Genomic DNA, 114,578 nt, shown 5'->3' on the forward strand with positions numbered 1-114,578 from the left:
TCGTGAAACAGGCGGACGTCGTGCTGGCGATGCAGTGGGTTCCGGACGAGTTCACCGAGGAGCAGAAGGCGCGAAACTTCGCGTACTACGAGCGGCTCACGGTGCGGGACTCGTCACTGTCCGCGTGCAGTCAGGCGGTGGTCGCCGCCGACGTGGGCGCGCTGGATCTCGCGTACGACTACCTCGGCGAGACGGCGATGATCGATCTGCAGGACCTGGAGCACAACACGAGGGACGGGCTGCACCTCGCGTCGATGGCCGGGATCTGGATAGCGCTCGTGCAGGGATTCGGGGGTGCGCGCCGGCGCCGCGCCGGGCTCACGTTCCGGCCCACGCTCCCGCGCGGCATCGACCACCTCGCCTTCGGCGTCGCCGCCGCCGGATGCCGGCTGCGCGTCGAGATCGATCGGACGGAGACGCGATATCACCTCGCGGCGGGGGACGAGCTGACGCTGCATCACGACGGGAAGCCGGTGACGTTGCACCGCAACGAGGTTCGGGTGATGCCGACGGTGCATCCGCCCGCCGGCCCGGTGGTGACCCAGCCCGCGGGGCGGGAGCCGGCGCGGCGACGCCCCGGCACCGACGATCGGTCGTCGTCCGCCGACTAAACTCGCCGACGTGGCAACCCCGATGATCGCACCGTCCATCCTCTCCGCCGATTTCGCGCGCCTCGCCGAGGAGGCCGACGCCGTGGCCGGCGCCGACTGGCTGCACGTGGACGTCATGGACGCCCACTTCGTCCCCAACCTGACGCTGGGCCTGCCCGTCGTGCAGAGCCTGCTGAAGGCCACCGACATCCCGCTCGACTGCCACCTGATGATCGACGATCCGGGTCGTTGGGCGCCGCCGTACGCCGAGGCCGGTGCGCACAACGTGACGTTCCACGCCGAGGCCACCGACGACCCGATCTCGGTCGCGCGTGACATCCGCGCCGCGGGCGCGAAGGCCGGTCTGAGCATCAAGCCGAACACGCCCATCGAGCCGTACCTCGAGATCCTGAAGAGCTTCGACACGCTGCTCGTGATGAGCGTCGAGCCGGGCTTCGGCGGTCAGTCGTTCATCCCGGAGGTGCTCGACAAGGCGCGGGCGGTCCGCAAGCTCGTCGACGCCGGCGAGCTGCGGTTGCTCGTGGAGATCGACGGCGGCATCAACGTCGACACCATCGAGCAGGCCGCCGAGGCCGGCATCGACTGCTTCGTCGCCGGTTCCGCGGTCTACGGTGCCGCCGACCCGGCCGCCGCGGTCCGCGGACTGCGTGAGCAGGCGGCGAAGGCGTCGCCGCACCTGACGCTCTCGATCTGACGGCCCTCCGGTGACCACTCCCGACGCCGCGATGCGGCTCGCGATCGACGCGTCCGAGGCCGTGCGCGGCACCACCAGCCCCAACCCTCCGGTCGGTGCGGTGATCCTCGACGCGTCCGGTGAGGTCGTCGGCGTGGGCGCGACGCAGCCGCCCGGCGGCCCGCACGCCGAGGTGGTCGCGCTGGCCGCGGCAGGGGAGCGCGCCCGCGGCGGGATTGCGGTCGTCACGCTCGAACCGTGCAACCACCAGGGCCGCACCGGTCCGTGCTCGCAGGCCCTGATCGACGCGGGGGTCGGCGCGGTGCACTACGCGGTGGCCGATCCGAACCCCGCCGCGGCGGGTGGGGCGGAGACGCTGCGACGCGCCGGGATCGAGGTGACCGGCGGGCTGCGGTCCGACGACGTCGAGCGTGGCCCGCTGCGCGCGTGGCTGCACCGCCAGCGCACCGGTCGCCCCCACGTGACCTGGAAGTTCGCCGCCACCCTCGATGGCCGCAGCGCCGCCGTGGACGGCACCAGCCAGTGGATCACCGGTCCCGAGGCGCGGGCGCGGGTGCACACCGACCGGGCCCGGCTCGACGCGATCGTCGTCGGGACCGGGACGGTGCTCGCGGACGATCCCCGGCTCACCGCACGACTGCCCGACGGCTCGCTCGCCGAGCGCCAACCGCTGCGCGTCGTGGTCGGTACGCGGGACGTCCCGGCCACTGCGAGGGTGCTGGACGATGCGGCGCCCACCCTGATACTGCGCACCCACGACGTCGACGAGATCCTGGCCGCGCTCGCTGATCAGGACGACGTGCTGGTCGAGGGGGGACCGCGGCTCGCGGGCGCGTTCCTCGCGGCCGGGGCAGTCGATCGCATCCAGGCGTACATCGCGCCGGTGGTGCTGGGTGCGGGGTCCCACGCAGTGGAAGACGCTGGAGTGTCCACCATCGCCGAGGCGCTACGGTTTCGGCGGGAGAACGTCGAGGTCCTCGGCGACGACCTGTTGTTGAACCTGATCCCTCGGGCTCAGTAGTTAATCGATCCAAGGAGTGAGCGAAGACATGTTCACCGGAATCGTCGAGGAACTCGGCGAGATCGTCGCCAAGGAAGACCTGGCCGACGCGGCCCGCTTCACCGTCAAGGGGCCGCTGGTCACTTCGGATGCGGGTCACGGCGACTCGATCGCCGTCAACGGCGTGTGCCTGACGGTCGTCGACGTCCAGGGCGGCGAGGCGTTCACCGCCGACGTCATGCGGGAGACGCTGGTCAGGTCGAGCCTCGGGGCCCTCGAGATCGGCAGCCGGGTCAACCTCGAGCGTGCCGCGGCCGTCAACAGCCGACTCGGCGGTCACATCGTCCAGGGTCACATCGACACCGTCGGCACCGTCATTTCACGCAGCCCGTCCGAGAACTGGACCGTGGTGCGCGTCTCGCTGCCGTCGAGCATCTCCCGCTACGTGGTGGAGAAGGGTTCGATCACGGTCGACGGCGTCTCCCTGACGGTGTCCGCGCTCGGCGGCGAGCCCGGTGCCGAGTACTTCGAGATCTCGCTGATCCCGACGACGCTCGGGCTGACCACGCTCGGTGCCGCGGAGCCGGGCACGCCGGTCAACCTGGAGGTCGACGTCATCGCCAAGTACGTCGAGCGCCTGCACACGGCCGCCGGCCGCTAGCCGGAATAACGACCTCGTCTCACGAGGTCGTACTGTTGAGGTGCATCTGAAGCGATGCGCCGGGACATACTCGAGCACGCCAGTTCAAGATTTTGGAGCCCAAGCACGTGACCAGGTTCGACAGCATCGAGCGCGCAGTCGCAGACATCGCCGCAGGTAAGGCGGTTGTGGTCGTCGACGACGAGGACCGCGAAAACGAGGGCGACCTCATCTTCGCGGCCGAGAAGGCCACCCCCGAACTCGTGGCGTTCATGGTGCGCTACACGTCGGGCTACCTGTGTGTTCCGCTCGACGGCGAGGACTGCGACCGGCTGGGCCTGCCGCCCATGTACGCGACCAACCAGGACAAGCACGGCACCGCGTACACGGTGACCGTCGACGCCCGCGAGGGGATCGGCACCGGCATCTCGGCGTCCGACCGTGCCGCGACGATGCGCCTGCTGGCCGACCCGGAGAGCGGTGCCAACGACTTCACCCGACCGGGTCACGTCGTCCCGCTGCGCGCCAAGGAGGGCGGCGTGCTGCGCCGCCCCGGTCACACCGAGGCCGCGGTCGACCTCGCCCGCATGGCGGACCTGCGTCCCGCCGGCGTCATCTGCGAGATCGTCAGCCAGAAGGACGAAGGCCACATGGCCAAGACCGACGAGCTGCGCGTGTTCGCCGACGACCACAACCTGGCCCTGATCTCGATCGCGGACCTCATCGCGTGGCGCCGCAAGCACGAGAAGCACGTCGTGCGGGTCGCCGAGGCGCGGATCCCCACCCGGCACGGTGACTTCACCGCGGTGGGCTACAAGAGCATCTACGACGAGGTCGAGCACGTCGCGCTGGTGCGCGGCGACATCGCTGAGGGCGACGGCAACGATGTGCTGGTCCGCGTGCACTCGGAGTGCCTGACCGGTGACGTGTTCGGCTCGCTGCGCTGCGACTGCGGTCCGCAGCTCGACGCGGCGCTCGACATGATCGCGCAGGAGGGCCGCGGCGTGGTCCTGTACATGCGTGGCCACGAGGGCCGCGGCATCGGCCTGATGCACAAGCTGCAGGCCTACCAGCTGCAGGACGCCGGCTCCGACACGGTCGACGCCAACCTCCAGCTCGGTCTGCCGGCCGACGCCCGGGACTACGGCATCGGCGCGCAGATCCTCGTGGACCTCGGCATCAAGTCGATGCGCCTGCTCACCAACAACCCGGCCAAGCGGGTCGGGCTCGACGGCTACGGACTCCAGATCACCGATCGAGTGCCGATGCCGCTGCGCGCGAACGCCGAGAACCTCACGTACCTGCGCACCAAGCGTGACCGCATGGGCCACGACCTGGTCGGCCTGGACGAGTTCGAGGCCGGTGACGCGCTGTGAGCGGTGAGGGACGCCCCGATCTCCAGCTGGGGATGGCGAAGAACCTGAAGCTCGCGATCGTCGCCGGACAGTGGCATCCCGAGATCAGCGAGGCGCTCGTCGCGGGCGCCAAGCGGGTCGCCAAGCAGGCCCAGATCGAGGACCCGACGCTCGTCCGCGTCGCGGGCGCGATCGAGTTGCCGGTCGTGGTGCAGGAACTCGCGAAGTCGCACGACGCCGTCGTCGCGCTCGGTGTCGTCATCCGTGGCGGCACACCGCATTTCGAGTACGTGTGCGACGCGGTGACGGCCGGGCTGACGCGGGTCGCTCTGGACGAGGGTGTTCCGGTCGGCAACGGTGTGCTCACCACCGACACCGAGAAGCAGGCGCTGGACCGCTCCGGTCTGCCGGGCTCGGTGGAGGACAAGGGCGGCGAGGCGTGCGCGGCGGCGATCGACACCGCCGTCACCCTGGCCCAGCTGCGACGGAAGCGGACGGGGTCGACCTCGCGATGAGCAGCAGCGGTGACTGGGAGTTCGAGGTCCGGTCCAAGAAGTCGGCGCGCTACGCGATGGTCGCGGCCGGCGTGCTCGTGCTGGTGCACGTGACGTTGGCGATCCTGCTGCGCACGTCGGCGACGGGTGTGTACTTCCGTCTCGTGGACCAGTTCGCGATGGCGGGCATCGGCCTGCTCCTGGCCGGTGGTGTGCTTCTGCTCACCCGGCCGCGTCTGCGGGTCGGCCCGCGCGGGATCGCCGTGCGCAACATCCTCGGTGAGCGCGTCATCGACTGGGATCTCGATCAGGGACTGTCGTTCCGTGAGGGCGCGTCGTGGGCGCGGATCGACCTGCCCGACGACGAGTACGTCCCGGTGATGGCGATCCAGGCCAACGACCGCGAGCACGCCGTGCAGGCGGTCCGCCGGTTCCGCGAGCTCGAGGCGAAGTACACGGGATCGCGCGCCGAGTGAAGACCGTCGGTACCGCCGACTAGCCTGGAATCGTGCCCGATCCCTCCACATATCGACCCGCGCCGGGAACCATCCCGGTGGAACCGGGCGTCTACAAGTTCCGCGACCCGCACGGCCGGGTGATCTACGTCGGCAAGGCGAAGAGCCTGCGGTCGCGGCTCAACTCGTACTTCGCCGACCTGTCGTCGCTGCATCCGCGGACCCGGCAGATGGTGACGACGGCCGGCAGTGTCGAGTGGACCGTCGTCAGCACCGAGGTCGAGGCGCTTCAGCTCGAGTACAACTGGATCAAGGAGTTCGACCCTCGGTTCAACGTCCGCTACCGGGACGACAAGACGTATCCGGTCCTGGCTGTGACGCTCAATGAGGAGTACCCGCGGCTGTTCGTGTACCGCGGCCCCCGCCGCAAAGGGGTGCGCTACTTCGGCCCGTACTCCCACGCGTGGGCCATCCGCGAAACGCTCGACCTGCTGCTGCGGGTCTTCCCGGCGCGCACGTGCTCGGCCGGAGTGTTCAAGCGCCACAACCAGATCGGCCGTCCGTGCCTGCTCGGCTACATCGACAAGTGCTCGGCGCCGTGCGTCGGCCGAGTGAGCGCCGCCGAACACCGGGAGATCGTGGAGGACTTCTGCGACTTCCTGTCGGGCCGCACCGACCGTCTCGTCCGGCAGCTCGAGACCCGCATGCAGGAGGCGGCCGAAGACCTCGACTTCGAGACCGCCGCGCGGCTGCGTGACGACGTCGGCGCGCTCAAGAAGGCACTCGAGAAGCAGGCGGTCGTGCTCGGCGACGGCACCGACGCCGACCTGGTGGCGTTCGCATCCGACGAACTCGAGGTGGCCGTACAGGTCTTCCACGTCCGCGGTGGGCGCGTGCGCGGGCAGCGCGGCTGGGTGGTCGAGAAGGCGGGTGACGTCATCGAACGCGATGCGGTCGCCGCCGACGCCGGGGCGGAGTCGGAGTTGGAGATCCTCGTCGAACAATTCCTCACCCAGTTCTACGGCGAGCAGGCCGCGCTCTCCGACGGCGGCGCACCGGCCGATCAGCCCGCGAACGCGGTGCCGCGCGAGGTGCTCGTGCCCGCGCTCCCGCGTGACGTCGACGGTCTGCAGCAGTGGCTCGGCGGGCTGCGCGGAAGCTCGGTGAAGCTCCGCGTCCCGCAGCGCGGCGACAAGAAGGCGCTGGCCGAGACCGTCGAGCGGAACGCGAAGGAGGCGCTGGCGCAGCACAAGCTCAAGCGCGCCGGCGATTTCACGTCGAGATCGGCCGCGCTGCAGGGAATCCAGGAGGCACTCGACCTCGATTCGGCGCCGCTGCGGATCGAGTGCGTCGACATCAGTCACGTGCAGGGCACCGACGTGGTGGCCTCGCTCGTGGTGTTCGAGGACGGCCTGCCGCGCAAGTCCGACTACCGGCACTACGCGATCCGGGAGGCCGCCGGTGACGGACGCTCGGACGACGTGGCGAGTATCGCCGAGGTCACCCGTCGGCGGTTCCTGCGGCACAACAAGGACAACACGGCCGTCGCCGCCGGTGGTGGTGTCGACGGCGGTGCCGATGGCGGCGACCAGGCTCCCGAGGCGGCGCTGGATCCACAGACGGGACGGCCGCGCAGGTTCGCGTACCCGCCGAACCTGTTCGTGGTCGACGGCGGCGCTCCCCAGGTCAATGCGGCCGCGGAAGTGCTCGACGAACTCGGCGTCACCGACGTCGCGGTGATCGGTCTGGCCAAGCGCCTCGAGGAGGTGTGGGTGCCGGGGGAGGAAGACCCGGTGATCCTGCCCCGCACGAGCGAGTCGCTGTACCTGTTGCAGCGGGTCCGCGACGAGGCACATCGCTTCGCCATCACGTTCCACCGCAGCAAGCGGTCGCGTCGGATGACGGCGTCGGCTCTCGATTCGGTGCGCGGTCTCGGCGAGACGCGGCGGACCGCGCTCGTCGCGCACTTCGGCTCGGTGGCCAAACTGCGGGAGGCGACGGTCGAGGAGATCACGGCGGTTCCCGGCATCGGCGTGGCCACCGCGCAGGCAGTGCTCGCGGCGCTCGCCGAACCGCAATCCGGACAGACCGGAACGGCGGTCGGTGCCGAGCCCGCCGCAGATGTCGCTGCGGGAGGCGTCGTGGTGGGGGATGATGTGACGGACATCGGCGCATCGGAACGAACAGGACACAGTCGCGAGTGAACGACCAGCAGGAACGCGGTGGGGGAGACGTCGAGGTCGCGCTCGTCACCGGGCTGTCCGGAGCAGGGCTGAGCACCGCCGCCAAGGTGCTCGAGGATCTCGGTTGGTACGTCGTCGACAATCTGCCGCCCGAACTGATCACCCGGATGGTCGAACTCGGCGTCGAGTCCGACCCGCCGATCCGACGCCTCGCGGTCGTGATCGACATCCGCAGCCGCCCGTTCACGGGCGACCTCGGGCGCGTGGTCACGGACCTGGAGGCCATGCCGGTACAGATCCGGGTGCTCTACCTCGAGGCCAACGATCCGGTGCTGATCCGCCGTTTCGAGCACGTGCGGCGCAGTCATCCGTTGCAGAGCGACAGCAAGGAAGGCACGCTGTCCGAGGGAATCGCGGCGGAGCGGGCCAAGCTGGCGCAGGTCCGGGCGTCTGCCGATCTGGTCGTCGACACGTCCGCGCTCGCCGTGCGCGAGTTGCGGGAGAAGATCGAGACCGCGTTCGGCGGCGAGGCCAGCAGCGTGATCCAGGTGACGGTGCAGTCCTTCGGGTTCAAGCACGGGCTGCCCATGGACGCCGACCTGGTGTGCGATGTGCGGTTCCTGCCGAATCCGCACTGGATTCCGGAACTTCGTCCGCACACCGGGCTGGAGGAGGCGGTGCGGGACTACGTCCTGTCCCGTGACGGTGCCGAGGAGTACCTCGACACCTTCATGCGACTCCTCGAACTGACGACGGCGGGTTACCGCCGGGAGGGAAAGCGCTACATGACGATCGCGGTCGGTTGCACCGGCGGCAAGCATCGGAGCGTCGCGATGTCCGAGGCGCTCGCTGCGCGACTCGGCCGAGAGGGCGGCCTGGCCGTCCGTGTCGTCCACCGCGATGTGGGGCGCGAATGACAGACGCATCGACGACTACCGACTCTCGTCCGCCCCGGATCGTCGCGTTCGGCGGCGGTCACGGCCTGTACGCGACGCTGAGCGCGGCCCGCCGGCTCAGTTCCGACGTCACCGCTGTGGTGACGGTCGCCGACGACGGTGGCTCGTCGGGCCGCCTCCGCAGCGAACTCGGCATGATTCCGCCCGGTGACCTCCGGATGGCGCTCGCCGCGCTCGCCGCGCAGACCCCCGAGGTCCGGTCGTGGACGGAGGCGGTGCAGCACCGCTTCGGGGGGTCCGGCGCGCTCGCGGGCCACTCCGTCGGCAACCTGATCCTCGCGGGTCTGACCGAGGTCCTCGGCGACCCGGTCGCCGCGCTCGACACGGTTGCCCGGCTGCTCCAGGTGGAGGGGCGGGTGTTGCCGATGTCGACGCAGGCCCTGCAGATCGAGGCGGACGTCGTGGGTCTGGAGACGGATCCGCGGGTCAGCCGCTGCATTCGCGGACAGGTGGCGGTGGCCACCACGCCGGGCAAGGTGCGCCGCGTACGACTGCTGCCGACCGACCCGCCGGCCTGCCCCGACGCGCTCGCCGCTCTCGAGACCGCCGACCTCGCTGTTCTCGGACCCGGATCCTGGTTCTCGAGCGTCATCCCACACGTGCTGGTCCCCGAACTGCTCGACGGACTGCTGCGCACTCCGGCGCGGAAGGTGCTGATCCTCAACCTCGCGCCGGAGCCTGGGGAGACCGCCGGATTCTCCGCCGAGCGTCATCTCCACGTACTGTGCCAACACGCGCCCGAGTTCCGCGTCGACCACGTCGTCGTCGATTCGGCATCGGTCCCGGCGGGCCGCGAGCGTGACCACCTCTGCCGCGCCGCGACGCACCTGGGCGCCGAGGTGGTCTACGCGGACGTCGCCGAGGACGGCACCCACAAGCATCATGCGGGCAAGCTCGCGGATGTCCTCGCGAGCCTCGCGGTCCGGCAAGCGCCGGCCGGGTCGGCAACCGGGCACGACATCGAGCGAGCCACCGAACGGACAATCGGGGGAAGGGAGAGCGCCTCGTGGCGATGACAGCCGAGGTCAAGGACGAGCTCAGCAGGCTCGCGATCACGCAGGTCAGCTGCCGCAAGGCGGAGGTGTCGGCACTGCTCCGGTTCGCGGGCGGGCTGCACATCGTGGGTGGCCGGGTCGTGGTGGAGGCCGAGGTGGATCTCGGCTCGACCGCCCGGCGACTGCGCGGCGAGATCCTCGACCTGTACGGATACCAGTCGGACGTGCACGTGCTCAGCGCCGGTGGTCTGCGGAAGAGCTCGCGCTACGTCGTCCGTGTCGCGAAGGACGGCGAGGCGCTGGCGCGCCGGACCGGCCTGCTCGACATGCGTGGTCGTCCGGTGCGCGGGCTGCCGGCCCAGGTGGTCGGGGGCAGCGTCGGCGACGCCGAGGCGGCGTGGCGCGGGGCCTTCCTGGCACACGGTTCGCTCACCGAACCGGGCCGCTCGTCGGCGCTCGAGATCAGCTGCCCCGGTCCGGAGGCCGCACTGGCCCTGGTCGGCGCGGCCCGCCGGCTGGGCATCGCGGCCAAGGCCCGCGAGGTGCGGGGCACGGACCGGGTGGTGGTCCGCGACGGCGAGGCGATCGGCGCCCTGCTCACCCGGATGGGTGCACAGGACACGCGACTGACGTGGGAGGAACGCCGCATGCGCCGCGAGGTGCGCGCGACGGCCAACCGCCTGGCGAACTTCGACGACGCGAATCTGCGCCGGTCGGCGCGCGCGGCGGTCGCGGCGGCGGCCCGGGTGGAGCGGGCGCTCGAGATCCTCGGGGCCGACGTCCCCGACCACCTCGCGGCTGCGGGCACGCTGCGGGCCAAGCATCGGCAGGCTTCGCTCGAGGAACTCGGCCAGCTCGCCGACCCGCCGATGACCAAGGACGCGGTGGCGGGACGGATCCGCCGGCTGCTGTCGATGGCGGACCGCAAGGCGAAGGACCTCGGGCTCCCCGACACGGAGTCGGCGGTGACCCCCGAGTTGCTCGAAGAGGCCTGACGGCGACCGAACGGTCGCATCGACGTCTCGTCCCACCCTTCAGCGGCGACCTGAACCGGTTCCGGTGACCGGGTCAGATGCGCGCATTCAGGGGTGCGCCAACTAGGGTGGGACTCACATCGACCGATGAGGCCCGCGCGTTTCGGTTTCGATCGGCGTGGGTATCAACGCGCCCGTGAGGTTCTCGCGGGCGAAATTGCACACCAGAGTAGATGGGCAAAGGAGCTAACTGTGACGGTCCGGGTAGGCATCAACGGCTTCGGTCGTATCGGACGTAACTTCTTCAGGGCGGTCGATGCGCAGAAGGCGCTCGGCACCACCGACATCGAGATCGTGGCGGTCAACGACCTCACGGACAACGCGACGCTGGCTCACCTGCTCAAGTACGACTCCATCCTGGGTCGCCTGCCGTACGACGTCTCGCTCGAGGGCGAAGACACCATCGTCGTGGGCGACACCAAGATCAAGGCGCTGGCGCACCGCGGCCCGCTGAACGAGCTGCCCTGGGGCGAGCTGGGCGTCGACGTCGTCGTCGAGTCCACCGGCATCTTCACCGACGCCGCGAAGGCCAAGGGTCACCTCGAGGCCGGCGCCAAGAAGGTCATCATCTCCGCGCCCGCCAAGGGCGAGGACCTGACCGTGGTCATGGGCGTCAACGACGACCAGTACGACGGCAGCCAGAACATCATCTCGAACGCCTCGTGCACCACCAACTGCCTCGGCCCGATCGCCAAGGTGCTCGACGACGAGTTCGGCATCGTCAAGGGTCTGATGACCACGATCCACGCGTACACGCAGGATCAGAACCTGCAGGATGCCCCGCACAGCGACCTGCGTCGCGCGCGTGCCGCGGCCCTGAACATCGTCCCGACCGGCACCGGCGCGGCCAAGGCCATCGGCCTGGTCCTCCCGCAGCTGCTGGGCAAGCTCGACGGCTACGCGCTGCGCGTGCCGATCCCCACGGGCTCGGTCACCGACCTCACGGCGAACCTGCGCAAGCCGGCCACCGCCGAAGAGATCAACGCCGCGATGAAGGCTGCCGCCGAGGGCCCGCTGAAGGGCATCCTGAAGTACACCGAGGCTCCCATCGTGTCCTCGGACATCGTCACCGATCCGCACTCCTCGATCTTCGACGCCGGCCTGACCAAGGTCATCGACGACCAGGTCAAGATCGTGTCGTGGTACGACAACGAGTGGGGCTACTCCAACCGTCTCGCGGACCTCATCGGTCTCGTCGCGAAGTCCCTCTGACGCCGTGGCTGTCAAGACTCTGAAGGACCTGCTGGACGAGGGTGTCGAGGGCCGTACCGTGCTGGTGCGCTCCGACCTCAACGTTCCGCTGGACAACGGAACCATCACCGACCCGGGCCGCATCATCGCGTCCGCGCCGACCATCTCGGCGCTGGCCGAGGCGGGCGCCAAGGTCATCGTGATGGCGCACCTCGGTCGCCCCAAGGGCGAATTCGATGCCGCGCTGTCGCTCGCGCCGGTCGCCGCGAAGCTCGGTGAGGTGCTGGGCCGCAACGTCCAGCTCGCCGGTGACGTCGTCGGCCAGGACGCGCTCGCGCGTTCCGAGGGCCTGACGGACGGCGATGTCCTGCTGCTGGAGAACATCCGCTTCGATCCGCGTGAGACCAGCAAGGACGATGCCGAGCGCGAGGCACTCGCCAAGGCGCTCGTCGACCTGGTCGACGGTGAGGGCGCGTTCGTCTCCGACGGCTTCGGTGTCGTGCACCGCAAGCAGGCGTCGGTCTACGACATCGCCAAGCTGCTCCCGCACTACGCGGGCAACCTGGTCGCGGCCGAGGTCGAGGTCCTGCAGAAGCTGACGCAGGACTCCGAGCGCCCGTACGCGGTCGTGCTCGGCGGTTCCAAGGTGTCGGACAAGCTCGCCGTGATCGAGGCGTTGGCCCCCAAGGTCGACACCCTCGTCATCGGTGGTGGCATGTACTACACCTTCCTTGCGGCACAGGGCATCTCGGTCGGCAACTCGCTGTGCCAGGAAGAGATGATCGGCACCTGCAAGGAGCTGCTCGAGCGGTACGCGGACGTCATCCACATCCCGCAGGACGTGGTGATCGCCGACTCGTTCTCGGCGGACGCCGAGTCGAAGACGGTCTCCGTGATGGAGATTCCGGACGGCTGGATGGGCCTGGACATCGGACCGCAGTCGGTGGAGCGCTTCGCGGCGATCCTCTCGGGTGCCAAGACGGTGTTCTGGAACGGTCCGATGGGCGTGTTCGAGTTCGCGAAGTTCGCGGCGGGCACCAAGGGTGTCGCCGAGGCGATCATCGAGGCCACCGGCAAGGGCGCGTTCAGCGTCGTCGGCGGCGGCGATTCCGCGGCGGCCGTGCGTCAGCTCGGTCTGCCCGAGGACGGCTTCTCGCACATCTCCACCGGTGGTGGCGCCTCCCTCGAATACCTCGAGGGCAAGACGCTTCCCGGCATCGCGGCGCTGGAGGACTGAGGCATGGCACGTAAGCCTTTGATCGCCGGCAACTGGAAGATGAACCTCAATCACCTCGAGGCCATCGCTCTGGTGCAGAAGATCGCGTTCTCGCTGCCCGCGAAGTACTTCGAGAAGGTCGACGTGACGGTGATCCCGCCGTTCACCGACATCCGGACCGTGCAGACGCTGGTCGAGGGCGACAAGCTCCTGCTCACCTACGGTGCGCAGGATGTCTCCGCCCACGAGTCGGGCGCCTACACCGGCGAGATCAGCGGCTCGATGCTGGCCAAGCTGGGCTGCACGTTCGTCGTGGTCGGTCACTCCGAGCGGCGCACGCTGCACGGTGAGTCCGACGAGGCGGTCCTCGCGAAGACCAAGGCGGCGCTGGCGAACGGGCTCACCCCGATCGTCTGCATCGGTGAGGGTCTGAACATCCGCGAGGCCGGCGAGCACGTGGCGTACAACGTCGCGCAGCTGAAGGGTTCGCTCGCGGGTCTGTCGGCGGACGAGATCGCCAAGATCGTCGTCGCATACGAGCCCGTGTGGGCCATCGGCACCGGCAAGGTTGCCTCGGCCGCCGACGCACAGGAAGTCTGCAAGGCGGTGCGCGACACGCTCGCCGAGCTGGCCTCGCCCGAGATCGCGCAGGCCGTGCGGGTCCTCTACGGCGGATCGGTCAACGCCAAGAACGTCGGCGAGCTCATCGCCCAGCCCGACGTCGACGGCGGCCTCGTCGGCGGAGCCTCGCTCAAGGCGGACGAGTTCGCGACCCTGTCGGCCATCGCGGCCGGCGGACCGCTCCCGTGATCGGGTAGCAACCGAACGAGCGCGGGGCGCGTGACCGGAATGGTCACGCGCCCCGCGTTTTTCGTCTCGACAGGCCTGCAGGATGCCGGTCAGTTTCGCCAGAGGATTCGGTACAGAGCGTAGAGGCCGAACCAGCCGATGGCGGCGCACGCCGAGACGAAGAGGATGTCGAAGAACAGAACCACGTGAATGTCCTTTCACGGTTTGGGATCCGGCCGGGAGTTCGTCGGCTTCACGACCACGTGAGCGTCACCGGTCGCCGCGGGTTCACTCCCCAGTTCAGGGTGTACGAGCAGACCCGTTCCTTGACCAGCGCTCCGACGCGGCCCCCGACCACGGTGCCGCGGGGATTGTCGTGGGAGTCCGTGCGCTGGACGACGCCCGACCGGCGTCCCAGACTGATCGCCAGGCCGACGAACCGGGCCTCGACCTTCTCGGGCGTCCGGCCATTCATCCGGCGCAGCAGGGTGTCGGCGGCGTGGGCGCCGAGCGGGACGGCGGCCTGGCAGCTCATTCGCAGGGGCCGACCCTCGATCGAGACAGCGTCCCCGGCTCCGACGATGTTCGGCCAGGACGGGCAGGTCAACGTGTCGTCCACCAGGAGTCGTCCGGCTTCGTCGGTCGGTAGTCCGCTTCGACGGGCCAGGTCGGGCACCGCCGATGCCGCCGCGGTGACGGTGCATTCGCTCGGAATCGTTCGGCCGTCGGCGAGTTCGATGCCGCGCTCGCCGATCCGCGTCACCCGGGCGCCTTCGACGATGTCGACGGCGAGCGCCGTGAGTGTGCGACGGATTCGCGTGCGCGCCCTGTCGTGGAGTCCTTCCGCGATCGGCCCGCTCGAGACGACGGTGACGGAGAGTTCCGGTCGCTGCTCTGCGATCTCGGCTGCGGTCTCGATGCCGGTCAGTCCACCGCCGATCACCACGACCGGTGCGTCCTCCACCAGCGCGGCCAGTCGTTGTCGAAGTGCAAGTGCCGACTCGTATTCCGCGATCGCGAACGCGTACTCGCGAGCTCCGTCGAGCTCGTCGAGTCCGCCGGTGCTGCCGACCGCGTAGACCAGGTGGTCGTAGGGGAGGCCATCGCCCGCGGCGAGTCGTATCTCCTGCTGCGAGGGGTCGATCGATGTGATGCTGTCGACGATCAGCCGTGCGCGATCGGGGAGTGCGGCCGCCAGCGGCATCGCCGCCGCATGGTTGCCTACCGCGAGTTGGTGCAGACGGATGCGTTCGACGAAGTCGGAGCGCGGATTCACCACGGTGACCTGAAGATCCGGGTTCTTCGACAGCAGCCGCTTCGCAGCCACCGCCCCGGCATACCCCGCCCCCGCCACCACTACCTGTGTATTCACTGCCTCGGCCCCTTCCCGAACTGTTCCGGTATCCCTGTGCTCGCCGACGCTAGACCCGCCCTGTTGATAACTCCAATGCATTCGAATCATCGACCTGATGCGTCTAGGCTATTGCGGTGACGTTGGATCAACTCGCCTGTTTCGTTGCGGTCGCGCGGGTCGGGCATTTCACCCGGGCGGCAGACGAGGTCGGCGTCGCGCAGCCGTCGCTGAGCCGCCAGATCGCCGCGCTCGAGAAGGACCTCGGTGTGCGACTGTTCGACCGTGGGGCGGGATCCGTCGCGCTGTCCGTGGCCGGCGAGGTGCTTCTGCCGGTCGCGACGCGGATGCTCGAGGACCGAGAGGCTGCATATCGGCAGATTGACGAACTCGTGCGCGTCGCCAAGGGCCGGCTTCGCCTCGGGGCGACTCCCAGTCTGTGCATCAGTCTCGTCGCCGATGTCCTCGCGCGATATCGCGTCGCGTATCCGGGCGTCGAGCTGCATGTCACCGAGGCCGGATCCCGCTCTCTGACAAGCAAACTCGAGCAGGGTGAGCTGGACCTGGCGCTGGTGGTGGCCGAACGCGCCCGGGACCACCCAGGCCTGGTCCTCGCGCCGCTCCTGCAGGAGGAGTTGGTGATCGTGTCCTCGGCCGCTCTGCCGCCCCCGACCGACGGTGGAACGATCACGCTCGAGGAACTCGCGGCGCAGGAGTTCGTGGCCTGCCACGAGACCTACGACCTCCGAACGGCCCTCGACGAGGCGTTCGCGGCGGCCGGGCTGCGGTCGAGCATGGTGGTGCAGGGCGCCGAACTCGACGCGGTCCTCCGGTTCGTGGCTCGCGGGATAGGGGTGAGTATCGCGCCCTCGATGGCCGCGCTCCACTATCCGGGGCTGCGCATCACGCACCTGCAATCACCTCGGCTGACGCGCACCGTCAGCCTCGCCCGGCGCGCGAACCTGGCGCCGAGTCACGCGGCGGCGGCGTTTCACGCTCTGCTCGAGGACGTCGTTGCGGAGACGGCCGTGCGAGCGCGGGCCACGTGACCGAATGGGCCACGTGGCCCGAGTTCTTCGTCGTGCAGGCTCAGGCGAGGAGCTTGAGGCGGAGCTTCGTGATGGTGTCGAACGACAGTCCGAGCCCGTCGACGAGGTACCGATCGAACGAACCGTAGATGCGTTCGAGTTCGTCGAACGACGCCTCGAGATAGCTGGCGTCGACCCCGATGAGCTGTCGGTAGATCTCCGCGGCCTCCGCGCCCTTGTAGAGGGTGATCTGCTCGAGGGTCGCCCGGATCGTGTCGGCCGAATACTCGTTCGAGAGCAGATAGTCCGCCAGGATCGTCTCCCGCGGCACCCCGGCGATCCCGAGCAGCAGGGCGGTGGCCCATCCGGTGCGGTCCTTGCCGGCGGTGCAGTGGAATACCTGCGGCCCGGCGGTTTTCGCGAGCTCGGTCAGCAGTTGGGCGTAGCCACGGCGCGAGGTCTCGTCGGTGACGGTGTCGCGGTAGCCGTCCTGCACGTACGCGCGGGCCTCCTCGGGGCTGGTGAGGCCGGCGATGTCGCCGCTGGGATCGGCCGACATGACCTGGATCTGCCTGTACCGGACACCGTCCGGGAGGACGTCGGGCTTCGCGGCGATCTCCTGGTCGGTGCGCAGGTCGTAGACCGCGGTCAGTCCCAGCGCCGTCAGGGTCGCGAGGTCGGCAGGGTTCGGGGTGAGCGCATTGGCCCGGTAGAACACGCCAGGGTTCACCGTCAATCCGCCGAATCCCGTATAGCCGGTCCCGGTTCCGGCGATGTCGCGGAAGTTGTTCACCGAACTCAGTCGGGGCGCCTCGATTCGCTCGGGTGCGGTGGATGCGGATTCGGACGAGCCGAAGCTGGCGAGCGAAGTGGCGTCCGCGACGGCCGGCCCCGCGAAGAGCAGGACGCCCGTCAGGGCGAATGTCGTCGTCGCGCGGACGCGCGGGAAACGCTTGTGGTGCACAGGGTTTGTCACAGTGATTCCTTCCGCGATGGTGTGTGTTCCGTCGGGAAGGTAGCGCGCGCTCGAGTAGTTGATGTGATGCGTCTCACTCAGTGGTGGAGGGTGGCGCCGGGCGCGGGCGAATCCTGCTCGCGCCCAGCGCGGTTCACCGGTCGGTTCAGCCGAACAGCTTGATGCGCAGCTTGGCGAGCGTCACCGGCGACAGGTCGAGGCCGGCACGCAGGTAGTTCTCCACCGTTCCGTACTTCGCGGCGAGTTCGTCGAGACCGGCCTGCAGGTAGCTGGCGTCGACGCCGAGGAGGGGTCGGTAGACGTCCGCTTTGGCCTGGCCCTGGCCGGCCTTGATGCCCTCGTAGGTGCGCTCCATCGAGGCGGCCGTGTACTCGTTGGTGAGCAGGTAGCTGCTCATGATGTCGTCGCTCGACACCCCGGCGAGGCTCTGCAGCAGCATCGAAGCCCAGCCGGTGCGGTCCTTGCCGGCCGTGCAGTGGAAAACCTGACGGCCGTCGGTGTTCGCGAGATCCGTCAGCAACTTCGCGAATCCCGCGCGTGCTTCGGGGTCGGAGACGAACGTGCGGTTCATCTCGCGCATGAAGCTCCGGGAGTCGTCGGGGGTCCGAATCTGGTCGACACCTGCCGCCAGGTCGCCCGACAGGATCGGGATGCGCACGTAGTCGGCGCCCGCGGGCAGGCGGTCCGCCTTCTGTGCCACCTCTTCGTCGGTGCGGACGTCGTAGACGGCGGTCAGCTTCAGCGATTCGAGCGTCGCCAGATCGGCGTCGTTCGGGGTGAGCGCATTGGCGCGGTAGAACACGCCGGTGCGCATGTGGCCGAACGGGGTCTTGTAGCCGGGGCCGGCGACGTCGCGGAAGTTGTCGACGGTCGCGAGCCGAGGCGTCTCGACGCTCTCCGGGGCCGAGGACCCGAACGCTCCGAGCGTTCCGAAGGACGGCAGGTCGACCGAGCCGGCGGCGTTGGCCGCGGCGGTTCCGGCGAACAGGAACGAGCCGGACACGGCGATTGCCACGGTGGCTCGGGTGGTACGGCGCAGAGCTGTGGAGCGGTGCGTCATGGTGAGGCCTTCCTCGCAGGTGTGCTGACAGCTCGGAAGGTAGTGCGGCACGTTGTGCCACAGAAGTGGGGTCTCTCACTGGGCGGGAGGACTGTGTCGGCCACCACTGTCGGGGAGGTCAGTGCGTCAGGGCGACGAAAAGGCCCCGCGCACCTGATCGGGCGCGCGGGGCCGGATTCGCTGAGAGCGATCGCTAGTCGGTCGCATTCCAGCGAATCAGGCCCTGATTCTGCTCCGAGGTTGCGGTGGCGAGTGTGACGCCGCCGGCGACGGCGAGTGTTGTTGCGAGAGCGGTGACCAGACGTGCAGTGGAGCGAGTGTTCGACGACATTGGAGTACCTTTCCGATGCATTGTCACGCGTGGAGGTCCTGCAATCGTGATAACGGTTACAGAAGGTAAGAAGAACCAAACGTTCGATGCGTCCCTTTCGTCAGGAACAGCGCTTACGCCACATGGGGGTCGGTTCACGTTCGATTCGCCGGGTACCAGGTAAGCTGGGCGCGCTAGTGGCCGAATCCGTCGTGCGTGAAGGGCAGCGAATACCGAGATGGCACTGTTTCTGGACATCCTGCTGGTCATCACCAGCTTGCTGCTGATCCTGCTGATCCTGCTGCACCGCGCCAAGGGCGGCGGTCTGTCCAGCCTCTTCGGTGGCGGCGTCCAGTCGAGCCTGGCCGGATCGAGCGTCGTCGAGAAGAACCTCGACCGCATAACGGTCTTCACTGCGGCGATCTGGCTGATCGCGATCCTGGGCATCGGGCTCGAGATCAAGTTCAGCTGACGATGGCCGGGTACCACAGTTCCGCCACCATTCCCGATGCCGCGGCGGCACTGATCGATGCGCCGGAGTTCGCGACGCTCGCGACCGTCGAACCGGGCGGACAGCCGCAGCTGTCGGTCGTCTGGCTCGAGCGGGACGGCGACGACGTCCTCATCTCCACCGTCCGGGGACGCCGCAAGACGGACAATCTGCTGCGCGATCCCCGGGCGACGGTGCTCATCTACCCGGCGAGCGGGCCGTACAGCTACGTCGAGATCCGCGGCACCACCACGATCGCCGACGATCCCGGTGGTTCCCTCATCCACAAGCTGGCGCAGAAGTACACCGGCGCCGAGCGGTGGGAGAACGACACTCCCGACACCCCGCGGGTCATCGTCCGGTTGACCCCGTCGAAGGTGATCTGGAAGGGCTGACGCCCGTCGCGGCGTTGCCGTGCGGGGGACCGGTCGTCGGCCGATAATCGGGTGATGACCGGGACCTCGGATTCGTCGGCAGCCCCCTCCGTCCCCACCGCGTCGCGTGCGGCCACCGAACCGCTGCGCGACGACATCCGATTGCTCGGGGGGATCCTCGGCGACATCGTCCGCGAACAATCCGGGGACGACGTCTTCGACCTGGTCGAGCGGGCCCGGGTCGAGTCGTTCCGGGTGCGCCGGTCGGAGATCGACCGCGCCGACCTGGCGGAGTTGTTCACGACCGTCGACACCGCTGACGCGATCCCCGTCATTCGCGCGTTCAGTCACTTCGCGCTGCTCGCGAACGTCGCGGAGGACATCCACCGCGAGCGGCGGCGCGCGATCCACATCCGCGCCGGCGAACCGCCGCAGGACAGCAGCCTTGCGGCCACCTACGCGAAACTCGATGCGGCACCGGTGGATCCGGCGATCGCGGCCGCCGCGCTCACGGGGGCGCTCGTCGCGCCGGTCATCACCGCGCACCCCACCGAGACCCGTCGGCGGACGATCTTCGAGACCCAGAACCGGATCATGGAACTGATGCGGATGCGTGAGTGGGTTTCCGTCGATCCCGCCGAAGTGGACGTCGTCGACGCGCAGTTGCGGCGGCAGATCCTCACCCTGTGGCAGACCGCGTTGATCCGGCTGTCGCGCTTGCGGATCCAGGACGAGATCGAGGTGGGTCTGCGTTACTACGACGCCTCCCTGTTCGAGGTGGTCCCGCGGATCAATGCCGAACTGCGCGACGCGTTGCAGACCCGCTGGCCCGGGTCGGGGGTGCTCGCCGAGCCGATGCTCCGGCCGGGATCGTGGATCGGCGGCGACCGCGACGGCAATCCGTTCGTGACCGCCGACGTGGTCGCGCGGGCCACGCACCGGGCGTCGGAGACGGCGCTCGAACACCATCTCGCCGAGTTGGAGGTGCTCGAGCGCGAGCTGTCGATGTCGGCGCGGTTGGTCACCGTCACACCGGATCTGGATCGGCTGGCGAACGAGTCCGGCGACGAGTCGGCCTTCCGGGCGGACGAGCCGTACCGCCGGGCCGTCCGCGGTCTGCGGGCCCGGCTGACCGCCACGGCGGCGCGGATTCTCGGGCACCCCGCCGTCCATGCGGTCGCCGGCGACCTGCCGGACTACCGGGACCCGGCCGAGCTGCTCGCCGACCTCGAGATCATCGACGCGTCGTTGCGCTCACACGGCGACGGGACGGTGGCCGACGACCGGCTCGCGCAGCTGCGGAACTCGGTGGAGGTCTTCGGCTTCCATCTGTGCGGACTCGACATGCGGCAGAACTCCGAGGTTCACGAGACCGTGGTGGCGGAGTTGCTGGCCTGGTCCGGGGTGCATCCGGACTATGCCTCGTTGCCGGAGGACGAGCGGGTGGCGCTCCTGACGCGCGAGCTGGCGACGCGCCGGCCCCTCGCCGGGCCGCACGCCGAGTTCAGCGAACTCACCACGAAGGAACTCGGCATCCTGCGGGCCGCGGCCGACGCCGTCGACCGGATCGGGCCCGAGGCGATCCCGAACTACATCATCAGCATGTGCGAGTCGGTCAGCGACATGCTCGAGGCGGCGATCCTGCTCGCCGAGGTCGGGCTGTTCGATCCCGACGGCGAGGACGGTCCGCGGTGCCCGGTCGGGATCGTGCCGCTGTTCGAGACGATCGAGGACCTTCGGCACGGCGCCGAAACCCTCACCGCCACCCTCGATGTCCCGTTGTATCGGGCCCTGGTCGCCAATCGGGGTGACAGCCAGGAAGTGATGCTCGGCTACTCCGACTCCAACAAGGACGGTGGCTACCTCGCCGCGAACTGGGCGCTGTACCGGGCCGAACTGGACCTCGTCCGGGTGGTGCGGGAGACGGGAATCAGGCTGCGGCTCTTCCACGGTCGCGGCGGCACCGTCGGTCGCGGCGGCGGGCCCAGCTACGACGCGATCCTCGCACAGCCGCCGGGCGCCGTCGAAGGTTCGCTGCGGATCACCGAGCAGGGCGAAATCATCGCCGCGAAGTACGCCGAACCCAGGCTGGCGCGGCGCAACCTCGAGGCGCTGGTCTCGGCGACCCTCGAATCGACCCTGCTCGACGTCGAGGGTCTCGGCGACGACGCCGCGCCGGCCTACGCGATCCTGGACGAGCTGGCGGAACTCGCACGGGTGGCGTACGCGGACCTCGTGCACGATACCCCGGGATTCGTCGAGTACTTCGAGGCGTCGACGCCCGTCGCGGAGATCGGGGCGCTCAACATCGGCAGCCGCCCGGCGTCGCGCAAGCCGACGCAGTCGATCTCGGATCTGCGGGCGATCCCGTGGGTGCTGTCGTGGAGCCAGTCACGCGTCATGCTGCCCGGCTGGTACGGCACCGGTACGGCATTCGAGAAGTGGGTCGGCGACGACACCGACCGGCTGGCGACGCTGACCGACCTGTACGAGCGGTGGCCGTTCTTCCGGACGGTGCTCTCGAACATGGCGCAGGTGATGTCGAAGTCCGACATGGGCCTGGCCGCACGGTATTCCGAACTGGTGCCCGACGTCGCACTCCGGGACGAGGTGTTCGGCAAGATTGCCGCCGAGCATGCCCGGACCGTCGCCATGTACCGGGCCATCACCGGTCACGAGAACCTGTTGTGGGACAACCCGTCCCTCGATCGGTCGGTGCACAATCGGTTCCCGTACCTCGAGCCGCTCAACCACCTGCAGGTGGAACTGCTGCGCCGCTACCGCAGCGGCGACGACTCCGACAACGTCCGACGCGGCATCCAGCTCACCATGAACGGACTCGCGACGGCGCTGCGCAACAGCGGGTGATCGTCGTAGGGCGGTGCCGGTAGGGATCGAGACGCGAGGACAATCGGATTCGTGGATCTGACATTGATCGCCGTCCTCGGTGTCGCAAGTATCGTGGCAGTCGCCGCGCTGTCGAAACGTCTCGGGCTGGCTGCCCCTCTCGTACTCGTAGTCGTGGGGATCGTGCTGAGCTTTCTGCCCGGCGTTCCGGACGTCGATGTCGAACCCGAGTTGATCCTCGCGGTCGTGTTGCCCCCGCTGCTGTACTCGGCCGCTGTGTCGATGCCGGCGCAGGACTTCCGACGAAACTTCAAGGCGATCAGCGGCCTCGCGGTCCTGTTGGTGGTCGTTACCACCGCGGGCACGGGAGTCCTTTTCCACCTGCTGATACCGGATATCGGCTGGGCAACCGCCTTCGCTCTCGGAGCGGTCGTGAGCCCCACGGACGCCGTCGCGGCCACGTCCGTCGGACGCAGGCTCGGTCTTCCCTCGCGGCTGCTGACAGTGCTCGAGGGAGAGGGCCTCGTCAACGATGCCTCGGCTCTCGTACTGCTGCGATCGGCGGTGGCCGCGATGGCGGGCGCGGTCTCGCTGTGGCATGTGGCCGGCGACTTCGTCTACTCGGTGATCGTCGCCACCGTGATCGGTGCGCTGGTGGGCATCATCGGCGTGCGCGTCCGCGGCTGGGTGAACGACACGGTTCTCAACACGGCGTTGTCGTTCATCGTGCCGTTCGTGGCGTTCGTTCCCGTCGAGGAACTCGAGGCGTCCGGCGTGCTCGCGGTCGTCGTGTGCGGCCTCGTGACAGGACATCTCGCGCCTCGCTACCTGAAGGCGCAGCATCGGATCGGGGAGGAGATGAACTGGCACACAGTCGCGTTCCTCCTCGAGTCCGCCATCTTCCTGATCATGGGGTTGAGCCTCGAGCACCTGATCGACGAGGTTCAGGACTCGGGACTGTCCGTCGGCGAGGCCGTGCTGTTCGGCCTGTTCGCCGCCGCCTTCGTGATCGCGGCCCGGATGATCTTCGTCATTCCACTCGTCGCGGTACTCAAGCGGGACGAGCGCCGGGCGGCAGCGCGTATCCCGCGTCTCGAGCGCTGGCAGGCGGGACTGGATCGTCTGGACGACGAAGTGATCAGCACCCGGCGCAGATTCCACATCGAGCGCCGAGTCAACCGTGCCAGTGCGGACGCCGACTTCCTGCTCAGCGAGAGACTGGGCTGGCGTGGCGGGGTCGTCCTGGCGTGGTCGGGCATGCGCGGTGCGATCACGCTGGCGGCGGCGCAGACGTTGCCCGAGGACACGCCCTACCGCGCCGAGCTGATCCTGATCGCATTCGTTGTCGCCGTGACGACGCTGCTGCTGCAGGGATCGACGCTACCGATGGTGATCAGGAGGCTGCAGATTCCCGGCGACGATGCCGATCGCCTCCGCAGCCAGTACGACGACCTGCTCGACGAGATGGTCTCGGCCGCCGAGGAGGCGCTCGCGGACGAGGACGATACCGACGTGCTGGCCCGTGTCCGTGCCGACGGTCTGGTCGGGCGCCGCGCGGCCCGTGCCCGAGCCCAACTGGATCCCGACAACGACGAGCGGCGCGAGCAGTACCTTCGGCTCCGACTGAAATCCCTCGCGGCGGAGCGTGAAGCGCTGCTCGACGCACGTTCGCACGGTGCGTACAGCTCTCGGACCTTGCTGGCGGCCCAGCGGATGCTCGACGTCGAGGAAGCTCGGCTCGAGCAACTCCAGGAGTCCACGCTCCGTTGACCTGAGGTTTCCGGTCATCGCAGCGGGACCTCCTCACCTGTCCGGCGTGAGTGCGTCGCGCGCGTCGGTGGCGGCCTCTTGCATCCGGTCGAGGAAGGTCGAGATCGTCTGCTGCTCGTCCGGGGAGAATGTCTCGACCGTGGACACCACCCGTGCGATCAGTGGGCCGAAGAACGACCATCCGAGATCCTCGGCGCGTGGCGTCACGGTCACCAGCACCCGACGGCGATCGGTCGTGTCGCGCTGACGCTCGAGCAATCCCGCCACCGCGAGTCGGTCGATCAGTGCCGTCGTCGACGCGGAACTGATGCCCAGCTGTCCGCCCAGCCAACCTGGGGTCGACGGAATCCCTGCCCGCGCCGCATCCAGCAGTTCGATGAGTGCACGTAGATCGGTGGTGTGCAGGTCGTTGCGCGCCGCGAACTCTGCGGCGAGAAGGTTCAGCTCGACCGTCAGCGCCCTGATGCGGTGCACGTACTCGATCGCGTCGCCGTCCTGGCTCTGGGGCATATCGTCTCCGCTCCTCGACACACTTCTCTCGACAGCCTAGTCTCTCGATCATCGAGATAATCGATTCGGAGGGGGATGAGATGGGAAACGACGACACCGGATTCGCCGCCACGGCGGCGGGCAGCGAGTTCCTCGACCGCTACGACCGGGTACTCGGGAAATGGGAAGTGCCTGTGGTCGGTGTCGATGTGCCGACGCGCTACGGGCTTACGCACGTCAACGTGTGCGGACCCGAGGGGGGCCGGCCCGTGGTGCTGCTGGCCGGTGGCGGCGCGACCTCCACGTCGTGGTTCGCGGTCGCCCGGGCGCTGGCCACGAGCCGCCGCGTGCTCGCCGTCGACATGCCGGGGGAACCGGGCCTCAGTGTCGTCGGCGACCGGATGCGATCAGTCGACGACCTCATGGGGTGGCTGACCGAGGTACTCGATGCTCTCGGCGTCGGATCCGTTGCGCTCGTCGGGCATTCCTACGGGGCAATGGTGGCGCTCGCTTTCGGGTGTCGGCACGCCGATCGCGTCGACCGGTTGGTGCTGCTCGACCCCAACTCGTGCTTCGCCGGATTTCGCACGAGTTACCTGCTCCGGGCGCTGCCACTGCTCCTGCGTCCCACCGGCGTCCGTCAGCGCTCTCTGATCGGATGGGAGACAGCAGGTTCGGACGTGGATCGGGACTGGCTCGACCTCGTCGCGTACGGCGCCGAACACTTTCCGGCGACGCGGCCCGTCGTGCCCAAGCGCCCGCGACCGCGTGACCTCGAGCGCCTGCACTGCCCGACGACGGTGGTGCTCGCCGAACACAGTCGCGTCCACGACATCCGGCGGGTGGAGGCGGGCGCCCGAAAGAGCCTGCCCGACGCGCGCATCGTGACGGTGCCGGGCGTATCCCACTACACCCTGCCGATGGCGGGTGCCGAGGCCGGCACTGCCGTGTCCGACGCCCTGAGTGGATGAGCCGAGGCGGTGGCCGTCAGCGTTGAATCGGTTCGAACACCAGCGGAGTGACGGTCCCGCAGCCGTCCTCGCCGTCGACCAGCCACGGTAGTGGTGAGCGCGGCGCGCCGACCCTGGCCCACAGTTCCGTCAGCCAGGTCGCGGCTGCGTCGACGACGGCATCCTCGACGACGAAGGGGGCGTTGCGGGACATGAGCGGTACCTCGGGGTCGACGCCGTCCTCTGTGTACACGATGCCGAACAGATGGCGGTGGGCGTCGATCGGCTTGTTCAGCGCGAAATAGTCGGGTCCTTCGAGACGCACCCAGACGTCGAACGTGCCCTCACCGTCCTGGTCGGGAAACACGTCGATGCAGAGTTCGGTCGCCTCCGGGGGAAGCGCATCGATAATTGCCGAGAGCTTGGCGGCGGCGTCGTCGGTGAAACGGTCGAGCACGGCGGCGAGCGTCGACAGGTACTCATCACGATCCATGACCGCAGACTACTGCCGGTACCTGCTGTGCGAGTGAGGGAACCGATCGCTGTGCGTCCACGTCCTACTGATCGAAAGGAAGTGAACCGGGGGCCGACAGTGAGGGGGACAACCGATGGATCGGTACCCGCGCAGAACGACGTATCAAAAGCTCGGATCCAGCCGTCCGCGTGGTCCGCGCAGCCAGGCGTTGCTGGCGGCCGGGTGTCGGCCACGTGCAAGCGTGGCCGACACCGGTGAGCTTCCGCCGCCGCGTATCCCGGGCGAGCCGGTCGAGGGTCAGCCGGAATGACGGGCGACGTCAGTTGCGGGGGAGTCCGCTCGCCGCGGTCTCCTCGAGCAGCCAGACGGTCTTCTCGATGCCGCGTGCACCCGCAGCCGGGATCTCGTCCGGGTGGGCGCCGTCGACCGCCGCCGCGACCGCGTCGGCCTTCGCCTCGCCCGAGACGATCAGCCACACCTCGCGCGCGGACTGCAGAGCCGGCAGCGTGAGCGTCACGCGCACCGGCGGCGGCTTGGGGGAGTCGGTGACGGCCACGACCAACTGCTCCGCCTCGCGGACCGCATCCGTGTGGGGGAACAGCGAATTGACGTGGCCCTCGCCGCCCATGCCGAGCAGGTGCACGTCGAACAGGGGACCGGTGCGGTCCGCGCCGAACGTCTCGAGAACCTCGGCGTACGCGGCGGCTGCGGTGACCGGGTCGCTGCCGTACGCGCCGTCAGACGCCGCCATGACGTGCACACGCGCCGGATCGACCGGCACGTGGTCGAGCAGCGCCGCGTGCGCCTGCACCTCGTTGCGTTCCGGATCGCCGGTGGGCAGGAAACGCTCGTCGCCGAAGAACACGTCCAGCGCCGACCAGTCGATCGCACCCGGGTTGGCGCGCACGTGCTCGAGCAGTGCGATGCCGGTGCCGCCGCCGGTGAGCACGACGGCGGCCGAACCACGAGACTGCTGGGCCGCGACGACCGCGTCGACGAAGCGTTCGGCCGCCGCACGCACCAGGGCGTCGGTGTCGGCGAAGCGGTGAATCTCGTTCACGTCAGACATATTCCACCTTCGACAGTCCGGTCAGGGCGGCCTCGTAGATCTCGTCGGGATCGAGACGACGCAGTTCCTCCGCCAGGCAGTCGCGGGTCTCGCGTCGCGCCAGGGCGACCAGCGCGTCCGGCTGCCCGACGCGGCTCAGCGTCGCGGTGGTCTCGATCTGCGGGCGGCTGATCGAGATGCGGTCGTCGTTCGTGAGCTGCAGCTCCACGAACAGCGGCCCGGTCTGCCGACGCACCGGGCCGTCGATACGGCCCGCGAGCCAGCCCGCCAGGACGTCGAGCGCCGGCTCGGTCGCCAGCCCCGACACCGTCGCGGACACGATCTGCTCGTGCGGCGGCTGATCGAGCGCCGACGTCAGTAGCGCACGCCAGTACGTCACCCGGCTCCACGCCAGGTCGGTGTCGCCGGCCGTGTACGAGCCGAGGCGGCTCTTGATGGTCGCGGTCGGATCGTCGGCGCCGGTGGCGTCGGTGATCCGGCGAATCGCCAACCGCCCCACCGGGTCCAGTGCGGGCACGGTGGGCGCGTCCTCCGGCCACCACGCCACCACGGGGGTGTCGGGCAGCAGGAACGGCACCACGACGCTCGCCTCGTGGTCGGCGAGTTCGCCGAACACCCGCAGGATCACGACCTCGGACGCGCCGGCGTCGCCGCCGACCCGGATCTCCGCATCGAGATGTGTCTCCTCCGAACGGGATCCGCGCGCGACGACGATGACGCGACACGGATGCTCGCGGCTCGCCTCGTTCGCGGCGTCGATGACGTCCTCGGAGTTCTTGCTGTCGCGTGTGCACACGACCAGCGTCAGGACCCGGCCCAACGTGACCGCGCCACCGGACTCCCGAAGCTCGACGAGCTTCTTGTTGATCGCGCCGGTGGTGGTTCCGGGCAGCTCGATGATCACGGCCTTCTCCATTCACGACCGGTGCGGCGCATCATCTCCTGCGCCGAGGGCGGACCCCAGGTTCCAGCCTCGTAGGGCTCGGGCTTGCCGCCCGCCGCCCAATGCTCGAGGACCGGATCGAGGATCTTCCACGACAGCTCGACCTCGGCGTTGACCGGGAACAGCGACGGTTCGCCGAGCAGGACGTCGAGGATCAGCCGCTCGTAGGCCTCCGGGGAGGACTCGGTGAACGCCTGCCCGTAGCTGAAGTCCATGTTGACGTCGCGGACCTCCATGCTCGACCCCGGCACCTTGGAGCCGAAGCGCATGGTGACGCCCTCGTCGGGCTGGACCCGGATCACGAGTGCGTTCTGGCCGAGGTCCTCGGTCATCGTCGCGTCGAACGGCAGATGCGGGGCCCGCTTGAACACGACCGCGATCTCGGTGACCCTGCGGCCCAGACGCTTTCCGGTCCGCAGGTAGAACGGCACGCCGGCCCAGCGCCGGGTGTCCACCTCGAGCGTGATCGCCGCGTAGGTCTCGGTCGTGGAGTCCTGCGCGAACCCGTCCTCTTCGAGCAGGCCGACGACCTTGCGGCCGCCCTGCCAGCCGCCCGCGTACTGGCCGCGGGCGGTGGTCTCGTCGAGCGGTTCCGCGAGGCGGGTCGCGGACAGCACCTTGATCTTCTCGGCCTGCAGCTCGGCCGGCTCGAAGCTGATCGGCTCCTCCATCGCGGTGAACGCGAGCAGCTGGAGCAGGTGGTTCTGGATGACGTCCCGGGCCGCGCCGATGCCGTCGTAGTAGCCGGCCCGGCCGCCGAGACCGATGTCCTCGGCCATCGTGATCTGCACGTGGTCGACGTAGTGGGCGTTCCAGATCGGGTCGAACAACTGGTTCGCGAACCGCAGCGCCAGGATGTTCTGGACCGTCTCCTTGCCAAGGTAGTGGTCGATGCGGAACACCGTGTCCTCGGGGAACACGTTGTTCACCACCGCGTTGAGTTCGCGGGCACTCTCGAGATCGTGGCCGAAGGGCTTCTCGATCACCACACGGCGCCACTGCCCGTCCGCGGACTTGGCCAGCCCCGATTTCGACAGCTGCTCACACACCGTGGGGAACTGCGCAGGCGGAATCGACAGGTAGAACGCGTGATTGCCGCGCGTGCCGCGTTCGCGGTCCAGCGCGTCGAGGGTGTTCGACAGGTTGGTGAAGGCCTCGGCGTCGTCGAAGCTGCCCTGCACGAAGCGGATGCCCTTCGCGAGCTGCTCCCACACATCCTCGCTGAACGGGGTGCGGGCGTGCTCGCGGACGGCGTCGTGCACGACCTGTGCGAAGTCCTGGTCCGCCCAGTCACGCCGGGCGAACCCGACGAGAGCGAACCCGGGCGGCAGGAGGCCTCTGTTGGCGAGGTCGTACACCGCGGGCATCAGCTTCTTGCGCGCCAAATCCCCGGTGACACCGAAGATCACCAGGCCACAGGGGCCGGCGATGCGAGGCAGCCGCCGGTCCCTGCTGTCCCGTAGTGGGTTGGTCCAACCGTCCGCCGCGGGTCCGCTCACGGATCAGCTCTCTCGAGCAGCGGTGAGCTGCTCCGTGATCGCGTCGAGGAGCTCGTTCCAGGAGACCTCGAACTTGTCGACGCCTTCGGTCTCGAGCTTGTCGAACACGGCGGGGATGTCGATGCCGGCGGCCGCGAGCGCGTCGAAGACGGCCTGCGACGCCTCGCCGGTGCCCGAGATGGTGTCCCCGGTGACGACGCCGTGATCGGCGACCGCCTCCATCGTCTTCTCCGGCATGGTGTTGACGGTGTTCGGCGCGACCAGCTCCGTCACGTACAGCGTGTCGGAGTAGTCAGGGTTCTTCACACCCGTCGACGCCCACAGCGGACGCTGGACGCGGGCGCCGGCGGACGCGAGAGCCGCCCAGCGCTCGCCGCCCTCGAAGACCTGCTGGTACGACGAGTACGCGAGACGGGCATTGGCCAGGCCGGCCTTGCCGCGCAGCGCGAGGGCCTCGTCCGAACCGATCTTCTCGAGCTGCGCGTCGATCTCGGTGTCCACGCGCGATACGAAGAACGACGCCACCGAATGGATCTTCGACAGGTCGTGTCCGGCGGCCTTCGCGGCCTCGAGGCCCGCGAGGTACGCGTCGATGACGGCCTCGTAGCGCTCGACCGAGAAGATCAGCGTGACGTTGACGCTGATGCCCTCCGCGATCACACGGGTGATCGCGGGCAGGCCCGCCTTGGTGGCCGGGATCTTGATGAGCAGGTTGTCGCGGTCGACGAGCTTCCACAGCTCGATCGCCTGCGCGACCGTCGCATCGGTCTCGTGGGCCAGGCGCGGATCGACCTCGATCGAGACGCGGCCGTCGACGCCGTTCGATGCCGCGGCCTGCGGGGCCAGGACCTCGCACGCGTTGCGCACGTCGTCGGTGGTGAGCGCGCGGACCGTCTCGTCGACGCCGGCGCCCTGCTCGGCGAGCTCGCGCAGCTGGGCGTCGTACGCCTCGCCCTTGGTGAGGGCGCCCTGGAAGATCGTCGGGTTCGTGGTGACGCCGACGACGCTGCGGGTCGCGATCAGTTCCGCGAGGTTGCCGGTCTCGAGCCGCGTGCGGGACAGGTCGTCGAGCCACACGGACACACCCGCCGCGGAGAGTGCGGCGAGGTTGGCGTTCTGGGTGGTGGTGTCAGTCATGATGATTCATCCCTTCACACGTGCAAGGACGCGACGTGCCGCATCGGTGACCGCTTCGGCGGTGAAGCCGAACTCGCGGAACAGCGTCTTGTGATCGGCCGAGGCACCGTAGTGCTCGATCGACACGGCCTCGCCGTCACTGCCGAGGATCTTGTACCACGGCATCGCGATACCGGCCTCGACGGAGACACGGGCGCGGACCGCGGGCGGGAGCACGTCGTCGCGGTACGCCTGGTCCTGCTGATCGAACCAGTCGAGGCAGGGCACCGACACGACGCGGGTCGCGATGCCGTCGGCCTCGAGCACCTCACGGGCGGCCACGGCCAGCTGCAGCTCCGAACCGGTGCCGAGCAGGATCACCTCGGGGGTGCCGGTCGACGCCTCGGCCAGGACGTACGCGCCGCGGGCGACACCTTCGGCGGCCTTGTCCTTCGTGCCCTCGAGGACCGGGATGTCCTGACGGGTCAGCGCCAGCGCGGTGGGGCCGGTCTTGTGCTCGAGCGCGCACTTCCACGCCTGGGCGGTCTCGTTGGCGTCACCCGGACGGATGACGGACATGTTCGGGATCGCGCGCAGCGACGCGAGGTGCTCGATCGGCTGATGCGTCGGGCCGTCCTCGCCGAGACCGATGGAGTCGTGCGTCCACACGTACAGCGCCGGGGTCTGCATCAGCGCGGCCAGGCGGACCGCCGGGCGCATGTAGTCGCTGAAGACGAGGAACGTGCCGCCGTACGCGCGGGTCGGTCCGTGCAGGTCGATGCCGTTGATGATCGAGCCCATCGCGTGCTCGCGGATACCGAAGTGCAGGGTCCGGCCGTAGGGCTGGGCGTTCCAGTCCTTGGTGGAGATCGACGTCGGGCCGAACGAGTCGGAGCCGTCGATCGTGGTGTTGTTGCTGCCGGCGAGGTCGGCCGAGCCGCCCCACAGCTCCGGCAGGATCGGGCCGAGCGCGTTGAGCACCTTGCCCGACGCCTTGCGGGTCGCGACACCCTTCGCGTCCGCGTCCCACGTCGGCAGGTGATCGGTCCAGCCCTCCGGGAACTCACCGGCGTGCAGGCGGTCGAACAGCGCCTTGCGCTCGGGCTCGCGGGCGGCCCACGCGTCGAAGTCGGCCTGCCACTGCGAATGCGCCGCGGCGCCGCGGTCGACGACCTGACGGGCATGCGCGAGCGCGGCCGCATCGACGTCGAAGCTCTTCTCCGGGTCGAAGCCCAGTGCGCGCTTGACGCCCGCGACCTCTTCGGCGCCCAGCGCGGCACCGTGCACGTCGCCGGTGTTCATCATCGTCGGGGCCGGGTAGCCGATGATCGTGCGGAGCAGGATGATCGACGGCTTGTCGGTGACGGCCTTCGCGGCGGCGACGGCGTCGAGGATCGCGGAGACGTTCTCGCCGCCCTCGACGGTCTGCACGTGCCAGCCGTACGCCTCGTAGCGCTTGGCGACGTCCTCGCCCAGCGCGATCGCGGTGTCGTGCTCGATGGAGATCTTGTTGTCGTCGTAGAAGACGATGAGGTTGCCCAGCTGCTGGACACCCGCGATCGACGACGCCTCGGAGGTGACGCCCTCCTCCATGTCGCCGTCGGAGGCGATCACGTAGACGAAGTGGTCGAACGGGCTCGCTCCGGCGGCGGCCTCGGGATCGAACAGGCCGCGCTCGCGCCGCGCCGCCATCGCCATGCCGACCGACGACGCCAGGCCCTGGCCCAGCGGGCCGGTGGTCATCTCGACGCCGACGGTGTGGCCGTACTCGGGGTGGCCCGGGGTCAGCGAGCCCCACGTGCGCAGCGACTCGATGTCGGACAGCTCGAGCCCGTAGCCCGACAAGTAGAGCTGCAGGTACAGCGTCAGGCTGCTGTGGCCGCACGACAGGACGAAGCGGTCGCGTCCGACCCACTCGGGGTGCTTGGGGTCGTGGCGCATCACTCGCTGGAACAGGGTGTAGGCGACGGGTGCGAGGCTCATCGCGGTGCCCGGGTGGCCGTTGCCGACCTTCTGGACGGCGTCCGCGGCGAGGACTCGTACGGTGTCGACGGCCTTGGTGTCCAGGTCGGTCCAGTCGGTGGGGTGGACCGGTTGCGTGAGGACGCGGATCTCGTCTGTGATCGACACGGGCAGATGTCTCCTGACATGGTTGTACGTGGAGCCGGAGGGTATCCGGAGGGTGCAATGGGCGTCGCCGGACCTCGAGTGCGCTTCCAGCCTAGTGTGCCGCCCCGATCGGGTCGATTCGGTTCAGGGGTTTGCGCCGTCTACCATCGGTTGTAGTAGTGAAGTAACAGCGAGGATGTAGTCGCGTGGGGCAAGGAGAAAGCGTGCGTACAGGGCATCGGCCGAGCGGACATGGCTTCGGCGGCCCCTCCGGCGCATCGGAATCGAAGGCTGCGCGGGACACCACCACGCTGTGGGGCCGGGTGACGTCGACCGTTCTGGCGTACATCGCACTCACGAAGCCGCGCGTGATCGAGTTGCTGCTCGTCGCGACGATTCCTGCGATGCTGCTGGCCGACCGTGGTCATATCGACCTGGTTCTGATCCTGAGCACGCTGTTCGGCGGCTGGATGGGCGCCGCGAGCGCCAACTCCCTGAACTGCGTCGTCGACGCCGACATCGACAAGGTGATGAAGCGCACAGCGCTGCGTCCCCTCGCGCGTCAGGCGGTACCGACGAAGCATGCGTTCGTGTTCGGCATGACCCTCGGTGTGGCGTCCTTCGTGTGGCTGTGGTGGGCGGCGAACCTGCTCGCAGGCTTCCTCGTCGTGCTGACGATCGCGTTCTACGTCCTCGTCTACACGATGGTGCTCAAGCGCCGCACGTGGCAGAACGTGATCTGGGGCGGCGCCGCGGGCTGCATGCCCGTCATGGTCGGCTGGGCCGCCGTGACCGGCTCCCTCAGCTGGGAGCCGCTCGTCCTCTTCCTGATCATCTTCTTCTGGACGCCGCCGCACACCTGGGCGCTCGGCATGCGCTACAAGGAGGACTACAAGGCCGCGGGCGTGCCGATGCTGCCGGTCATCGCCTCCGAGGAGCACGTCACCAAGCAGATCGTCTTCTACACGTGGGCGACGGTTCTCGCGTCGTTGGTGTTGGTGCCGGCCGCCGGATGGATCTACGCGGTCGTCACGCTGCTGGCCGGCGCCTGGTTCCTGTTCGTCGCGCACCAGCTCTACAACAGCGTCCGCGGCGGCACGCCGATCAAGCCGCTCAAGCTGTTCCTGCAGTCCAACAACTACCTCGCGGTGGTCTGCTGCGGTCTGGCCGTCGACTCGGTCCTCGGCTGGAACACGATCGCCAGCTACTTCTGACCTGACACCGAACGAAAGGCCCGCTCACTCGAGCGGGCCTTTCGTCGTCTGTGCGCCGGCTAGGGCAACAGCACGATCGAACCGGTGGTCTTGCGGCCCTCGAGATCGCGGTGCGCCTGCGCGGCCTGGTCGAGCGGGTAGCTGCCGCCCACCCGCAGCTTCAGCGTCCCGGCAGCGATCGCGTCGAGCACGGCGCCGGCCCGCCACGTCAGCTCCTCCCGGTCCCGCACGTAATGGGCGAGGGTGGGCCTGGTCACGAACAGTGATCCGCCCGCATTGAGGCGCTGCAGATCGAACGGCGGAACCGGACCGCTGGCGGCACCGAACAGCACGAGGGTCCCGCGGACGCGCAGCGAGTCCAGACTCGCGTCGAACGTGTCCTTGCCGACGCCGTCGTAGACCGCCGCGACCCCCTCGCCGCCGGTGAGTTCGCGGACCTTGTCGGCCAGCCCGTCGCCGTAACGCAGGACCCGCCAGGCGCCCGCCTCGCGGGACAACGCCTCCTTCTCGTCCGTCGACACCGTCGCGATCACCTTGACGCCCTTCGCGGCCGCCATCTGGGTGAGCAGCAGTCCCACTCCGCCGGCGCCTGCGTGGACGAGGACGGTCTCACCGGATCGGGCCGAAAAGGCCGACTCGATCAGGTAGTGCGCGGTCATCCCCTGCAGCAGCGCCGACGCCGCCTGCTCGGGTGCGACCCCGTCCGGGACGTCCACCGCGACGGCGGCCGGCACCACGACCTTCTCGGCATAGCCGGCCGGCGCCGCGGCCCACGCCACCCGATCGCCGACTCCGAACTCTGTGACGTCGGAGCCGACCTCGAGCACCACACCGGAGCCCTCGTCGCCCGGTACATACGGAACATCACGCGCGTACGTTCCGGTGCGGAAATACGTGTCGATGAAGTTGACGCCGATCGCCTCGGTCGCGACCAGTAGATCGTTCGGACCGACCGGCGGATCGGGCACCTCCGTGGGGACGAGAACCTCCGGACCGCCGAACTGGGACACCACGATTGCACGCATGTTCTTGTTCTACACCGACCCGGCGGTCGCGTCGGCGGACGGTCGTGACGGGACCGGGGCTACCGCACAGTACGCTGACCCCATGAGCACCGATACCCAGAGCACCGCTGCGGCCCCGGTCCTGCCCTCGGGCACGGTCGCAGCCATCCGGAAGTTCATCTCCGAGCACGGTGGATCCGCGAGCGCGGTCATCCAGCCGGTCGGGCGTGCGGGCGTGCGGATCACCCTCGTCGGCGCCGACGGCATCCTCGGCGATCAGGTTGTCGACAACCTCGCGATCGCGAACGCGGTCGTCGCGTCGTTCGACGAGCTCACCGTCTCCGAGTGGGACCGCGCCCTCACCAGCATCGTGACGCCGCGCAAGGGCCACTTCGCGAAGATGGCCGGTTGGGTCGCACACCAGACGCGCTTCCCGAAGGCACGCAACGAGCGCTGACAAGAACCGAAGGCCGGGACCCTGCAATCGCAGGATCCCGGCCTTCGTCGTTCGTGGGTGACGCCGGTCAGGCGGTGGCGACGGCCTCGGCGTCGGTGTCGGTGCGGTCGCCGACAGGCTCGCGGACCCGGCCCGCCGCGTACAGGGCCGCGGTCGCGGCGGTGCAGGCACCGGCGAGTGCCACATGGATGGTCACCAGTGCCGCCGGCACGTGCGTCCAGAACTGCACCAGGCCGACGCACGCCTGCGCGACGACGAGCGCGATCACAACCTTGAGCCGCAGCTTCACCGCGGCGCGCGCGCCGACGGCGTAGAGGGCGAAGCCGAGGCCGACGAGCAGAGCGAGGTAGGCGACCAGGAGTTCGGCGTGCAGGTGCACCAGGTTGGTGATGTCGAGGTCGAGACGCTCGACCGTCCGCTCGGGGTTCTTGTCGCCCGCGTGCGGTCCGGCGCCGGTCACCATCGTGCCCGCGACCAGGGTGCCGGCCAGCGCGACGCCGGTGAGGGCCGTCAGCCAGCTCAGCTGCTTGGGGAGTGTGGTGACCTCGACGCCGTCGTCCGGCTGGTCGATCTTGTGGTACAGCATGACCGACAGCCAGACCATCGCCATCGACACCACCAGGTGCAGCGCCACCGTCCACCACAGCAGCCCGGTGAGCACTGTGATGCCACCGAGGACGGCCTGCGCGATGGTCGACAGCGGCATCAGCCACGCGTAGAAGAGCACCTCGCGGCGTCGTCCCGCGCGGGTCACCGCGAGGACGACCGCCGCGGCGGTCGCGACCACCAGGAACGTGAGCAGGCGGTTACCGAACTCGATGGACTGGTGGAGCCAGGGCGCCGTCGAATCGCCGGTCGGGATGAAGCTGCCCGGGTAGCACTGCGGCCACGTGGTGCAGCCGAGGCCGGACGCCGTGACGCGGACCACCGATCCGGTGACGGCGATGCCGCCCTGCGTCACGATCACCGCGATCGCGATCCACTTCTGGACCGCGAGCGACGGCAGCGGTAGACGGTTGACCAGGTTCACAAACCCGCGATACAGCACGCCCCGATGGTAGAGGGCGATCCACTACGAGGTGTAGTTGGCCCCGGTCCAACCGGTGTGACGTTCGGCGCAGGTCACGACCCCGACGACCCGGCCGACGCGCTCGAGCCGCCGCTTCCGGGGTTGACGGAGACGATTCCCGAGATGGTGCCCTGCATGTACCGGCCGTCGTCGGTGATGAGCGCCGACATCTGCAGCGTGTCACCGAGCAGCGTGCCCGTAACGGTCTTGGTGGACTTCACCGCGCCCGTCTCGGGGTCGAGGACGGCGTACGCGAAGCCGTCGAGCGGGGTCGTGGTGTCGAGTCCCTCACGGACCATCGTGTAGATGTTGCCGTCGGCCGTGGACAGGTGCGGGACAGCGGAGCTGCGGACCTGGTTCTGCCACACCGTCGTGCAGCCGTCGCCGCCGGCGTCGACGTCCACGCGGGTCATGCCCCCGCGGAAGGGTGCGGATGCCGGGACGGCCTCGCCGGCGCCGGCCGGGACCGTCGGGTACGGGTAGCCGTACGTGCTCGCGACGAAGACCGAGCGTCCGATGCCGATGGGGGAGTTCTCGCTGCCGCTACCCGACCCGGTGCTGCCGCTCAGGCTTCCCGACAGGCTGCCGCCCGAGCCTCCCGCGGAACCGCCGCTGCCGGACAGGCTGCCGCCGTCGCCCGGCGGCAGGACCGGCTCCTTGCAGACCTCGGTGCCGTCGGTGGAGCGGTAGACGAGCAGGTTCACCTGGCCGTCGGCGTTGTCGACGATTGTCAGGTACTCCGAACCGGTGACGGGGCCGAAGTAGGTGGGTGTCGATCCGGTGCCCCAGCTCAGCTGCCCGGGCTTGCGCGCCGAGCCGCGGTCGTACTCCCGGCGCCAGTCGATCGTCGGCTGGGCGTCCGGTCCGGCGCTCAGCTGATAGGTCGCGTGCGTCGTGGCGACGGCGGTGCCGCCCTCCGAGGTCGAGATGCTGTTCTGCACCTGCTCGCCCTCCGGCAGTGCGATCGTGCGAGACATACCGACCGAATCGACCGTGCCGACGACGCCGCCGCCCGTCGCGAACCACACGTTGCCCGCCCAGTCCGGGGCGAGTCCGGTGACGTTGTCGCCGTCAGGGATCGCCGACGTCAGGTCGACGCTGGTGTCGACGGCCAGTTCCCACTTGCCGTTCGTCTGCGAGTGACCGATCCGCAGCAGGTGCCGGGTGCCGTCCACGACGACCAGGCGATCGTCCGAGTCGAGGTACGCGTACACACCGCCGAGCAGGCTGCCCTTGGTGAGCTGCAGTTGGGCGAGCGAGCCGCCGACCGGGAACGTCGACGCCTCGGGATCGATCAGGTGCACCGTGGGGTTCTGCCCGATCATCGTCGTGCACAGCGCCACCACCAGGCCGTCCGAGCCCTCCAGCAGCGTCGGGCACGCCGACGCCAGGGGGTACTGGGCGATCGACACGGGGCCCGTGCCCGGGCCGGCCATCGCGGTGGCGTCGGAGGATCCCGCGTCGCCGTGCATCGTCGAGGTCCCGTCGGGGCCGAGATGCGGGTTCGCGGGGGCCAGCGGACCCCACACGGGGGCCGCGTCCGCCGTCAGCGGTGCCAGGGCGAGGGCGAGGGCGCCGCAGGCCGCGATCGAGGTTCGCCGGAGTCCGGTCATCAAGGAGTCGGTCACGACGGTCATTGTCGATCTGGACGGTCGGTTCCGGGAAGCATTTCGCCGGACACGCGCCGAATGCACGAATACTCGTGTCAGACGAACTTGAACGTGCGGGTTGCGAGGAAACCGGTCACCGCCGCCCACACGGCGAGGATTCCGACGCACGCCAGGTTGATGCTCCCGGCGGTGGCGTCCTCGAGGGCCTGCGCAAGTGCCCCGGACGGCACGATCTGCGCGGCGATCCGAACGCCGTCGTTGATCTGGTCGGCGAAGACGACGCTGCCGATGCCCGCCATCGCGAACCACAGGATGTTCGCGAGCGCCAGCACGATCTCGGCGCGCAGCGACCCACCCAACAGCAGGCCCATCGACGCGAACGTCACGGTCCCGAGCGCGATCACGACAGCCCCGAGGACCAGGCCCAGGACGCTCGGACGCCAGCCGAGCGCGAAGCCGATCGCGCCGAGCAGCAGCGTCTGCATCGCGACCACGATCACGACCGCAGCGCTCTTGCCGGCGATGATGCCCCACCTGGGCAGGGGAGTGGCGCCGAGCCGCTTGAGCGCCCCGTAGCGGCGGTCGAAGCCGACGGCGATCGCCTGTCCGGTGAACGCGGTCGACATGATCGCCACCATCATCACGGCCGGGACGATCGTGTCGACCCGGTCGGTCCCGAAGTCCCCGATCGGCAGCAGCGTGAGGCCGATCAGGAGGGTGATCGGAATCAGCATCGTGATCAGCAACTGCTCGCCGTTGCGCAGCAGCAGCGTCAGCTCGAGCTTGGTCTGCGACGCCAGCATCCGGGCCGGCGGTGCCGGCTGCGGACGAGGGGCGAACGTGCCGGCGGCGAAGCGGTTGTCGGCCAGGCGCTCGTGGTTCGTCACGCTCATCCCCTCAGATCCCGTCCCGTGAGTTCGAGGAAGACGTCCTCGAGGCGGCGCTGGTCGACCCGGATCTCCGTGGCCAGCGCGTCCTGTCCCGCGCACCACGACGTGACCGCCGCGACGATGTGCGGATCGATCGCGCCGCGCACGACGTAGTCGCCGGGCGAGACCTCCTGCGCCTGGAAGTCGGCCGGCAGCGCGGCGCGCAGCGGGGCCAGGTCGAGTCCGGACGGGGCGACGAGGCTCAGTAGTCCCTCGGCGCCGGTGCGGGTCACCTCGGACGGCGTGCCGGACGCGACTATCCGGCCGTGGTCGATGATGACCAGCTCGTCGGCCAGTTCCTCGGCCTCGTCCATCAGGTGCGTGGTCAGCAGCACGCTGACGCCGTCGCGGCGCAGCGCGTCGATGAGCTCCCAGACGAGCAGGCGGGCCTGGGCGTCGAGGCCGGCGGTCGGCTCGTCGAGGAAGACCAGTTCGGGCCGTCCGACGAGGGCGCACGCGAGCGCCAGGCGCTGCTGCTGCCCGCCGGACAGGCGGCGGTACGGGGTGCGGCGGGCGTCCTGCAGACCGAGGCTGCGCAGGAGCCACTCGGGGTCGAGCGGATTCGCGGAATACGACGCGACCAGATCGAGCATCTCGCCCGCCTTGGAGCCCGGATACGCGCCGCCGCCCTGGAGCATCACGCCGATGCGCGGACGGAGCGCCGCCGAATCGGCGATCGGGTCGAGGCCCAGCACCCGCACCGAACCGGCGTCGGGTGTGACGAAGCCCTCACACATCTCCACGGTGGTGGTCTTGCCCGCGCCGTTCGGTCCGAGGAGCGCGAGCACCTGGGCCTGTTCGACCCGGAATTCCAGCCCGTCGACGGCCCGGACCTCGCCGAACGCCTTGACGACGCCCTCGAGGCGCACCGCGGGCTCGCCCTTCTTCAACGTCGTCGCCGACGTTTTGCCAATCACGAGGATCCAGCCTAAGCCCCGGCCCGATCAGACCGGTGCGGTGGTCTGCTGCGCACGCCACGGCAGCAGGTTTCGAGTGAGGAAGATGATGGCCAGGCACGCGAGGGTGGTCGCGATCGCGGCCTGCACGATCATGAACGGCTGATACTCGGCGCCGTTGGGCATCAGGATGATTCCGACGACCGACGAGAACGCGATGGTCGGGACGCGGAACACCGGCCGGGTCGCCCACGCGGCGAGCGGGATCACCGCCCACAGGAGGTACCACGGCTGGACCACCGGGAAGAGCAGGACGATCGCGCCGAGGGACACTCCCAGCGCGCCGACCGGGTGGATCCGCCCGACGAGCACGGCGACCAGCATGCGGACCGTGATGAATGCGGCGACGAGCGATGCGATCGGCCGCGTCAGGCCGAGTACGGCGGTGGTGTGGTCGCCGAGTCCGAGCAGGACGCCGACGAGTCCGGTCCCGAGTCCCAGCAGGGTCGGTATGGACATCCAGCTGCGCACTTCCGTGGCGGTGCCGAGCGTCTGGGTCCAGCCCATGCCGAGCCCGCTGGCGACGCTCACGAAAACGGTGACAGCGATCGCGACGGCAGCCAGGAGCGCGGCGGCCGATGCGAGTGCCTTCAGATTGGCGCCCCACCGTCGGGCGAGCGCCATGCCGACGAAGCCGAGTGCGAGCAGGGACGGAATCTTGATCGTCGACGACAATGCGATCAGCGTCGCGCCGGCGAGTAGGAGTAGCAGTGCGCGTCCACGAATCGGCTCCTTGCCCTCGACGGCACGCAGTGCCAGCTCGACGCCCGCGAGCATGAGGCCGATCATCAGGGCCTCGTTGTGGATGCCGGCGACCAGGTGGAACAACACGAGCGGGTTCGCGGCACCGAGCCACAGCGCGCTGACGCTGGACACCCCGCATCGCCGGGCGAGCCGAGGGAGCGCCCACACGATCATCGCGACGCCGGCGAGCGCCAGGAGTCGGTGCAGGAAGATGCCGGCCACGATGTTGTCGCCGGTGATTGCGGTGATGCCGCGGCCCAGCCAGAGGAACAGCGGGCCGTACGGCGCGGGAGTCTCGCGCCAGATGTTCGGTACGGTCCGTGTGAGGACGTGGTCGACGCCGAGTGCCCCGGCGGGGCCGATCTCGTACGGGTCGAGTCCACGGGCCGTGATCTCGCTCTGTGCCAGGTACGAGTAGACGTCCCGGCTGAACATCGGCGGCGCAACCGTGAGCGGAATCACCCACAGGAGGAGGGTCCGGTCGAGCTGTGATCGGCTGAGCTGGCGGATTGCGCGCCCGCCCCGCATGCTGCCGACCGCGAACCGTCCGAGCAGCAGCCAGGCCAGCACGACCATCACGGTGCCCGTCATCGCCATGCTCAGTGTTGCGCTCGGCATCCGGGCGGGGAGGCCGAGGATGCGCAGGCCCTGGACCGGGTTCTGGAGGACGGGCTGTGCGCCGGCGCCGAGGGCGCCGACGGCCATGAGGACCGCTCCGGTCGCGCCGAAGAGCCGGATCCAATGCAGTTGCCGCGTCTCGCGGGAATCGAGTCCGGGGGCCTCCGGTTCGTCGCCGTGCAGGCGGTCCGACACCGAGGGCCGGTGAGAGCGTCCTTCGACGCCGAGCGCACGCTTGGCGAAAGCGGTGGCCCTCACGGCCCGAGACGGGGCCGGGGCTTCCGACTCGTGTTCCATCTCGGTCTGCGGCACAGGGTGCAGCGTAGCGGTGCGAACGATCTGTTCCGGCCACGGTCGGGCCCTCGGGCCGCGAATCCCGTGTGGCCCGCATCACGCAGGTAACCCTTCGTGGACCGGCGCGCCTAATTCCGTCACACTGGTGTTGTGAAATCGGAAGCGGCTCGACGCGCGAGTGGAGAAGGTGCAGGTCACGTGCCTGTCCATGCCTCCGCTGGTACGCCGTTGCCCGTGACCGGCGCGCACGAAGGTCATACGCGCGCCGCGGTGGTGCAGTTGCTCGTCGAGGAGGGGCCGATCTCGGCCACCGACATCGGTGCGCGGTTGGGCCTCAGCGCGGCCGGTGTCCGACGCCATCTCGATGTGCTCATCGAGGCGGGGGAGGCACAGGAGGCCAGCGCTGCCAGCTGGCGGCAACGTGGCCGCGGCCGCCCGGCGAAGCTGTTCCAGATCACCGCCGCCGGGCGGGGGAAGCTCGGCCACACGTACGACGACCTCGCGGGCGCGGCGATGCGGCAGTTGCGCGAGATCGGTGGCGACGCGGCCATCGAGGCCTTCGCCAAGCGTCGGGTGCAGTCGATCGTCGGCGCGGTCGAGCCGGTCGGCGACGACGAACCGGAAGCCGTCGAGTCCACGGCGGAGGAGATCGCGGAGGCGTTCACCTCGGCGGGGTTCGCGGCCTCGATCCGTCCGGTCGGCAACGGCGTGCAGATCTGCCAGCACCACTGTCCGATCTCCCACGTGGCCGAGGAGTTCCCCGAACTCTGCGAAGCGGAGCGGGTTGCGTTCGCAGAACTGCTCGGTACCCACGTCCAGCAGTTGGCGACCATCGCGAACGGCGACTGCGCCTGCACCACCCACGTTCCCCTCGCATTACCCCGAAAGACCTCATAGATGTACTCCCCGGTGGACAGCTCGCACCGGTACGTAACAAGACTCCGGAAGGAGCTCGCATGACCGTCACACCAGACCAGGTGACACCCGAGGCGCCGCTCACCCAGGAAGAGACGATCGCGTCGCTGGGCCACTACGGCTACGGCTGGTCGGACTCCGACGTCGCTGGTGCCAGCGCGCAACGAGGGCTGTCCGAGGCTGTCGTGCGGGACATCTCCGCGAAGAAGAACGAGCCCGAGTGGATGCTCGACATCCGTCTCAAGGCGCTCAAGACCTTCGACAAGAAGCCGATGCCGCACTGGGGCTCGAACCTCGACGGCATCGATTTCGACAACATCAAGTACTTCGTGCGCTCGAGCGAGAAGCAGGCCGAGAGCTGGGAAGACCTGCCCGAGGACATCAAGAACACGTACGACAAGCTGGGCATCCCCGAGGCGGAGAAGCAGCGCCTCGTCGCCGGTGTCGCGGCGCAGTACGAGTCCGAGGTCGTCTACCACTCGATCCGTGAGGATCTCGAGGCGCAGGGCGTCATCTTCCTCGACACCGACACCGGCCTGCGCGAGCACCCGGAGATCTTCCAGGAGTACTTCGGCTCGGTCATCCCGGCCGGCGACAACAAGTTCTCCGCGCTCAACACGGCCGTCTGGTCCGGCGGATCGTTCATCTACGTGCCGCCGGGTGTGAAGGTCGACATCCCGCTGCAGGCCTACTTCCGGATCAACACCGAGAACATGGGCCAGTTCGAGCGGACGCTGATCATCGTCGACGAGGGTGCCTCCGTGCACTACGTCGAGGGCTGCACCGCGCCGATCTACAAGTCCGACTCGCTGCACTCCGCGGTCGTCGAGATCATCGTGAAGAAGGGCGGCCACTGCCGCTACACGACGATCCAGAACTGGTCGAACAACGTCTTCAACCTGGTGACCAAGCGCACCAAGGTCGAGGCGGGTGGCTCGATGGAGTGGATCGACGGCAACATCGGCTCGAAGGTCACGATGAAGTACCCGGCCGTGTGGATGATGGGCGAGCACGCCCGCGGTGAGGTGCTCTCGGTGGCATTTGCCGGCGAGGGCCAGCACCAGGACACCGGTGCGAAGATGCTGCACCTGGCGCCGCACACGTCGTCGACCATCGTGTCGAAGTCCGTGGCCCGCGGCGGCGGTCGCGCGTCGTACCGCGGTCTGGTCCAGGTCAACAAGGGCGCTCACGGGTCCAAGGCGACCGTCAAGTGCGACGCCCTGCTGGTCGACCAGATCAGCCGTTCCGACACCTACCCGTACGTCGACGTCCGCGAGGACGACGTGACGATGGGCCACGAGGCCACGGTGTCGAAGGTCAGCGACGACCAGTTGTTCTACCTCATGAGCCGCGGTCTGACCGAGGACGAGGCGATGGCCATGGTGGTGCGAGGGTTCGTCGAGCCCATCGCCAAGGAGCTGCCGATGGAGTACGCCCTCGAGCTCAACCGCCTGATCGAACTGCAGATGGAAGGGGCGGTGGGCTAGTGAGCACCCCCGTGACGGGAGTACAGGGCGCGGCGGCCGGCGAGAACGCCGCCCCCGCAACCAACAAGGGTGAGGTCTTCACCTCGTTCGACGTGAATGCGTTCGAGGTGCCCGCGGGCCGTGACGAGGCGTGGCGGTTCACGCCGCTGCGCCGGCTGCGCGGCCTGCACGACGGCACTGCTGCGGCAGGGCCGCTCGGCACCGCGAAGATCGAGGTCACCGGTGGTGACGTTGCCGTCGAGACCGTGGGCCGCGACGACGCTCGCCTCGGTGAGGGCGGCGTGCCGTTCGATCGCGTTGCGGCGCAGGCATACTCGTCCTTCGAGTCGGCGACGGTCGTGACCGTCGGTCGCGAGGTCGAGGTCTCGGAGCCGATCAACATCGTCGTCACCGGACCCGGTGAAGGCGAAGTCGCGTTCGGCCACCTCCAGATCCGTCTCGAGACCTTCGCGAAGGCGACCGTCGTCCTCGACCAGAAGGGCAGCGGAACGTACGCGGAGAACGTCGAGTTCGTGCTCGGCGACGGCTCCTCGCTGACCGTGGTCGCAGTCCAGGACTGGGCGGACGACGCGGTGCACGCGGCGGCCCACCACGCGCTGCTCGGCCGCGATGCGGTGCTGCGGCACACGTCGGTGAGCCTCGGCGGCGACCTGGTCCGGATCACCCCGACGGTCAAGTACGCGGGTCCCGGCGGCGACGCCGAGATGCTCGGCCTGTACTTCGCCGACGCCGGCCAGCACTTCGAGCAGCGCCTGCTGGTCGATCACTCGCAGCCGCACTGCAAGTCGAACGTCGTGTACAAGGGTGCGCTGCAGGGTGACCCGGCTTCGGGCAAGCCCGATGCGCACACCGTGTGGATCGGCGACGTGCTGATCCGCGCGGAGGCGGAGGGCACCGACACGTTCGAGCTCAACCGCAACCTGGTGCTCACCGACGGCGCCCGCGCCGACTCGGTGCCGAACCTCGAGATCGAGACCGGCGAGATCGTCGGTGCCGGGCACGCCAGCGCCACGGGACGTTTCGACGACGAGCAGCTGTTCTACCTGCGCGCCCGGGGCATTCCCGAGGAGCAGGCGATGCGGCTGGTCGTGCGTGGCTTCTTCCACGAGATCATCAACCGCATTGCGGTTCCGGAGGTGCGCGAGCGCCTCGAGGCCGCCGTCGAGGCCGAACTGGCCGCGGTCGGCGCCTGATCCGGTCACCTGCCTTCCACCGATACCCGCATAGGAAATCGAATGTCTACGCTTGAAATCCGCGACCTGCACGTCGACGTCGCCAACTCGGACGAGAACGCCGAGCCGATCAACATCCTCAAGGGCGTGAACCTGACCGTCCGCTCGGGCGAGACGCACGCCATCATGGGCCCCAACGGCTCGGGCAAGTCCACGCTGTCGTACGCGATCGCCGGCCACCCCAAGTACGTGGTGACCTCCGGCTCCATCACCCTCGACGGCGAGAACGTCCTGGAGATGAGCGTCGACGAGCGCGCCCGCGCCGGACTGTTCCTGGCGATGCAGTACCCGGTCGAGGTGCCCGGCGTCTCGATGTCGAACTTCCTGCGTACCGCGGCCACCTCGGTCCGTGGCGAGGCTCCGAAGCTGCGCCACTGGGTCAAGGAAGTCAAGGAGGCGATGAACGAGCTCGAGATCGATCCGACCTTCGGTGAGCGCAGCGTCAACGAGGGCTTCTCGGGCGGCGAGAAGAAGCGCCACGAGATCCTGCAGCTGGGCCTGCTCAAGCCGAAGATCGCGATCCTCGACGAGACCGACTCGGGCCTCGACGTCGACGCGCTGCGCGTGGTGTCCGAGGGCGTCAACCGCTACAAGGAGCGTGAGGACGGCGGCATCCTGCTGATCACGCACTACACCCGCATCCTGCGCTACATCGAGCCGGAGTTCGTGCACGTGTTCGTCAACGGTCAGATCGTCGAGTCCGGCGGTGCCGAGCTCGCCGACGAGCTCGAGGCCAACGGCTACGTGCGCTTCACCCAGGCCGGGGCGGGAGCGTAGTCCCGATGACCACCACGGCAGCTGCGCTGGACGTCACCAGGATCCGGGCGGATTTCCCGATCCTGGGGCGGACCGTGCGTGACGGAAAGCCCTTGGTGTACCTGGATTCGGGTGCCACCTCGCAGCGTCCGGTGCAGGTGCTCGACGCCGAGCGGGAGTTCCTGACCACGTGCAACGCGGCGGTGCACCGCGGTGCGCATCAGTTGGCCGAGGAGGCCACCGATGCGTACGAGGGTGCCCGCGCCGCGATCGCGTCGTTCGTCGGTGTCGATCCGGACGAGCTGGTGTTCACGAAGAACGCCACCGAGTCGCTCAACCTGGTTGCGCACGTGTTCGGCGACGACCGTTTCGACAAGGTCGTCGGACCCGGTGACGAGATCGTCGTCACCGAACTCGAGCACCACGCGAATCTCGTTCCGTGGCAGGAACTTGCACGACGCACCGGAGCGACGCTGCGCTGGTACGGCATCACCGACGACGGCCGCATCGACCTCGATTCGCTCGAGCTGACCGACAAGGTCAAGGTCGTCGCGTTCACGCACCAGTCGAACGTGACGGGCGCGATCTCGCCGGTGACCGAACTGGTCCGCCGTGCGCAGGCCGTCGGTGCGATCACGGTGCTGGACGCGTGCCAGTCCGTGCCGCATCTCGCGGTCGACTTCCGTGCCCTCGGTGTCGATTTCGCGGCGTTCTCCGGTCACAAGATGCTCGGCCCTTCCGGCGTCGGTGTGCTGTACGGCCGCCGTGAACTGCTGGCGTCGATGCCCCCGTTCATCACCGGTGGTTCGATGATCGAGACCGTCACGATGGAGGGCAGCACGTACGCGCCGCCGCCGCAGCGATTCGAGGCCGGCGTGCCGATGACCTCGCAGGTCGTCGGACTCGGTGCTGCCGTGAAGTACCTCGAGAACATCGGGATGGACGCCGTCGCCCAGCACGAGCACCTGCTGGTGACCGCGGCGCTCGAGAGACTGGCGGGCATCGACGGCGTGCGGATCATCGGCCCCACCGACGGCATCGACCGCGGTTCGGCCGTGTCCTTCCTCGTCGACGGGATCCATGCCCACGATCTGGGGCAGGTCCTCGACGACGAGGGTGTCGCCGTCCGCGTCGGACACCACTGCGCGTGGCCGATGCACCAGCGGTTGGGGATCGCCGCGACCGCGCGGGCGTCGTTCGCGCTGTACAACACCCTCGACGAGGTCGACGCGCTGATCGCCGGAATCCGGCGGGCGCAGGACTTCTTCGGCGTGAGCGGAGGTAACTGAGCGTGCGCCTCGAGCAGATGTACCAGGAAGTGATCCTGGACCACTACAAGCACCCGCTCGGGCGCGGTCTGCGCGACCCGTTCGGTGCCGAGGTGCATCACGTCAACCCGACGTGCGGCGACGAGATCACGTTGCGCGCGCACCTCGCCGCGGGTGAGGACGGCCGACCGGTCGTCGCCGACATCTCGTACGACGGCCAGGGCTGCTCCATCAGCCAGGCGTCGACGTCGGTGCTGTTCGATCAGGTCGTCGGGATGCCGCTCGACGAGGCGCTGCGCACCGTCGACGCGTTCAGCGAGATGGTGAGCAGTCGCGGCACGATCGAGGGCGACGAGGACGTCCTCGGCGACGGCATCGCCTTCGCCGGGGTGTCGAAGTACCCGGCGCGCGTCAAGTGCGCGTTGCTGGGATGGATGGCTTTCAAGGACGCCGTTGTTCGAATAGTCGACGACGAGAACGACCTGGCTCGAACCGGAGGACAGACATCATGACGGACACCCAGGCCGAGCAGGCCCAGGCGGAGACCGCCGAGACCACCCCGGCCGAGCCGGTCGCCGAGTACGGCGCGACGCTCACCCCGGAGCGCCTCGACGAGCTCGAGGAGGCGATGCGTGACGTCGTCGACCCCGAGCTCGGTATCAACGTCGTCGACCTCGGTCTGGTCTACGACTTCAAGGAGCTCGACGAGAACGGCATCGACGTCGTGCTGCTCGACATGACGCTCACGTCCGCGGCGTGCCCGCTGACCGACGTCATCGAGGAGCAGTCCAAGCGTGCCCTGGTGAACAGCAGCCTGTGCGACGAGCTGCGGATCAACTGGGTCTGGATGCCGCCTTGGGGCCCGGACAAGATCACCGAGGACGGCCGCGAGCAGCTGCGCGCCCTCGGATTCACGGTCTAGTTTGCCCGCCCGGGTTTCCCGGGAACTGACCTATCGCGAGGTCGGTGCCACCGCCGGAGAGTTGCCGGCGGGGTATCGGCACCTCCGCGAGACGGTGTACATCGGACGCGGTGAGGACACATTCCTCACCGCGTCCGACGCGTTGACGGGCTGGGACGTGCATCGTCGCGCCGGGCTGCGGGTGGATGCCGGGACCCCCACCGCCGAACCCGGAAGCGATGTGGTGTTGCGCTGGTTGGGGTTCACGATTCCGTGCCGCGTGGTGTACGTGATCGACGAACCCGACCGCCGCGGTTTCGCGTACGGCACGCTCACCGGGCATCCGGAGTCCGCGGGTGAACGGACTCACGCCCGCTTGCGCCGCGCGGGTGCCTTCTTCTTCGCGGACGCGGGTTTGACCTCCTCGCCGGCTGCCTCGAGGCTGCGCTGCAGCGCGGCGACCAGGTCGACGACCTCGGCGTCCTCACCGGCCTCGGCGTGCTCGGCCGCCGGGATCACCTTCTTGCCGCCGCTCGCGATGGCGTCGTCGAGCAGCTGCCGCAGCTGGATCTGGTAGTCGTCGGTGAACTCGGTGGGGTCGAAGTCCTCGGCCATGCTCTCGACCAGCGTGCCCGCCATCTTCAGCTCCTTGGCCTGCGGTTCCTCGGCGTCGTCGAGGGACGGGAACTCGGCGGCGCGCACCTCGTCCGGCCACAGCAGCGTCTGGATCACCAGGACGCCGTCGCGCTCGCGCAGGGCGGCCAGCCGGGTCTTCTGGCGGAGGGTGAAGTGCACGAGCGCTGTGCGATCGGTCTTCGCGAGCGTCTTCGCCAGCAGGACGTATGCCTTGGGTGACGACGAGTCGGGTTCGAGGTAGTAGCTCTTCTCGAACAGGATGGGGTCGATCTGCTCGGTCGGCACGAACTGCAGCACCGGGATCTCGTGCTGCTCGGCCGCGGGCAGCTTGTCGAAGTCCTCGTCGGTGAGGATGACGCGGTCGCCCTCCTCCGAGTCGTAGGCCTTGTCGATGTCGGCGAACTGCACTGTCTGCCCACACTCGCTGCACACTCGGTTGTACTTGATGCGCCCGCCGTCCTTCGCGTGCACCTGGTGGAATCGGATGTCGTGGTCCTCGGTCGCGGAGTACACCTTGACCGGCACGTTGACCAGCCCGAACGCGATGGAACCCTTCCAGATTGATCGCATGCACCCCACTATCGCCCAGCGCGGCCCATTGCGGGTGGTGCGCAGCGAAGATCATCACCATCTCGAGACATTTCGCCGACATCCGAACGACCGTTCGGCAACCGCGAGGCATCTACGGCGAACGCGCGACGAACGCTGGGACAACAGTTGCCACAAAGTGGCGACAATTGGTCTAGTCCGATCCAGGCTGTTGTTCGTGACCAACAACATCACATCCCCCAAGGCCCTGTCCCTTCTCCTCGCCGCCGGGACCGTCGCGGCCGGCGTCATCGGCGCGGCGGGTACCGCGACCGCGGCGCCCGCGCCGTCGGTCACCAAGACCGTCGTGATCGGACTCGACGGCACGATGCTCGACCACGTCAAGAACGCGAACACCCCCAACCTGCACCGGCTGATCGCCGAGGGCACCAGCGGGCAGTCGTCGATCCTCGGCCACCCGACGATCTCCGGCCCGTCCTGGTCGACGATCCTCACCGGCGTGTGGCACACCAAGCACGGTGTCGTCGACAACTCCTACAACGGAGCCCGCTACGACCAGTACCCGACGGCGTTCACCCGGATCGAACAGGTCAAGCCCGAACTGCGCACCGCGTCGATCGCGACGTGGGGCGGCATCGCCACGATCTCGAACTCCGGCAACCCGAAGGCCGACCTGGTCGTCTCGACGCCGGGCGCGGGCAGCGACGCCGCGACCGACACGGCCACCGCGACCGCCGTCGCGTCCGAGATCGCCACCAACGGCCCCGATTTCGTGTTCACCCAGCTCGACCAGGTGGACGGCGCCGGGCACTCGTCGGGCACCGCCGGATCGGAGTACGCGCCGGCGCTCGAGCGTGTCGATGCCGAGGTCGGCCGGATCGTCGACGCCGTCGACGCCCGCAGCAAGGCGACCGGCGAGAAGTGGACGATCCTGGTCACCTCCGACCACGGCCACAAGCCGAACGGCGGGCACGGTGGCCAGAGTGCCGAGGAGGGAACGACGTTCGTGATCGCGCGCGGCGCCGGCTACCAGGCGGGCACGACCGACGACGACTACACCATCGCCGACATCACCCCGACCGTGCTCGACAACCTCGGCTTCGCGCAGCCCGCCGACCTCGACGGCGCGCCGCTGCCGAAGACGGCCCCGCCCGCGACCGGTTCGCTCGGCTGGCTGCCGTCGTGGATCCCGACGGGTTCGCTCGGATCCTGAGTCACGACCGCCGGACGCCGGCCAGTGCCAGCGTCCGGCGGATCGGCGGCGAGACGGCGCGGAACAGCTGCCACATCGTGCCGGCGGTCCCGCGGACGTCGTCGCGCCCCGACAGGTAGGCCCGCTGCCGCTCGGCGGGGAGGGCGAAGAAAGTGTCGAAGAACTCCGCGGTCCGGCCGGGGTCGAGACGCAGCAGCGCCGACAGCCCGACCTCGCGCAACGACCGAACGGCACGGGCCTGCCACGGCCACAACGCCTTTCCCGGATCGCGGCCCGTGGCGAGGGCGGCCACGACGTCGTCGACGGCGGTCAGCGACGCCGCGACGCTGTAGCCGGTGCCCGGGTGGACCAGTCCCGCCCGGGCGCCGAATGCGGCGACGCCGGGACGGGTGCGCGGAGCCTGGACCGGGAACCGGACGCGCTCCACCTCGAGGTTCGCCGGCGGTTCGACCCCGCGATTCTCTAGGCGCGCGTCGAGCCGTCGGCGCAGTTCGTCCAGCGGCAGCCCGGGTCGGCCGACCAGGCACGTCTCCTCGAGCAGGACGGTGTCGTCGCTCAGCGGCACCGCGTAAAGGAACGACGGCGGATCGGTCGGCGTCGTGCCGTTGTCGGGCCGCCAGTCCATGAACAGGCACTGCGCGTCGCCGAGTGCGGGGGCGGCCACGGCCGACGGCAGCACGATCCCGAACGCGGTCTGCTCGGCGAGGGCGGGATCGGGGCGCAGGCCGCGGGCGTCGATGACCTGGTGCGCGTGGATATCGGTGCCGTCCCGGAGCGCGACCAAGTTCTGGGACGTTGCACCGACGACCCCGCGGATCACGTGGGCATACGAGACGTCGAGGGCGCGGTGCAGCGCTGTGTTGTCGAGCACCGCATATGTCCGGTCGAGCACATGCGGCCGGGTGGTCCAGGCGTGCGGGCGGGGGACCGTCGAACGCAGCACGCCGGCGCCGAGCCACCCGGGCAGCTCGTCCACCCATGCCGCGTAGGTCGGCACCCACGGCCGGTCCGGGTGCGGATCGACCGCCACGACGTCCAGGCCGGCGCGGGCCGCGCGGTACACGAGGGCACGGCCGGCGGGACCGAGCCCGACGACCGCGAGATCGGGTGTGCCGGTCAGAGCGCGCCCGTCGCGAGCAGGCCGCCGTCGACGCGGACGGTCTCGCCGGTGATCCAGGCGGCGTCGTCGGAGACCAGGAACCCGACCAGACCCGCGACGTCCTCCGGGGTGCCGAGCCGGCCCATCGGATAGATCGACGACGCCTGATCTTCCCCGGCCGCGACGAGGGCGGCGGCGAACTGGGTCTTGACGACGCCGGGAGCGACGGCGTTGACGCGGATCTTCGGACCCAGCTGCCACGCGAGTTCCTCGGTCAGCCGGATCAGCGCGGCCTTCGACGCGCCGTACGCGGCGATGACGCCGGTCGACCGGATCCCGGCGACGCTCGCGAGGTTGACGACCGCGCCGCCGTGCTCGCCCATCCACGCCCGGTACGCCTCCTGCACGTAGCCCAGCGCCGCGACGACGTTCACGTCGAAGATCTTCCGGATCGCGTCCAGGTCGGCGTCCATGAGCGACCCGTACACGGGGTTGATGCCGGTGTTGTTGATCAGGATGTCGAGGGACCCGAGTGCGGCGACCGTCCGTGTGACGGCGTCGTGTCGCGCCTCGGCATCCCCGGAGTTGCCGGCGATCGCGAGCACCTTGCCGCCGTGGCCGAGGGCGCGCAGTTCCTCGGCAGCCGCCTCGAGGGGGTCGGGTTTGCGGGCGGTGACGACCACGTTCGCGCCCCGGGCGAGGAGTTCGGCGGCGATGGCCTTGCCGATGCCGCGGCTGGCGCCGGTGACCAGAGCACTTCGTCCCTGCAGATCGTTGACGCGTGTCATGGGATCGAACGTTAGCCGAGTCACTGGGCCGTGGTGTGGCGTCGAGCCCACACCACGGTAAAATCGGTGGTTCTTGTGCCCAATCACGGGCACGATGACCTCCGACGCTCCGGCTCAAATGTGCTCGGGGGGTCGTTCCACTGATTTTCCACTCGAGGAGTTTTGCTTGATTACCGCCACCGACCTCGAAGTTCGTGCCGGTGTGCGGACCCTGCTGTCTGCACCGGGTCCGGCGCTGCGTGTGCAGGCCGGAGATCGAATCGGTCTGGTCGGGCGCAACGGTGCCGGCAAGACCACGACGTTGCGCATCCTCGCCGGCGAGGGTGAGCCCTACGCGGGCGCGGTGATCCGCAGCGGCGAACTGGGCTACCTGCCGCAGGACCCCAAGGAGGGCAACCTCGACGTCCTCGCGAAGGATCGCGTCCTGTCCGCCCGTGGCCTCGACGAGATCATGCGCAGCATGGAGAAGCAGCAGACCATCATGGCCGAGGCCGTCGACGACGCCGTCCGCGACAAGGCGGTGCGCAAGTACGGTTCGCTCGAGGATCGCTTCTCCGCGCTCGGCGGGTACGTGGCCGAGTCCGAGGCCGCCCGCATCTGCAACAGCCTCGGCCTGGCCGATCGCATCCTCGAGCAGCCGCTGCGCACCCTCTCAGGTGGTCAGCGTCGACGCGTCGAGCTGGCGCGCATCCTGTTCGCCGCGTCCGACGGATCGGGCGGCAAGTCGAACACCACGCTGCTGCTCGACGAGCCCACCAACCACCTCGACGCCGACTCCATCACGTGGCTGCGCGGGTTCCTGCAGAACCACGACGGCGGCCTGATCGTGATCAGCCACGACGTGGACCTGCTCGACGACGTCGTGAACCGCGTGTGGTTCCTCGACGCCGTGCGCGGCGAGGCCGACATCTACAACATGGGTTGGAAGAAGTACCTCGACGCCCGCGCCACCGACGAGCAGCGCCGTCGGCGTGAGCGTGCGAACGCGGAGAAGAAGGCCGGCGCGCTGCGCGTGCAGGCGGCCAAGCTCGGCGCGAAGGCGACGAAGGCGACCGCCGCCCAGAACATGGCCAAGCGGGCCGACAAGATGATGGCTGCGCTCGACGAGGTGCGGGTGGACGACAAGGTCGCGCACATCCGCTTCCCGGAGCCGGCGGCCTGTGGCAAGACCCCGCTGATGGCGGAGAACCTCACCAAGATGTACGGCTCGCTGGAGATCTTCGCCGGCGTGGATCTGGCGATCGACCGCGGCAGCCGGGTGGTCGTGCTCGGACTCAACGGTGCCGGCAAGACGACGCTGCTGCGCATCCTCGCGGGCACCGAAACGCCGAATGCGGGCGAATTGGTCCCCGGCCACGGACTGAAGATCGGCTACTTCGCGCAGGAGCACGACACCCTCGACGACGACGCCACCGTGTGGGAGAACATCCGGCACGCCGCCCCGGACACCGGGGAGCAGGAACTGCGTTCCCTGCTCGGCGCGTTCATGTTCACCGGTCCGCAGCTCGAGCAGCCCGCCGGCACGCTGTCTGGTGGCGAGAAGACGCGTCTGGCGCTGGCCGGCCTGGTGTCGTCGGCGGCGAACGTGCTGTTGCTCGACGAGCCGACCAACAACCTCGACCCGATCTCACGCGAGCAGGTGCTCGACGCGCTGCGCAGCTACAAGGGCGCCGTCGTCCTCGTCACCCACGACCCGGGAGCAGCCGAGGCGCTCAACCCCGAGCGGGTCATCCTGCTGCCGGACGGCCAGGAGGACCACTGGTCGCAGGAGTACCTCGAGCTCATCCAGCTCGCCTGATTCGTCCATCTCCGCTGGCTGAGCGAGTTTTCGGTTTGTTGATCACGCGTCGATAGGTGATCTAGCCTGGAAACCGAGGCTCGCTCAGCTGACCGGAGGACGTCATGGCGGAGAGCACGGGAATCTCGCGGGGGGCCCGCATCACCGGGGAATCGCGTGACAAGCTCCGCGATGAACTGAAGGCCCAGTACGAGGCCGGCGCGAGTATCCGGACCCTCGCCAATCAGACCGGCCGCTCGTACGGCTTCATCCACAACGTGCTCGTCGAGGCAGACGTGACGCTGCGGCGGCGCGGTGGGCCGAACCGGCGCAAGAAGACGGAGTGAGCTCCGTCGATGCGCGGTGCTCGCGAGTCAATCGATGAACTCGATCCCCAATCCGCTGAGTAGACGGCGGGCCTCCGAGGCATGCCGAGTGATCGACCAGACATCGTTGCGCGGCGCGCCAGCGAGCACAATCAGGGCGCGGGTCTCGGCGTACGGAAGTCGGTTCTGCAGTCTGAGCTGAGCATCGTCACCTGAAGCGGTCCATGTCGCGGTTGTGGGATTGCAGTGTTTCCGATCGAGGCCGTACATCAACCTGCGGACGTCCTGCGGATCGCATTCGCGCCGGTCGATCACGATTCCTGCCTGCAGGTCGACGATCGAGTAGTCGGCCCAGCCCCCGATCATTGTGTCTCTGGCCAGGTAGCGGCCGGTCGATCGACTGCCGGGGGTGATCCATCGTTGGTCCTGTGATATTCCGCGAGGAGACTGGTCCGCCGCGTAGATGTGGGTCGCCTCCTCGGTGGACGGACGGGCCGGTCGAACAGGGGTGCCGTTGAGGATGGAGTTCGTCCACCGGTCAAGATGCAGCCGTGGCACGCGGGCCCAGTCTGCTAATGCAACGACGGGAAGGCCGAGTCGGTCCGCAGCGCGACTGTTGGAGAGGGTTCGAGTCGGTCCGTCGATGACAATGGCGGCGCGCAGATCATGGTCGATCGCACGTAGAGGAATGCCGCTGACGAGCATGTCTCGGTGGTTGTCACCCGTCTCGATTCGGGCCAGACATCCCACGACGGAGATCCATTGGCCTCGACCGATGTTGGCAAGGTCACCGATGGCCGCGAGATCGTCCAGTCGGTTTCTGAGGATACGCCGTCGTGTGAATTCGTCGATGTCGCCGCTGGTGGCAACAGCATCTGCCTCGACTGCTCGATCCAACAGCACTCGGGTCGCGACGGGAACCCGCCCCGCGGTGGATGCCCAAGCAACTGCACGCAGCAGTTCGTAGTCGCGTTCGCTCCGCGGTGTAGCGGCAGGGAGTCCGAGGGCTGCGACTACGGACCGCGCGGCGTCGTCGCCCGACAGCTTCTCGATACGGATCATGCCGAGATCAGGCGAATCTGTGGTGCAGGCGTTGAGCGTGTCGGTGCAGTTGGCGGCGTCGCCCGTCGGTCGGATTGCCCATGTGATCGATGAGTGTGTCGATCGACGCAATCAGATCAGGGCCTGCCAGCGATGTTGCCAGAGCCGGGATCAGGAGGCACTCGACGATTGCAGACATCATCATTCGATCTCCGACCTCGATGAGTGCTGCACCGAACCGGTTGGCCGCATCGACGACACCGTCGTCTATGGGCCAGTAGTCGCCGAGTGCGATGTCGAGGTCGTTGACAATCACATCGACCGGCACTGCGCCGGGAGACCCTCGGAACTCGGGGGCGGCCGACGGGCGCGACGTACCCTTGACGCGGGGCAGGAGCGGGACATCTATGGCGACACAGAATCCCCAGAGGTCGGGGTTCAGCGGTGCGGTCGTCGCTCCGGACACAGAGGTCGCCGCAACCAGTAGATCTTCGTGGGCCTGGAACTCGTTCGTCTCCAAGAGGTTCTGTGCCGAGATCGGTACGTCGATGGTGCGGTCGCGGGTCTGCAACCACGGCAAGAGATAGGACTCGGTTGGCGCGCGATTGAAGGCGTCGAGAACCAGGAGGCCGGTGCCTTCTGCACGGACAGAGTCGTCAGCAGCGAGGATCAGGCCTGGATGTAGCCTCGCGGATAGGGGGTCGGAAGCGCGGATACCGAGGAGATCGACGGGGTGTAGGAAGTCGTGGGTGACGGGCAACATGGTGATGCGATCGGAGCACGCGACAGATGCGTACGCAGCCAACGCGGAGGGGCCACCGTTGCCGGTCGTGATCGGGATCAGGCCGGCACGGAATGCGGCGTGAATGCGGCGAAGTGCCGCGACATCGGTGCCGGACTCGGTGCCGGCCGTCTGCAAACGGTTGATGATTCGCGCATCGTCGAGCGCGGGTGCGTCCGGAATCGCTGTCGGGAACGGGGAGTTCGTCGTCACCGCGGAAATCACGCGGGCGGTTGAGGGGGAGCCGACGCCGAGCGCGCGGAGGATAACCGACTCTGTGAGTAGATCTGTCGCGTCGTCGACCAGCTCGGCGACTCTCTCGGTCACGGAAGCTTCGAGTGTCGCGAGTTGTCGACTGACCTCATCGCCTACCGTGGTGAGCGCGGTCCTCGCCCGGGCAACTTCTGCGCCGAGTTCGTCGCGTTCCTTCTCGAGCGCAGCGTTCTCCACGCGCATGCGGTCCAGTCCGGCTCGTTCCGATTGCATTTCGGCTGCCAGTTGTACCCTGGTTGCGGCCGTTGCATCCTTGCGCGCCTGTTCTCGGGCGCGGTCCACCTCGATCGAGATCGCGGGGTGTTCGAGAATCGTTTCCATCAGTTCGGCGGCACGGGCGTGAACTTCATTGCTGTTCGCGCAGATGCGCAGCGCCCGTTCGATTCTGTCGAAGTCGATCTGACGTTCGTTGAGGTTGTCGCCCTCTCGTAGCGCGTCCGCAGCACTACGCAAAAGCGCCTTGGTGGAGAGGAAGTTCGGAACTTCGTCAGCTCTCTTCCTCGCGATCTCGACCGCGTGGCCCAGAGCGGTCTTCAGGACATCCGCGTCGGGTCGGCAGTCGAGATGGCCGGTGAACGGTGATGTCGGAGCGCAGTATGTCCGTTCAGTCGGGAACGGGAAGATGGCATCCTCTCCCTCCCGGAAGGGGACACGGTCGAGTCGGAAGGCTTCTGTACTGACGGTGTAGGTGTCTCCGTCTATGTCTGTGTCGAACGGGCCGAGGAGGAGGTCGTGCTTGCACCACAAGAACACCTTGCGCTTCGTGAGGATCTCGGTGCTTGTCGGAAAGTGCTCACTTGTCATGCGCTCTACACCCTCGGAGTAATCGAGGGTGTAGAAGTTGAGCACCGGGTATAGGGGCTCAGGCCGATCGACGATGAACGCGTCATCTTTGCCGGGCGCGTTGTCGTCCACGCTGAAGAGCACCGCGGAATCGCGGGACACACCGTGGGGTTTCGGCCAGAAGACTTCACCTTGTGTGGGGAAATCAGCAGAGTCGGCGGCGGCCCACGCGGTGCCTGTGTGAGTAAACAGGGGCTCGACGCCGGCGATCTTGTTGGTCTTGTTATCGACCCACTTGACGATTCCGACGACACGGGTCCCTGCTGCGACTGCCATGTCGACTATGTTAAGGCTCGGTTGGCGAGTGGTCGTCCGGCGTGGCTACGAGCTGCCGCGCGCCAGTGCGGAACGCTTGCATCCGCGGCTTGATCGGCCGCGATCGCATATGCCGTTGCCCAGTTTGGCCGATGAGGATTGGTCTTCCGTGCCGGCGCGGGTTCGTTGGGACGCTCGGCGTCGAACTCTAGGCGGATGAATCCCAGGTTCCCTGAATCGATCTCGATCTGCATCGCGGATTCTGCGTGCGTTCGAAGCCAGACATTGGCCGCGGCGAGCTCAGCTCCACGAAGTGTCTCGGTTCGGCCTTTCGAGAAGTGAACGCGGACTGTGAATTGCAGAGTCGGAAGGCCCGATTCGAGCGCAAGCGTGGTGTTACCACGAGGCAGTGTGTAGTCGGCAAAGGGGCGCAATCTGGCGCCGTCCGCCAGAACCGACCATGGTGAGGCGAAGGGTTCGGTCTGGCGATGGCCACGTGCTGCAACTTCGATCGACACGAGATCTTGCGGCACCTTCGAGCGCAATCGCAATGGACCGGCTGCAGCGGTGATTACCGCGAACTTGTCGTCGAGAGCCCCGCCGGTCCGTATCGCCTGGACTGATCCCGTCGATTCCGCCACGAGGACTTCGCCCATCGAGGCTGGAGCCACCACGATCGGCTCGTGTGGAGCGAAGACAGGGATTCCGTCGGTCGAGTACCCGATCGCAGGACTGAGCACTCGCGTCCGCGATGATCCGACCACGGCGATAGCGCCGAAACCGCTGAGCCATCTCGCTAGACCACGATGTTCGTGGCGTGGTAAGTCTATCGACCACGCGTACCAGGTGCCTTCCTGGTTCGTGATCGGGTGCAGTCGGCGTGCCGTCACCATCGGGGGCAGGGGTGAGTCCATAGACCGGACCAGTATCACCCGATCACCCCAGCGCACGCATGCGTGGCCGTGGACTCGGCGAAAAGCGCCTCCGCGGAAGCGTGCGAACAGCGCACCTTCCATCGGGATTCCTGCGAGCGCCTTCTCCCAACGCCGGTGGCGAACACTCGATGGCCAGCGTCCGACTGTGCGAAGGGTGGTGCCGCGTCGCGACGGGCCGATTCTGACCGTACTACGGCCGGTTCCCGGCCAAAGGTCTGTCGCAGGTACCGAGTGGATTCCTGTTCCAGGACCGTGGATCTCGATGCTGTCGCTGCTGAGCAGCGACAGCAAAGTGCCGTCGCTCTCGTCTGCGGGAATCTCGTCGAACTCGATGAACAACTGCCACTGCGGATTGTCGGTACCGAGCGAGAGATACACCGCGGCACCGGGCGATCCGAATGCAGACTCTCCCGAGAATGCCTGTCGAGAACTACTGGGGTGGTACTCCTCGCATAGGAGGCTGCCCTCTCCCTGCTGGTGCGCGAAATGCGGTACGCGGTGTCGCCCACTGCGAAGGAAAACTTGGACGAGACAGTGCGGACATACGTAGCCCGGTCGGCGATGGGCCGTGACGGCGTCTGAGAGGTTGCCGTTCGTCAGATCGATCGCGAACTGCACGTCGTGTCGGAACTTCCTCGGGCTGCGGAGATAAGGGCTGCGGGCAGTCGTCGACTCCCGGTCCGAACCATACCTGCGTGCCGAGCCGGTTCAGGAATCCCTGCGCCGCACCGACTCCTCGACGAGATCGAGGACGGCCGAAAGGTTCTCGGCGCCGTGCCCTGACGCGATGCGGGCGATGAGCCCGTCGAGCACGAGGTCGAGGTAGTCGAGCAAGACGTCGGTGGGCAGGTCGTCGCGCAGCCGTCCCGCGGACTTCTGGCGCTCGAGTCGGCGAACCGTGGCCTCGGTGAGTTCGGCGCTGCGCTGGGTCCAGTCCCGGGCGAACTCGGGATCGGTGCGCAGGCGGCGGGCGATCTCGAGGCGGGTACCGAGCCAGTCGAACTGTTCGGGGGAGGCGAGCATGTCGCGCATCACCTGGACGAGGCCGCCCTCGGCGACGACGTCGGCCATCCGCTTGGCGTCCTCGTGGGCCAGGGCGAGGAACAGCCCGTCCTTGTCCTTGAAATGGTGGAAGATCGCACCGCGCGAGAGCCCGGTGGTCTCCTCGAGGCGGCGCACGGTGGCGCCGTCGTAGCCGTACTGCGCGAAGCACTGGCGGGCGCCGTCGAGGATCTGGCTCCGCCGCGCCGCGAGATGGTCTTCACTGACCTTGGGCACAGCCGACTTCCTTTCGTACGAAACTGCAACGGCGGGCCCGAGACTGACGTCCCGAGCCCGCCGTCAGCGCACTGGATGATCCGGAAGGACCCGGATCACACGATCAGGTGACTAGCCCCGGATCATGTTGCGCAGCACGTACTGCAGGATGCCGCCGTTGCGGTAGTAGTCCGCCTCGCCGGGGGTGTCGATGCGGACGACCGCGTCGAACTCGACCTTGGAGCCGTCGGCCTTGGTCGCGGTGACCTTGACGGTCTCCGGGGTGACGCCCTCGTTGAGCTTCTCGACGCCCGAGATGTCGAAGACCTCGGTGCCGTCCAGGCCCAGGGACCCGGCGGACTCGCCGGCCGGGAACTGCAGCGGAACGACGCCCATGCCGATCAGGTTCGAGCGGTGGATGCGCTCGAAGGACTCGACGATGACGGCCTTGACGCCGAGCAGGCTGGTGCCCTTGGCGGCCCAGTCACGCGACGAACCGGAGCCGTACTCCTTGCCGCCCAGCACGACCAGCGGGATGCCGGCCTTCTGGTAGTTCTGCGACGCGTCGTAGATGAAGGACTGCGGCGCACCCTCGAGGGTGAAGTCGCGGGTGTAGCCACCCGAGACGCCGTCGAGCAGCTGGTTCTGCAGGCGGATGTTCGCGAACGTGCCGCGGATCATCACCTCGTGGTTACCGCGACGCGAGCCCAGGGAGTTGTAGTCCTTGCGCTCGACACCGTTGGCGTCCAGGTACTGCGCGGCCGGGGTGCCGGGCTTGATCGGGCCGGCCGGGCTGATGTGGTCGGTGGTGACCGAGTCGCCGAGCAGCGCGAGCACGCGAGCGCCCGAGATGTCGGTGACCGGAGCCGGATCCATCGTCATGCCGTCGAAGTACGGCGCCTTGCGGACGTAGGTCGAGTTCTCGTCCCACGCGAAGGTGTCGCCGGCCGGGGTGGCCAGGTTCTGCCAGCGCTCGTCGCCCTTGAAGACGTCGGCGTAGGACTTGCGGAACATGTCCTGGCTGATCGCCGACTTGATGGTGTCGTCGATCTCCTGGGCCGAAGGCCAGATGTCCTTCAGGAAGACGTCGTTGCCGTCCTGGTCCTGGCCCAGCGCGTCGACCTCGAAGTCGAAGTCCATGGTGCCGGCCAGCGCGTACGCGATGACGAGCGGCGGCGACGCCAGGTAGTTCATCTTGACGTCGGGGGAGATGCGACCCTCGAAGTTGCGGTTACCGGAGAGCACCGCGGTGACCGACAGGTCGTGCTCGTTGATCGCCTTGGAGATCTCCTCCGGCAGCGGACCGGTGTTACCGATGCAGGTGGTGCAGCCGTAGCCGCCCAGATAGAAGCCGAGCTTCTCGAGGTACGGCCACAGGCCGGCCTTCTCGTAGTAGTCGGAGACGACCTGCGAGCCGGGCGCCATGTTGGTCTTGACCCACGGCTTGGTCTCGAGGCCCTTCTCGACCGCGTTGCGGGCGAGCAGTGCGGCACCGAGCATGACCGACGGGTTCGAGGTGTTGGTGCAGGACGTGATGCCCGCGACCGCAACCGCGCCGTGGTCGAGGACGAACTCGCCGCGGTCGGTCTTCACCGTGACCGGCTTGGACGGACGGCCGTGCGAACCGTTGGCGGCCGACGGAACGGCGGGAGCCTGGTCGGAGGCGGTGTCCAGCGACGCCGGATCGGAAGCCGGGAAGGACTCCTCGACGGCCTCGTCCAGAGCGGAGTGCGCAGCCTCGGCACCGTTGGTGACGTAGGTGACGATGTCGCGACGGAACGCGTCCTTCGACTCCGACAGCAGGATGCGGTCCTGCGGGCGCTTCGGGCCGGCGATCGACGGCACGACGGTGCCGAGGTCCAGCTCGAGGTACTCGGAGTACGCGGGCTCGTTGGCGGCGTCGTGCCACATGCCCTGCTCCTTGGCGTACGCCTCGACGAGCGCGAGCTGCTCGTCGCTGCGGCCGGTCAGGCGCAGGTAGTTGATGGTCTCACCGTCGATCGGGAAGATCGCTGCGGTGGAACCGAACTCGGGGCTCATGTTGCCCAGGGTCGCGCGGTTGGCCAGCGGAACCTCGGCCACACCGGCGCCGTAGAACTCGACGAACTTGCCGACCACACCGTGCTTGCGCAGCATGTCGGTGACGGTGAGCACGACGTCGGTCGCGGTCACGCCCGGCTTGATCTCACCGGTCAGCTTGAAGCCGACGACGCGCGGGATCAGCATGGAGACCGGCTGGCCCAGCATCGCTGCCTCGGCCTCGATGCCGCCGACGCCCCAGCCCAGCACGCCCAGGCCGTTGACCATCGTGGTGTGCGAGTCGGTGCCGACGCAGGTGTCGGGGTACGCCTGACCGTTCCGGGTCATGACGGTGGGAGCCAGGTACTCGATGTTGACCTGGTGCACGATGCCCATGCCCGGGGGGACGACCTTGAAGTCGTCGAACGCGCCCTGGCCCCAGCGCAGGAACTGGTAACGCTCGCCGTTGCGCTGGTACTCGAGGTCGACGTTGCGCTCGAGGGCGTCGGCCTGGCCGAACACGTCGAGGATGACCGAGTGGTCGATGACCATGTCGGCGGGGGAGAGCGGGTTGACCTTGTTCGGGTCGCCGCCGAGGGTGGTGACGGCCTCACGCATGGTGGCGAGGTCGACGACACACGGCACGCCGGTGAAGTCCTGCATGATCACGCGCGCGGGCGTGAACTGGATCTCGACGCTCGGCTGGGCCGAGGGATCCCAGTTCGCGATGGCGCGAATGTGATCGGCGGTGATGTTGGCGCCGTCCTCGGTACGGAGGAGGTTCTCGGCGAGAACCTTCAGCGCGTAGGGCAGCTTCTCGGTGCCGGGGACGGACGCGAGGCGGAAGATCTCGTACGAGTTGTCTCCGACCTCGAGCGTTCCCTTGGCGCCGAACGAATCAATACTGGTGGTCACGTCAGCTCCACTCGTCTTTGAGGTTCGCCGTCGACGGGGCTGTGTCGACGGCTGAAGCGAGGCACGCGAGCAGGCACTGGCTCGATCACGGACCGAGCCCGGCAGCTCCGCGGGCGTCTCGTGAAGAGTCTAACAGTACGCTTGTCCTGTGAGGCTCCCGGGTCGCGGCGGGGCCGGACGGCGAAGCATCGGACTGTCGCGCCGACTCGCGTCGCTCCAATCCTCACGCAGTCGCCACGCGGGTGCAACGGACGGCGCGGCCCGTGGTCCGGTACGTCCCGTACTGTGCAGATCAGTCTGCCCGTCGCACCCGACCCCGGATGAGAGATGACTGCCTCTATCGCGCCCGTCCTGCTGCCGAACATCGCCAAGATCCCCGACGACGTCTCGCTCGACGCGGTGTTCGCGGATCTGTCCGACGACAATGTCTCGGCCCCCGCCTCGGATGTGGAGGGTCTGAAGGCGGTCGTCGCCCGGGCCCAGGAGGACGGGATCGCGCTGCGCATCGTCGTCGTCGACTCCGACCCGCACGGTCCGGAACCGCTGCGCGACCTGGCGACCGAGGTCGGCAAGGTCGACGGCGGCACGGTCCTGGTGCTTAGCCCGTCGGCCAACGGCACCTACAGCGACACGATCAGCCGCGTCGTCCTCGAGGAAGCCCAGGATCGGACGTTCACCGGGAACGCCGTCGACTCGGCCAACAATTTCGTGGACGGGATCACCGAACCGGCCCCGAAGTGGGGACTGGTGACCGCGCTGCTCGTGCTGCTGGTCGCAGCGGTCGCCGGGGTGTCCTTCGTGGCGAAGGCCCGCCGTGGTCGCGGCGCCGAAACCGCCGCCCAGCAGTCGGCGTCGGTGGACGGCGACCATTCGACCGGGTCCTGATTCCGGTAATCGTTCCAGCATTTCCGCAGGTCGAATTACGTCGACGTCATTTGTGACAAGAGTGCACCAGAGCGTGCAAAGTGTCGTACGGTGCCAGTGGCACTTTTTGGGGAAGAAGTGTCGCAAGAGTGACGTGACGATTCATGTGGCGACTTGGTCACGTGGTCTGCGCGTCGTCGCGGTGCACCGCCGCGGTGACGCACCTCCCCGCACGGATCCGGCAGGCAGCCGGGGTCGGTCACAGCAGTAGGGAGGGTGTTGTGGGGCGAAGGGGCTCACGCGCAGGCGTGCGGCGTCCGGCATTGGCACGTGCGCGCTCGGCCGGTGCACGGGCACTGCTGGGTGCGAGCGTCGTGTGCGCCCTCGTCGCGGGCCTCCCCGGCACGACGGCCGCCGTGCCACCGCCACCGCCGAATCCGTCCGACGCCGAGATCGAGAGCGGCAACGCCCGAGTCTCCGAGGGCGTCACGCAGGTCGGGGACCTCATCAATCAGGTCGCCACCGCGAATCAGCAACTCGCCCAACTCGACGACGAGGTCGCGATCAAGCGCGAGGACGTCAACAAGGCGCTCGTCGATCTGCAGACCGCGCGTGACGAGGCCGCGGCCGCGGGCACACAAGTGGCGCAGAGCCAGCAGGCGCTGCGGGACGCGGGCACCCAGATCGACCAGGCTCGAAAGCGTTTCACCGACTACGCGGTGTCGAGCTACACCAAGGGGCGCAACGTCGCATCGCTGTCGACCTTCTTCGGCGCGGACGGGCCCGAGGACATCCTCGACCGGGCACAGATGATGCGGATGCTGTCCGCGAGCCAGAAGGCCGTGCTGGAAAACCTCGAACGTGCGCGCACCGAGCAGGCCAACCGGGACTCGGCGGCCCGCGAAGCGAAGCAGCGCGCCGACGCCGCCGCGGGCGTCGCCGAGAACAAGAAGGCGGAAGCCGAAGAGGCGATCGTCGCAGCCCGCAACGCCCTGCAGGAACAGGCCGCCCGCAAGGCGCAGATCGAGACCGACCGGGACGGTGCACAGGCGCAGCTCGACGCGGCCCGCGCCAACGTCTCCGGTCTGCAGGGCCAGCGTGAGGCCTACCTCGCGTGGGACGACCAGCGTCGGGCCGAGGAAGCCGCGGCGGCCGCCGCGGCCGCCGCCGCGCAGGAGGCAGCCCGCCGCGCCGCCGCCGACCAGGCGTCCCGCGACCGCGCGTCCCAGCTCGCCGACGGCCAGCGGTCGCACACCCAGCTCGACGACGACGAGGGCGGCTGGACGCCGCCCGCGCAGTCCGCCCCGCGGCCGATGGCGCCGTCGGTGACCGGGGCCGGCGCGATCGAGGCCGTGATCGACCGCGGCATGTCGCAGCTCGGGCTGCCCTACGCGTGGGGCGGCGGCAACGCGAACGGCCCGACGCTCGGCATCCGGGACGGCGGCGTCGCCGACAGCTACGGCGACTTCAACAAGGTCGGGTTCGACTGCTCCGGCCTGATGATCTACGCGTTCGCGGGTGCCGGGATCTCGCTGCCGCACTACACCGGTTATCAGTACACCGCCGGCACGCAGGTGCCGTCGTCGCAGATGCGTCGCGGCGACATGATCTTCTGGGGCCCTGGCGCCAGCCAGCACGTCGCGCTCTACCTCGGTGACGGCCAGATGCTCGAGGCCCCGCAGTCCGGATCCACGGTCCGTGTCTCGCCGGTGCGGTGGGACGGCATGACTCCGTACGCTGTCCGTATGGTGTCGTAGCTCACGCCGGCTCCGTGCGGGGGTGGGGCGACACCTGGAATAGTTGAGCGGGCAGCAAGACTGGCAAGTCGATGGAACCGATCTAGGTGGAAGCGGGGAGTGTTGGTGACCTCACGTGACGGCGCGGTGGCTGGGTCGGGTTCGCAGGGGGCGGTCCATCCGGACTCGGGCCCCGGGACGTCGGACCTGGCGCGGGACGTGCACACGCTCGAACGCGCGATCTACGAGGTCAAGCGGGTCATCGTCGGCCAGGACCGGCTGGTGGAGCGGATGCTCGTCGGCGTCCTCGCCAAGGGACACGTGCTGCTCGAGGGCGTGCCCGGTGTCGCGAAGACGCTCGCGGTGGAGACGTTCGCGAAGGTCGTCGGCGGATCGTTCTCCCGCGTGCAGTTCACCCCGGACCTCGTGCCGACCGACCTCATCGGCACCCGCATCTACCGGCAGGGCCGCGAGCAGTTCGACACCGAACTCGGCCCGGTGGTCGCGAACTTCCTGCTGGCCGACGAGATCAACCGCGCTCCCGCGAAGGTGCAGTCGGCGCTGCTCGAGGTGATGGCCGAGCGGCACGTCTCGATCGGCGGCAAGACCTACCCGATGCCCGAACCGTTCCTCGTGATGGCTACGCAGAACCCCATCGAGAACGAGGGCGTCTACCCGCTGCCCGAGGCACAGCGCGACCGCTTCCTGTTCAAGGTTCTCGTCGACTACCCGTCGGTCGAGGAGGAGCGCGAGATCGTCTACCGCATGGGTGTCGCTGCGCCCGAGCCGAACCAGGTGCTCGACCCGCAGGAACTCGTCCGGCTGCAGAAGGTCGCGAGCAACGTCTTCGTCCACCACGCCCTCGTCGACTACGTCGTGCGCGTCATCGCCGCGACGCGCACGCCGCGTGAGTTCGGCCTCGACGACGTCGCCGGCTGGATCGCGTACGGCGCCTCGCCTCGCGCGACCCTCGGCATCATCTCCGCGTCGCGCGCGCTCGCGCTGCTCCGCGGCCGCGACTACGTCGTCCCTCAGGACGTCCTGGAGATCATCCCGGACGTCCTCCGGCACCGACTGGTGCTGTCGTACGACGCCCTCGCCGACGAGGTCACTCCGCAGGACGTGATCACCCGGGTGCTGCAGACCGTGGGGCTGCCGCAGGTCGGTGCGCAGCCGGTGCCGCAGACGGCCCCGCCCGCGCCCCCGGCGTACGACGCCGCGCCGCTGTCCCCGTCGGGCACGCAGCCGCAGTGACCCGGAATCCGGGTGCGGTGCCGTCCTTCCGGTCCGGATCGTTGCGCGATCCGGAACTCACGGCGGCGCTGCGCACGCTCGAACTGACGGTGCGACGCCGCCTCGACGGCGTGCTGCACGGCGATCACCTCGGCCTCATCCCCGGTCCGGGATCCGAGCCCGGCGACGCCCGCGAGTACCAGCCCGGCGACGACGTCCGGCAGATGGACTGGTCCGTCACCGCCCGGACCACGCACCCGCACGTCCGGCAGACCGTCGCCGACCGCGAACTCGAGACGTGGCTGGTGATCGACCTGTCCGCGAGCCTCGACTTCGGCACCGCGCTCTGCGAGAAGCGTGACCTCGCGGTGGCGGCGGCGTCGGCCGTGACGTATCTGGCGGGCGGCAGCGGCAACCGGATCGGGGCCGTCGTCACGACCGGCGATCGCCTGGTGCGAATCCCGGCCCGCGGCGGCCGCGTCCACGCCCAGGCGATGCTTCGCCGGATCGCGACCACCCCGCACGCCGCAGAGGGCGTGCGCGGAGACCTGCGGGGCGCGCTCGAGTCGCTGCGCCGCCCCGAGCGTCGACGCGGTCTCGCGGTGGTCATCAGCGACTTCCTCGGCCCGATCGACTGGGAACACTCGCTGCGGGCGCTGTCCGGCCGGCACGAACTGCTCGGCATCGAGGTCCTCGATCCGCGGGACCTCGAACTGCCCGACGCCGGCGACGTCGTGCTGTCGGACCCCGAGTCCGGTCGCACCCGGGAGTTCGCAACCACTCCGCGACTGCGTGCCGACTTCGCGCAGGCCGCGGCCGCACATCGCGCCGAGGTCGAAACGACGTTGCGTCGCTGCGGAGCACCGCGACTGAGCCTGAGTACCGACCGGGACTGGATCTCGGACGTCGTGCGCTTCGTCGGGTCCCGGCGGCACAGCTACGGCGCCCCGACGCTTGGGGCGGGCCGCCGATGAGTCTGTCCCAGTTCGCCTCTCCGTGGTGGCTGCTGTTCCTCGTCGTGGTGGCCGCCCTCGTGGCCGGCTACGTGGTGATCCAGCGTCGCCGCCAGAAGCACGTGCTGCGGTTCGCCAACATGGAACTGCTCGAGAAGGTCGCGCCCAACAGGCCGAACTACACACGACACATCCCGATCGCGCTGATGCTCGTCGGTCTGGTGTTCCTCACCGTGGCCCTGGCCGGGCCCACCGCGGACAAGCGCGTGCCGCGCAATCGCGCGACCGTGGTCCTGGTGATCGACGTGTCGCTGTCGATGAAGGCCACCGACGTCGAACCGAGTCGACTGGCCGCCGCGCAGGAGGCCGCGAAGTCTTTCGCGGACGGCCTCACACCGGGCATCAACCTCGGCCTGGTCGCGTTCGCGGGCACCGCGTCGGTGCTGGTGTCGCCCACACCGAATCGTGACGAGACGAAGGCCGCGATCGACAATCTGACGCTGAGCGAACGCACCGCGACCGGCGAGGCGATCTTCACCTCGCTGCAGTCGATCGACACGCTAGCGGCCGTGCTCGGTGGCAGCGAGCAGGCGCCTCCCGCCCGGATCGTGCTGCTGTCCGACGGCAAGCAGACGGTCCCGGAGAGCCCCGACGACCCGCGCGGCGGATTCACCGCGGCACGTCAGGCCAAGGACAAGGGCGTGCCGATCTCGACGATCTCGTTCGGCACCAGCTACGGCAGCGTCGACATCGAGGGCGACCGGATCCCGGTGCCGGTGGACGACCCGTCGCTACGGGAGATCGCGAACCTCTCGGGCGGCAACTTCTTCACGGCGTCGAGCCTCGAGGAACTGCGTGACGTCTACGACACGCTCGAGGAACAGATCGGCTTCGAGAACGCCCGCGGCGACGCGAGCCGTCCCTGGCTGGTGCTGGGTGTGCTGTTCAGCGCGGCGGGACTGGCCACCGCGCTCGTCCTCCGGCAACGCCTGCCCTGACCGGGAGGTCGACCGTCCAGTACGTCGATTTCGTCCACCTGCACCCGTAACCCGCCAGTGAGCAGATAGGTTGATCGCATGTCGAACACCAGCAGCCCGTCCCGTTCCGTGCTCGTGACCGGAGGCAACCGCGGCATCGGCCTGGCCGTCGCGCAGCGCCTCCTCGACGACGGACACAAGGTGGCCGTCACGCACCGTGGATCGGGCGCGCCGGAGGGGCTGTTCGGGGTCAAGTGCGATGTGACCGACGCGGACTCGATCGACCGCGCCTTCAAGGAGGTCGAGGACCATCAGGGCCCCGTCGAGGTTCTGGTCGCCAACGCCGGCATCACCGACGACACGCTGCTCATGCGCATGGACGAGGACCAGTTCACGCGCGTCCTCGACGCCAACCTGACCGGCGCCTTCCGGTGCGCCAAGCGCGCCAACCGGGCCATGCTCCGTGCCCGCTGGGGCCGGATGATCTTCCTGGGCTCGGTCGTCGGCATGGCGGGCCAGGCCGGCCAGATCAACTATGCGGCGTCCAAGGCCGGCGTCATCGGTATGGCACGCTCGCTCACCCGCGAGCTGGGTTCGCGGTCGATCACCGCGAACGTCGTGGCGCCGGGCTTCATCGAGACCGATATGACTGCCGAACTGTCCGAAGACCTGCGCGACACCGCCAAGAAGTTCATCCCGCTGCAGCGCCTGGGACAGCCCGAGGACGTCGCCGCAGTGGTCAGCTTCCTCGCCTCCGACGATTCCGCGTACGTCTCCGGTGCCGTGATCCCGGTCGACGGCGGCATGGGCATGGGCCACTAGCCCGCCCCCGGAACCTCTCTCGCACCCACAGACTTTCATCACAGGAGTAGCAACAACATGGGCGGATTGCTCGCGGGCAAGACCATTCTCGTCACCGGCATCATCACTGACGCCTCCATCGCGTTCCACGTCGCGAAGGTGGCACAGGAACAGGGCGCGAAGGTGATCATCACGGGCTTCGACCGGCTGCGGCTGATCGACCGGATCGCGCAGCGGCTGCCGCAGCCGGTGCCGCCGGCCGTCGAGCTGAACGTGCAGGACGACGAGCACCTCGCGACGCTCGCCGAGCGGGTTCGGGAACTTGCGCCCGAGGGCCTCGACGGTGTGGTGCACTCCATCGCGTTCTCGCCGCGCTCGGGTCTCGGCGCGCCGTTCCTGGACGCCCCCTGGTCGGACATCTCGAACGCGATGGAGATCTCCGCGTACTCGTACGCCTCGCTCGCCAAGGCGCTGCTGCCGGTGCTCAACGACAACGCGTCGATCGTCGGCATGGACTTCGATCCGTCCCGCGCTATGCCGTTCTACAACTGGATGGGCGTGTCGAAGGCCACCCTCGAGGCCGTCAACCGGTACGTCGCCAAGGAGGTCGGCACCCGCGGCATCCGCTCGAATCTCGTTGCGGCCGGCCCGGTCAAGACCCTCGCCGCGAAGGCCATCGCGGGCGACGCGACCGGCCCCGGCGCGGAGCTGAACAAGCTGAACACCGCGTGGGACACCGCCGCCCCGATCGGCTGGGACGTCGACGACCCGACTCCGGTCGCCAAGAGTGTCTGCACGGTCCTGTCCGACTGGCTACCGGGCACCACGGCGTCGATCATCTACGTCGACGGCGGTTTCCACGCGGTGGTCGGCTGACCCGTCGCGGGCAGCGATTTCGGCACTGGGCGAGAATGGACGCATGAGCGGACAGCGGGACACGGACTTCGACGCACTCCTCGTGCTCTCCTTCGGGGGACCGGAGAAGCCCGAGGACGTGATGCCGTTCCTCGAGAACGTCACCCGGGGTCGGGGCGTGCCGCCCGAGCGTCTCGCCGCGGTCGCCGAGCACTACATGCACTTCGGTGGTGTGTCCCCGATCAACGCCCTCAATCGCGACATCATCGCGCGCCTCGAGGCCGAATTGCAGGGCGCCGGAATCGATCTGCCGGTCTACTTCGGCAACCGTAACTGGCACCCGATGGTGGAGGACACGGTCGCCCGCATGCGTGACGACGGTGTCCGCAACGCGCTCGTGTTCCCGACGTCGGCGTGGGGCGGCTACTCCGGGTGCCGCCAGTACGACGAGGACATCGCGCGGGCGCGTACCGCGGTCGGTGCGGACGCGCCGACGCTGGCGAAGCTGCGCCAGTACTACGACCACCCGTTGATGGTCGCCGCGTTCGCGGACGCGATCCGTGCTGCGCGCGAAGAGCTTTCGGAGGACGTCCGGGATCGCGCCCGGTTGGTGTTCACCGCGCACTCGGTGCCCGTCGCGGCCGATGTGAACGCCGGTCCGCCGGCCGAGGGCGGCAACCTGTACAGCCGCCAGGTCGCCGACGCGTCCCGCCTGTGCGCCGAGGCCGCCGGCATCGACGACTTCGACCTGGTGTGGCAGTCGCGCTCCGGTCCGCCGCAGGTGCCGTGGCTTGACCCCGACATCTGCGACCATCTCGACACCGTCGCGGCGTCGGGCGCGCCCGCGGTGATCGTGTGCCCGGTCGGGTTCGTGTCGGACCACCTCGAGGTGGTGTGGGACCTCGACACCGAGGCCCGCGACAAGGCGGCCGAACTGGGAATCGAGTTCGCGCGCGTCGCGACACCGGGCACGGATCCTCGGTTCCCGCAGATGATTCGGGAACTCGTGGAGGAACGCCGCACCGGCGCCGCCCCGGCTCGACTGGGTCGGGAACCGCTGCTGGGCGCGACGGTCGACGGGTTGCCCTGCGCGGTGAACTGCTGTGCGCCGGCGCGTCGTCCGGGCGGAAACTAGAGAGATCGGTGCTTGACCTCAATCCACGTTGAGGTTCTAGGTTCGCGGAATGACCGAGATTCTGCGTATCGACAAGTTCCACGTCCCCGAGGCGTCCCTGCACGAGTTCTTGGCAAAGGTAGGGGAGACCCACGAGGTGCTGGGGCGCTTGGACGGCCTCGTCGCGAACGATGTCGTCCGGTTGCAGGAGGGCGAGAGCCACTTCAATGTGGTCACCGTCGTGAAGTGGAGGGACCGGCATTCATACGATTCGGCCGGGCGGATGATGGCCGAACGTGCCCGGACCACCGGATTCGACAGGACCGTGTTCTGGGAACGCCTCGGCGTCGAAGCGGATCTGGGGACTTACACGACGTAGGCTGTCGTCGTCCACCGGCCTGTTTCCGGATGGAAACCATCGGGCCGACTATGTTGTTCGGGTGCAGGACAGCCTCTATCACCGCTTCGAGTTCACGTTCATCGTTCCGCTGCTGACGGTGTCGCGGGAGGCCGCGATCGCGGACGAGTTCGACGTGAGTGTCCGCGATCAGGGTGGCCTGCAGTTGCTGACCGTGGCGGCCGAGGGAATGCGCTGTGCGACGGCGGGAATGAGCCTGGTCGATCAACTCGTCGCGCACGGGGTGACGCCGGAACGCACCCACCCCGATCTCGTCACCCGTCAGGACGTCGCGGACCGCGCCGGCGTGACCCGTCAGGCGGTGGGGCAGTGGGTGCGCGGGGTCCGGCAGCGCGGGACACCGTTCCCGGTGCCGTTCAACACCGTCTCCGGCGGCATCTGGCTGTGGGGTGACGTGTACGCGTGGTTGCGGCAGCACGACTACGGCCGAGACACCGGGATGCTCTATCCCACGCTCGACGAGCACGTGCGCATCGACCGGCACATCGTGATGAACCACCGCTGATCACAGCGGCCGCCGGGGGCGTCAGGCGCGGTGCGCATCCCGCGCGGAGGCGGACACCGCGGCCACCCGTGCGGTTCGGACCGCGGACCACAGTGGTCGCAGCAGTTCCTCGCGGGCCCCGGCGCTGGACGCGGACGGTGCCTCGGTCGGCGAATCGTGTTCCGCGACGGACAGAATCGTCGCCACTTGGTCGGCCGAGTCGAGGATGCGAAGGGCCCGCGTCGGGATCGAATCGGGGTAACGGTGGTGGGCGCGGTCGTCGAGTGCCTCGGCGATGCGGCGGCGGGGATCGCCGTCGGCCCGGCCCGTCCGCACCGACGACAACTGCAGCAGCGCGTCCGCGGCGTCACGGATCGCTTCGCGCATCGCGTACTCGGCCTCGCCCAGACCGGTGTGTTCGGTGACCGCGGGCACCGCCGCGATCGCGTGGACCGTCCAGCGCAGCACGTCCGGCCCCTCCACGACGGGGACCAGTCCGATCCCGGGCTGTCCGGGTTCGCCGACGATCACGCCCTCCTCGGCGGCGAGCGCGGCCCGCGCGAACTCGGTGCCGGCGGGCAGGCCCCGCACGTCGCCCGGTGCGGGCAGCACCAGGCGCAGTCCGCCCGGCGTCTCGGTGCACCGCCGGACGATGCGCAGCAGGATGGGCGCGGCGCCGTCCTGCACACCCGGCCACGCGAGGTCCGTCGCCAGGGCGGTCTCGGCGTCGGCGGCGCCGACGAGGTGCATCGGCGCCCACTGGTGGAGGGCGTCGATCACGTCGTCGGGTGCGCTGTCTCCCGCGAGCCAGGAAGCGGCCCACAGGGTCAGTGTCGCGCTGGGGGAACTCACGGTTATCGAGCATAGGACGGCGTGGCGGTGTCCGCGCACACCCCCGCCTGGCATAGCGTGAGGTGCCGTGAACGCGAGCAACAAGTACGGCGACATCTTCGCCGGCCACGCCCGGACCCGGAAGCCCAAGACACCCGAGGTGGCCGCCGAACGAGACCTCGTGGTGGAGGACGCCGCCACCGGATTCTGCGGCGCCGTGGTCGGCATCGAGCGCACGTACGACGGTGATTTCGTGCGCCTCGAGGACGGGGCCCGCCGCACCCGCCTGTTCGCGATGCGCGAGGCGGCGTTCCTGATCGACGGGCGGCCCGTGACCCTCGTCCGTCCCGCACCCCGGCAACAGAAGCCGGCGGCGCAGCGGTCGGCGTCGGGTTCGACGAAGGTCGAGGGGCTGCGGGCACGGACCGCGCTGCCGAGCCGGATCTGGGTGGAGGGCGTGCACGACGCGGCCCTGGTCGAGCGGGTGTGGGGACATGATCTCCGGGTCGAGGGCGTGGTCGTCGAACACCTCGAGGGGCTCGACAACCTGGGTGATCGACTGGCCGAGTTCCGGCCCGAGCCCGGTCGGAAGGTCGGCGTGCTGGTCGACCATCTGGTCACCGGCTCGAAGGAGGAGCGGCTGACGCAGGGCCTCGGCCCGCACGTGATGGTGACCGGTCATCCGTACATCGACGTGTGGGAGGCGGTGCGGCCCAAGTCGGTCGGCATCGCCGCCTGGCCGACGATCCCGCGAGGCCAGGACTGGAAGACCGGCGTGTGCAACGCGCTCGGCTGGGGCACCCCGCAGGACGGGTGGCGTCGAGTCTACGGTGCCGTCGAGAGCTTCCGAGACCTCGAGGCCCCGCTGATCGGTGCGGTGGAGCGATTGGTCGATTTCGTGACCGCCGACTGAACTGGTTGCCCCCTCGGCCGCGTTTCGCAGGCATCCCGGCGAACGGGACTTCTGGTTAGATGGTCTTGTGGCAGCTTTGATTTGGCTGGTAGCAGGCGTTCTCCTGGCCGCGGCGGAAGCCTTGGTGGGGGAGTTCTTCCTGCTGATGCTCGCGGGCGGCGCGCTGGCGACCGCCGGATTCTCCGCGGTGACCGACTTCCCGGTCTGGGTCGACGCGGTGGTGTTCGGCGTCGTATCGCTCGTGCTGGTGCTGGGCGTGCGCCCGGCGCTGCTGCGCCGCTTCGAGAAGCCGCCGCTGAAGCTGATGAACACCGAGGCCCTGCCGGGCAAGCACGCGCTGGTGCTCGAGGAAGTCGGCGAGCACACCGGCCGGGTCAAGCTCGACGGTGACGTGTGGACGGCCCGTCCGCTCGACGTCAACGAGGTGTATCCGCCGGGGACGACAGTCACGGTGATGGAGATCGACGGCGCCACCGCCGTCGTATGGAGGGGACCGTAGAGAAGATGGCAGCACTGATAGTTCTGGCGGTACTGGTCGTACTCGTCGTCATCCTGGTCGCGAAGTCGGTGGCGCTGGTGCCGCAGGCCGAGGCGGCCGTGATCGAGCGGCTGGGCCGCTACGCGCGCACGGTGTCGGGCCAGCTCACCTTCCTGGTGCCGTTCGTGGACCGGATCCGGGCGAAGGTGGACCTGCGCGAGCGGGTGGTGTCGTTCGCCCCGCAGCCGGTCATCACGCAGGACAACCTGACGCTGTCGATCGACACGGTCGTCTACTTCCAGGTCACCAACCCGCAGGCCGCGGTCTACGAGATCAGTAACTACATCGCCGCGGTCGAACAGTTGACCATCACCACGCTCCGTAACGTCGTCGGCGGCATGACCCTGGAGGAGACGCTGACGTCCCGCGACTCCATCAACGGGCAGCTGCGCGGCGTGCTCGACGAGGCCACCGGCCGGTGGGGGCTGCGTGTCGCCCGCGTCGAGCTCAAGAGCATCGATCCGCCGCCGTCGATCCAGGAGTCGATGGAGAAGCAGATGAAGGCCGACCGCGAGAAGCGGGCGATGATCCTCACCGCCGAGGGACACCGCGAATCGGCGATCAAGACCGCAGAGGGTGCCAAGCAGAGCCAGATCCTCGCGGCCGAGGGCGCCAAGCAGGCGTCGATTCTCGGGGCCGAGGGCGAGCGGCAGTCGCGGATCCTGCGCGCGCAGGGCGAACGGGCCGCGAAGTATCTGCAGGCGCAGGGCGAAGCCAAGTCCATCGAGAAGGTGTTTGCCGCGATCAAGGCCGGCCGACCCACTCCCGAGATGCTCGCCTACCAGTACCTGCAGACGCTGCCGCAAATGGCGCAGGGTGATGCCAACAAGGTGTGGTTGGTGCCCAGCGACTTCGGCGACGCCCTCAAGGGCTTCGCGAAGACACTCGGCGCCCCCGGCGACGACGGCGTGTTCCGGTACGAGCCCAGCCGCACCGACGACGAGGACCTGCCCCGGCCCGAGGACGACTCCGAGGAGATCGCCGGCTGGTTCGAGACGAAGGCCGATCCGGCGGTCGCTCAGGCGGTCCGCGCGGCGGAGGCCGTGGCGCGGACGCCCGTCGACAGCCCGCTGACGCAGGAGCACCTGCTCGGCGGCGGCGAGCAGCCCGAGGGACTTCCGCCGGGGCAGGCGTAGTCGGTGCTGCGCTGGCTGGACCGCGAACCGGTCCAGCGGTGGCTCGGGACGCTCTTCCTGGCGTGGGTCGTGATCCTGGTCGGACCGTCGGCGATCGACCGAGCGACGTCGGACCCGTCAGCATGGGACTGGGTGTGGCTCGGCATCTTTTTGATCGCCCTGGCCGGTTCCGCAGTGGGGGTGGTGTCGGCGTGGCGGAACCGGAACACGCCCGCCGTCGAGGTGGCTCGGGTGACGCCGGACGAGGTAGCGGTACCGGACGTGCTTGCGGCGATCGCGTCCTCGTCGGGCCGGATCGACGCGATCAAACGACTCCGGCAGATCTACCCGGGGCTCGGACTGCGCGATGCGAAGGAACTCGTGGAGAAGCAGTTGCCCGGTCCGGGCTGAGGTGCGTGGCGATCTCCGGTCAGAGCGTTTCGGCGAACAGATCTTCGACCTCGTCCAGGGCCAATCCCGTCGCCTCGGCGATGTCGTCCAGAGGTAGCCCCGCCCGGCACAGTTCGGCGGCCCGGGAACGTGGACCGTCGAGCCATCCGAGCGTCGTGAGGGACTGCTCGGCGGCCCGCCTGAGCTCGGCCCGCCGGCCGGGCGACCACGGTGCCGACCGCGACAGCGAAGCCCTTCCGATCCAGTGGCGCAGCAACTCCCCGAGCGTCTCCCGTTGCTGCGCTACGGTGCGTCCACCCATCGCTTCCTCTGACACGCAGACGTCGACGAGCATCGCGGGCTCGCTCCTCTCGAAGCGGGTGAACGACCGCCGGCCGACGCTCTCGGGTAGGCAGCGCAGACAGATCACGAGGGTGCCGGGGAGCGATTTCGTGGCGACGGCGAAGTCGGCTCCGGCGTCCTGCAATTCGCTCGCCAGCCGGTACACGTCGCCGACCGATCCGGTGTCCGACGTGACCACGAGATCCATTCGCCCGACGATACCGACGTGCGGCGGTAGGAGGAGGTCAGCGGGTCAGTAGTTGCTCGGCCCGGTCTTCGTCGAGACCACCACGCCAGGAGGCGAGGGGAACCGGGATGTCCGATCGCGGACCGCTCCTGACGGTGCGATAGGCCGCCCTGCGTTCGGTGTCGGGGATGAACCGATCCCAACTCGGAACGAGGGCAGGGCAGGGTAGGACGCCGATCTCCGACAGCCCGATCAGGATTCCGTAGCGCTGATACTTGTCGGTGCCCGGAACGATCTTGGACCGTGCGACGGCCTTCTCGAGGTCGCTCGGGAGCGTCCCCGCAGGCAGAGTGCGGACGAGGTCCAACAGCGCACGCAGCCGTTGTCTGTCGTCGTCGGTCGGAAGCGGCAGGCCCTGCGCCGCAGCGGCTTCCAGATCGGGAAGATAGTGCTGAGGCAGTTCGTTCCACGCCCATCCGAGAGCGAGTCGCAACAGCGCCTCCGTGACGTCGACCTCGTACGAGTCCTCGGTCAGGCCGCAGTCGGGGATGCCGTGGTTGCCCTGGTCGGCGGTACCGAGATGCCGTGCCCACCCGTACGAGATCACCGTCTGTCGGCCGCGCGGAGCGCTCCCCAGTCCGGCGACGAAGGCACCGAGTACACCGTCGACATCGATGGCGTCGGCGGCGACTGTCGCGCGTTCGACGATCTCCGGTGGCGTCCAGCGTTCCGTGCTCCGGACTGGCCAGCCGAACCCTTCTGCAGCGGCGACGTCCTCGGGTGCGCGCGACCGTTCTGTGCCCTTGACGGTTCCGGCCCGGGTGAGGCGGTAGCCGTAGCAGAGCAGCAGGGGCTCGAGTTCGGCTCCCTCGGGGATGCGACGCGGTGCGGCGCTCACCATCGGTCCTGAAGTGCTGTTCTCACTCATGGCGCTATGTCACCAGCGCCCGGCCGACGCCCGCAACGGCGATCGCCCACAGCACGCTGGTGAAGGTGCCGATGATGAACTGTTCCGACGCGTGCGGCTCGCGCAGTTCGGGGTAGCGCGCGAGGCCCTTGACGGCGAGGACGATCGCGATGCCCTCCGGCCAGCCGGCCAGGATCGACACCGCGACGGCCGTGCGCTCGAGCAGCCCGATCATGCGGCCCCCGCGCAGCGGTCCGTCGTCGGGTTCTGGTCCGGCATCGGGTTGGCGACGGGCGAATCGGAAGGCGGCCAACACCATCGGTGCGCCGCCGGTGGCGGCGGCCGCGACGGTGAGGACGTAGGTCGTGGCGAGCGCGAAGCCCTGGACCGGTGGCGCCGCGGTCGCGGCGAGTGCTGCCCCGCCGAGCGCGAGGACGGCGACGACGGGCGCCAGGCGGACGGCGGTGCCCGCCCGGTCGGACGTTGCACCGAGCCGGCCCGCGACCGCGCCGACGAGCGCCGCGATTCCGATGAGGATGAGACTGAGCGCGGTCATCGGTCGGCCCTCCCGAGCAGACGTGCGGCCAACTGTCTTCCGGCGACCTCGGCGTGCCAACCGGCGGCAATGAGGCGCTGCGACACGGCCTGCTTGCTGATGCCGAGTTCGGTCGCGGACTCGGCCTGGGTGAGCCCGCGTCGCGCGAGATCGACAGCGGCGTGGCCCTGCGGTGTACGGCGCGATACGAGCAGCGCCAGCAGCGTGAGGGCGGCGTCGGCGTCGGCTGCCGCCTGCGAGTCCGTGGCCTCGACGGCGACCCCGGACGGCGCCCTCTTGGCGCGTTCCACGGCGTCCCTCGCGGCCTCGAACGCGGGTCCGCGCCCGGCCCGGGTCTGTGTGGGGAGGGGTTCCTCGACCTCGCCCACCCCGATGCCGACGCTCCAGTGTTCCCGGCGCACGAGTTCGAGCGCGAGATCGACGACGGTGTCGGCGTCGTCGGCGACGGCCTGGACCTCGTCTCCGGCGGTCCGCTCGAACGGGCGGAGCAGCGGGCACGACGCGAGGTCGTCCAGAAGCGGTCCGACGCGGTCGATGTCTCGTCGACTGCCTCGTTGATCGACGGTCAGTACGAACATGGAGCAAGGCTATGGGCTTGATACTGCAAGATCAAGCCTCTGGGCCTTACTTTGATGAATCCAGTTCCTGAACTTGACCCGAGGGGACGGGCGTGCGGGCATCGACGAACAATCCGAACATCCCCACGACGATGCAGACTCCCGACACCACCAGCAGCCTCGGGTCGGTTTCCCCGGTCAGGGCGTCGGCGAGGAGCACGACACCGACCGTGCCGGGCAGGATGCCGGCCACCGTCGCGAGCGTGTAGGGCAGCACGCGGACCGACGAGACGCCGCAGCAGTAGTTCACCACCGAGAACGGGATCATCGCGATCAGCCGCAAGGAGCCGACCGCCAGCCAGCCGCGCCGCTCGAGGCGGGCGTCCACCGAGCGGACCGCGGGATGCGTCAGGTGCGCGGCGACGGCCTCGCGGCCCATCGCCCGCACGATGAGCAGGGCGAGGACGGCGCTGATCGTCGTGGCCGCCATCGTCACCGCGATCCCGGTGGCCGCACCGAACAGCACGCCCGCGCTGACCGTGAACAGGGTTCGGGGGACGGGTGCAATCGTCACGACGACGTGCACCAGCAGGAAGACCAGAGGGAACAGCGGTCCGACCGAATCCGCCCACGACCGGATCTGCTCGATCGACGGATGCGGGACCAGTGCCGCGGCGCCGAACAGCACCGCCAGCCCGACGAGGGCGCCGAGCACACGGGGATCCCTCAGTCGCGCAATCACAATCGCTCAGACTACCTGCGAGACCCGTGCCGACGCGCCTACCGGCTGGGGCGCCGGCACGTGACGGTGGCGACGGCGCACGCCCGGCCGTCTGCGCCGGTGCTCGTCACCCGCGCGACCGCGACCGAGCGGCCGGCGCGGACCACCTCGGCGGTGAACACGACATCGGCGTCGACGGGGGCGGGCCGGAAGAAGTTGATGCGCATCGACGCGGTGTACATGGGTGCGTCCGGCGTGCTGACGGCCGCGTTGCCGACCAGATCGATCGCGCAGGCCTGGATGCCGCCGTGCATCACGCCCAGCTTGTTGGCCAGCGCCGGGTTCGCGGGGACGACCAGGCGGGTGCCGTCGGCGGACTTCTCGAACCGGGCGCCGATGCGCGTCAGCGACGACACGGAGGCGTCCGGAACGGATCCCGGCGCGGCAGCGGGGCGCGCGACGGTCGTGCTGCGATCGGCGCCGCCGTCGACGAAGTTGCCCCACGCGGTCGCGGTGGCGAGCAGGGTGCCTGCGCCGTCCCGGAGCTCGGTCGAGGCGATGCCGCCGTCCTCGGTGATCGCCACGGCGCGGCCGTCGGCGACCACCTCGGGGCCGATCCAACCGGTCGGTGTGACGAAGTCCACTGACAGGTCGGCCGTCACGACACCGGTGCGGTCGCCGCGGCGGTCCCAGAGCGTGAATCCGAGGATGTCGTCAACCAGAATGCCCAGCGTGGCGGTGGGGGAGACGCCCTGTGGGGCGTGTCCGTCGATGTCCATCGTGAGACGGTTGACGCCGTCGAGACGCTGCGGGCGGCTCATCCGGAAAAGCCGCTGAGGGGTGATCGACACACCTTCTTCCAGCACGTTCGCAACGCTCATGAAACGAGGCTAGCGAACCGTGGGTGGCCTGGCGTCGGCGGCCGGAGTGATGCGGTTAGCATCACAGGTCAAGGGGACGGGAATCGTCCCATTTGTTTGCCCGATTGTTTGTCCGATTGGAAGACCGCTCGCCACGAGCGATCACGCACGAGAGTGAGAGGGAGCCGCCCCGTGTCACCAGCTTCACAAGCCGAGGACGCCGCGCGCGCCTACTCGGAATGGCAGCAGGCCGTCGCCGGCGTGCTTGCCAAGTCGCGTCGAGTCGACGCCGCCGAGCTGGGCCCGGAGCCGCAGAAGCTTCTCGATACCACCACGTACGACGGCGTGACCGTGTCGCCGCTGTACACCGGTCGCGACGAGCTTCCCGAGGCCCCGCTGCCCGGCCAGTTCCCGTACGTCCGTGGCGCCGACGCGAGCCGTGACGTCAACTCCGGTTGGCTCGTCAGCGCCCGCTTCGGCCAGGACGCCCAGGACGCCGCCGCGGTCAACCGGACGGTCCTCGACGGGCTCGAGAACGGTGTGAGCGCGCTGACGCTGTCGCTCGGCGGCAAGAACCTGCCGGTCGCGGAGCTCGACGCCGCGCTCGCCGGCGTGCTGCTGGATCTGGCGCCGCTGTCCCTGGACGCCGGTACGGATGTGGCGGCTGCCGCGCAGCAGCTCTACACGCTGCTCGATGCACGCGCCGCAGCCGGTGACGGCGTCACCGACCGGGCCCAGGTCCGAGTCGGGCTGGGCGCCGCGCCGCTGACCGACGCGTTCTCCGGTGCCGCCGGCATCGAGCTGGACGAGGCCGTCGCGCTCGCCGCGGCCGCTTCGGCCCGTACCGAGACGGTCCGCGCCCTCACCGTGGACGGCACCGCCTTCCACAACGCCGGTGCCGGCGACGCCGAGGAGCTCGGCGCGGCGATCGCTGCCGGTGTCGAGTACCTGCGCGCGCTCACCGAGCGCGGTCTGACGATCTCGGAGGCCCTCGGCCAGCTCGAGTTCCGTCTCGCCGCGACCGACGACCAGTTCCAGACCATCGCCAAGTTCCGCGCCGGCCGCCAGGTGTGGGCCCGCGTGGCGCAGGTGTGCGGTGCCTCCGAGTTCGGTGGCGCCGTGCAGCACGCGGTGACCTCGGCCGCGATGATGTCGCAGCGTGACCCGTGGGTGAACATGCTCCGCACCACCCTCGCCGCGTTCGGTGCGGGTGTCGGCGGCGCCGACTCGGTGACGGTCCTGCCGTTCGACGTCGCGCTGCCCGCGGGCGCCGCGGGTGTCTCGAAGTCGTTCTCCGAGCGCATCGCCCGCAACACCCAGCTGCTGCTGCTCGAGGAGTCGCACCTCGGCCGCGTCCTCGATCCGGGTGCCGGCTCGTGGTACGTCGAGCAGCTCACCGAGGAGATCGCGGCGAAGGCGTGGGAGTTCTTCCAGCAGATCGAGGCCGCCGGTGGCTACCGCGCCGCCCTCGCTGCCGGTGTCGTCGCCGACCGGATCGCCGCGACGAAGGCCGCCCGCGATGCCGATATCGCGCATCGCCGGACCGCCGTCACGGGCATCAACGAGTTCCCGAACCTCGGTGAGGCCGCGCTGCCCGCCGGTGCCGCCGAGGCCGGTTCCTCCGTCGCCGGTGTCACCGTCGCTCGTTACGCGGCCGCCTTCGAGGCGCTGCGCGACCGCTCGGACGCCTTCCTCGCCGCGAACGGTGCCCGCCCGCGGGTGCTGCTGGCGCCGGTCGGCTCCGTCGCCGAGCACAACGTGCGCACCACGTTCGCGACGAACCTCCTCGCGTCCGGTGGCATCGAGGCCGTCAACCCGGGTCAGCTGGATCCGGCGGACGGCGGCATCGCCACGGCCGTCAAGGAGTCGGGCGCGACGATCGCGGTGCTGTGCGGCACCGACAAGCGCTACGGCGAGCAGGGCGCCGCGGCTGTTGCCGCGCTCCGCGAGGCCGGCATCGAGCAGGTGCTGCTGGCCGGTCCGGAGAAGGTCTTCGCAGATGTCGAGGGCGCCGGGCGTCCCGACGGATTCCTTACCGCTCGCATCGATGCAGTCGCGGCTCTGACCGAACTGCTCGGCGCAATCGAAACTGGGAGCATCAAGTGACAACGAACGAGGTCAAGCACCTCATCGGCAACTTTGCCGACGTCGCGTTGACGGACCCGGAGTTCCCGCAGCCGGCCGCTCCCACCGCGGCGCAGGCCGAGGCACTGGTCGAGAACCTCGCGACCGCGAACGGCTACACCGCCGAGCAGGTCGTGTGGTCGACGCCCGAGGGCATCGACGTCAAGCCGGTCTACACCAAGGCCGACCGGGACGCCGCCGAGGCCGACGGCTACCCGCTGGGCAGCTACCCGGGCGCGGCCCCGTTCCTGCGTGGCCCGTACCCGACGATGTACGTCAACCAGCCGTGGACCATCCGCCAGTACGCGGGCTTCTCCACCGCCGCCGAGTCCAACGCGTTCTACCGCCGCAACCTCGCGTCGGGTCAGAAGGGCCTGTCGGTCGCGTTCGACCTCGCGACGCACCGCGGCTACGACTCCGATCACCCGCGCGTGCAGGGTGACGTCGGCATGGCCGGTGTCGCGATCGACTCGATCCTCGACATGCGTCAGCTGTTCGACGGCATCGACCTGTCGCAGGTGTCGGTGTCGATGACCATGAACGGCGCGGTGCTGCCGATCCTGGCGCTGTACGTCGTGGCGGCCGAGGAGCAGGGTGTCGCTCCCGAGCAGCTGGCCGGAACCATTCAGAACGACATTCTGAAGGAGTTCATGGTCCGCAACACCTACATCTACCCGCCGAAGCCGTCGATGCGGATCATCTCCGACATCTTCGCGTACACGTCGGCGAAGATGCCGAAGTTCAACTCGATCTCCATCTCGGGCTACCACATCCAGGAGGCCGGTGCGACCGCCGACCTGGAGCTGGCCTACACGCTCGCCGACGGCATCGAGTACATCCGCGCCGGTCTCGACGCGGGCATGGACATCGACAAGTTCGCGCCGCGTCTGTCGTTCTTCTGGGCGATCGGCATGAACTTCTTCATGGAGGTCGCCAAGCTCCGCGCCGGGCGTCTGCTGTGGGCCGAGCTGGTCGAGAAGTTCGCCCCGAAGAACTCCAAGTCGCTGTCGCTGCGTACCCACTCGCAGACGTCGGGCTGGTCGCTCACCGCGCAGGACGTGTTCAACAACGTCGGCCGCACGTGTGTCGAGGCGATGGCGGCGACGCAGGGCCACACCCAGTCGCTGCACACCAACGCGCTCGACGAGGCGATCGCACTGCCGACCGACTTCTCGGCTCGCATCGCCCGCAACACCCAGCTGCTGATCCAGCAGGAGTCGAACACGGTCCGTCCGATCGACCCGTGGGGTGGCTCGCACTACGTCGAGTGGCTCACCAACGAGCTCGCGAACCGTGCCCGCGCGCACATCGCCGAGGTCGAGGAGGCCGGCGGCATGGCGCAGGCCATCGGTGAGGGCATCCCGAAGCTCCGCATCGAGGAGGCCGCGGCCCGCACCCAGGCCCGTATCGACTCCGGCCGGCAGCCGCTGATCGGCGTCAACAAGTACGTGCCGGACGAGCCGGACAGCATCGAGGTGCTCAAGGTCGACAACACCAAGGTGCGCGCCGAGCAGATCGCGAAGCTGCAGCAGCTGCGCGCCGAGCGCGACGAGGCCGCCACCCAGGCCGCGCTCGCCGAGCTCACCCGCGCCGCCGCCTCCACCGAGGGCGGCATGGAGAACAACCTGCTCGCCCTCGCCATCGACGCGGCCCGCGCCAAGGCGACCGGCGGCGAGATCTCCGACGCGCTCGAGAAGGTCTACGGGCGCCACCAGGCCGAGATCCGCACCATCAGTGGTGTGTACCGGGACGAGGCCGGAAAGGTGAGCAACATCTCGAACGCCATCGCACTCGTCGAGAAGTTCGCCGAGGAGGAGGGACGTCGTCCCCGCATCCTCGTCGCGAAGATGGGCCAGGACGGTCACGACCGCGGCCAGAAGGTGATCTCCACCGGCTTCGCCGACCTCGGCTTCGACGTCGACGTGGGACCGCTGTTCCAGACCCCCGAGGAGGTCGCCCAGCAGGCGGCCGACGCCGACGTCCACATCGTCGGTGTGTCCTCCCTCGCTGCTGGTCACCTCACGCTGGTGCCGGCGCTGCGGGAGGCGCTCGCCGCGGCGGGTCGCCCCGACATCATGGTCGTGGTCGGTGGCGTCATCCCGCCGGGCGACTTCGAGGAGCTGTACCAGGCCGGTGCCGCGGCGATCTTCCCGCCCGGCACGGTTCTCGCGGACGCGGCGATCGGTCTGCTGCAGAAGTTGTCGGAGCAGTTGGGACACGATCCGATTGCCGCCGACTAACCGTCCGCCGCTCGATCTGGCTGCGCTCGGTGACGCGGTCCTGGAGGGCCGGCGAAGTGATGTGTCCAAGGCCATCACCCTCGTCGAGTCCACCCGGGCCGATCACCGGGAGCAGGCGCAGCAGTTGCTGCTGCGCCTGCTCCCGCACGCCGGAAACGCGATCCGGGTAGGCATCACGGGTGTCCCCGGCGTCGGCAAGTCGACGACCATCGAGGCCCTCGGGATGCACCTGATCTCGTTGGGACACAAGGTCGCCGTCCTTGCCGTCGACCCGTCGTCGACCCGCACCGGTGGGTCGATCCTCGGCGACAAGACCCGGATGCAGAACCTGTCGGTGGAGCCGAACGCGTTCATCCGGCCGTCCCCGACGTCGGGGACGCTGGGCGGTGTCGCGAAGGCGACCCGCGAGACGATGGTGCTGCTCGAGGCCGCCGGCTACGACGTGATCCTCGTGGAGACGGTCGGTGTGGGGCAGTCGGAGGTGACGGTCGCCAACATGGTGGACACGTTCACGTTCCTCACGCTCGCCCGCACCGGTGACCAGCTGCAGGGCATCAAGAAGGGCGTCCTGGAGCTCGCCGACATCGTCACCGTCAACAAGGCCGACGGCAAGCACGAGACCGAGGCTCGGGTCGCTGCTCGTGAACTGGCCGGTGCGCTGCGGCTGATCTACCCGCACGACGCGCTGTGGAAGCCGCCGGTGCTCACGATGAGTGCACTCGAGAACATCGGGGTCGACAAGTTCTGGGACGAGGTGCTCCGGCACCGCAAGGTCCTAGGCGACGCCGGTGAACTCGAACGCAAGCGGCAGAAGCAGCAGGTCGACTGGACGTGGTCGATGATCCACGACCAGCTGTTGCGCCGACTCGACTCGAACGAGCGGGTGAAGAAGATCCGCGGCGAGGTCGAGGACCAGGTTCGTGAGGGGTCGCTCACCGCGGCCCTCGCGGCGCACCGGATCCTCGAGGCGTTCGACGGCGCCGAATAGCGCTGTCCTGCAGTCGTCAACGACGACGAGGGCCCCGCACCATGCGATGGTGTGGGGCCCTCGTCGTTTCGCTCTCACATGTCGGTGCTCAGCCGTACCCGCCCGTCGGCGTCGACGCTCCAGCCCGGGTTGTGGCAGATCTCCCAGATCACGCCGTTCGGGTCGGCGAAGTGCCCGTGATAGCCGCCGAACGCGGCCCGCTGTGGATGCTTGATCAGCGATGCGCCGGCCCGTATCGCGGCGGCGACGAGGGCATCGACGGCCGCGGCATCGGAGACATTGTGCGAGAACGTGATTCCCGATGTCGCGACGTGTGTCCCGGGGCGCCCGATGTCCTCACGGAACTTCTCGGCGTCGAACAGTCCCAGCACCGTGCCCGGTGCGGTCTGGAAGAAGATGATCTCCCCGGGTACGTCGAGCAGCGCCTCCCACCCCAGCCCGCCGCAGTAGAACGCACGGGCCGCATCGAGATCCGGCGTCGCGAGCGTCACGAAGTGGATGTGTTGGTCCATGCGAGGAGTCTGGCACCGATTCCCGCGGCCTGCACAAATCGGCCGAAAGCGGTCGAATCGAGTGTCCTGTGGTGCACAATCGCCGCGTGGGCAAATGGTTCGAGCGGGCTCAGGTGCCCAAAGATCAAGTGCTGCAGGTTTCGTCATCTGTGGAGATCGCGATTCCGCGGCGACAGGTTTGGGACCTGATCAAACCGGCCGAGAGTTCGATGCTTCTCGATCCGTCGGTGGTGCGGTCGTTCCGTGCACCGGGAACTCCGGAAGGCGTCGGCGAGATCCAGGTTTTCATCAGTAGGGTCGACGGACGTGAACACGTCGGTGCCATCGAGGTTGTCGATGAAGTTTCCGGCGAATACGCCATGACGAGGCAGATCGGTGACGCAGATGATGCGGCTCGACTGACTTACTTGCTCGCTGACACACCAGGAGGGACCCGGCTCGAACAGCGGTCGGTGTTCACGGTCCCGGCGGCCCACGCCGAATACGTGCCGACGTATCTCGAGCACTATCACGTAGGTATCGAGTCGTACCTGCACCGGGTGAAACTCGTCGCCGAGGGTGGTTGGCGCGCTCCCGGCAGGCATGCGGCGTCCTGACGCCGCACCCGAGGGTTCCCGGGCGCGGCGACAGGACTGAACGGTTTCAGGCCTCAGGCGCCGAATCGGTTGCCGCGGCATCGGAGTCGACGGGCGGGGTCCACCGCGCCGCGCGGATGTCCGACAGTTCCGCCGCATCATCGGTGGTGGCGATCGCCGGAAGCAGGTACTCCCACATGTCGTCGACGCGCTGCTCGATGTCGGCGCGCAGCGTGAGGACCTGCGATACCAGTTGGACGCCGGTGAACGACCCGATCACGAACCGTGCGAGGGACGCCGGATCGACGGTGTCCGCGATCTCGCCCTGCTCGATGCCCTGCTCGACGACCGTCTGCGCGCTCTCGATCCACTCGACGTACGGCTGCGCAGGTTCGCTCGAACCGCTGAACTCGAGCGTGAGACGCATTCCGGCGCGCACGACCGGATCGTGAATGATCTGGCGCGCCATCTCGTGACACAGCATCACGAGTTGCCGCAGCGGGCTTGCGCCGGTTGCAGCGACCGAGTGGACCGATTCGATCGAGGTGCGGTGTTGCTCCTCGATGACGACGCGTGCCAGCTCGTCCTTCGAACGGAAGTGGAAGTAGAGAGCGCCCTTGGTGGTTCCTGAACCGTCGACGATGTCGCCTAGGCTCGCTCCCTCGAACCCGGATTGCTCGAACATGCGAGCTGCACCGGTGATGATCTGTTGCCGTGTTGCCACGGCGCGTGCCTGTCGTGCCACGTGTACCGCCTTTTTTCCCGACTGAACAACCTGGTTGACCGCAGCCGGGATGCCGACTGGACGCTCATCCAGATCGACGAAACGGTACCAGTGTCGAGCTACCGGTCGGTTCGCTACGAACGCCCCCCGAACGGCCGCGCGAGGGCGGCCAAGCGGGTGATCAGGTCCTCGAGAAAAACGGACTCATCGGTATTCCACGCAATTCGGGCATTGAGTGATCTTCCCCACAGTCCGTGCCAATCGGCGACCGTCTGCCCCCGCGTGATCCGGCCCTCGGTCTCGACGTCGACCGTGGCGGTTCGGTACGTGGCGATCGACGGATCGAGGGCGACCGCCGCCGCGAAGGGGTCGTGCAGGTGCGCGATGAATCCCTGCGCGTGGTCGCGATGGAACTCGAAGTAGAAGCGAACCGCGTCGGAGACGTGGCGTACCAGGAGGTTCGACGCCGCGGACCGGGCCCCGGGCGGATCGGTCGCCCCGATGTCCTCGGCCGGGGTGCTGCCGGCCAGTTCCGCGAACCGTCGAACATGATCCGGTGTGAGGACGATGCGTTCGGTCAGATTCAACCCGCAGACGATCGGCGCCCGTTCGGGTGGGACGGCGGAGAACGCGGCGAACACCTCGGCGGCGGCCTCGGGGTCGACGGAGATGTTCCACTCCGCGACCGGCGTCGTGTTGCCCGGATATTCGAAGGCGCCGCCCATCACGACGAGACCCCGGAGCCGCTGGGGGAGTTCGGGATCCCGGCGGATCGCGAGCGCCAGATTCGTCAGTGGACCGGTCACGAGGCCGACGAGTTCACCGGGCCGCTCGCGGGTCAGCTCCACCCAGGCCTCGGCCGCCGAACGTGCCGACGGTCGGAGCCCGGGGGTGGGCAGGGTGGCGTAGCCGATGCCCTGCGGCCCGTGGGTGTCCTCGGTGGTGCGCAGCGGGGCGGACAGGGGGCCGTCGGCGCCGACCGCGACCTCGATGTCGGTGCGCCCGCACAGTTCCAGCCAGGCCAGATTGTTGGCGGCGACCTGGGCGGTCGGAACGTTGCCGGCAGTCGAGAGGATCGCGACGATCTCCGCGTCCTCGCGCGCGAGCAGGTACAGCAGTGCGATCGAGTCGTCGATCCCGGTGTCGACGTCGACGATCAGCGGGGTGCGTTCGTTCACCGCGCACCCGCCTCGACCGCCACGGTGGCACGGTGTCCGACGACGAAGTTGACCGAGCGAGCGATGAAGCACATGTCGTGCGCCTGGGCATGGAGACGTTCGGCATCCGCGACCATGGATGTTTCGGTGACCGTGATCTGTGGGGTCAGCATCACCTCCGTGAACTGACCGGATCCATCCGGATTCATCTCCATCCGGCCGGTGGGGCGGTCGGTGTACCCGGTCACGACGATTCCCGCCTTCGCGGCCAGCGCGAGATACCAGAGCATGTGGCACTGGGACAGCGCGGCCACCAGCAGTTCCTCCGGATTCCACGCTTCCGGCACGCCTCGGAAGGCGGGATCCGCGCTGCCGTGCAGTGTCGGCTTTCCGGGGGCGGACACCGTGTGGTCGCGGTCGTACTCGCGGTATCCGGTCGTTCCGGAACCTCGGTTCCCGGTCCACTCGATGTCGAGGGCGTAGGTGTGGTCGGCCATGCAAGCATCATGGCTCAAACGCCGGTTCGATGGTGTCAGGGCGTCCGGGCCCTACCATGTGACGATGAATTCGCAGCGGAGCCTTCCGGTTCGGGTCGTGTGGACGGTTTTCGCGCTCCTCGCGGTGGCACACCTCGCGGCCCAACTGGCCGACGCAGACGAGACCGCAAACGTCACGCAGTGGTTCCTCATGCCGGTGCTGGCGGCGATCGTGTGGCTCTCGACATCGGTGCCGCGCGGTCGGCTGGTGACCCTCGTCCTTGTCGCGCTGGGCTTCTCGTGGCTCGGTGACACCGCCCCGGACCTGGCCGACGGTGACACGTCCTTCCTGCTGATGGTGGGCTTCTTCCTGTTGGCTCAGGTGACGTACATCGTCGCGTTCGCGCCGTACAACAGGGACGGCGTGATCCGACGGCACGCCCGGCTGGTCGCCGTCTACGTGGTCGCGGTCGTGCTGCTCGTCGTCGCGTGCGCTCCGGGCGCCGGGGCACTGCTCGTCCCCGCGCTGATCTACGGCACCGCGCTCGGGGTCATGGCGGTGCTGTCCGCCGGGCTCGGGCGCACCGCCGCGATCGGCGGCGGGTTGTTCCTGGTGTCGGACGGCATGATCGCCCTCGGCGCGTTCGCGGACTGGTTCGAGCCCCCGGCCGAGGGGTTCTGGATCATGTCCACCTACATCGTCGCGCAGGTGCTGATCGTGCTGGGCGTGCTCGCGACGGATCGCGATCACCACGCCGGCGCGTCCGTGCCCCAGGCTCTCGCCGGGAAGGGGTAGTCCGCGTACTCGGCGAACGGCGGTCGTGCCGTGGTGATCCCGTCGTGCGTGACGGCGGTGGTGGGCCCCGGAACGGCCGCGGCCGGTGGGGAAGGTCGCCGACCCGGTGCGTCGAGCAGCCACGCGGCGGTCCGGGCGAGGGCGACGTCGACCTCGCGTCCGAAGCCGTCGTCGTGGCGGCGGGCCAAGGCGTCGAGCACCCCGGACGCCAGCAGGTAACCGGACGCGTGGTCGAGGACCTGCGCGGGCAGGACGCCGGGCCGCCCGTCGCCCTCGATCAGCGCGATGCCCGACGCGGCCTGGACGATGCTGTCGAAGCCGCGCCGACGGGCCCAGGGCCCGTGGTGTCCCCACGCACAGACCCGGCCGTGGATCAGGCCGGGACGCTGTTCGGCGGAGTCACCGATCAGGCCCTCGAGGGCGCCCGGCCGATAGCCGGTGAGCAGGATGTCCGCGCGGGACAGCAGATCCCGGAACTGTTCGAGCCCGCGGGCGTGGCGCAGGTCGAGCAGCGCCGACCGTTTCCCCTGTCCGTTCTCGAGATGCTGCCATTCGATCTCGGGCAGATTCGGTGGGTCGATCCGCAGCACGTCGGCGCCGAGGAGTGCGAGCGCGCGCGACGCGACCGGCCCGGCGATCACGCGGGTCAGGTCGAGCACCCGCACGCCGGCCAGCGGCTCCGACGCGGTGCCCGTGAGGCGGCGGGTCAATCGGTCGGTCCGGGTGCGGACGGCCACGAGATTGCCCGACGCCGCCGCCACGCCGGGACCGCTCGACGCCCACTCCTGCTCGGTGCGGACGCGGACCGCGATCGCGTTGTTCGCGGCCGCCCGCTCCTCGACGTCTGCGGCGGGCAGGGTCGCGACGCGGCGGGCGAACTCGCCCCGTGAGCAGTCGTCGGGCAGTCCGAGGGCGTGCGTCAGGCGCGCACGGTGATGCGGGTAGTTGGCGTGGGTGCGGATCCAGCCGTCCGCGGCGTCGAAGAATCCCGACAGCTCTGCGAACCCCGCGACCGGTTCGCCGTCGCGGCGAAACATCCTGTCACCGGCGAACGAGGCCGCGATCCGCTCCGGATCGAGAGTCGCCGCGTGCGGCGCGAGTCCCGAGGCCGCCCGCACCCTGTCGGCGGCCGTGGTGAACGCGGACACCGCGAGGGCGGCGAGGTCGTACGCGGGCAGCCGTGCCGCGAGGTAGGCGTGCGTCGGGGGAGTCACGTCGTCGAGGGTAGAACCGGCGGTGCCTGTCCCACCCCGGACACGCGACTTTCCGGACTTCATTCGATTGAGGACCGAAATTGTCCGCAATTGTTCGTAACGTCGTTCCCATCGAGATCGACCCACTCCGATCGAAGGGCGAAACACCATGAGCGACATCACCAGCGAACGCGCCGACATCCTCGCGCTGCTCGACGACCAGCGTCACAACTTCCTGATCACCGTCCGCGGGATCGACGACGAGCAGGCCAGGACGCGTTCCACCGTCAGCGATCTGACGCTCGGCGGCTTGGTCAAGCATGTCACCCACACCGAACGGGACTGGGTCCGGAAGATCCTCGAGCGGGACGAGACGGCCGAGTTCGACATGGAGAGCGCGATGGGGACCTACTACATGGCCGACGGCGAGACGCTCGCCGGCCTGCTCGACGACTACCGCGAGACTGCGGAGGAGACGGCGCGGGTGGTCGCGTCGCTCGACGACCTCGATCTGCTCGTCCCGCTGCCGACCGCGCCGTGGGCTCCGGAACGCGAGTGGTGGACCGCACGCCGGGTACTGCTGCATGTCCTGCGCGAGACCTCGCACCATTCGGGTCACGCGGACATCATCCGCGAGTCGCTGGACGGCGCGAACACGACGATGCAGATGGGGGCCGACGCCGGCATGGAGTTCTGACGTCGGCGAACCCGCACCCCGGGTGGGTGCGCGCGGTCATACTGGTCCGAGACCGGCCTCGACGTGAGGAGGACGACGACCATGTGTCGACTGTTCGGAATGTCCGCGGCCCCGCACCGGGTGCACGCCACCTTCTGGTTGCTCGACGCGCAGGACAGCCTCGCGCAGCAGAGCCGGCGGATGCCGGACGGCACCGGGCTGGGCACGTTCGCCGAGGACGGAACGCCGCGTCTGGAGAAGCAGCCCGTCGCCGCCTACGAGGACAGCCGGTTCGCGTGGGAGGCCAAGGAGCGCGAGTCCACCACGTTCGTCGCGCACGTGCGCTACGCGACCACCGGCGCGAACAATCTCGCCGACACGCACCCGTTCGAGCAGAAGGGCAGACTGTTCGCGCACAACGGGGTGATCGAGGACCTGCCGGCGCTCGAGGCGGAACTCGGCGACTACCGCGATCTGGTGCAGGGGGACACCGACTCCGAGCGGTACTTCGCACTGATCACCCGGCACATCGACGAGAACGACGGTGACGTGGCCGCCGGAATCGCGGGCGCCGTCGGCTGGATCGCCGACAACCTCCGGATGCTCTCGATCAATTTCGTCCTGACCGAGGCGGACCAGATGTGGGCGTTCCGCTACCCCGACACCGACGACCTGATGGTGCTGCGACGCCGAGCGGGCGGACCCAGCGGGCGCCGGCACCTCGATCACTCCAGCGCGGCCGGCACCGTGAGGGCGCGGTCGAGCGCACTCGCGACGTTGCCGGCGGTCGTGGTCGCGACCGAGCAGATGGACGAGGACCCCGACTGGGAGTCGCTGTGTCCGGGCGAGCTGCTCCACGTGGGACCGAACCAGGAAGTGACCCGGACCATGATCCGCGAGAGCGCGCCGAAGTATCGGCTCACCCTCGCGGACCTGTCGGCGCGGGCCGCGTCGTCGCAGAGCGGGGACTGACGGTCAGGCGCGTCGGGCCCGGATCTCGACGCCCGCGGCGCGCAGACGGTCCGTCAGGACGTCGCCCATCGCGATCGCGGGGGTGAGGACACCGGCCCGGTCGGGCAGGTCGCCGCGCTGCAGCGCGAGCGCGAGCGCCGACTCGCCGAACATGACGGCCGTCGCCGCATACCCGGGATCGCCCTGCGCCGCCACCCGGGCCGTGTAGCGCGCGCCCGACGTGGTGTTTCCGTACAGGTCGATCGTGAAGTGACCGTTGCGACGTGCCTTCTCGTTGGGCCCGTCGCCCGGCTTGGGCAGCACCCGATCGAGCAGCCAGCGTGTCGGCGGGAACAGCAGTCCCGCGACGAGAGCCCCCATGCCCGCGGCGATCCCGCCGGCGATGACCGGGGACGCGAACGACGACCCGACGTTCATCACCTCGCGGTAGCGAAACTGCTTGCCGTATGCGTAGCCGGACAGTGCGTTGGACCGGCGGACCACGCGCGAGTTGGGGAGCCCCATGAAGAACGGCGCCTTCCAACCGGACAGCCCAGGCGCGATGTCCGACCCGCGGACGAGCGCCATGTCGGGTTGGCGTCCGAGGTCCGGCTCGGCCGCGCGATCCGGGCTGAGCGAGTACGGCGACACCGTGATCCGGCGCATGTCGGCGTCGCGCTTGGTGACGTCGAGTTGGGTGCGCAGCGAATCGATCGTGCCGCCGCTGATGCCGCCGCGGACCGACGTCACCACCAGCGTCGTGTCGGTGAGATCGCCCGCGCCGTCCGCCTGGACCTGCCGGTGCAGGACGTGCACGCCGAGGTCCGACGGAATCGAGTCGAACCCGCACGAGTGCACGATGCGCGCCCCGCTCGCGACGGCCGTGTCGTGGAAGCGGTCGATGCTCTCCCGCGTGAACGGTGTCTCCCCGGTGAGATCGACGTAGTCGGTGCCTGCTTCCGCGCACGCACCGACGAGCGGCAGACCGTACTTGGCGTACGGGCCGACGGTCGTCGCGACGACGTGCGTCGCGGCGGCGAGGTCCCGCAGCGACTGCTCGTCGTTCGCGTCCGCCCGCAGAAGGGGCCACTGCGCGGCTGCCGGACCGAGTCCCGCGCGGATCCGCTCGAGGCGGTCGATCGAGCGGCCCGCCAGGCCGATGCGGGTGCCGGCCGGGGCGTGGTTCGCCAGGTACTCGGCCACCAGGCGGCCGACGAAGCCGGTGGCGCCGTAGACGACGACGTCGAGCGTGCGCGTGCGCTGTTCGGAGGTCATACGACGACCCTACTAGCGGGTAAGAATTCGTGCGAGGTATGTCACACCGGGGCGCTGCGCCGGGAATCGTGGTGCCGGAGCAGCACGAACCCGATCCACGACGCCAGCACACACGCGGCGACGAGCGCGCGGACCAGGTCGACGGCGTTCGTCGGATAGATCACACCCGTCAGGTAGTGCGCGATGAAGCCCTCCGACGGGAGTTGCTGCTCGCCGGCCTTCTCGCGGGCCCAGTTCTCGAGGTGCGTCAGCGGGCAGTCGATCCCGACCAGTACCGTGCTGAACCCCCACAGGACGGCCGCGACGTGCAACCAAAATGGTCCGCCGCCAGCGCCACGCGAGGAACCCGCCCACCACGACGTAGCCGAGGAACGCCAGGTGAACGAGCACCGTGGCGTCCACGAGAATCCGATACGGCACCGTGCCACCTCCCCGGCGAGTCGGGACGGATCTTCGGGCGTGGGGCCTGGACCCAGGCTACTGCGGTTCCTTGACTACCAGCACCGGAACGTCGACCTCGAGTAGGATGCGCTGCAGCGACCGTTCGAGCAGGAACTTGCCGATCGGCGACATCCGTTTGCTGCCCGCCACGAAGAGTCCCGCGCCGCAGTCGGTGACGAGGTCGACGAGAGCACCGACGCGGTCGCCGCTGTGCTCCGACGTTCGCAGTTCCCACGGGGAACCACCGACGCCGCCACTGTCGAGCACGTTCTGCACCTCCGCCCGCACGGCCTCGAGGTCGGTGTCGGTGCCCGCGTCGTCGAGCACCTGCAACACCAGCAGTTGCTCGCGGCGCTGCATCGCCTCCCGCGCGGCGTACACCATGGCCACACGGCCTTCCGGGCTGTCGCTGTGTGCAACGGCAATCGCCATCAAGCCTCCAGGGCGGGGAGTGATCGGTACGCCAACCCAGTATCCCCGCTCCGCGGCGGAAACCGGGTGTGGCACACGTCGCTCTACCGGGTCACCAGGGTGACGGCTGGAAATCCTTGAGGAAGCACCCGTAGAGGTCGACGCCCGCCTCGCCCTGCACGATCGGGTCGTAGACGCGGGCCGCGCCGTCCACCAGATCGAGCGGGGCGTGGAAGCCCTCGTCGGCCAGGCGCAGCTTGGTGTAGTGCGGCCGCTCGTCGGTGATCCAGCCGGTGTCGACGGCCGTCATGAGGATGCCGTCGTCGAGCATCTCCTTGGCGCTCGTGCGGGTCAGCATGTTCAGGGCGGCCTTCGCCATGTTGGTGTGCGGGTGGCCGGGCCCCTTGTAGGCGCGGCTGAACTGGCCCTCCATCGCGGACACGTTCACCACGTACTTGCGCCGGGCCGCGGCCGCCGCCATCGACGGGCGGAGGCGGGAGACGAGGATGAACGGTGCAACCGAGTTGCACAGCTGCACCTCGAGCAGCTCGATCGGGTCGACCTCGCCGACCGTCTGCACCCAGCTGTTGGAGTGCGCGAGATCGGGCAGCAGGCCGCCGGCGTCGATCGCCACACCCTGCTCGATCCGGGCCGGGGTCGCGGAGCCGGCGACGAGGGCGAGCGAGCTCACCTCGTCGGCGGTCAGGTTCGAGGACGCCGCCAGGGCCGCCGTGGACAGCGATCCGGCCAGGGCGGCCGGGTGCGCCTCGCTGGTCTTGCCGAACGTCACGACGTCGGGCAGCTCGCCGGCCGGCAGCGGACCCGTCTCGGCGTCCGCGAGCGCACTGTAGGCGCCGGGGGAGCGGCGCACCGTCTGCGCGGCGTTGTTGATGAGGATGTCCAGGGGACCCTGCGCCGCAACGGAATCGGCGAGTGCGACGACCTGCGCGGGATCACGCAGATCGATGCCGACCACCCGCAGACGGTGGATCCAGTCGGCGCTGTCCTCCATCGCCTTGAACCGCCGGATGGCGTCGTTCGGGAAGCGGGTGGTGATCGTCAGGTGCGCGCCGTCGCGGAGCAGGCGCAACGCGATGTACATGCCGATCTTGGCGCGGCCACCGGTGAGCAGGGCCCGCCGGCCGGTGAGATCCGTGCTCTGGTCCCGCTTCGCGTGGCTGCTCGCCGCGCAGTCCGGGCACAGCTGGTGGTAGAAGGCGTCCACCTGGGTGTACCGCTGCTTGCAGATGTAGCACGGCCGCGGGCGGATGAGCGTGCCCGCGGAGGCGCCGGCGGTGTTCGACGTCAGGAGAATGCCCGCGGTCTCGTCGTCGATACGGTCGGGCGATCCGGTCGCGGTGGCCGCAACCACCGCGCGATCGGCCTCGGACACCGCGTCACGCGTCTCGTTCCGGCGCTTGCGCTTGAGCTTCTTGAACAAGTTTCCGACGGCACGCTGCAGCGTGACGGAGTCGGGGTGGTCGGCGTCGAGCGCGGATGCCTCCGACAGCACCCGCAGGCAGACGTCGAGGTCGGCGGGATCGATACTCGTCAACGGTTGTGCCATCGGTTTGTAGCTCAGTCCTGATCTCGTGCGGTGGCCGGATGCCCGTGCGGGTGGGCCGACCGGACATTCTACCGAGTCCCGGACCGGCGATTCGCGGTCGCCGGGCTGGTGACACGGCGCCCCCGTCGGAGGAGCATTTGAGATACCAGGGGGACTGCCCCCGGGGCAGCCTCCCGCTCGAGATATGACACTCGAGGAGGGTGAGGACAATGAACGAGTCGAACGGTTCCTCCGGACAACCCGGGAGAGACCGATCGCCCATGGGCACCGTCGTCGGCACCTTCGAGTCGCTGCACGGTGAGGCCGTCGTCCCGGTCGAGGCTCCGCTCCAGAAGGAGGGGCCGTTTCTCCCGGAGCTGACCGAGGTGGACCTGCTGGTGCGTGCGCCCGAGGCGCGCCGCGACTTCAACGTGTCGGGATCCGGCGTGACGGTCGCAGTGCTGGACACGGGCCTGCGGTCGACGCACGTCGACTTCGCGGGACGGGTGGTTCCGGGCCGCAACTTCACGTCCGACTACGGCGGCGACCCGTCGGAGGTGACCGACGGCCACGGCCACGGCACGTCCGTCGGCGGCATCGCGTGTGCGGGACGGATTCACACCGGCATCGCGCCGAACGCGCGGATCGTGCCGCTCAAGGTGCTCTCGAACGACGGCACCGGACGATTCGCCGACATCCGTGACGCACTCCGCTGGCTGCTGGATCGCCGGTCGTCGCTGGGGATCTCGGCGCTGTGCCTGGCCACCGGTGCGGCCGACAACCGGACCACCGACACCGACATGCCGGGCGACGCGATCGGCGCGCTGCTGCAGGAACTGACGGACGAGGGCGTGTGCTGCTGCACGGCGGCAGGCAACGACTATTACGCGCACGGTGGCATGCAGGGCATGTGCTACCCCGCGATCTTCCGGCAGACGATCAGCGTCGGCGCCGTGTACGACGCCGACGAGGGCAGCTTCCGGTACCGGGACGGCGCCAAGGCCTTCGCGTCGGATTCCGACAGGCTGACCCCGTTCACGCAGCGGCTGCACCGGACGATCGGCGGTCCGTGCGCGACCGACACGTTCGCGCCGGGTTCACCCATCACGTCGTCGGGCATCCTCAACGACACCGGTGAGTCGATCCAGTACGGCGCGAGCCAGGCGACGCCCGTGGTGCTGGGCGTGGTGGCGTTGCTGCAGTCGTTCTATCTGCGGACGATGGGGCATCTGCCGGCGGTGACGGACGTGAAGCGGTGGCTGGCGCGGGGATCGACCGTCGTCTACGACGGTGCGGACGACCACGACAACGTCAATCACACCGAATTGACGTTCCCGCGCGTGAGCGCGCTGGGCTCGCTGCTGGTGTGTGCCAAGGATCTCGCGGTCCGCGAACTGTCCCAGGCGAATCGTGCGGATCTGCGGATGGAGGCGATGCGGCACTGAGGCACTAAGGCACTGAGGGGTGAGCCGAGGGTCCCGAGGACGGAACGGCGAAGGCCCCGGTTCAATGAACCGGGGCCTTCGCCGTCTGTCTCAACTCAGAGTGTCCGAGGGGGGACTTGAACCCCCACGTCCGTTAATAGGACACTAGCACCTCAAGCTAGCGCGTCTGCCATTCCGCCACTCGGACTCGTTGTTTTCCCGCCTGTTCGCGGGGCCTTCAGTTGTTTTTCTCTTGCCCCCGTTCTCCGGGTGCCTGGAAAGATTATCCGATATTGCGCCAGGTCCAAAATCGGCTGGTCAGAGGGGGTTTTTGCGGCATATGTGTGTGCTTGTCGGTTCGTCGACGGGGCGCACGACGGTGGTAGGAAAGGGGAGTGGCAGCAAATGGAGAAGCAGTGACGTCGGATCGGTCCTCGGAGGGGTCCCCGGGCCGCGCCGAATCCGAGGTCGTCGACCTCGTCAGTTCCCTGATCCGGTTCGACACCTCGAACACCGGCGAACTCGAGACGACCAAGGGGGAGCGGGAGTGCGCCCTGTGGGTGCAGGAGCGGCTCGAGGAGGTTGGTTACGAGACCGAGTATGTCGAATCCGGTGCTCCGGGCCGAGGCAACGTCTTCGCCCGCCTGCGGGGCGCGGACCCCGCGCGGGGGACGCTGATGATGCACGGTCACCTCGACGTCGTGCCGGCCGAACCGGCCGACTGGAGCGTGCACCCGTTCTCGGGTGCCGTCGAGGACGGCTACGTGTGGGGCCGCGGCGCGGTCGACATGAAGGACATGTGCGGCATGATGCTGGCGCTCGCGCGGCAGTTCAAGGCCGAGGGCACGGTGCCCCCGCGCGACATCCTGTTCGCGTTCGTCGCGGACGAGGAGGCCGGCGGCAAGTACGGATGCCAGTGGCTCGTCGACCATCGGCCGGATCTGTTCGAGGGCGTCACCGAGGCGGTGGGTGAGGTCGGTGGCTTCTCGCTGACCGTCCCGCGCGCAGACGGCACGGAAAAGCGTCTGTATCTCGTCGAGACGGCCGAGAAGGGCCTCGGGTGGATGCGGCTGACCGCCAAGGCCACCGCGGGCCACGGGTCGTTCCTGCACGAGGACAACGCGGTGACGATCCTCGCGGACGCGGTGTCCCGGCTCGGCAACCACACCTTCCCGCTGGTGATGTCGGATTCGGTCGCCGAGTTCCTCACCGTCCTCGGGGAGGAGACCGGAGTCGAGTTCGACCCGAACTCGCCGGACATCGACGGCACCCTCGCGAAGCTGGGCAGCATCGCCCGGATCATCGGGGCCACCCTCCGCGACACCGCGAACCCGACCATGCTCAAGGCCGGCTACAAGGCCAACGTCATCCCGCAGACCGCCGAGGCGGTCTTCGACTGCCGGGTGCTGCCGGGGCGGCAGGCGGCGTTCGAGCGGGAGGTGGACGAGCTGATCGGGCCGAATGTGACCCGGGAATGGATCACCAAGCTCGACTCGTACGAGACGACGTTCGACGGTGACCTCGTCGACGCGATGAACGACGCCATCCTCGCGCACGACCCGAACGGCCGCACCGTCCCGTACATGCTGTCCGCCGGCACCGACGCAAAGGCCTTCGCGCGGATCGGGATTCGCTGCTTCGGCTTCGCACCGCTGCGGCTGCCGCCGGATCTGGACTTCGCGGCGCTGTTCCACGGTGTGGACGAGCGGGTTCCCGTCGACGCCCTGCGCTTCGGCACCCGCGTCATGGAGCATTTCCTGATGCACAGCTGACCGAGAGAGAGGAATCCCACATGGCTCACAACCCGTACGACGGACTTCCCGACCTGCCGTCCTTCACGCTGACCTCCGCCGACGTGACGGACGGTGCGCCGCTGAAGAACGATCAGGTGAGCGGGATCTTCGGGGCCGGCGGCCACGACATCTCACCGCAGCTGTCGTGGTCGGGGTTCCCTCCCGAGACCAAGAGTTTCGCGGTCACGATGTTCGACCCGGACGCACCGACGGCGTCCGGATTCTGGCACTGGGCCGTCGCGAACATCCCCGCCACCACGACGTCGCTGGCCGCCGATGCCGGTGACGAGAACGGCTCGGGGCTACCCGCGGGTGCCGTGACGCTGGAGAACGACGGCGGCCTCGCGCGGTACCTGGGCGCGTGCCCGCCGAAAGGACACGGCCCGCACCGCTACATGTTCGCGGTGCACGCCGTGGACGTCGAGGAACTCGACGTCACCCCCGACTCGAAACCCGCGTTCCTCGGCTTCAACCTGTTCTCGCACGCGATCGCGCGGGCGGTCGTCACCGGCACGTACGAACAGAAGTAGGCCACGACGCACGACGGCCCGCCACAGTCGTGGCGGGCCGTCGTCAGTGTTCAGGGGGCCTAGGTGCGTGCGCCCGCGCCCACGGCGTCCGAGATCGACCGGAAGCCGGACTCGCGAACCTTGCGGGCCAGACCCTTGTGCAGCTTCTTGGCGTAGAACGGGCCACCGTAGATGAACCCGGTGTAGCCCTGGACGAGCGTCGCGCCCGCCAGGATCCGCTCCCACGCCTGGTCGACGGTCTCGATGCCGCCCACCGAGATCAGGACCAGCTTGTCGCCGACCCGGCCGTACAGGCGCCGCAGCACCTCGAGCGAGCGGGCGGCGACCGGTGCGCCGGACAGCCCGCCCGCGCCGATCTCCTCGATCCGCGACTGCGGCGTGTTCAGCCCGGTACGCGCGATCGTGGTGTTGGTCGCGACGATGCCCGCCAGGCCCAGCTCGACCGCGAGGTCGGCGACCGCGTCGACGTCCTCGTCGGACAGATCGGGGGCGATCTTCACCAGCACCGGGATGTGCACGGTGTCGAGGACGGCCTGCAGCAGCGGGCGCAGCGATTCCACGGCCTGCAGGTCACGCAGACCGGGCGTGTTGGGGGAGCTGACGTTGACGACGAGGAAGTCGGCCAACGGGCCCAGCAGCTGGGCGCTCGCGGTGTAGTCGGCGGGCGCGTCCTCGGCCGCGACGATCTTCGTCTTGCCGATGTTGGCGCCGATCGGGACGTCGCCCCGACGGTGCCGCAGGTGGTTGGCGGCGTTGCCGGCACCGTGGTTGTTGAACCCCATCCGGTTCACCAGCGCCCGGTCATCGGGCAGGCGGAACAGGCGCGGCGCCGGGTTGCCGGGCTGTGCCTGCGCGGTGACGGTGCCGACCTCGGCGAAGCCGAAGCCCAGCGGGCCCCACGTGTCGACACCCGTCGCGTCCTTGTCGAAGCCGGCCGCCAGGCCGACCGGTGCGGGGAAGTCGACCCCGAACGCCTTCGTCCGGAGCACGGGATCGTCGACGACGAGCACCTTCGCGACCAGCGCACGGATCGGCGCGAAGCGCGTCACGAGCCGCATCGCGGCGAACGCGAGATGGTGGATGCGTTCCGGGGGAACCCGGAACATCAGACGAAGAAGCAGGTAGTACACGAATCTCCTCGAGGCCAGATGCCGGAAACGTGATGGGTGGCGGTGATCAGCCCGCCAGCGGGATCCGCTGCAGGCCGTCGCCGGTGGCCGAGCCGACGACGAGTGTGCCGGTCTTGGTGTCGACAGTGACGGAGTTCGGCTGACGGACGGTGTCGAAGCGACCCTTCTCGACGGGCACCCCGGTGGACAGGTCGAAGCCGATGACCTTGTTGCTGCCGGTGAGGGTCACCCAGACAAGGTCGGTGCGATCGTCGTACGCGAGCGCGTACGGGGCGTGCGGGACGGGGTAACGCTGCCGCATGATCAGCGCGTCGGTGGTGAAGACCAGCAGTTCGTCGCCCGCGGTGTCGGTGACGAGGATGCGTCCGTGTTCGTCGGTGACGAGGTGCGTGGCGCCCTCGCCGGCGCGCAGTGCCATGCCCAGCGACGAGTCCGCGAGGTCGATCTCGGTGAGCGAGGTCTGACGGCGGTCCAGGGCGCTCAGGTCGCCGTCGGTGAGCGCCAGTTCGTCGACCGAGGCAAGGCCGGAGATCGTCTCGGTGACCGAGCCTGCGGCGTCGACGAGCTGGATCTTGCCGCTGGCGAGGCCGACCGCGAGTTTGCCGTCGGGCAGGAACAGCGCGGAGCGGGCGTCACCGTCGACGGTGACCGCCGACTTCTCGCCGGACGCGGTGTCCACGATCTGCACCCGTCCGTCCATCGGCAGCAGCACCCGTCCCTCTGCGGCCACGGACATGTCGACGGCGCGCCCGTCGAGCGTGACGGTGCGCGGTTCACCGGCACCCTGCAGCAGCAGGTTCGTGCCGCCGTCGGTGAGGACAGCCGTCGTGCCGGTCACCGGATCGAACGCGAGCGCGTCCACCGGGCGGCCGAGGGCCTCGACCGATCCCGACGGGGTTGCCTCGGCCGGCGAGACCGCCGCGGTGGCCGGTTCGATCGTCTGGAGGCTGTCGCCGTCCTTCTCGCTCGAACACCCGGTGAGCAACAGCAGCGCGGCCCCGATCGTGCAAGCGGTGATTCGCGGCGCGGGTAGTCGCATGGGTGTGCTCCTTGGAGATGATGCAGGGATGCTGCGTGGTCGCTCGCCATCTAGCATCCATGATCGACAGGGCCCGCCCGAAACCTGGTCGTCGCGATCGTGAGGCGGACGACACCCGCGGGCGCTCAGTGTCGCGCGGTCGGCCCGTCGTCACGGCGGGGAAGGACCAGCGTGGCGCCCGAACGCGGGTGCTCGAACACCTCGACCGGATGCCCGTACACGCGGCTGAGAAGTTCCTCGGTGAACACCTCGGCCGGCGTCCCGTCCGCGGCGGCGTGCCCGTCCTCGAGAACACAGATCCGGTCGGCGTAGGCCGCGGCCAACCCCAGGTCGTGGAGCACTACGACGACGGCAGCGCCGTCTGCTGCACGCGCCCGGGCGATCGTCATCACCGACTCCTGGTGGCCCAGGTCCAGCGCCGCGGTCGGTTCGTCGAGGAGCACCGTCTCGGTGTCCTGGGCGAGGACCCGTGCCAGGGCGACCCGGGCGCGTTCTCCGCCGGACAGGACGCTGAACGGTCGATCGGCGAGGTGCGCGACATCACAGATCGCCAGGCTCTCGTCGATCACCCGCTCGTCGTCCGCTCCGCGATCCGTGCGCTGCCACGGGGCACGTCCCATCCGGACCACGTCACGTGCGGTGAACGAGAACCCGACGGTGTGCTGCTGCGGCAGCACCGCGCGGCGCCGTGACATCTCTGCCGGCGTCCAGTCGGCGAGGGATCGGCCGTCGAGTTCGACGGTGCCCGCCACGACCGGCTGATCGCCCGACAGTGCCGCCAGCAGGGTCGATTTACCGGCGCCGTTAGGTCCGACGAGGGCGAGGACCTCGCCGGCGCGAACCACGATGTCGACGCCGTCGAGGACGGTGCGTCCGCCGCGTTCGACGCTGATCCCGTTGGCCCGCATGGTGACGGACCCGGTTTCGGTGCGGCCCGGTTCGGCGACCTCGTGACCGAACAGATTACGGGCGCGGTCGAGTAGTGAGGTCATCACGCCCACCCTCCCTGCCGGGACCGGGTGCGGCGGAGCAGCCAGAAGAAGAACGGACCGCCGACGAGCGAGGTGAGCATGCCGAGCGGGAGGTCTGCGTTCTCCACGAGCGTGCGTGCGCCGAGGTCGGCTGCCAACAGGACCACCGCTCCGCCCAGCACGCTGGCGGGGAGCAGCAGGCGGTGTCCGGGGCCGACCAGCATGCGCATCACGTGCGGGACGACGAGGCCCACGAACAGGATGATGCCCGTGAACGCGACTCCGGACGACACCAGCACCGCGACGATCACGATCGCGAACAGACGCAGCTTCTCGACGTCGACGCCGAGGTGCCGGGCCGCGCTCTCGCCGAGCGCGAGCAGATCGAGCTTGGGGGCGATCAGCATCGACGCCGCGATACCGGCGATCGCCATCGGGGCGACGATCGCCACGGCGTTCCAGGTGGCGCCGTTGAGGCTGCCGAGTTGCCAGAACACGATCTGGTCGCGGGCCGCGGGGCTGGCCACGAAGGTGAAGAATGCGATGAGGCCGCCCGCGAACGCGTTGATCGCGACACCGGTGAGCACGAGCGTGACGACCTCGGTGCGTCCCTCCGACCGGGCGAGCAGGTAGACCAGCGTCGTGGTGATCAGGCCGGCGACGAACGCCGCACCCGCCACTGCGGCGCCGGCCGTGAACGCGCCGCCGAGGACGATGGCCGCGCTCGCGCCGACCGCCGCACCGGCGGAGACGCCGATGACACCGGGTTCGGCCAGTGGGTTGGAGAACACGCCCTGGAGCAGGGCGCCGGAGCACCCCAGCGCCGCGCCCACGAGGATCGCGAGGATCACGCGCGGGAACCGCACCTGCCACAGCGTGACCTCGCCGGCGGGATGCGACGGCATGGGTCCGATGTCGAGGCCGATCCGATGCAGGACACTGCCGAGGACCTCGGCCGGGCTGGTGGGCACCTGGCCGATGCACGCCGACGCGAGCGCCAGCGCTGCCAGCAGGACCACCAGCCCGATCACGACTGTGCCGGCCCGCACCCTCGGCCGACTGGTGACGGTCGTGCTCATTCCGCGGTGGGGTGGTAGATCGCCTCGGCCAGCGCCGCCAGTACCTGGCCGGTGTTGGAGCCGAAGCTGAGGAGCTGGGTGTCCGCCATGTCGACGACGCGCTTGTTCTGGCCGGCGGGCGTCTGGGCGATGCCCGGAACCTTCTCCAGCCCGTCGACGCCTCCGATGGACTGGAGACCGCCGCTCATCATGAGCATGACGTCGGGTGCTGCAGCGATCATGGCCTCGCTCGTGATCGGAACGAATTCACTGGTCAATCCGGAGGCGGTGCCGGCATCGGTGGCGCCGAGCGCCTCGATCAGCGAATCCGCTCCCGAGCCGGGGCCGGCCAGCATCGTGATCGATGGTCCACGCATGTAGAGGAACGCGATCTTCAGGTTCTCGGAACCTGCGGGCACCATCGCCTTCGCGTCCGCGATCTCCTGTTCGGTACGCGTGACGAGTTGCTCTCCCTGCTCCGGCACGCCGAGTGCCCGTGCCACCGCGGTGATCTGCCCGGACACGCCTTCGAGGGTGCGGGTGGGATCGAAGAACACGACCGGAACACCCGCCGCCCGCAGTTGATCCTGCACCGACTTGGGGCCGATGCTGGTGTCGGTCAGCACGACGGTCGGCGCGAGGTTCAGGATGGCCTCGGCGTTCATCGACTGCCCGCCGGGCGTGATGTTCGGGATGTCCTTCGCAGCCGGGAACGCCGACGCGGTGTCACGCCCGACGACGTTGCCGCCGAGACCGAGAGCGAACACCGTCTCGGTCAGGGTGCCGTACCGATCGGCGGTGACGATGCGGCTGGCATCGGTCACGGTGACATCGACACCGTCGAAGCCGCGCACCGTGACCGGCAACTGCGGGGCCGGATCGTTCGCGATGGGCCGTGGATCGGCGTCGGCGACCACCGCGGTGGTCTGGCCGCGCTGCTCGGTGTCGCCGGTGGTGACCGACGTACACGCGGCGAGCGAGACCACGGTCGCGGCCGAGGCGGCTACGACGAGGAGCCGGGAGAGCAAAGATCTCATTTCACAAGGTAGCGATCGATATCGGCCTCGAGGTCCGAGAACAGGGCGCCGTTGAGGCCGTATGCGATGTTCACCTCGGCGATGAAACGGGCCTGCTCGTCGGCCGACAGGGGCGCGGCGTCGAGGTTGGCACGGTACTCGTCCTTGAAGACCTTCGGCTTCTCGATCTGGTCGAAGATGTAGAAGCGCAGTCCGTCGACCTCGTAGCCGTAGGCACGCTCGAGCATGCGCCGGATGATCTGCCCGCCGGACAGGTCGCCCATGTAGCGCAGGTAGTGGTGCGCGACGAAATCGGCGGCCGAGTCGAACGCGACCTCCTCGAGGCGGGCGACGTACGCGGCCGTCGCGGGCGTCGCGACAACCTGCTCGCGCCAGGTGGGGCCGAGGAGAAACTCGAGGTCGGCCGCGAGGGACGGCAGGCGGACGAGATCGTCGGTGATGAACGGCGCGGCGATCGGGTTCGCGACGTGTGCGTCGGCGGCGCGCTCGAGCACCTCGTACACGAGGTACGTCTGCGCCAGCAGGGCCGCGTAGCCGTCCTTCGTCAGCTTGCCCGCAAGGAGATCGCCGACGAATCGGGACTGCTCGGTGGCGCGGTGGGCCGCATCCGTCTCGGCCTTGATGCGCTCGGCGAAACCGGCGAGTTCGCCCGCCTCGGTACCCTGGTCGAGCACGTCCATGTGATCTCCTTCACGACAACATCCGTCAAACACAACGGACACGAGGTTAGCCTATCCTCGCATGCTTGTCGTCGCTAACTACCGAGAATCAACCGAAAGTTGGACGCGCGCCCGATTTCACGCGCTCACGTCGTCGAGAGCCGCGGCGATCGCCGGGGGGAGGACGAGATCCTCGGCCGACAGCACGCCGGTCAACTGCGCCAGATCGCGTGCTCCGACAACGGCGCTCGCGATGCCCGGACGGTCCCGTGCCCATGCCAGTGCGACCGCGAGAGGTGAGGTGCCGAGACCGTCTGCGGCGGTGAGGACGGCGTCCACGACCCGGACCGACGTCTCGGTCAGATAGCTGCGCACCTCCACGGCGTGAGCCGGGTCCGCGCCGCGCGAATCGGCCGGGATGCCGTCCCGGTACTTGCCGGTGAGCACGCCACCGGCGAGCGGGACCGCCGCGAAGACGCCGATGCCGTGGTGCGCGGCGGCCGGCAGCAGTTCCTCCTCGACGCCGCGGGCGAGCAGCGAGTACTCGGCCTGGGTGGCGACGAGTCGTCCCGGGCCGGAGCGACCCGCGGCGGTGGCCAGTTGCCATCCCAGGTAGCCGCGCGCGCCGGTGTAGCGGACCCGTCCGCTGGTGACGGCGTAGTCGAGGGTGTCGGCGATCTCGTCGACGGGGGTCAGTCGGTCCCACGTCGCGACCTGCCACATGTCGAGGTGGTCGGTGCCGAGTTCGCGCAGCGTCGCGTCGAGCTGGGTCAGCAGTCCGCGGCGTGAGCAGTCCACCCGCTGCTCGGGCGGCGCGAACGGGTTGATCCCGGCGCTGCCGCCGAGGATCAGGTAGTCACGCGGTACGACGTCGTCGAGCAGTTCCGCGAGCAGCCGCTGCGCCTTGCCGTCGCCGTACGCGGGGGAGGTGTCCACGAGCGTGCCGCCCGCGTCGACGAACGCGGACAGCTGAGCCGCGGCCTCGTCGCCGTCGGTGTCCCGGCCCCAGTGCAGGGTGCCCAGACCGAGCCTCGACACTCGCAGCCCGCTCGATCCCACTGCTCTGTATTCCATAACCGCCCACGCCTCGACACCGGATGAATTTCGTCGGCGAGTGGTACCCGCCGATCAAGAACACTAGTGGCGCGCACGGCGCGCCGAGTACAGCCACGCCGGGTACCGTCTGTGCCGTGAAACTTGGACTACACGCGTGTAATCCGGATGCCCCCAACCTCATCCGCCGTACTGCCCGCTTCTCGTGTGGCCCGGGGTGCCTCGCGTGATCGGCGAGGCCATGACCTGGCTCCAGGCGATCGTCCTCGGAGCGGTGCAGGGTCTGACGGAGTTCCTGCCCATCTCGTCGTCCGGACACCTGCGCATCGTGTCCGAGATCTTCTTCGGTACCGATGCCGGCGCGTCCTTCACCGCCGTCACCCAGTTGGGCACGGAAGCCGCTGTGCTGCTGTACTTCGCGCGCGACATCGGACGCATCGTCGTCGCGTGGTTCCGGGGCCTGTTCCATGCCGAGCATCGCTCCGACCTCGACTACCGCATGGGCTGGTACGTGATCCTCGGCACGATTCCCGTGGGCGTGCTGGGGTTCCTGTTCAAGGACCAGATTCGCACCGGCGCAAGGAATCTGTGGCTGATCGCGACCATGCTGATCGTGTTCGCGCTGGTGATCGCGGCGGCCGAGTACTACGGACGCAAGACGCGTCCCATCGAGGACCTGCGGGCCCGGGACGGCATCATCATGGGCTCGGCGCAGGCGCTCGCGCTGATCCCCGGCGTCTCGCGCTCGGGCGGCACCATCAGCGCCGGTCTCTTCCTCGGACTCACCCGTGAGGCGGCCGCCCGGTATTCGTTCCTGCTCGCGATCCCCGCGGTGGTCGCGTCCGGATTGTTCAGTCTCCCGGATGCATTCGAGCCGGCAGGCGAGGGTCTGATCGCGTCCGGTCCGCAGTTGCTGGTCGCCACCCTCATCGCGTTCGCGATCGGCTACGCCTCGATCGCGTGGCTGCTCCGCTTCGTCGTCAACCACTCGATGTACTGGTTCGTCGGATACCGCATCGTGCTCGGCGTACTCGTGCTCGCACTGCTCACGACCGGCGTGGTCTCGGCGACGTGACCGGCGTCGGAGCGGGATCCCACTAGGCTGTAGCGCATGACGGTGATCCTGCTCCGACACGGACGTTCGACCGCGAACACGGCGCGCACACTGGCCGGTCGGTCGGCGGGTGTCGCGCTCGACGAACTGGGTGTGGAGCAGGCGAAGGGCGTGGTCGACCGGCTGGCCGGGCTCGCGGTCGCGGAGATCGTCCACTCGCCGCTGCTGCGCTGTGAGCAGACGGTCGCCCCGCTGGCCGTAGATCGTGGAATCACTCCCCGCGTCGAGGATCGTCTGGTCGAGGTGGACTACGGCCAGTGGACCGGGCGAGAGCTGAAGGAACTGGTCGAGGAACCGCTCTGGAAGGTCGTCCAGCAGCATGCCTCCGCCGCGGTCTTCCCCGGTGGCGAGGGTCTGGCGCAGGTGCAGGCCCGCGCCGTGGAGGCGGTGCGGGAGCACGACCGTCGGCTCGCCGACGAGCACGGGGCCGACGTGCTGTGGGTCGCTTGCAGCCACGGTGACGTGATCAAGGCCGTACTCGCCGACGCGGTCGGCACACATCTCGACGGGTTCCAGCGCATCGTCACCGAACCTGCCTCGATCAGCGTCGTCCGGTACACCGACACCAGACCGTATGTCCTGCGGATGAACGACACCGGCGGTGATCTGACAGGCCTGGACGGGCGGGGGCACAAACCCGACGCGCGCGAGCCGGTTCCCGGCGGTGAGGTCGGTAACGGCCGCTAGGCGGATAATGAGGCGGTACGCAGAATTCGAGGAGGTGCAATGCCGCGCGCGATACACGTTTTCCGCACCCCTGATCGATTCGTTGCGGGGACGGTCGGAGAGCCGGGCGACCGGTCCTTCTATCTCCAGGCCGTCCACGACGCCCGGGTGGTGAGCGTGCTGCTCGAGAAGCAGCAGGTGCAGGTGCTCGCGGACCGGATGGGGCTACTGCTCGAGGAGGTGCACCGCAGGTTCGGGACGGCGGTGCCACCCGAGGCCGGGGAACTCGGTGATCTGAGTCCGCTCGAGACACCGCTCGACGTGGAGTTCCGGGTGGGCACGATGGGCCTCGGCTGGGATGCGGAGGCCGAATCGGTCGTGGTCGAGTTGCTCGCGGTGAGCGAGACGGAGTTCGACGAATCGGTCGTCCTCGACGACACCGAGGAGGGGCCGGACGCGGTCCGCGTCTTCCTGACCCCGGTCCAGGCCCGCGAGTTCGCGCTGCGATCCGAGCGGGTCATCGCGGCCGGTCGGGCACCGTGCCCGCTGTGCGGGGAACCACTCGGTTCCGACGGCCACGTGTGCATCCGCACCAACGGATATCGCCGGATCGCCGGGTTCGACTCCTCCGTCGAGTTCGGGGAAGAGCTCTGACCGCGGTGCCGATCGACCCACTCGATCCCGCCGACGGCGCACTGCTCGCGGAGGGCGAGCTGACCCTGGTCGGTCGGATCGTGCACGCCAGCAACGCGACCCTCGTGTGTGACGCGTCCATCGACGGACGGTCGGTGCGCTGTGTGTACAAGCCGATCCGCGGCGAGCAGCCCCTGTGGGATTTTCCGGACGGGACGCTCGCCGGGCGGGAGGTCGCGTCGTACCTGATCTCCGAGGAACTCGGGTGGGGCGTCATTCCGCCGACGATCCTGCGGGACGGCCCGTTCGGTCCGGGCATGGTCCAGCGGTGGATCGACACCCCGGAACGGCATCCCGAGGTCGGTGGGCAACCGGAGCTCGTGGACATCTGCCCGCCCGAGGAGGTGCCCCCGGGATGGCTCGAGGTGCTGCGGGCACTCGACGTCCAGGGCACGGAGGTGTCGCTGATCCACGCCGACGATCCGCGGCTGCAGCGGATGGCGGTCCTCGACATCGTGCTCAACAACGCGGACCGCAAGGGCGGTCACGCGCTCGAGGGCGTCGACGGCTCGGTGTACGGAGTCGACCACGGCATCTGCCTGCACGAGCAGGACAAGCTCCGGACCGTGCTGTGGGGGTGGGCCGGGGCACCCGTCTCGGACGACCTCGTGGCCGATGTGTCCAGGCTGGCCGAGCGACTGTCGGGCGATGAACTGCCGTCGGTGCTCGCCGAGCACATCACGGTGGGCGAGATCGAGGCGCTGCGCGAGCGCGTGGCGATGCTGCTCCGGGAGCCGGTGATGCCGCATCCCGCGGGTTCGCGCCCCATCCCGTGGCCCGCGTTCTAGGTGCCGTCCTGCCGGGCGCGGATCAACTCGATCAGCAGCGCGCGTAGTGCGGACGGATCGGACACGGCCGAGGTGAGCGACTCGTCGTCCTGTTCGAGGGCGAGGAGCCTTGTGTAGGTGTCGCGGCCCGACGCGGTGATCGAGACTCGTTGCCGGCGTTCGTCGCCCGGATCGGTCGCGCGGGTGACGAAGCCGCCGCGTTCGAGGCGTTCGACCGTCCGGCTCATCGTCTGGTCGGTGACGCGGCATGCGCGGGCCATGTCGCGCTGCGAGCGAGGACCGTCGGTGAGGGTGTGCATCGCGATCAGGCCGGCATGGGTCGTGCCGTGGGCGCGCAGCAGCTCTTCCCACGAGTGCTCCACCAGGCGTGCCGCCGTCGACAGCAGCCGTCCGGTGGGCCACGCGTCGAAGCCGCCGGGGGCCGCCGGGCGGGTCGGATCGGGCTGGGACAAGGGCGTCTCCGTGCAATTGTTCAGCGGGCTGAATAAACTTCGGTGCGAAGTGTCCCGAGAGTAGCCGTCGACCGACCCCGGAGGCCCCGTGAGCAAGCCGGCAACCAACAATTCGGCACCCCGCCGCACGTCCCGCTGGCGGTGGCTGCTCCCGGCGGTGCTGGTGCTCGTGTGGCTCGGCGTCGGCGGCTTCGGCGGGCCGTTCGCCGGCAAGCTCGGCGAGGTCCAGCAGAACGACAACACCGCGTTCCTGCCGGCGTCCGCGGAGGCCACCGAAGCGGGGGCGCTGTACGAAGGCTTCACCGACACCCGGTTCGTTCCGGCGATCGTCGTCGCCGAACGCGATTCGGGGACAACGCCGTCCGATGCCGACTTCCTGGCACAGGCGGGCGCTGCGGTGGCCGGGCAGGAAGGCTTCGGCGACCGGACGTCGCCGCCGATCCCGTCCGAGGACGGCCGGGCTCTGCAGATGATCGTGCCGATCGATTCGACGGTCGACGTCGGTGACAGCGTCGAGGCGCTGCGTGGCGACCTGAGCAGCCCGCCGGACGGGCTGACCGTGCTGGTGACCGGTCCGGCCGGGCAGGTCGCCGACCTCACGACGGCGTTCAAGGGCATCGACGGGCTGCTGCTGTTGGTGGCGGCCGCGGTGGTCCTGCTCATCCTCGTGGTGGTCTACCGCAGCCCGCTGCTGCCGTTCCTGGTGCTGTCGTCGGCGGTGTTCGCGCTGGGCCTCGCGAGCCTGCTGGTCTACCTGCTCGCCGACGCCGGCGCGATCGCGCTCAACGGGCAGAGCCAGGGCATCCTGTTCATCCTCGTGTTCGGCGCCGCCACCGACTACGCGCTGCTGCTGGTGGCGCGCTACCGAGAGGAACTGCACAACGAATCCGACCGGTTCGACGCGATGAAGCGGGCCTGGCGGGCCACCCTCGAGCCGGTCGCGGCGTCCGCCGGCACGGTGATCGCCGGCGTGCTGTGCCTGCTGCTGTCGGACCTGAACTCCAACCGCGGCCTGGGGCCGGTCGCCGCGCTGGGAATCGCCGCGTCGTTCGTGGCGTCGATGACGTACCTGCCCGCGGTGCTGGTGCTGTTCGGCCGCGTCGCCTTCTGGCCCAAGCGCCCGGCGTTCGACCCGGCGCACGCCGACCGTGACGAGGCGGCCGATCACCGGTTCTGGGGTGGCCTGGCACGCCGGGTGGGCGCGCATCCGCGACGGTTCTGGGTCGCGTCGACGCTTGTGCTCGCGGCGTTCGCGCTCCTGCTGCCGATGTTCAAGGCGAGCGGTGTGGCGCAGTCCGACGTCTTCCTGCTCGACGTCGACTCCGTCGCCGGTCAGCAGGTTCTCGGTGAGCACTTCGACGCCGGATCCGGTTCGCCCGCGATTGTCGTCGCCGACGCCGGTGCGCTCGACGGCGTACTCGCGGCGTCCCGGGTCGACGGCGTGAGCGAGGTGCAAGCCGTCACGGCACCGGGGGAGACGGCCCCACGGGTCATGGATGGCCGGGTCGCGATCCAGGCGACGCTCACCGATCCGGCGGACTCGCTCGCCGCCGAACGCACGATCGAGCGGCTGCGCGAGTCGGTGCACGCGGTGCCCGGCGCGGACGCCCTGGTGGGCGGGCCGACCGCGACCGATCTCGACACCAAGAACACCTCGATCCGGGACCGGACGGTCATCATCCCGGTCGTGATCCTGGTGGTGTTCGCGATCCTCGCGCTGCTGCTGCGGTCGCTGCTGGCGCCGTTGCTGCTGATGGGCACCGTGGTGCTGTCGTTCGCGGCGACGCTCGGGGTCTCGTCGCTGGTGTTCGATCACCTCTTCGGTTTCCCCGGCGCAGATCCGGTGGTGCCGCTGTTCGCGTTCGTGTTCCTCGTCGCCCTCGGCATCGACTACAACATCTTCCTCATGACCCGGGTGCGCGAGGAGGCAATGCGCGTCGGCACCCGACGGGGTGCGCTGCGGGCGCTGACGGTGACCGGCGGCGTGATCACGTCGGCGGGTGTGGTGCTGGCAGCCACGTTCTCGGCGCTCGCGGTGATCCCGCTGCTGTTCCTCGCGCAGATCGCCTTCATCGTGGCGTTCGGCGTGCTGCTCGACGCCCTGCTGGTGCGCTCGCTGCTGGTGCCCGCACTCACCGTCGACATCGGGCAACGGATCTGGTGGCCGAGCCGTCTGGCGTCGGCACCGGAGCCGTCAACCACGCCGCCCGCGAGGGCGGAATCGACTCTCCACTAGGCTCGTTCCCATGCAGTCTTGGTCCGACACCGCAGTCCCGTCCGTGCCCGGTCAGGGGCCGGCCCTCCGGCTCTACGACACCGCGGATCGGCAGGTGCGGCCGGTCACTCCGGGCGCGACGGCGAAGATGTACGTGTGCGGCATCACGCCGTACGACGCGACCCACCTCGGTCACGCCGCCACCTATCTGACGTTTGACCTGGTGAACCGGGTCCTGCGGGACGCAGGCCACGGCGTGCACTACGTACAGAACGTCACCGACGTCGACGACCCGCTGTTCGAGCGCGCCGACCGTGACGGCGAGGACTGGGTGGTGCTCGGCATGCGCGAGACGGCCCTGTTCCGTGAGGACATGGAGGCGCTGCGGGTGCTCCCGCCGCAGGACTACATCGGGGCCGTGGAGTCGATCGGCGAGGTCGTCGAACTGGTCGAGAAGTTCGTCGCCTCCGGCGCGGCCTACGTGGTCGACGACCCCGAGTTCCCCGACGTGTACTTCCGGGCGGACGCCACCGCGCAGTTCGGCTACGAGTCCGGCTACGACCGCGCCACCATGGATCACTTCTTCGCCGAGCGTGGCGGCGACCCGGACCGCGCCGGCAAGCGCGATCCGCTGGACGCGCTGGTGTGGCGCGCGCAGCGTCCGGGTGAGCCGTCGTGGCCGTCGCCGTTCGGGCCGGGCCGTCCCGGCTGGCACATCGAGTGCGCCGCGATCGCCCTCAACCGCATCGGGTCGGGCTTCGACATCCAGGGTGGCGGCAGCGACCTGATCTTCCCGCACCACGAGTTCTCCGCGGCGCACGCCGAATCCGCCACCGGCACCGAGCGTTTCGCGCGCCACTACGTGCACACCGGCATGATCGGGCTGGACGGTGAGAAGATGTCGAAGAGTCGCGGCAACCTCGTGTTCGTGTCGAAGCTGCGCGGCGAGGGTGTCGATCCCGCCGCCATCCGGCTCGGTCTGCTCTCCGGGCACTACCGCGTGGACCGCCCGTGGACCGACCAGGTGCTGTCCGACGCGCAGGAGCGGCTCGCCCTGTGGCGCAAGGCCGCTGCGCTCGAGTCCGCGCCGTCCGCCGACGACACGATCGCACGGCTGCGGCAGCACCTCGCCGACGACCTGGACACCCCCAAGGCGCTCGACGCGATCGACGGTTGGGCACGTCGGGCCGTCGATCACGGCGGACCGGATGCGTCGGCGCCCGCGGCGTTCGCGACCGCGGTGGACGCGCTGCTGGGCGTCGAGCTGCGCTGACCTACAGCCGGGTGAACTTTCCGCTGTCCGACTCGAACTCCGTGAGCAGTTCGGTTGTGAGTGTCGGGCGGGTGTCGGCGATCGCCGCGAGGTAGTCCTCGGTGGTCGCCGGACGGCCCGACCGGTCGGCGACCTCGCGTTCGAACGCGGCCTGCGAGCCCTTCCGAGAGGCGAACTCGATGTCGGCGGGGGTGAACAACTCGCTCGCCTCGACCAGTCGATCGAGGTCGACATGGGCTGCCGAGGCGCCGAGATACCGTTGCCAGACGGCCTTCCGGGCAGGCTCGTCGGGCGGGCCGACCGGGATCACGTAGTCGAAGCGCCCCGGCCGCAGGAACGCCGAGTCCAGGGAATGCACCGAGTTGGTGGCGCACACCATCAGTCGGCGCTCGCCCTCGCGGAACGCGGGAATGAGCTTGAGGAGTTCGTTCGTGACCCCGTGCGCCGGGTTGGTGGCGACTCCTGTTCGGGCGCTGGCGATCTCCTCGACCTCGTCGATGAACAGCACCACCTCGTCGAGGTCGGCCAGATCCGCGAAAACCTCGCGTAGCGACGCGGCGAGACCGCCCTCGGAGGAGGCGGCGAGTCGGGACGGGAACAGTTCGACGAACGGCCA

General features: G+C 69.0%; 111 protein-coding genes, 1 tRNA gene and 3 pseudogenes (2 of these 115 running past the window's edge). 63 read left to right on the forward strand and 52 right to left on the reverse strand.

The window, feature by feature from the left end:
• From LCL87_RS18560 to tpiA, 14 genes are all read left to right on the forward strand, one after another.
• On the forward strand, positions 1–611 hold the end of the coding sequence (locus tag LCL87_RS18560; RefSeq protein WP_225022356.1) for a glycosyl hydrolase family 65 domain-containing protein. The gene continues 1,765 nt to the left of window position 1, outside the view; the window shows 611 of its 2,376 coding nt (coding positions 1,766–2,376); its start codon lies beyond the left edge, outside the window; its stop codon occupies positions 609–611.
• Between the two features lie 10 nt (positions 612–621).
• Positions 622–1,305 (forward strand): ribulose-phosphate 3-epimerase, encoded by a 684-nt coding sequence (rpe, locus tag LCL87_RS18565; RefSeq protein ID WP_225022358.1) that lies wholly within the window; start codon positions 622–624, stop codon positions 1,303–1,305.
• A 31-nt stretch (positions 1,306–1,336) separates the two neighbouring features.
• Positions 1,337–2,326 carry a bifunctional diaminohydroxyphosphoribosylaminopyrimidine deaminase/5-amino-6-(5-phosphoribosylamino)uracil reductase RibD gene (gene ribD, locus LCL87_RS18570; RefSeq protein ID WP_225022659.1) on the forward strand — a complete coding sequence of 330 codons (990 nt, stop codon included), beginning with the start codon at positions 1,337–1,339 and terminating at the stop codon, positions 2,324–2,326.
• A 28-nt stretch (positions 2,327–2,354) separates the two neighbouring features.
• Entirely contained in the window at positions 2,355–2,966 is a 612-nt protein-coding gene (locus LCL87_RS18575) for a riboflavin synthase (RefSeq protein WP_225022360.1), read from the forward strand.
• A gap of 107 nt (positions 2,967–3,073) precedes the next feature.
• Complete coding sequence (locus LCL87_RS18580; RefSeq protein WP_225022362.1) at positions 3,074–4,321, forward strand: bifunctional 3,4-dihydroxy-2-butanone-4-phosphate synthase/GTP cyclohydrolase II; 1,248 nt, start codon at positions 3,074–3,076, stop codon at positions 4,319–4,321.
• Positions 4,318–4,815 (forward strand): 6,7-dimethyl-8-ribityllumazine synthase, encoded by a 498-nt coding sequence (gene ribH, locus LCL87_RS18585; protein WP_225022364.1) that lies wholly within the window; start codon positions 4,318–4,320, stop codon positions 4,813–4,815. Before LCL87_RS18580 ends, ribH begins: the two co-directional genes overlap by 4 nt.
• The gene (locus LCL87_RS18590; protein ID WP_225022366.1) at positions 4,812–5,270 is read left to right on the forward strand and encodes a PH domain-containing protein; all 459 of its coding nucleotides are present in this window, start codon (positions 4,812–4,814) and stop codon (positions 5,268–5,270) included. The genes ribH and LCL87_RS18590 overlap by 4 nt, the downstream gene beginning before the upstream one ends.
• A gap of 32 nt (positions 5,271–5,302) precedes the next feature.
• Positions 5,303–7,453: an excinuclease ABC subunit UvrC gene (gene uvrC / locus LCL87_RS18595; RefSeq protein WP_225022368.1), complete on the forward strand. Its 2,151-nt coding sequence runs from the start codon at positions 5,303–5,305 to the stop codon at positions 7,451–7,453.
• Positions 7,450–8,349: an RNase adapter RapZ gene (rapZ, locus tag LCL87_RS18600; RefSeq protein ID WP_225022370.1), complete on the forward strand. Its 900-nt coding sequence runs from the start codon at positions 7,450–7,452 to the stop codon at positions 8,347–8,349. The genes uvrC and rapZ overlap by 4 nt, the downstream gene beginning before the upstream one ends.
• Positions 8,346–9,404, forward strand: coding sequence for a uridine diphosphate-N-acetylglucosamine-binding protein YvcK (locus LCL87_RS18605; RefSeq protein ID WP_225022372.1), 1,059 nt, complete (start codon positions 8,346–8,348; stop codon positions 9,402–9,404). Before rapZ ends, LCL87_RS18605 begins: the two co-directional genes overlap by 4 nt.
• Positions 9,395–10,378, forward strand: coding sequence for a DNA-binding protein WhiA (gene whiA / locus LCL87_RS18610; protein ID WP_510850803.1), 984 nt, complete (start codon positions 9,395–9,397; stop codon positions 10,376–10,378). Before LCL87_RS18605 ends, whiA begins: the two co-directional genes overlap by 10 nt.
• Positions 10,379–10,609: 231 nt before the next feature.
• Positions 10,610–11,629 (forward strand): type I glyceraldehyde-3-phosphate dehydrogenase, encoded by a 1,020-nt coding sequence (gap, locus tag LCL87_RS18615; RefSeq protein ID WP_031937510.1) that lies wholly within the window; start codon positions 10,610–10,612, stop codon positions 11,627–11,629.
• A gap of 4 nt (positions 11,630–11,633) precedes the next feature.
• Positions 11,634–12,845, forward strand: a complete 1,212-nt coding sequence (locus LCL87_RS18620) for a phosphoglycerate kinase (protein WP_225022374.1) — start codon at positions 11,634–11,636, stop codon at positions 12,843–12,845.
• A 3-nt stretch (positions 12,846–12,848) separates the two neighbouring features.
• Entirely contained in the window at positions 12,849–13,634 is a 786-nt protein-coding gene (tpiA, locus tag LCL87_RS18625) for a triose-phosphate isomerase (RefSeq protein ID WP_225022376.1), read from the forward strand.
• 232 nt (positions 13,635–13,866) lie between these two features.
• Here the strand turns inward: tpiA and LCL87_RS18630 are convergent, their stop codons facing one another.
• Positions 13,867–14,985: an FAD-dependent oxidoreductase gene (locus tag LCL87_RS18630; protein ID WP_225022377.1), complete on the reverse strand. Its 1,119-nt coding sequence runs from the start codon at positions 14,983–14,985 to the stop codon at positions 13,867–13,869.
• A 116-nt stretch (positions 14,986–15,101) separates the two neighbouring features.
• Between LCL87_RS18630 and LCL87_RS18635 the strand changes: the two genes are divergently transcribed.
• Positions 15,102–16,013, forward strand: a complete 912-nt coding sequence (locus tag LCL87_RS18635; protein WP_225022378.1) for a LysR substrate-binding domain-containing protein — start codon at positions 15,102–15,104, stop codon at positions 16,011–16,013.
• Positions 16,014–16,053: 40 nt separating this feature from the next.
• Here the strand turns inward: LCL87_RS18635 and LCL87_RS18640 are convergent, their stop codons facing one another.
• The 3 genes from LCL87_RS18640 to LCL87_RS18650 form a co-directional block, all read right to left on the reverse strand.
• Complete coding sequence (locus tag LCL87_RS18640) at positions 16,054–16,968, reverse strand: tyrosine-protein phosphatase (protein WP_225022379.1); 915 nt, start codon at positions 16,966–16,968, stop codon at positions 16,054–16,056.
• Positions 16,969–17,113: 145 nt separating this feature from the next.
• Positions 17,114–18,028 carry a tyrosine-protein phosphatase gene (locus tag LCL87_RS18645; RefSeq protein WP_225022380.1) on the reverse strand — a complete coding sequence of 305 codons (915 nt, stop codon included), beginning with the start codon at positions 18,026–18,028 and terminating at the stop codon, positions 17,114–17,116.
• Positions 18,029–18,221: 193 nt separating this feature from the next.
• Positions 18,222–18,359 (reverse strand): hypothetical protein, encoded by a 138-nt coding sequence (locus tag LCL87_RS18650; RefSeq protein WP_225022381.1) that lies wholly within the window; start codon positions 18,357–18,359, stop codon positions 18,222–18,224.
• A gap of 217 nt (positions 18,360–18,576) precedes the next feature.
• On the opposite strand from LCL87_RS18650, the gene secG reads away from it, so the two are divergent.
• From secG to LCL87_RS18670, 4 genes are read left to right on the forward strand one after another with little or no spacing between them, the layout of a single operon-like run.
• On the forward strand, positions 18,577–18,810 hold the full coding sequence (secG, locus tag LCL87_RS18655; RefSeq protein ID WP_225022382.1) for a preprotein translocase subunit SecG: 234 nt from the start codon (positions 18,577–18,579) through the stop codon (positions 18,808–18,810).
• A gap of 2 nt (positions 18,811–18,812) precedes the next feature.
• A complete protein-coding gene (locus LCL87_RS18660; RefSeq protein ID WP_225022383.1) occupies positions 18,813–19,223 on the forward strand; it encodes a PPOX class F420-dependent oxidoreductase in 411 nt (136 codons plus the stop codon).
• A 54-nt stretch (positions 19,224–19,277) separates the two neighbouring features.
• Positions 19,278–22,070, forward strand: a complete 2,793-nt coding sequence (gene ppc / locus LCL87_RS18665; protein ID WP_225022384.1) for a phosphoenolpyruvate carboxylase — start codon at positions 19,278–19,280, stop codon at positions 22,068–22,070.
• 51 nt (positions 22,071–22,121) lie between these two features.
• Positions 22,122–23,819: a cation:proton antiporter gene (locus LCL87_RS18670; RefSeq protein WP_225022385.1), complete on the forward strand. Its 1,698-nt coding sequence runs from the start codon at positions 22,122–22,124 to the stop codon at positions 23,817–23,819.
• A 33-nt stretch (positions 23,820–23,852) separates the two neighbouring features.
• Here LCL87_RS18670 and LCL87_RS18675 read toward each other — a convergent pair whose 3' ends face one another.
• On the reverse strand, positions 23,853–24,329 hold the full coding sequence (locus LCL87_RS18675; protein ID WP_225022386.1) for a MarR family winged helix-turn-helix transcriptional regulator: 477 nt from the start codon (positions 24,327–24,329) through the stop codon (positions 23,853–23,855).
• A gap of 80 nt (positions 24,330–24,409) precedes the next feature.
• On the opposite strand from LCL87_RS18675, the gene LCL87_RS18680 reads away from it, so the two are divergent.
• Positions 24,410–25,279 (forward strand): alpha/beta fold hydrolase, encoded by an 870-nt coding sequence (locus tag LCL87_RS18680; RefSeq protein ID WP_225022389.1) that lies wholly within the window; start codon positions 24,410–24,412, stop codon positions 25,277–25,279.
• Positions 25,280–25,295: 16 nt separating this feature from the next.
• Here LCL87_RS18680 and LCL87_RS18685 read toward each other — a convergent pair whose 3' ends face one another.
• The 6 genes from LCL87_RS18685 to tkt form a co-directional block, all read right to left on the reverse strand.
• Positions 25,296–25,751, reverse strand: coding sequence for a DUF6389 family protein (locus tag LCL87_RS18685; RefSeq protein WP_225022390.1), 456 nt, complete (start codon positions 25,749–25,751; stop codon positions 25,296–25,298).
• A gap of 301 nt (positions 25,752–26,052) precedes the next feature.
• The gene (pgl, locus tag LCL87_RS18690; protein ID WP_225022392.1) at positions 26,053–26,802 is read right to left on the reverse strand and encodes a 6-phosphogluconolactonase; all 750 of its coding nucleotides are present in this window, start codon (positions 26,800–26,802) and stop codon (positions 26,053–26,055) included.
• Complete coding sequence (gene opcA, locus LCL87_RS18695; RefSeq protein WP_225022393.1) at positions 26,795–27,706, reverse strand: glucose-6-phosphate dehydrogenase assembly protein OpcA; 912 nt, start codon at positions 27,704–27,706, stop codon at positions 26,795–26,797. Before opcA ends, pgl begins: the two co-directional genes overlap by 8 nt.
• Positions 27,703–29,244 carry a glucose-6-phosphate dehydrogenase gene (zwf, locus tag LCL87_RS18700; protein ID WP_225022395.1) on the reverse strand — a complete coding sequence of 514 codons (1,542 nt, stop codon included), beginning with the start codon at positions 29,242–29,244 and terminating at the stop codon, positions 27,703–27,705. Before zwf ends, opcA begins: the two co-directional genes overlap by 4 nt.
• Positions 29,245–29,247: 3 nt before the next feature.
• Positions 29,248–30,381, reverse strand: a complete 1,134-nt coding sequence (gene tal / locus LCL87_RS18705; RefSeq protein ID WP_225022396.1) for a transaldolase — start codon at positions 30,379–30,381, stop codon at positions 29,248–29,250.
• A gap of 6 nt (positions 30,382–30,387) precedes the next feature.
• Positions 30,388–32,490 (reverse strand): transketolase, encoded by a 2,103-nt coding sequence (tkt, locus tag LCL87_RS18710; protein ID WP_225022398.1) that lies wholly within the window; start codon positions 32,488–32,490, stop codon positions 30,388–30,390.
• Positions 32,491–32,693: 203 nt separating this feature from the next.
• Here tkt and LCL87_RS18715 point away from each other — a divergent pair, with 203 nt between their 5' ends.
• Positions 32,694–33,683 carry a heme o synthase gene (locus tag LCL87_RS18715; RefSeq protein WP_225022400.1) on the forward strand — a complete coding sequence of 330 codons (990 nt, stop codon included), beginning with the start codon at positions 32,694–32,696 and terminating at the stop codon, positions 33,681–33,683.
• Between the two features lie 59 nt (positions 33,684–33,742).
• On the opposite strand, the gene LCL87_RS18720 is transcribed toward LCL87_RS18715, so the two are convergent.
• Entirely contained in the window at positions 33,743–34,708 is a 966-nt protein-coding gene (locus LCL87_RS18720; RefSeq protein ID WP_225022402.1) for a quinone oxidoreductase family protein, read from the reverse strand.
• An 82-nt stretch (positions 34,709–34,790) separates the two neighbouring features.
• On the opposite strand from LCL87_RS18720, the gene LCL87_RS18725 reads away from it, so the two are divergent.
• A complete protein-coding gene (locus LCL87_RS18725; RefSeq protein WP_225022404.1) occupies positions 34,791–35,144 on the forward strand; it encodes a hypothetical protein in 354 nt (117 codons plus the stop codon).
• Between the two features lie 67 nt (positions 35,145–35,211).
• Here LCL87_RS18725 and LCL87_RS18730 read toward each other — a convergent pair whose 3' ends face one another.
• The 5 genes from LCL87_RS18730 to mptB all read right to left on the reverse strand — a co-directional run bounded on the left by LCL87_RS18730 (position 35,212) and on the right by mptB (position 41,382).
• On the reverse strand, positions 35,212–36,192 hold the full coding sequence (locus LCL87_RS18730) for a COX15/CtaA family protein (RefSeq protein WP_225022406.1): 981 nt from the start codon (positions 36,190–36,192) through the stop codon (positions 35,212–35,214).
• Between the two features lie 74 nt (positions 36,193–36,266).
• Positions 36,267–37,850, reverse strand: a complete 1,584-nt coding sequence (locus tag LCL87_RS18735) for a hypothetical protein (protein ID WP_225022408.1) — start codon at positions 37,848–37,850, stop codon at positions 36,267–36,269.
• Positions 37,851–37,918: 68 nt separating this feature from the next.
• On the reverse strand, positions 37,919–38,716 hold the full coding sequence (locus tag LCL87_RS18740) for an ABC transporter permease (protein WP_225022410.1): 798 nt from the start codon (positions 38,714–38,716) through the stop codon (positions 37,919–37,921).
• On the reverse strand, positions 38,713–39,642 hold the full coding sequence (locus LCL87_RS18745) for an ABC transporter ATP-binding protein (RefSeq protein WP_225022663.1): 930 nt from the start codon (positions 39,640–39,642) through the stop codon (positions 38,713–38,715). Before LCL87_RS18745 ends, LCL87_RS18740 begins: the two co-directional genes overlap by 4 nt.
• 54 nt (positions 39,643–39,696) lie before the next feature.
• Positions 39,697–41,382, reverse strand: coding sequence for a polyprenol phosphomannose-dependent alpha 1,6 mannosyltransferase MptB (gene mptB / locus LCL87_RS18750; protein WP_510850804.1), 1,686 nt, complete (start codon positions 41,380–41,382; stop codon positions 39,697–39,699).
• Between the two features lie 180 nt (positions 41,383–41,562).
• On the opposite strand from mptB, the gene LCL87_RS18755 reads away from it, so the two are divergent.
• The 8 genes and pseudogenes from LCL87_RS18755 to LCL87_RS18790 all read left to right on the forward strand — a co-directional run.
• On the forward strand, positions 41,563–42,261 hold the full coding sequence (locus LCL87_RS18755; RefSeq protein WP_510850805.1) for a helix-turn-helix transcriptional regulator: 699 nt from the start codon (positions 41,563–41,565) through the stop codon (positions 42,259–42,261).
• A gap of 59 nt (positions 42,262–42,320) precedes the next feature.
• Complete coding sequence (sufB, locus tag LCL87_RS18760) at positions 42,321–43,766, forward strand: Fe-S cluster assembly protein SufB (RefSeq protein ID WP_225022413.1); 1,446 nt, start codon at positions 42,321–42,323, stop codon at positions 43,764–43,766.
• A complete protein-coding gene (gene sufD / locus LCL87_RS18765) occupies positions 43,766–44,959 on the forward strand; it encodes a Fe-S cluster assembly protein SufD (protein ID WP_225022415.1) in 1,194 nt (397 codons plus the stop codon). The genes sufB and sufD overlap by 1 nt, the downstream gene beginning before the upstream one ends.
• Before the next feature lie 42 nt (positions 44,960–45,001).
• Entirely contained in the window at positions 45,002–45,775 is a 774-nt protein-coding gene (gene sufC / locus LCL87_RS18770; RefSeq protein WP_225022417.1) for a Fe-S cluster assembly ATPase SufC, read from the forward strand.
• Positions 45,776–45,780: 5 nt separating this feature from the next.
• The gene (locus LCL87_RS18775; protein ID WP_225022419.1) at positions 45,781–47,043 is read left to right on the forward strand and encodes a cysteine desulfurase; all 1,263 of its coding nucleotides are present in this window, start codon (positions 45,781–45,783) and stop codon (positions 47,041–47,043) included.
• A gap of 2 nt (positions 47,044–47,045) precedes the next feature.
• A complete protein-coding gene (sufU, locus tag LCL87_RS18780; protein ID WP_225022429.1) occupies positions 47,046–47,534 on the forward strand; it encodes a Fe-S cluster assembly sulfur transfer protein SufU in 489 nt (162 codons plus the stop codon).
• The gene (locus LCL87_RS18785; protein WP_225022431.1) at positions 47,531–47,944 is read left to right on the forward strand and encodes a metal-sulfur cluster assembly factor; all 414 of its coding nucleotides are present in this window, start codon (positions 47,531–47,533) and stop codon (positions 47,942–47,944) included. The genes sufU and LCL87_RS18785 overlap by 4 nt, the downstream gene beginning before the upstream one ends.
• A gap of 61 nt (positions 47,945–48,005) precedes the next feature.
• Positions 48,006–48,248: pseudogene (locus LCL87_RS18790) on the forward strand (DUF1990 family protein); the annotation flags it as partial.
• Between the two features lie 41 nt (positions 48,249–48,289).
• Here the strand turns inward: LCL87_RS18790 and ku are convergent.
• Positions 48,290–49,129, reverse strand: coding sequence for a non-homologous end joining protein Ku (gene ku, locus LCL87_RS18795; protein WP_225022433.1), 840 nt, complete (start codon positions 49,127–49,129; stop codon positions 48,290–48,292).
• A gap of 196 nt (positions 49,130–49,325) precedes the next feature.
• Between ku and LCL87_RS18800 the strand changes: the two genes are divergently transcribed.
• The gene (locus LCL87_RS18800; RefSeq protein ID WP_225022434.1) at positions 49,326–50,321 is read left to right on the forward strand and encodes an alkaline phosphatase family protein; all 996 of its coding nucleotides are present in this window, start codon (positions 49,326–49,328) and stop codon (positions 50,319–50,321) included.
• Position 50,322: 1 nt separating this feature from the next.
• Here the strand turns inward: LCL87_RS18800 and LCL87_RS18805 are convergent, their stop codons facing one another.
• The gene (locus tag LCL87_RS18805) at positions 50,323–51,441 is read right to left on the reverse strand and encodes a lycopene cyclase family protein (RefSeq protein WP_225022667.1); all 1,119 of its coding nucleotides are present in this window, start codon (positions 51,439–51,441) and stop codon (positions 50,323–50,325) included.
• On the reverse strand, positions 51,438–52,208 hold the full coding sequence (locus tag LCL87_RS18810; RefSeq protein ID WP_225022436.1) for an SDR family oxidoreductase: 771 nt from the start codon (positions 52,206–52,208) through the stop codon (positions 51,438–51,440). The genes LCL87_RS18805 and LCL87_RS18810 overlap by 4 nt, the downstream gene beginning before the upstream one ends.
• Before the next feature lie 166 nt (positions 52,209–52,374).
• On the opposite strand from LCL87_RS18810, the gene LCL87_RS18815 reads away from it, so the two are divergent.
• Positions 52,375–54,006 (forward strand): ABC-F family ATP-binding cassette domain-containing protein, encoded by a 1,632-nt coding sequence (locus tag LCL87_RS18815; protein WP_225022438.1) that lies wholly within the window; start codon positions 52,375–52,377, stop codon positions 54,004–54,006.
• A gap of 104 nt (positions 54,007–54,110) precedes the next feature.
• A complete protein-coding gene (locus LCL87_RS18820; protein ID WP_225022440.1) occupies positions 54,111–54,332 on the forward strand; it encodes a helix-turn-helix domain-containing protein in 222 nt (73 codons plus the stop codon).
• 27 nt (positions 54,333–54,359) lie between these two features.
• On the opposite strand, the gene druD is transcribed toward LCL87_RS18820, so the two are convergent.
• The 6 genes and pseudogenes from druD to LCL87_RS18850 form a co-directional block, all read right to left on the reverse strand.
• Complete coding sequence (gene druD / locus LCL87_RS18825) at positions 54,360–55,373, reverse strand: Druantia-type antiviral defence protein DruD (protein ID WP_225022442.1); 1,014 nt, start codon at positions 55,371–55,373, stop codon at positions 54,360–54,362.
• A 7-nt stretch (positions 55,374–55,380) separates the two neighbouring features.
• Entirely contained in the window at positions 55,381–57,525 is a 2,145-nt protein-coding gene (locus LCL87_RS18830) for a hypothetical protein (RefSeq protein ID WP_225022444.1), read from the reverse strand.
• 5 nt (positions 57,526–57,530) lie between these two features.
• On the reverse strand, positions 57,531–58,817 hold the full coding sequence (locus tag LCL87_RS18835) for a hypothetical protein (protein ID WP_225022683.1): 1,287 nt from the start codon (positions 58,815–58,817) through the stop codon (positions 57,531–57,533).
• A gap of 102 nt (positions 58,818–58,919) precedes the next feature.
• Positions 58,920–59,057: pseudogene (locus tag LCL87_RS25965) on the reverse strand (competence protein CoiA family protein); the annotation flags it as partial.
• Between the two features lie 90 nt (positions 59,058–59,147).
• The gene (locus tag LCL87_RS18845) at positions 59,148–59,717 is read right to left on the reverse strand and encodes a TetR/AcrR family transcriptional regulator (RefSeq protein ID WP_225022446.1); all 570 of its coding nucleotides are present in this window, start codon (positions 59,715–59,717) and stop codon (positions 59,148–59,150) included.
• Between the two features lie 111 nt (positions 59,718–59,828).
• The gene (locus LCL87_RS18850) at positions 59,829–62,630 is read right to left on the reverse strand and encodes an aconitate hydratase (RefSeq protein WP_225022448.1); all 2,802 of its coding nucleotides are present in this window, start codon (positions 62,628–62,630) and stop codon (positions 59,829–59,831) included.
• Positions 62,631–62,957: 327 nt separating this feature from the next.
• Between LCL87_RS18850 and LCL87_RS18855 the strand changes: the two genes are divergently transcribed.
• The 10 genes from LCL87_RS18855 to LCL87_RS18900 all read left to right on the forward strand — a co-directional run bounded on the left by LCL87_RS18855 (position 62,958) and on the right by LCL87_RS18900 (position 72,086).
• Positions 62,958–63,515: an Rv1476 family membrane protein gene (locus LCL87_RS18855; RefSeq protein ID WP_225022450.1), complete on the forward strand. Its 558-nt coding sequence runs from the start codon at positions 62,958–62,960 to the stop codon at positions 63,513–63,515.
• A 302-nt stretch (positions 63,516–63,817) separates the two neighbouring features.
• Entirely contained in the window at positions 63,818–65,251 is a 1,434-nt protein-coding gene (locus tag LCL87_RS18860) for an NlpC/P60 family protein (protein WP_225022452.1), read from the forward strand.
• 126 nt (positions 65,252–65,377) lie between these two features.
• Positions 65,378–66,484, forward strand: coding sequence for a chaperone MoxR1 (gene moxR1, locus LCL87_RS18865; RefSeq protein WP_225022669.1), 1,107 nt, complete (start codon positions 65,378–65,380; stop codon positions 66,482–66,484).
• Positions 66,481–67,437, forward strand: a complete 957-nt coding sequence (locus tag LCL87_RS18870) for a DUF58 domain-containing protein (RefSeq protein ID WP_225022454.1) — start codon at positions 66,481–66,483, stop codon at positions 67,435–67,437. Before moxR1 ends, LCL87_RS18870 begins: the two co-directional genes overlap by 4 nt.
• Positions 67,434–68,414 carry a VWA domain-containing protein gene (locus LCL87_RS18875; protein WP_225022456.1) on the forward strand — a complete coding sequence of 327 codons (981 nt, stop codon included), beginning with the start codon at positions 67,434–67,436 and terminating at the stop codon, positions 68,412–68,414. The genes LCL87_RS18870 and LCL87_RS18875 overlap by 4 nt, the downstream gene beginning before the upstream one ends.
• A 78-nt stretch (positions 68,415–68,492) precedes the next feature.
• Positions 68,493–69,215, forward strand: a complete 723-nt coding sequence (gene fabG1 / locus LCL87_RS18880) for a 3-oxoacyl-ACP reductase FabG1 (RefSeq protein ID WP_225022458.1) — start codon at positions 68,493–68,495, stop codon at positions 69,213–69,215.
• Between the two features lie 57 nt (positions 69,216–69,272).
• Positions 69,273–70,070, forward strand: coding sequence for an NADH-dependent enoyl-ACP reductase InhA (gene inhA, locus LCL87_RS18885; protein ID WP_225022460.1), 798 nt, complete (start codon positions 69,273–69,275; stop codon positions 70,068–70,070).
• 43 nt (positions 70,071–70,113) lie between these two features.
• A complete protein-coding gene (locus tag LCL87_RS18890) occupies positions 70,114–71,184 on the forward strand; it encodes a ferrochelatase (RefSeq protein ID WP_225022462.1) in 1,071 nt (356 codons plus the stop codon).
• Between the two features lie 49 nt (positions 71,185–71,233).
• Positions 71,234–71,542: an antibiotic biosynthesis monooxygenase gene (locus tag LCL87_RS18895; protein ID WP_225022464.1), complete on the forward strand. Its 309-nt coding sequence runs from the start codon at positions 71,234–71,236 to the stop codon at positions 71,540–71,542.
• A gap of 61 nt (positions 71,543–71,603) precedes the next feature.
• Entirely contained in the window at positions 71,604–72,086 is a 483-nt protein-coding gene (locus tag LCL87_RS18900) for a helix-turn-helix domain-containing protein (protein WP_225022466.1), read from the forward strand.
• A 21-nt stretch (positions 72,087–72,107) separates the two neighbouring features.
• Here the strand turns inward: LCL87_RS18900 and LCL87_RS18905 are convergent, their stop codons facing one another.
• Positions 72,108–72,917: an Rv1486c family protein gene (locus LCL87_RS18905; protein ID WP_225022468.1), complete on the reverse strand. Its 810-nt coding sequence runs from the start codon at positions 72,915–72,917 to the stop codon at positions 72,108–72,110.
• Between the two features lie 67 nt (positions 72,918–72,984).
• Between LCL87_RS18905 and LCL87_RS18910 the strand changes: the two genes are divergently transcribed.
• The 4 genes from LCL87_RS18910 to LCL87_RS18925 all read left to right on the forward strand — a co-directional run bounded on the left by LCL87_RS18910 (position 72,985) and on the right by LCL87_RS18925 (position 75,873).
• Positions 72,985–73,809 carry a DUF3097 domain-containing protein gene (locus LCL87_RS18910; protein ID WP_225022470.1) on the forward strand — a complete coding sequence of 275 codons (825 nt, stop codon included), beginning with the start codon at positions 72,985–72,987 and terminating at the stop codon, positions 73,807–73,809.
• 67 nt (positions 73,810–73,876) lie between these two features.
• Positions 73,877–74,308 (forward strand): NfeD family protein, encoded by a 432-nt coding sequence (locus LCL87_RS18915; RefSeq protein WP_225022472.1) that lies wholly within the window; start codon positions 73,877–73,879, stop codon positions 74,306–74,308.
• A 5-nt stretch (positions 74,309–74,313) separates the two neighbouring features.
• A complete protein-coding gene (locus tag LCL87_RS18920; RefSeq protein WP_225022474.1) occupies positions 74,314–75,483 on the forward strand; it encodes an SPFH domain-containing protein in 1,170 nt (389 codons plus the stop codon).
• A 3-nt stretch (positions 75,484–75,486) separates the two neighbouring features.
• Positions 75,487–75,873 carry a ribosomal protein L7/L12 gene (locus tag LCL87_RS18925; protein ID WP_225022476.1) on the forward strand — a complete coding sequence of 129 codons (387 nt, stop codon included), beginning with the start codon at positions 75,487–75,489 and terminating at the stop codon, positions 75,871–75,873.
• Between the two features lie 19 nt (positions 75,874–75,892).
• Here the strand turns inward: LCL87_RS18925 and LCL87_RS18930 are convergent, their stop codons facing one another.
• The 6 genes from LCL87_RS18930 to LCL87_RS18955 form a co-directional block, all read right to left on the reverse strand.
• On the reverse strand, positions 75,893–76,402 hold the full coding sequence (locus LCL87_RS18930; protein ID WP_225022477.1) for an Imm44 family immunity protein: 510 nt from the start codon (positions 76,400–76,402) through the stop codon (positions 75,893–75,895).
• Positions 76,403–76,439: 37 nt separating this feature from the next.
• Positions 76,440–77,309, reverse strand: coding sequence for a hypothetical protein (locus tag LCL87_RS18935; RefSeq protein WP_225022479.1), 870 nt, complete (start codon positions 77,307–77,309; stop codon positions 76,440–76,442).
• A gap of 4 nt (positions 77,310–77,313) precedes the next feature.
• The gene (locus tag LCL87_RS18940; RefSeq protein WP_225022481.1) at positions 77,314–77,844 is read right to left on the reverse strand and encodes a hypothetical protein; all 531 of its coding nucleotides are present in this window, start codon (positions 77,842–77,844) and stop codon (positions 77,314–77,316) included.
• Entirely contained in the window at positions 77,841–78,422 is a 582-nt protein-coding gene (locus tag LCL87_RS18945; protein ID WP_225022483.1) for a hypothetical protein, read from the reverse strand. The genes LCL87_RS18940 and LCL87_RS18945 overlap by 4 nt, the downstream gene beginning before the upstream one ends.
• Positions 78,423–78,468: 46 nt before the next feature.
• Positions 78,469–79,116, reverse strand: coding sequence for a TVP38/TMEM64 family protein (locus LCL87_RS18950; RefSeq protein ID WP_225022484.1), 648 nt, complete (start codon positions 79,114–79,116; stop codon positions 78,469–78,471).
• A 65-nt stretch (positions 79,117–79,181) separates the two neighbouring features.
• Complete coding sequence (locus LCL87_RS18955) at positions 79,182–80,003, reverse strand: hotdog fold thioesterase (RefSeq protein WP_225022486.1); 822 nt, start codon at positions 80,001–80,003, stop codon at positions 79,182–79,184.
• A 171-nt stretch (positions 80,004–80,174) separates the two neighbouring features.
• On the opposite strand from LCL87_RS18955, the gene mutA reads away from it, so the two are divergent.
• Genes mutA through meaB form a run of 3 tightly spaced genes read left to right on the forward strand, consistent with a single transcriptional unit; the run spans position 80,175 to position 85,334 of the window.
• Positions 80,175–82,088, forward strand: coding sequence for a methylmalonyl-CoA mutase small subunit (gene mutA / locus LCL87_RS18960; protein ID WP_225022488.1), 1,914 nt, complete (start codon positions 80,175–80,177; stop codon positions 82,086–82,088).
• Entirely contained in the window at positions 82,085–84,346 is a 2,262-nt protein-coding gene (gene scpA, locus LCL87_RS18965) for a methylmalonyl-CoA mutase (protein WP_225022490.1), read from the forward strand. Before mutA ends, scpA begins: the two co-directional genes overlap by 4 nt.
• Complete coding sequence (gene meaB / locus LCL87_RS18970; protein WP_225022492.1) at positions 84,333–85,334, forward strand: methylmalonyl Co-A mutase-associated GTPase MeaB; 1,002 nt, start codon at positions 84,333–84,335, stop codon at positions 85,332–85,334. The genes scpA and meaB overlap by 14 nt, the downstream gene beginning before the upstream one ends.
• 74 nt (positions 85,335–85,408) lie before the next feature.
• On the opposite strand, the gene LCL87_RS18975 is transcribed toward meaB, so the two are convergent.
• A complete protein-coding gene (locus tag LCL87_RS18975) occupies positions 85,409–85,846 on the reverse strand; it encodes a VOC family protein (RefSeq protein WP_225022501.1) in 438 nt (145 codons plus the stop codon).
• Positions 85,847–85,932: 86 nt separating this feature from the next.
• Here LCL87_RS18975 and LCL87_RS18980 point away from each other — a divergent pair, with 86 nt between their 5' ends.
• Positions 85,933–86,442 (forward strand): SRPBCC family protein, encoded by a 510-nt coding sequence (locus LCL87_RS18980; RefSeq protein ID WP_225022503.1) that lies wholly within the window; start codon positions 85,933–85,935, stop codon positions 86,440–86,442.
• Between the two features lie 46 nt (positions 86,443–86,488).
• Here the strand turns inward: LCL87_RS18980 and LCL87_RS18985 are convergent, their stop codons facing one another.
• From LCL87_RS18985 to LCL87_RS18995, 3 genes are all read right to left on the reverse strand, one after another.
• Positions 86,489–87,166: a ScbR family autoregulator-binding transcription factor gene (locus LCL87_RS18985; protein ID WP_225022505.1), complete on the reverse strand. Its 678-nt coding sequence runs from the start codon at positions 87,164–87,166 to the stop codon at positions 86,489–86,491.
• A 113-nt stretch (positions 87,167–87,279) separates the two neighbouring features.
• On the reverse strand, positions 87,280–88,323 hold the full coding sequence (locus tag LCL87_RS18990; protein ID WP_225022509.1) for a nucleoside hydrolase: 1,044 nt from the start codon (positions 88,321–88,323) through the stop codon (positions 87,280–87,282).
• A complete protein-coding gene (locus LCL87_RS18995; RefSeq protein ID WP_225022511.1) occupies positions 88,320–88,799 on the reverse strand; it encodes an OsmC family protein in 480 nt (159 codons plus the stop codon). The genes LCL87_RS18990 and LCL87_RS18995 overlap by 4 nt, the downstream gene beginning before the upstream one ends.
• A gap of 64 nt (positions 88,800–88,863) precedes the next feature.
• Between LCL87_RS18995 and LCL87_RS19000 the strand changes: the two genes are divergently transcribed.
• Positions 88,864–89,574: a lysoplasmalogenase gene (locus tag LCL87_RS19000; protein WP_225022513.1), complete on the forward strand. Its 711-nt coding sequence runs from the start codon at positions 88,864–88,866 to the stop codon at positions 89,572–89,574.
• On the opposite strand, the gene LCL87_RS19005 is transcribed toward LCL87_RS19000, so the two are convergent.
• The gene (locus LCL87_RS19005) at positions 89,526–90,788 is read right to left on the reverse strand and encodes a CoA transferase (protein WP_225022515.1); all 1,263 of its coding nucleotides are present in this window, start codon (positions 90,786–90,788) and stop codon (positions 89,526–89,528) included. The two genes, LCL87_RS19000 and LCL87_RS19005, sit on opposite strands and share 49 nt — an antisense overlap.
• A 148-nt stretch (positions 90,789–90,936) precedes the next feature.
• Between LCL87_RS19005 and LCL87_RS19010 the strand changes: the two genes are divergently transcribed.
• Both LCL87_RS19010 and LCL87_RS19015 read left to right on the forward strand, forming a co-directional pair.
• Positions 90,937–91,464: a DinB family protein gene (locus LCL87_RS19010; protein WP_225022517.1), complete on the forward strand. Its 528-nt coding sequence runs from the start codon at positions 90,937–90,939 to the stop codon at positions 91,462–91,464.
• Between the two features lie 81 nt (positions 91,465–91,545).
• A complete protein-coding gene (locus LCL87_RS19015) occupies positions 91,546–92,415 on the forward strand; it encodes a class II glutamine amidotransferase (RefSeq protein ID WP_225022519.1) in 870 nt (289 codons plus the stop codon).
• Between the two features lie 3 nt (positions 92,416–92,418).
• Here the strand turns inward: LCL87_RS19015 and LCL87_RS19020 are convergent, their stop codons facing one another.
• From LCL87_RS19020 to LCL87_RS19035, 4 genes and pseudogenes are all read right to left on the reverse strand, one after another.
• Complete coding sequence (locus LCL87_RS19020; protein WP_225022521.1) at positions 92,419–93,669, reverse strand: saccharopine dehydrogenase NADP-binding domain-containing protein; 1,251 nt, start codon at positions 93,667–93,669, stop codon at positions 92,419–92,421.
• 41 nt (positions 93,670–93,710) lie between these two features.
• Positions 93,711–94,089, reverse strand: a pseudogene (locus tag LCL87_RS19025) (DUF2784 domain-containing protein).
• 57 nt (positions 94,090–94,146) lie between these two features.
• Positions 94,147–94,542: a universal stress protein gene (locus tag LCL87_RS19030; protein ID WP_225022523.1), complete on the reverse strand. Its 396-nt coding sequence runs from the start codon at positions 94,540–94,542 to the stop codon at positions 94,147–94,149.
• Between the two features lie 91 nt (positions 94,543–94,633).
• A complete protein-coding gene (locus LCL87_RS19035) occupies positions 94,634–96,088 on the reverse strand; it encodes an SDR family oxidoreductase (protein ID WP_225022524.1) in 1,455 nt (484 codons plus the stop codon).
• A gap of 260 nt (positions 96,089–96,348) precedes the next feature.
• Between LCL87_RS19035 and LCL87_RS19040 the strand changes: the two genes are divergently transcribed.
• Positions 96,349–97,512 carry a S8 family serine peptidase gene (locus LCL87_RS19040; RefSeq protein WP_225022526.1) on the forward strand — a complete coding sequence of 388 codons (1,164 nt, stop codon included), beginning with the start codon at positions 96,349–96,351 and terminating at the stop codon, positions 97,510–97,512.
• 101 nt (positions 97,513–97,613) lie between these two features.
• Here the strand turns inward: LCL87_RS19040 and LCL87_RS19045 are convergent.
• Positions 97,614–97,699 (reverse strand) — tRNA-Leu (locus LCL87_RS19045).
• A 208-nt stretch (positions 97,700–97,907) separates the two neighbouring features.
• On the opposite strand from LCL87_RS19045, the gene LCL87_RS19050 reads away from it, so the two are divergent.
• Both LCL87_RS19050 and LCL87_RS19055 read left to right on the forward strand, forming a co-directional pair.
• Positions 97,908–99,263, forward strand: a complete 1,356-nt coding sequence (locus LCL87_RS19050; RefSeq protein ID WP_225022528.1) for a M20/M25/M40 family metallo-hydrolase — start codon at positions 97,908–97,910, stop codon at positions 99,261–99,263.
• Positions 99,264–99,283: 20 nt separating this feature from the next.
• On the forward strand, positions 99,284–99,814 hold the full coding sequence (locus tag LCL87_RS19055) for a YbhB/YbcL family Raf kinase inhibitor-like protein (RefSeq protein WP_225022530.1): 531 nt from the start codon (positions 99,284–99,286) through the stop codon (positions 99,812–99,814).
• Between the two features lie 59 nt (positions 99,815–99,873).
• On the opposite strand, the gene LCL87_RS19060 is transcribed toward LCL87_RS19055, so the two are convergent.
• From LCL87_RS19060 to LCL87_RS19090, 7 genes are all read right to left on the reverse strand, one after another.
• Complete coding sequence (locus LCL87_RS19060) at positions 99,874–100,944, reverse strand: quinone-dependent dihydroorotate dehydrogenase (protein ID WP_225022532.1); 1,071 nt, start codon at positions 100,942–100,944, stop codon at positions 99,874–99,876.
• A gap of 46 nt (positions 100,945–100,990) precedes the next feature.
• The gene (locus tag LCL87_RS19065; protein ID WP_225022534.1) at positions 100,991–101,983 is read right to left on the reverse strand and encodes an NHL repeat-containing protein; all 993 of its coding nucleotides are present in this window, start codon (positions 101,981–101,983) and stop codon (positions 100,991–100,993) included.
• A 125-nt stretch (positions 101,984–102,108) separates the two neighbouring features.
• Positions 102,109–102,975, reverse strand: coding sequence for a heme ABC transporter ATP-binding protein (locus LCL87_RS19070; RefSeq protein ID WP_225022536.1), 867 nt, complete (start codon positions 102,973–102,975; stop codon positions 102,109–102,111).
• Positions 102,975–104,033, reverse strand: coding sequence for an iron ABC transporter permease (locus tag LCL87_RS19075; RefSeq protein ID WP_225022538.1), 1,059 nt, complete (start codon positions 104,031–104,033; stop codon positions 102,975–102,977). Before LCL87_RS19075 ends, LCL87_RS19070 begins: the two co-directional genes overlap by 1 nt.
• On the reverse strand, positions 104,030–105,049 hold the full coding sequence (locus LCL87_RS19080; protein ID WP_225022540.1) for an ABC transporter substrate-binding protein: 1,020 nt from the start codon (positions 105,047–105,049) through the stop codon (positions 104,030–104,032). The genes LCL87_RS19075 and LCL87_RS19080 overlap by 4 nt, the downstream gene beginning before the upstream one ends.
• Positions 105,046–105,729: a biliverdin-producing heme oxygenase gene (locus LCL87_RS19085; protein ID WP_225022542.1), complete on the reverse strand. Its 684-nt coding sequence runs from the start codon at positions 105,727–105,729 to the stop codon at positions 105,046–105,048. Before LCL87_RS19085 ends, LCL87_RS19080 begins: the two co-directional genes overlap by 4 nt.
• 117 nt (positions 105,730–105,846) lie before the next feature.
• Positions 105,847–106,782, reverse strand: a complete 936-nt coding sequence (locus LCL87_RS19090; protein ID WP_225022544.1) for an aldo/keto reductase — start codon at positions 106,780–106,782, stop codon at positions 105,847–105,849.
• A gap of 208 nt (positions 106,783–106,990) precedes the next feature.
• Between LCL87_RS19090 and LCL87_RS19095 the strand changes: the two genes are divergently transcribed.
• From LCL87_RS19095 to LCL87_RS19110, 4 genes are read left to right on the forward strand one after another with little or no spacing between them, the layout of a single operon-like run.
• Positions 106,991–107,836, forward strand: coding sequence for an undecaprenyl-diphosphate phosphatase (locus tag LCL87_RS19095; protein WP_225022671.1), 846 nt, complete (start codon positions 106,991–106,993; stop codon positions 107,834–107,836).
• 36 nt (positions 107,837–107,872) lie between these two features.
• Positions 107,873–108,562 carry a histidine phosphatase family protein gene (locus LCL87_RS19100; RefSeq protein ID WP_225022546.1) on the forward strand — a complete coding sequence of 230 codons (690 nt, stop codon included), beginning with the start codon at positions 107,873–107,875 and terminating at the stop codon, positions 108,560–108,562.
• A gap of 39 nt (positions 108,563–108,601) precedes the next feature.
• Positions 108,602–109,195, forward strand: a complete 594-nt coding sequence (locus LCL87_RS19105) for an Rv2134c family protein (protein WP_225022547.1) — start codon at positions 108,602–108,604, stop codon at positions 109,193–109,195.
• Between the two features lie 5 nt (positions 109,196–109,200).
• A complete protein-coding gene (locus tag LCL87_RS19110; RefSeq protein WP_225022549.1) occupies positions 109,201–110,022 on the forward strand; it encodes an Rv2133c family protein in 822 nt (273 codons plus the stop codon).
• Here the strand turns inward: LCL87_RS19110 and LCL87_RS19115 are convergent.
• Positions 110,019–110,474 carry a MarR family winged helix-turn-helix transcriptional regulator gene (locus tag LCL87_RS19115; RefSeq protein WP_225022551.1) on the reverse strand — a complete coding sequence of 152 codons (456 nt, stop codon included), beginning with the start codon at positions 110,472–110,474 and terminating at the stop codon, positions 110,019–110,021. The two genes, LCL87_RS19110 and LCL87_RS19115, sit on opposite strands and share 4 nt — an antisense overlap.
• Before the next feature lie 88 nt (positions 110,475–110,562).
• Between LCL87_RS19115 and LCL87_RS19120 the strand changes: the two genes are divergently transcribed.
• Together LCL87_RS19120 and mshC are read left to right on the forward strand one after the other, a co-directional pair.
• Positions 110,563–112,710 carry an MMPL family transporter gene (locus LCL87_RS19120; protein WP_225022559.1) on the forward strand — a complete coding sequence of 716 codons (2,148 nt, stop codon included), beginning with the start codon at positions 110,563–110,565 and terminating at the stop codon, positions 112,708–112,710.
• A gap of 10 nt (positions 112,711–112,720) precedes the next feature.
• Positions 112,721–113,962, forward strand: coding sequence for a cysteine--1-D-myo-inosityl 2-amino-2-deoxy-alpha-D-glucopyranoside ligase (mshC, locus tag LCL87_RS19125; RefSeq protein WP_225022561.1), 1,242 nt, complete (start codon positions 112,721–112,723; stop codon positions 113,960–113,962).
• A gap of 1 nt (position 113,963) precedes the next feature.
• On the opposite strand, the gene LCL87_RS19130 is transcribed toward mshC, so the two are convergent.
• On the reverse strand, positions 113,964–114,578 hold the final stretch of the coding sequence (locus LCL87_RS19130) for a GNAT family N-acetyltransferase (RefSeq protein WP_225022563.1). The gene runs 663 nt beyond the window's last position; 615 of the gene's 1,278 nt are visible here — the last part of the coding sequence; its start codon lies off the right edge, out of view — the gene reads right to left on this strand; it ends in the stop codon at positions 113,964–113,966.

It is taken from the genome of Prescottella equi (assembly GCF_020171745.1).
Lineage (GTDB): Bacteria > Actinomycetota > Actinomycetes > Mycobacteriales > Mycobacteriaceae > Prescottella > Prescottella equi_A.

What these genes read in the sequence shown, in the direction of transcription:
- ribD (WP_225022659.1), top strand. Translation starts at nt 1,337, where the DNA reads ATGCGGCTCGCGATCGACGCGTCCGAGGCCGTGCGCGGCACCACCAGC.
- LCL87_RS18575 (WP_225022360.1), top strand. Translation starts at nt 2,355, where the DNA reads ATGTTCACCGGAATCGTCGAGGAACTCGGCGAGATCGTCGCCAAGGAA.
- LCL87_RS18590 (WP_225022366.1), top strand. Translation starts at nt 4,812, where the DNA reads ATGAGCAGCAGCGGTGACTGGGAGTTCGAGGTCCGGTCCAAGAAGTCG.
- LCL87_RS18605 (WP_225022372.1), top strand. Translation starts at nt 8,346, where the DNA reads ATGACAGACGCATCGACGACTACCGACTCTCGTCCGCCCCGGATCGTC.
- tpiA (WP_225022376.1), top strand. Translation starts at nt 12,849, where the DNA reads ATGGCACGTAAGCCTTTGATCGCCGGCAACTGGAAGATGAACCTCAAT.
- LCL87_RS18645 (WP_225022380.1), bottom strand. Translation starts at nt 18,028, where the DNA reads ATGACGCACCGCTCCACAGCTCTGCGCCGTACCACCCGAGCCACCGTG.
- LCL87_RS18650 (WP_225022381.1), bottom strand. Translation starts at nt 18,359, where the DNA reads ATGTCGTCGAACACTCGCTCCACTGCACGTCTGGTCACCGCTCTCGCA.
- secG (WP_225022382.1), top strand. Translation starts at nt 18,577, where the DNA reads ATGGCACTGTTTCTGGACATCCTGCTGGTCATCACCAGCTTGCTGCTG.
- LCL87_RS18660 (WP_225022383.1), top strand. Translation starts at nt 18,813, where the DNA reads ATGGCCGGGTACCACAGTTCCGCCACCATTCCCGATGCCGCGGCGGCA.
- ppc (WP_225022384.1), top strand. Translation starts at nt 19,278, where the DNA reads ATGACCGGGACCTCGGATTCGTCGGCAGCCCCCTCCGTCCCCACCGCG.
- LCL87_RS18675 (WP_225022386.1), bottom strand. Translation starts at nt 24,329, where the DNA reads ATGCCCCAGAGCCAGGACGGCGACGCGATCGAGTACGTGCACCGCATC.
- LCL87_RS18680 (WP_225022389.1), top strand. Translation starts at nt 24,410, where the DNA reads ATGGGAAACGACGACACCGGATTCGCCGCCACGGCGGCGGGCAGCGAG.
- LCL87_RS18685 (WP_225022390.1), bottom strand. Translation starts at nt 25,751, where the DNA reads ATGGATCGTGATGAGTACCTGTCGACGCTCGCCGCCGTGCTCGACCGT.
- pgl (WP_225022392.1), bottom strand. Translation starts at nt 26,802, where the DNA reads ATGTCTGACGTGAACGAGATTCACCGCTTCGCCGACACCGACGCCCTG.
- tal (WP_225022396.1), bottom strand. Translation starts at nt 30,381, where the DNA reads ATGACTGACACCACCACCCAGAACGCCAACCTCGCCGCACTCTCCGCG.
- LCL87_RS18720 (WP_225022402.1), bottom strand. Translation starts at nt 34,708, where the DNA reads ATGCGTGCAATCGTGGTGTCCCAGTTCGGCGGTCCGGAGGTTCTCGTC.
- LCL87_RS18725 (WP_225022404.1), top strand. Translation starts at nt 34,791, where the DNA reads ATGAGCACCGATACCCAGAGCACCGCTGCGGCCCCGGTCCTGCCCTCG.
- LCL87_RS18735 (WP_225022408.1), bottom strand. Translation starts at nt 37,850, where the DNA reads ATGACCGTCGTGACCGACTCCTTGATGACCGGACTCCGGCGAACCTCG.
- LCL87_RS18740 (WP_225022410.1), bottom strand. Translation starts at nt 38,716, where the DNA reads ATGAGCGTGACGAACCACGAGCGCCTGGCCGACAACCGCTTCGCCGCC.
- sufB (WP_225022413.1), top strand. Translation starts at nt 42,321, where the DNA reads ATGACCGTCACACCAGACCAGGTGACACCCGAGGCGCCGCTCACCCAG.
- sufC (WP_225022417.1), top strand. Translation starts at nt 45,002, where the DNA reads ATGTCTACGCTTGAAATCCGCGACCTGCACGTCGACGTCGCCAACTCG.
- LCL87_RS18775 (WP_225022419.1), top strand. Translation starts at nt 45,781, where the DNA reads ATGACCACCACGGCAGCTGCGCTGGACGTCACCAGGATCCGGGCGGAT.
- LCL87_RS18785 (WP_225022431.1), top strand. Translation starts at nt 47,531, where the DNA reads ATGACGGACACCCAGGCCGAGCAGGCCCAGGCGGAGACCGCCGAGACC.
- ku (WP_225022433.1), bottom strand. Translation starts at nt 49,129, where the DNA reads ATGCGATCAATCTGGAAGGGTTCCATCGCGTTCGGGCTGGTCAACGTG.
- LCL87_RS18810 (WP_225022436.1), bottom strand. Translation starts at nt 52,208, where the DNA reads ATGACACGCGTCAACGATCTGCAGGGACGAAGTGCTCTGGTCACCGGC.
- LCL87_RS18820 (WP_225022440.1), top strand. Translation starts at nt 54,111, where the DNA reads ATGGCGGAGAGCACGGGAATCTCGCGGGGGGCCCGCATCACCGGGGAA.
- druD (WP_225022442.1), bottom strand. Translation starts at nt 55,373, where the DNA reads ATGATCCGTATCGAGAAGCTGTCGGGCGACGACGCCGCGCGGTCCGTA.
- LCL87_RS18830 (WP_225022444.1), bottom strand. Translation starts at nt 57,525, where the DNA reads ATGGCAGTCGCAGCAGGGACCCGTGTCGTCGGAATCGTCAAGTGGGTC.
- LCL87_RS18855 (WP_225022450.1), top strand. Translation starts at nt 62,958, where the DNA reads ATGACTGCCTCTATCGCGCCCGTCCTGCTGCCGAACATCGCCAAGATC.
- LCL87_RS18875 (WP_225022456.1), top strand. Translation starts at nt 67,434, where the DNA reads ATGAGTCTGTCCCAGTTCGCCTCTCCGTGGTGGCTGCTGTTCCTCGTC.
- fabG1 (WP_225022458.1), top strand. Translation starts at nt 68,493, where the DNA reads ATGTCGAACACCAGCAGCCCGTCCCGTTCCGTGCTCGTGACCGGAGGC.
- inhA (WP_225022460.1), top strand. Translation starts at nt 69,273, where the DNA reads ATGGGCGGATTGCTCGCGGGCAAGACCATTCTCGTCACCGGCATCATC.
- LCL87_RS18890 (WP_225022462.1), top strand. Translation starts at nt 70,114, where the DNA reads ATGAGCGGACAGCGGGACACGGACTTCGACGCACTCCTCGTGCTCTCC.
- LCL87_RS18895 (WP_225022464.1), top strand. Translation starts at nt 71,234, where the DNA reads ATGACCGAGATTCTGCGTATCGACAAGTTCCACGTCCCCGAGGCGTCC.
- LCL87_RS18920 (WP_225022474.1), top strand. Translation starts at nt 74,314, where the DNA reads ATGGCAGCACTGATAGTTCTGGCGGTACTGGTCGTACTCGTCGTCATC.
- LCL87_RS18930 (WP_225022477.1), bottom strand. Translation starts at nt 76,402, where the DNA reads ATGGATCTCGTGGTCACGTCGGACACCGGATCGGTCGGCGACGTGTAC.
- LCL87_RS18935 (WP_225022479.1), bottom strand. Translation starts at nt 77,309, where the DNA reads ATGAGTGAGAACAGCACTTCAGGACCGATGGTGAGCGCCGCACCGCGT.
- LCL87_RS18940 (WP_225022481.1), bottom strand. Translation starts at nt 77,844, where the DNA reads ATGACCGCGCTCAGTCTCATCCTCATCGGAATCGCGGCGCTCGTCGGC.
- LCL87_RS18945 (WP_225022483.1), bottom strand. Translation starts at nt 78,422, where the DNA reads ATGTTCGTACTGACCGTCGATCAACGAGGCAGTCGACGAGACATCGAC.
- LCL87_RS18955 (WP_225022486.1), bottom strand. Translation starts at nt 80,003, where the DNA reads ATGAGCGTTGCGAACGTGCTGGAAGAAGGTGTGTCGATCACCCCTCAG.
- LCL87_RS18975 (WP_225022501.1), bottom strand. Translation starts at nt 85,846, where the DNA reads ATGGACCAACACATCCACTTCGTGACGCTCGCGACGCCGGATCTCGAT.
- LCL87_RS18995 (WP_225022511.1), bottom strand. Translation starts at nt 88,799, where the DNA reads ATGGCCGACCACACCTACGCCCTCGACATCGAGTGGACCGGGAACCGA.
- LCL87_RS19000 (WP_225022513.1), top strand. Translation starts at nt 88,864, where the DNA reads ATGAATTCGCAGCGGAGCCTTCCGGTTCGGGTCGTGTGGACGGTTTTC.
- LCL87_RS19010 (WP_225022517.1), top strand. Translation starts at nt 90,937, where the DNA reads ATGAGCGACATCACCAGCGAACGCGCCGACATCCTCGCGCTGCTCGAC.
- LCL87_RS19015 (WP_225022519.1), top strand. Translation starts at nt 91,546, where the DNA reads ATGTGTCGACTGTTCGGAATGTCCGCGGCCCCGCACCGGGTGCACGCC.
- LCL87_RS19020 (WP_225022521.1), bottom strand. Translation starts at nt 93,669, where the DNA reads ATGACCTCCGAACAGCGCACGCGCACGCTCGACGTCGTCGTCTACGGC.
- LCL87_RS19030 (WP_225022523.1), bottom strand. Translation starts at nt 94,542, where the DNA reads ATGGCGATTGCCGTTGCACACAGCGACAGCCCGGAAGGCCGTGTGGCC.
- LCL87_RS19035 (WP_225022524.1), bottom strand. Translation starts at nt 96,088, where the DNA reads ATGGCACAACCGTTGACGAGTATCGATCCCGCCGACCTCGACGTCTGC.
- LCL87_RS19040 (WP_225022526.1), top strand. Translation starts at nt 96,349, where the DNA reads ATGGGCACCGTCGTCGGCACCTTCGAGTCGCTGCACGGTGAGGCCGTC.
- LCL87_RS19055 (WP_225022530.1), top strand. Translation starts at nt 99,284, where the DNA reads ATGGCTCACAACCCGTACGACGGACTTCCCGACCTGCCGTCCTTCACG.
- LCL87_RS19065 (WP_225022534.1), bottom strand. Translation starts at nt 101,983, where the DNA reads ATGCGACTACCCGCGCCGCGAATCACCGCTTGCACGATCGGGGCCGCG.
- LCL87_RS19070 (WP_225022536.1), bottom strand. Translation starts at nt 102,975, where the DNA reads ATGACCTCACTACTCGACCGCGCCCGTAATCTGTTCGGTCACGAGGTC.
- LCL87_RS19075 (WP_225022538.1), bottom strand. Translation starts at nt 104,033, where the DNA reads ATGAGCACGACCGTCACCAGTCGGCCGAGGGTGCGGGCCGGCACAGTC.
- LCL87_RS19080 (WP_225022540.1), bottom strand. Translation starts at nt 105,049, where the DNA reads ATGAGATCTTTGCTCTCCCGGCTCCTCGTCGTAGCCGCCTCGGCCGCG.
- LCL87_RS19085 (WP_225022542.1), bottom strand. Translation starts at nt 105,729, where the DNA reads ATGGACGTGCTCGACCAGGGTACCGAGGCGGGCGAACTCGCCGGTTTC.
- LCL87_RS19090 (WP_225022544.1), bottom strand. Translation starts at nt 106,782, where the DNA reads ATGGAATACAGAGCAGTGGGATCGAGCGGGCTGCGAGTGTCGAGGCTC.
- LCL87_RS19100 (WP_225022546.1), top strand. Translation starts at nt 107,873, where the DNA reads ATGACGGTGATCCTGCTCCGACACGGACGTTCGACCGCGAACACGGCG.
- LCL87_RS19105 (WP_225022547.1), top strand. Translation starts at nt 108,602, where the DNA reads ATGCCGCGCGCGATACACGTTTTCCGCACCCCTGATCGATTCGTTGCG.
- mshC (WP_225022561.1), top strand. Translation starts at nt 112,721, where the DNA reads ATGCAGTCTTGGTCCGACACCGCAGTCCCGTCCGTGCCCGGTCAGGGG.